This window comes from Agrococcus sp. Ld7, from assembly GCF_045064095.1.
In the GTDB taxonomy this organism is placed as follows: domain Bacteria; phylum Actinomycetota; class Actinomycetes; order Actinomycetales; family Microbacteriaceae; genus Agrococcus.
The window spans coordinates 57016-166145 of record NZ_JBISGY010000033.1 but is presented as its reverse complement, the minus strand read 5'-3'; the positions used below and the strand labels follow the sequence as shown (position 1 = coordinate 166145).

Here is a 109130-nt window from a genome sequence, read left to right as displayed (position 1 = left end):
CAACGCCGCGCGCGAGAACGCGCGTCGCGCTCGCGAGACGATCTCCACAGAGCTGTGGGAGGTGCTCAACGCCACCTACACGAACATGCCGCGGCGCGTGAACAACGAGCAGGTGCACCAGATGTTCGGCTGGGTGCGCGAGCGCATGGCGCTTGCCGGCGGCATGGCCGACGCCACCTCCAGTCGCGACGACGCGTGGAGCTTCTTCACGCTCGGCCGTTACATCGAGCGCGCCGACATGGTCGCGCGGCTGCTCGCGACCCGCGCCCTCACCGAGGCCTCCGGCCCGTCGTGGACGACCATCCTCCGATCGGTCGGCGCCTACGAGGCGTACCTGCGCACCTACCGCGGCGTGCCCTCGAGCACGAACGCGGCCGAGTTCCTGCTGCTCGATCGGCTCTTCCCGCGCTCGATCCTGTTCTCGGTGCGCGGCGCCGAGCAGTGCCTCGAGGACATCGAGCCCCGGCGTGAGCGCGTCGGCTACATCGGCGCCGCAGAGCGCATGCTCGGTCAGATCCGCGCCGAGCTGGAGTTCCGGCCGATCCAGGACATCATCGACGACCTGCCGACTGTGATGGACAAGGTGCAGACCACCACCACCTCCGTCTCGCATGCGGTGCGGGAGCGCTACTTCCCCACCCACAACATGCCGGCATGGACAAGGGAGGCATCGTGAGCCGAATCCGTATCCGTCATACCACCGGCTACCGCTACGAGACGCCGGCGGTCGCCAGCTACAACGAGTCGCGCATGCTGCCCTCGACGAGCGACGGCCAGTTCGTCATCTACTCGAACCTCGACATCCGCCCGAACACCTCGGTGAACTCCTACGAGGACTACTGGGGCACGACGGTCGTGTCGTTCGACGTGCTCGCCCCGCACACCGAGCTGCAGCTCACCGCGACCAGTCTCGTCGAGGTGCGACCGAAGCTCGTGGGCGGCCGCGAGCTCACCTGGGAGCAGGTCGAGAAGGTCGGGCAGCGCGCGACGCAGTACGTCGAGCAGCTCGTGCAGACCCAGCGCACCCGCCCGACCGATGATCTCGTGCGCGCGGCGCAGGAGATCAAGGATGCGTCTGAGACGCCCGGCGCTGCCGCGGCCGCTATCTCTCGCATGATCGGTGAGCAGATGGAGTACATGTCCGGGGTGACGCACGTGCACACGCTCGCCTCGGAGGCGTGGCCGAACCGCAAGGGCGTGTGCCAGGACATCGCGCACATCACGATCGGAGCCCTACGCGCGGTCGGCATCCCGGCACGCTACGTCTCCGGCTACCTGCACCCGAAGCCGAGCGCGCAGATCGGCGAGACGATCCGGGGTGAGTCGCACGCGTGGGTCGAGTGGTTCACGGGTGAGTGGAACGCATGGGATCCGACCAATCTCATCGACATCGGTGAGCGGCATGTGAAGGTCGGCCTGGGGCGCGACTACAACGATGTGCCGCCGCTGCGCGGGGTCTACGCCGGTGCGGCCAAGAGCCAGCTGTTCGTCTCGGTGGAGATCACCAAGGAGAGCTGACCGGAGCGAGTCTCGGCACCAAGCGCATAGCGCGGAGAAACGGGCCACCCGGTGGTTCGCACCACCCGTCGAGACGGATCGCGCGGCGACACGCACCGCGGCGAAACGCGCACCTCACAGGCGCATGACGATGTTGTGCGCGGGATGGTGATCGATCGGTGGCAGTCGGCGCCCCGGTCGACGGCTGAAGCGCAGTCGACCCCGCAACCGGTTCTCGAGCTCATCGCTGCTGCGGGTGCGCCGCCTACCGGGCTGGAGGGCTCGTCGTAGCGATGCGCATCCGTCGTGGCGCTGCGACGGCGCTGCGCCGCATGCCCGCTGCCGCGCTGCATCTGGGAGTTTGAACGCGAGCGGCGGTGACGCGGCGTGCGCCACCGTCGAGTGTGGCCCCACGGTGTTCGACTCGGGATTCATCGTCGCGGGAATGATCGCGGTGGCGGCGATCGCGGCGGCGGTGATCAAGTCGGGAGAGATCGCATCGAGAGGGTGCGGCTCGGGAGTGCGCGGTGCGACTCCTGAGCGCCGGCTGCGGGCGTAGCGGTCGGCGGGGCGCAGCTGAGCCACGACTCGCCAGTCGCCGGGGGTCCCCGCAACGAGCAGCCGGCCTGCATGCACCTCTTGGTGGCAGTGACTGCAGAGCAGGATGCCGTTGTCGACATCGGTGGGGCCGCCGTGCTGCCACCAGACCACGTGATGCGCCTCGGTCCAGGCGACTGGGAAGCCGCATCCTGGAGTCGCGCAACCGCGGTACTTGGCGGCGAGCGCACGGCGCTGCGCGCGGTTGAAGGTCCGCTGCTCGCGCCCGAGCTCCAGCAGATGCCCCTCGGCATCGAAGACGGCACGCTGCACGACGGCGTTGCACAGCAGTCGATCCACGGTCTCGATCGGCACGATCGCACCGGTGTGCTCGATGGTGAGCGTGCGGTCGGGGTGCTCCTGGTTCCGCTGGTAGGCGTCGAAGGCTTCGATGCTGCCGTTGAAGACGAGCCTCGGCACTTCGCCGCCGGCGGTGGGCGCTTCACCGGATGCGGCGTGCGCCTCGATGATGGACATGATGATGTCGTGCCGCTTCTGCTGCGGCGTGCGGTCGTCGATGTCGGCGACTTCGTCCTCGAGGGTGGCCTGCTCGGCTGCGTCTGCCGCCTCGTCGTCGGTGAACGCGACCTTGCTGCGCGGCGACTCGTACGCATCCACGAGCGATGTGAGGGAGGAGCCTGACTCGGCCGGGCTGTACATCTCTATGCGCCACACGCCATCGCGTCGCTGCCACACGCGTGCCGAACGAAGGTCGCGCTGTCGTTCGCTGTCAGGCAGCACGCCGTCGGGGTCGAGTACTGCAACGTATGCGCGCGCCTGGGTGACCAGTAGTTCTGGCACCAACGGTGCGTCGGGGTCGGTTGCCGCATCCACAAGGCAGCCCTCCGCCCACGCCAACTGGTCGAGATCGGCGCGCGGTGCGGCGGGTTCGAGTGTGGTCAGGATGGCTCGAGCCTGAGCGAGGGAGAGGTCGCCGTCGTCGAGGGCACGCGCAACGCGCGGGTACCTGACGGCGATGACTTGGCCGGTGAGGCTCACCGGTGCGGACGTGCCGGCCGCCATCACCATGAGCTCGGCGGCGTCACGGTTGCGGATGCCGAACGCGGATGCGATCGCCGCTCGCGCATTCCGCGCTCCCAGCACCCGGCAGATGGAGTCGTCGTCCGAGCCCTTGGAGCGCGCCGAAATTGCTCCTGCCAGCCGGACCTGCTGTGCCTCCAGCGATCGGGCTGCGGCAGCCGTCAGAGCGAGCAGGTCGGCCACCTCTTGGTTTGTAGCGACGGAGAGCGAGTCGGCATCGACGAACGCCGCGCGGACTGCCGCGACTGCCGCTGCTGCCCGCTCGACCTTGGTCATCGTCGACTCCGTTTCCCTCGCGTTCCAGGGGATGGGGAGCCATCTGCCTCGAACGTCTGTTCGAACAGGCTAGCGGGCACCACCAACACCGCACTGGGTGCGAGCACCGCCTGTGGAGAAGTCGCGCTCGCGTCTGTCTCCAGGTGCAGCAGCGCGCGACGAGGTGCGACTGCGGCTGCAGGCACCTGTCGTTGTCGGCGACACGCGCGTACCGTGAGGCCATGTGCAGGAACATCACGGTGCTGCGAGGCCTTGAACCCGCCGCCAATGAGACCGAGGTCGAGGCCGCTGCGCGCCAGTACGTGCGCAAGGTGTCGGGCATCACGCATCCGTCGGAGCGCACGAGCGATGTCTTCGAGCGCGCGGTCGCCGAGATCGCCCACATCACGCAGCACCTGCTCGAGGATCTGCCCGAGCGGCGCCAGCCTCCCAAGACCGTGCCGCCGCTGCGGCGACCGGAGGTCCAGCAGCGCATCGCGGCGCGCGAAGCAGCGGCGAGTTAGGCCGCGAGCACCAGCAGCTCGCCGATCTCGCAGTCGAGGGCCCTGCAGATCGCCGTGAGGGTGGAGAAGCGGATCGCGCGACCGCGGTCGTTCTTGAGTGCTGAGAGGTTCGCGAAGGTGATGTCCACCGTGCGGCTGAGCTCTGTGAGCGTCATGCCGCGCTCCTCGAGCAGCTCGTCGAGTCGGCAGTGCACGCCCGTGGATTCATCCTTGGCCCTCGCCATCAGATGAGGCCCGTGGTGTCGTCCTGCAGCCGTGAAGCGCGGCCGAGCAGCAGCGCGCAGAGCCCGGTCACCAGGCCGAGTGCGAGCAGTGAGAAGTCGAAGCCCTGCCAGTGGGGAGTCGGCGGGATCACCCAAGTCTCGTCGGATTCCCCGAAGGTCGGCATCGACGGCTCAGTCGGCAATCCCGCAGCCTCCACGGCAAGCACGGCCGCCTGCCCCTCGAGCATCGGTGCAACGATCGCGACGGCGAACATCCCCAGTGCCAGCACGCCGAGCAGTCCTGCAGTGCCGAGGCCGAAGCTGCGCTTGCGAAGCAGCTGCACCGCCAGCCAGATCACCAGAATGCCGGCGAGCATGCCGACGGCGTAGCGGGATCCAACCCCGATCGACTCGAGCAGCAGCGCTGTCGGGTCTGGGGAGACCGGGGTGAAGTTGATCGTGACGTACTGGATGTCGGCGCCGGCGACGAGATCCGGCCGCACGTCGAGCGGGCTGGCGACCCCGACGTCGTAGGAGGCGAAGCCGTTGATGGAGTAGTGGTGGAGCGCCGCGATCGTAAGTGTCCAGATGAGACCGAACACCGCAGCGACGATGATGGCGATGAGGCCGCCACGGCCAAGCACGCGGCCGACGGTGCGGCCGAGATCTACCTTGCTCATGACTTCCCCTATCGTTCATCGGTATATCGATAAACGAGACACTACGGCGACACGGGCGTGCGCACAAGGCCGGGTTTCGTCAGTCGGTCATGCGTCGCCTCTCAGCTTCCGGGTGATCTCATCCATGGCCCGCATGATGGCGATGGACTCGTCGAGCGGCATGAGCTCGCTCTCGAGCTGGCCCGCGGCGATGCAGCGCTCGACCTCCGCCGCCTGGAACTGCATGCCGCGACCCTCGATCGAGGGAGTGAACGTCTCCGCGACGGTGGTGGGGTCGGACGCGCGGCGACGCGTGAACGCAGTGGAGACGTAGAACGCCGGGTCGAGCTCGATGACGCCTTCGGTGCCCGCGATGACCGCGCGGTTGGAGCCCAGGGTCTCCATCGAGAACGTGACCGAAGACGTTCCGCCATTGGCGTGCTCGAGGATCGCGGATCCGCGGTGGTCGACGCCCTGCGGATCGACGACACCCGCGGCCTGGACGCGCGCGACCGGCCCGAGGAACGCGCTTGCGAGCGAGACGCAGTACACGCCGAGGTCCAGCAGCGCGCCGCCGCCCAGGGACGGCTCGATCAGGCGGCTGCCGGGGGAGAGGTCGAGCACCTGCGAGTGGTCAGCCGTGAGGCTCACCACGTCGCCGAGGTCGCCCGCGGCAATGCGAGCACGCACGGCATCCATCGTCGGAAGGAATCGCGTCCACATCGCTTCCATGACGAACACCCCCTTGGCGCGAGCGGCTTCGACGATGTGCTGGGCCTCGTCGCCGGTGGTGGTGAATGCCTTCTCGATCAAGAGGTGCTTGCCGGCGTCGATCGCGGGCAGCGCGTGCTGGAGATGATGCGAGTGAGGGGTCGCGATGTAGATGACATCGACGTCAGGATCGGCGGCAAGTGCCTCGTAGCCCTCGTGCACGTTCGCGATGGCGTGCTCGTCTGCGAACGCCCGGGCGCGCTGGGCATCTCGGCTGCCGACGGCAGCGATGCGGTGGCCGCCCGTCCGCAGGTCGCGAGCGAACAGGTGTGCAATGCGGCCGGCACCGAGGATGCCCCAGCCGGGGGAGGAGGTCGTCATGCCGCGACTCTACGACGATCTCCGTCAACCGACGGATGTGCGAGCCACGGGTGATTCATAGGGTGGAGGCATGGCTGGAATGCGTGGGAACGGTTCGAGAATGGGCCTCGGCATTGTGCTGGGCATCGCGGTCGGTGCCGCTATCGGCGTCGCGCAGAACAACCTGCCGCTGTGGCTCGCCATCGGTGTGGCGCTCGGCATCGCGTTCGGGGTCGCGTTCCGTGCCCGCACGCAGACCGACGGCAACGCGGATGACGCCGACCGAGGCAGCGACGAGTCCGATCGGCTCCCTCCCGCGTAGCGCCTGGCGCGGCGCGATGCGTCTCAGCCGCACCCGGCCGCGCTCGGATTCGTCATGCAGTCGCCGTTCGTCAGCACGGTGTCGACCTCGAAGAGTTTGACGGTCACGCTCGGGGCATCGACCGGCAGGGTGCCTGGCACCGAGAACCAGCCGCCACCGGTATCGACCTCTGCGGTGAAGACGACGGTGACGGATGCTGTCACGTCTTCGCGGTCTGCATACGTGTGACTCGTGGACGTCTCGCTCCACGACTGATCCGGGCCGCTCCACGCGGCGCCCGATGCTGCGGACTCCTCGATTGTGCCGTCCCCATAGTCGAAGCGGTACGTGCTCGGAGTCCAGCGCACCTCGATAGGAGCATCGAACAGCTCGCCGTCCATGGTGTGCGTCTCGGCCGTGGCGTAGAAGTTGGTCGGAGTTCCCACGACGCCCCACCCGTCGGGCTCGACCACGAGCTCGCCGACGAGTGGCGCGAACCGAGCGAGGTCGCTGATCGTGATCGGAAGCTCTGTCCCAGGGACGACCGGGCGCAGGTCGATCACGCGGACGCAGTCTCTGCCGATAGCTCGGTATGCCTCGCAAATCGCGATCCAAGGATCAACGAATTGATCGCCTAAGCCGAGCCCAGGGCCTAGGTCCCCCGCCCGGCCGCAAGAGACGCCAACTCCGACGTAACTGCCGGCGAATCCCGCGCCAGGCTGAGTGCACTCTCCAATCTCGCCCGGCGACGGGTCCGGCATCGTGCTGGAGATGATCGATCCAAGAGTTAGCGCGAGCGCAATCAGGAGCCGCATCCGGGCAACTCCGGGTCGGTCTCGGGTGGTCCGATGTCGGCGATGATCAGGCGATCGGAGTCATAGGTGAAGACGAAGACTCGGGGCTGGCGCGTCACGCCTCCATCGATCTCGAGCCCTGCTTGATCGGTAGTAGTGACGCCGGACGTGTCGATGCACACGAGCATTCGAACCGTCCCACGGCTTTCATCCGCGGGCACCCTGGCTCCCAGCATGGGAGTGTCGAGTGTTGACTCACCTTCGAGGGTGAGTCCCTGTTGTTGGAAAGCCTCCAGATCAGTCCGCACCTCCGCGATCGCCTCGTCGCTAGCGAGGGCCTGCATGCGCTCGGTTGGCAGCTCACGCGCCGCGAATCCGGCGTCGACCAGAGCGACGAACTGTGCGGCAACGTCGAATGCTTCGTCGAGCAACTGTTCGTCACTCCTTTGAGTTACCTCGGGTGATGCGGTCGCGGAAGAGTCGCCGCTCGCAGGCGGGGTCGTCTCGACTGGCTCCTCCGGAGTGCAACCGACCAGCAGCATCGTCGCGACCGACGCGAGCGCGAGGGCTGATCCGATCCTGCCGAGCATGGGGGCAGGTTACGCGACCGCGGAAGAGTGCGGAATGGGTTCTCCACAGCACCTCGCCGCGCCGGGGGCAGCGCCCCACGAAACTTGTCCGAGAAAGTTTGAGAATGGGCTTGCAATTGCCTCGACATTCGCTATATCTTCTTCACTGCGAACCTCACGCCGATACGAAAGGAGGAGCTCGCGATGTTTGACACGATCATCCCAACCGCTGGAGCCCTTCTTCCGGGCGGAGTCTCCTAGCGGCAACGCGCAGCGGCTGAATGTCGCAGATGCTGAACGAGCATCGCTTCTGCCGGGCCTTCATTGGCCTGCGACCCCTGCGTGACGCCCATCACCGCACGTTGACGCGCCATGCGCACGCGCTCGCCCGCTTCTGAGACGACGAGCAATCCGCGTCGCGCTCTGTACGCATTCACTCGAATGCAGAGCACTATTCGTCGCGCCATCGATCAGCAATTATTCGCAATATCTCGCGCCCAATGAAGGGGCGATATTGCCATGCCTGAAAGAAGAGAATCATGTCATCCGTTTCACTTGCGCTGCCGGCTCCCCGCCAGCTCGCACTCCGAGCGTCACGCCTGCTCGAGCACTGGGCGATGCGGTCGCACCGCGATGAGCAGCGGCGTCGCGAGGAGCTCGCCTACGAAGCAGCCCTCGAGGCTCGCGAGCAGCGCAACCTCGACGCCTTCGCCCGCCAGATGCTGGCGTGACCCACCACCGCGAACGGGGCCGTCCTCTGTGGACGGCCCCGTTCGCCCTGCGAGGCAACCTGCATGCCTTGCCACTGCCACGTGCTGAGAACGTCCACTGATCTTTGAGGTCTGCGGGCTAGATTCTTGCCGTGGCTCGAGCACCTGATCCCTCCGGCGCACCGATGCACGACCCCAAGCAGGGTGATGAGGCATCCGGTGATCTGATCGATGGCGTGATCGGCTCGATCCCTCCGGAGGCGAAGCGAGGCGCTCGGGTCGCCAAGCGCGAGATCAAGCGTGCTGTGCCGCTCTACCGCGTGCTGATCGCCGTTCGCACGGCCGTCGCCGCAATGGCCGCGTGGCTCATCGCGAACCGACTGGGCGGCGACCTCGCCGACTACGCCTACGCTGCACCGCTCGGCGCCTTCGTCGCGATCGGCACCAACGTGTTCACGATCGCACGCACCGCGCTGCAGCAGGCGATCGGCATGACCGTCGGCGCGCTGCTCGGCATGTTCATGATCCTGATGGATTGGAACGGCATCCTCGAGATCGGCCTGATCGGCGGCTTCGCCGTGCTGCTGCAGGGCGTGCCGCGCTTCACGCAGGGCGCCGCCCTGGTGCCGGTCGTCGGGGTGCTGGTGATCATCTTCGGCGGCGTCGACGCAGACGGCTACGCGCTCGGCTACGTCGGCCAGTTCACGCTCGGCATGGCGGTCGGGGTGCTGGTCAACGCGCTCGCCCCGGCGCTCTACGACCGGGAGGCGCGCAACCAGATCCGCGATGCCGTCGATGACCTCGGGCGACGGATCGATGTGCTCGCCGAGACCATGCGCGGCGAGTGGCCACCAGAACGAGAGGATTGGGCGGGCTGGGGCCCGGAGCTTCGGAACGCCGTAGAGGATCTCGGCGTGCAGGTCGAGGAGGCACGGGACGCGAGACGCCTCAACGTGCGGATGCTGTGGCACAAGCACGACCTGCAGGCCGACGAGCGCGCGCTCACCGCCCTGCGATCGGTCGTGCACCGCACCGAGGACGTGCTCGAGGCGGTCGCGAGCACGGCGTGGGAGCAGCCCAACGGCATCACGATGGAGGAGGACGAGCGCCAGCTGGCTGCAGACGCCGTGGCGGCGCTCGCTCAGCACCTCTATGCGTGGCACGGTGCGCGCGACGTGGAGGCGGCATCCGCGACCTCTGAGCGCGCGATCGATGCGCTCTACCAACGGGTGATGGAAGTCGATCAGCCGCAATCAGGCGTGGTCTCGGTGGTCTTCGCCCTGCGAGCGATCCGCGAGCGCATCGATTGGGCGAGTGCGCGGCAGAACGCCGAGGCCTGAGCGCCGCACGCTACGCGCTCGAGCCGAATCCGTCGCCGCTGCGGCGGCGCACGGGGTCCACCAGCAGCCCGCGGTCCTCTCGCATCCACACCTGCCCGGTCGCGCGCCGCTCTGAGCGGGTTGCGAACCGGTACCGGTAGACGCGCGCGCGCACCCACGCCGGCCGCTCGCCATTGAACGGGTCCGCGCCGAGCAGGCGCAGCGTGGGCGGGTCTGCCTCCAGTAGCTGCGCGAGCAGCGCCCGGAACCACGGACCGCGCGAGCCGAGCGCCAGGAACCACATCATCCAGTCGAGCCGCAGGTGGTACGGCGCGAACCACCCCGGCACTCGCCGCAGATCGCCGGGCTTGCCCTTGAACGTGTACTCCACCCAGTCGTCGTCACCGGGCGCATCCGACCCCGTGAGCTGCTGTCGCAGCGTGCCCTCGATCACGATCTCGTCGCGCACCTTCGTGACGGTGCCGAAGGCGCCGTAGGCGTTTGCGAGCCGCAGCCGGTTGAACGAGGCGTTCATGAGCTGTCGGCGCGAGAGCAGGTTGCGCACCGCGGGGATCGACAGCCACAGGTAGCCGACGAAGACGACGACAGTGAGGATGCTGAACCAGAGCGGCGTCGGTGCATAGCTGTGCTCGGCGGGCCAGGAGGGCAGCAGCCACGAGACCGCGCGGTCGTCGATGGCGGCGAACGCGAGCACGATCGTTGCCCAGTTGAGCCAGGCGAAGTTGCCCGTGAGCACCAGCCACAGCTGCGTGAGGATCACGACGGCCGCGGCGGCGCTCGCGATCGCCGGTCCCGGCCAGGGCAGGAGCAGGGCGAACAGCAGCCAGGGTGCCAGCAGCTGCGCCACGTGGTTGCCGATCACCTCGCCCTTGTGGAACCAGCGCGGCAGCAGGTGCGCGGTGCGGCTGAGCGGCCCCGGCATCGGCTGCGTCTCGTGGTGGAAAGTGAGGGCCGTGAGGTCGCGCCACTCGCTCCCGCCGCGGATCTTGATCATGCCCGCGCCGAACTCCAGCCGGAAGACCAGCCACACGATCAGCAGCAGCGTGAGCATCGGGGGAGCCGTCGCATCCGACCCCATGAACGCCACGAGGAACCCCGCCTCGCACAGCAGCAGCTCCCAACCGAAGCCGTAGAACACCTGGCCGATCGGCAGGATCGAGAGGTAGGCGATCCAGAGCGCGAGGAACGCGAGCATCGGCAGCCACGGCGGGCCGAGCTGCGGCAGTCCCGCGACCAGCGCGAGCGCGATCGCGATGCAGACGAGGCAGAGGATGCGCAGGAAGCGATCCGAGTAGTGCCAGCGGAAGATGCTGAGCTGGCCCTCGAGCGCGCAGGCCGCGATAAAGCGAGGGGCGGGGAGCAGCCCTCGCTCGCCCAGCAGCGCGGGAAACTGCAGCAGCGTCGACAGGAACGCGACCGCGAAGAGCAGCGCGGTGCCGCGCTGCAGCACCTGCCTCGCGAGCTCGGCGTGCGGGGCGTCGAGCCAGGCGAGCATCTCCCACTCCAAGCCGCACCTCCTCGTCGGCGTCCTACGGCAAGCGTTCTGCGTTCACGACCTCGAGACAAGCCCCGGTCAGCACAGCGCGACGACCCCGCGAGAGCGAGCCGCGTCGGCAAGCCGTCGATCTGTCGTCGCGAGTGGCAGGCCGAGGTGCTCGGCCGTCACGAGGGCACAGCAATCGGGCATCCGCAGGCGCGTGGCGACTCTGGCGCGAGCGAGCAGGAACGCTTCGTCGGGCGCCGGCTTCGCAGCGCGAATGCCGAGCAGCTCCAGCTGGGCTCGGGCTCTCGTCTCCTGCTGCTGCGCCACGGCGTAGACGAGGGCCTCGCCGAGGTTGACCGGGTGCATCAGTGCGGAATCTCGAGCCTCGAACACACCGCGAGCGAGCTCGTGGTGGGCGTCGTCGCGGTTCCAGAGGGCTATCAGGATCCCGGCGTCGATCACGATCCCGGCGTCGACCACGATCACTCGGGCCAACCCCTGCGCAGCTCGTCGAGGTAGTTCGGCGGGATGCCGACGTAGAGGTCGGCCATGCCGTCGAGCGCGGCGATGCGTTGGCTCCGGCGCTCGGCGCGTTCGTTCTCCAGCTGCTCCGCGCCGACCGTGGCGAGCCGTTCGATCAGGCGGGATCGCGGTTCGCCGGGCCAGTGCTGCTCGGCGACTCGCAGGGCTTGCGCGAGCGCGTCGGTCTCCGTGACCTGGTATCGCGGGCGAGTCGTGGGCATGCGCAGAGTGTACCTCCGGTGATCTCGGTGGTACACCTACCACGAAGCACAGCGCTGCCGATGCGCGAGCACGCGCGTCTGTGGAGTGGCGATGCTCAGCGCGGCCCGGCCGCCCGTCCGCTCGCATCCGCAAGGCGGCGGGCGACGCCCTCGACGATCGCGCGGCGGCTGGCCCGTCCCTCCGGCACGGGCAGCAGCGGCGTGACGTGCACCGCGCCATCGAGCTCGTGATAGCCGGCCAGCGACGCCGCGGGCAGGCGGTCGCGGAGCAGCCGGCAATCGGGCATCGTGATGTCGCGCGTGCCCACCCAGAGATCGATCGGCGGCAGTCCGCGCAGCTCGCCGTTGATCGGGCTCAGCCTCGCATCGTGCACGTCGACGCCGCCCGCCCACGCCTCGGCGATCGGATGCAGGCCAGCGCGCGTCAGCCACGGGTCGGTCGGCTCGACCGCATCGACGCCGGGATTGCTCATCGACAGGTCGAGCCAGGGCGCGATGAGCGTGGCGCCCGTCAGCGGGACCGCGCTCTTGCCGATCGCCGCCTGCGCGGCGATGAGCGCCAGCCCGCCGCCGGCGGAGTCACCGATCAGGTGCACGGGTCTGCCCGTAGCACCGAGGCCACCCAGCACCTCCATGACGAAGGCGAGCGCCTCTACGCCCGTGTGCTGCGGCGCCAGGCCGTAGATCGGTACGTGCACCTCTGCGCCCGTCCGCTCGGCGAGATCCGCGATCAGCCCCCAGTGCTGGGAGACGATCTCGTTGCAGTACGCACCGCCGTGCAGGTAGACGACGGCCGGGCCCTCCCCGGCGCCGACGGGAGCGTCACTCCAGCGCACCACGTGCACATCGAAGCCGCCCACCCGCTCGCCCCGCACGGAGCACCGCCGCGTGAGCGATCGAGGCGGCGTCGACGAGCGCTTCTGCCGAGCGAGCATCGCCCTGCCGGCGGCATCCGTCGCGAAGCGCGGCTTGTAGACAGTGCGCAGCAGCAGCGCCAGCAGCTGCATCTGCACACTGGCCACGTCGCCTCCCGCGCTCGTCGGATGCCGCCAGCATAGGTGTGGTGGGCCGGTCAGGATCTCGGCGACCCGCTGCTCGCGCGGGGCTTCCGGCGGCCGACCGACTCGAGCTCGGCGATCTCCTCCTCCGTCGCGACCCGGAAGCTGCCCGCCGCCGTCGCCTCCACGGGGCGCCGACCCTGGCCGCGCGTGGCGATCAGCGAGGCGCCGATCGAGACGGTGATGATGAGCGCGACGACCGCGAGCGACACCGTGGTCGGGATGTAGAAGACATCCAGCAGTGCCATCTTGATGCCGACCCAGACGAGCACGAAGGCCAGCCCGATCTTCAGGTAGATGAAGCGGTGGATGAGGTCGGCGAGCAGGAAGTACATGGCGCGCAGGCCGAGGATCGCGAAGGCGTTCGCCGTGAAGACCAGGAACGGCTCGGACGTGACGGCGAAGATCGCCGGGATCGAGTCGACGGCGAAGACGATGTCGGTGACCTCTACGAGCACGAGCACCGCCAGCAGCGGTGTCGCGACCAGGACGCCCGCCTTCCTGACCAGGAAGCGCTGCCCGTAGTAGACATCCGTCATCGGCACGAAGCGCCGGAACAGGCGCAGCACCACCGAGCGCTCGGGGTGCACGTGCTCGTTGCGCGTGCGCAGCAGCTGGATGCCGGTGAGGATGAGGAAGGCCGCGAAGACGTACAGGATCCAGGAGAAGTTCTGGATCAGCGCGGCTCCGGCGGCGATGAAGATGCCGCGGAAGATGAGCGCTCCGAGCACACCGAGGAACAGCACCCGGTGCTGCAGCTCGCGCGGCACGGCGAACGCGGCGAAGATGATCGCCCAGATGAAGACGTTGTCGACGGCGAGCGACTTCTCGATCAGGTAGCCCGCGAAGTACTGCTGCCCGTACTCGGCACCCCACATGTTCCAGACGACGATGCCGAAGCTGATGCCCGAGAGCACCCACACGATCGACCACGCGAGCGCTTCGCGCACGCCGATCACGTGTGCTCGACGGTGGGCGAAGAGGTCGATCGCCAGCATGGCGACGATGGCGCCCAGTACGGCGAGCCAGGCGTAGAGAGGAACGTCCAAGGGAATCTCCAGTTGTCAGTGCAACCGGAGGTCTGATCCGAGATCGGCGTTCAGTGATCTCGCATGTGCCGGAGCTCGATGGCGAGCACGAATTGACGACACATCCCGGGGGACTACTCCCCTCCGCGAGCAGGCTAGCAATCCTCGTGTTCGGTCGTCAATGATTTTCGCAGGCCGCGTTCGTGCCGCGCGTGCAGTTTCGCCGCCCGTGCGCAGGTGCGGTCGGTCAGTCCGCCTCCGCGCCGCACGAGCGGAGCGCCGCCTTGGCGGCGTACCAGCCGCTCATGCCGTGCACGCCGCCGCCGGGCGGGGTTGACGACGAGCACAGGAAGACGCGGCCGGGTGTCGGCACGCGGTACGGGTTCGCGAGCACCGGGCGCGCGAGCTGCTGCGTGCCCGCGAGCGAGCCGCCGCCGATCGAGCCGCCCACCAGGTTCTGGTTCCACAGCTCCAGCGCGGCAGGCGGCATCGCTCGTCGATCGACGATGCGCTCGCGGAAGCCGGGCGCGAAGCGCTCGATCTGCGCCTCGATGGCAGCGGATGCGTCGCCCGGCCACGCGTGCGGCACATGCGCGTAGGCCCACACCAGGTGCTTGCCCGCCGGCGCCCGCTCGGGGTCGGCGGCGGTCGGCTGTGTGACCAGCACGAACGGTCGCTCCGGCATGCGGCCGCGCGCCACGTCGGATTCGGCCGCGGCGATCTCGGCCATCGTGCCGCCCACGTGCACGGTGCCCGCGCGGGCGACCCGCGCATCCGCCCACGGCACCGGGCCGTCGAGCAGCAGGTCGAGCTTCGAGATGCCCGGGCCGTAGCGCCAGTTCGCGAGCCTGCGCGTGTAGCCGCCCGAGAGGTCGAGTCCCGCGAGCCGCAGCAGCTGGTGCGGGGTGAGGTCGAGCAGCACGACGTCGGCCCGAAGCTCGCGCAGGTCGGTGACGTCGACACCCGTCTCGATGCGGGCGCCCGCGGCCTGCGCGACGCTCGCCAGCGCATCCGCGATCGACTGCGTGCCGCCGCGCGCGAACGGCCAGCCGGTCGCGTGGCCGAGCCCGCCGAAGGCGACGGCGAATGCGCTCGTGATCGGTGCGCCGAGCGGCAGCGTCGCATGCGTGGCGCTGCCGGCGAAGAGCGCCTGCGCCGCCCCCGAGCGGAACACCGAGCGAGCGAGCAGGCTGGCGGGCCAGGCTCCGCGCAGGCCGATGCGCGCGAGCAGCAGCGTGTCGTCGGGCACGCGGATGAGCGGGGCCATGATGGCCTCGGTCGTCTCGTAGGGGTGTGCGGTCGTGGGCGCGTGCATGCGCAGCCAGGCGCCGGCGTCGACGCCCAGCTCGCGGGCCGTCCGCTCGGCGTCTCGGTGCAGGATCGCCGCTCGGCCGCCCGGCAGCGGATGCGCCATCGGGTAGTCGGCATGCACCCACTCGAGCCCGTGCTGCTCGAGGCCGAGGGAGCGGAACGCGGGGCTGGTGGCGCCGAACGGATGGCCGGCGGCGCCGAGATCGATGATGGCCTGATCGCCGAACGCGGGTGCGGATGCCGCGGCGCCGCCGATCTGCGGCAGCCGCTCGAGCACGGTCACGTCGAGCCCGGCGCGCGCGAGCACCGCGGCGGCGGTCAGCCCGTTCGGGCCGGCGCCGACGATGACGGCGGTGGTCATGCTGCCTCCTGAAGTGGGCGTCGCTCGTGCAGGTTCAGCCTGGCGCGACCGCCGCCGGGGTGCAAGCCGTCGGCGTCCAGCGTTGCCAGGCCAGCCCACAGGTGGCGCATGCGTCCCCCGTGCTACTACTGCGGTAGTCCCTGCACCGGCGAGAGAAGGCAGCGTGCGCGTCCCCGCTCCGACCGCGCAGCCATCGGCTGCCGGTTCAGAAGCTCGAACGCCGCTCCTGCGCGCAGTCGACGTCAGCCGCTCCTACGGACGCGGCGAGGCGGCGTTCCACGCACTGCGCGGCATCACGCTCGACATCCGCGCGGGAGAGTCGCTCGCCGTGGTGGGCAGGTCCGGCTCGGGCAAGTCGACCCTCATGCACCTGCTCGCGCTGCTCGACCGGCCGACCGGCGGCCGCGTCGAGATCGAGGGGCGGGATGCCGCGAGTCTGCGCGCGAGCGAGCTGAACCTGCTGCGCAACAAGCGGTTCGGGTTCGTCTTCCAGCAGTTCTTCCTCACCGCTGGCCAGTCGGTGCTCGAGAACGTCAGCCTGCCGCTCGTGATCGCCGGCATGCCGCCGAAGGAGCGGGACCGCCGCGCGATGCACGCGCTCGACTCGGTGGGGCTCGCAGACAAGGCGCGAAGCCGGGCGAACGACCTCTCGGGCGGGCAGAAGCAGCGGGTGGTGATCGCGCGGGCGCTCGTGAACGAGCCGTCGGTGATCTTCGCCGACGAGCCCACCGGCAATCTCGACACCACCACGGGCGCGCAGGTCGAGCAGCTGCTGTTCGACCTCCACGCGCAGCGCGGGATCACACTCGTGGTCGTCACGCACGACGCGGCGCTCGCGGCGCGCTGCGATCGCGCGGTCACGATCACCGACGGCCGCATCGCCGACGACCCGGATGCCGCAGGCGGGCGACGATGAAGGCCCGCGATCAGCTGCGGAGCGCCATCCGCAACGCCTTCCGCAGTCGGCTCCGCACCACGCTCACGGTGCTCAGCCTCTTCGTCGGGGCGTTCACGCTCACCCTCACGACCGCGCTCGGTGCCGGCGTCAACGACTACGTCGAGCGGCAGGTGTCGACGCTCAGCACCGGCGACATCCTGCTCGTGAGCCCGGCGGCAGCGGTGGCATCCGGTGACGGACCGGCCGAGTACGACCCGGACGGCAGGCAGCAGTCGGCACTCACCGACCCGCTCTCCTCCGGCACGCTGCTCAACGAGGCCGACCTCGCCGCGATCGAGGCGACCGATCGCGTGCAGCGGGTCGAGACCATCGGGCAGATCCGGGCCGACTGGATCCAGGCGCCCGATTCGGCGCGCTTCGAGCTGAGCATCAACCCCACCTCGTCGATCGGTCGCAGCGACCTCGTCGAGGGCGCGCAGCTCGAGCAGGAGTCGCCGGCGCGCCAGGTGCTGCTGCCCGACGACTACGTCGTGGCGCTCGGGTATGCCGATCCTGCCGCGGCGATCGGCTCGACCGTGACGATCGGCTACACCGACGCGACGGGCTCACCGCAGGAGACGGATGCGACCGTCGTCGGCATCGCCCTCACGAGCCTGTTCGCGCCCGGCGCCGGCGCGAACGGGGCGCTCGTCGACGAGATCGCCGAGGCGCAGGCCGTGCCGGGACAGCCGGGCGCCTGGCCGCTCGCCGTCGCGTATCTCGACAGCGGCGACGGCGGCGCGCTCACGCCGGAGGAGATCGCGACGGTCAAGGAGGAGCTCGCCGAGCACGACCTCGTGGGACAGACCGTGGAGGATCAGCTGGGGGTGATCCAGACGGTGATCGACGGCATCATCGGCGCCCTGTCGGCCTTCGCGATCATCGCGCTGATCGCCGCGTCGTTCGGCATCGTGAACACGCTGCTGATGAGCGTGCAGGAGCGCACGCGCGAGATCGGGCTGATGAAGGCGATGGGGATGTCGAGTGGCCGCGTGTTCGGCCTGTTCAGCCTCGAGGCCCTCTTCATCGGCTTCCTCGGCTCGGTGCTGGGCGCCGGCGTGGCCGTCGCAGCGGGCTCAGCCATCGCCGACGCGCTCTCCAGCACCGCGCTCGCCGACCTGCCCGGCTTGCGCATCCTGCTGTTCGAGCCGCTCACGGTCATCGCCGTGGTCGCGACCATCATGCTGATCGCCTTCGTCTCTGGCGTGCTGCCGGCTCGTCGGGCGGCGGCGCAGGACCCGATCGAGTCGCTGCGGTACGAGTAGCCGGCGTCAGGCGTGGGGACTCACGCGTCGCCGGGCAGGAAGCGCTCGCGGACGGTCTCCTGGTTGATGCGCACCAGCTCGGCGATCTGCTGGTCGGCGCGCAGCTGCAGCGCTCGCAGCATCCGCACCTCGAAGCGTCGGTCATCCTCGGCGAGCTCGAGCAGCGCATCCCACATCGACCGCTTGGCGCGCACCGCGCCGGTGAGGAAGTCGAGCTCGAACTGCGCCATCGAGCTGTGCCGCAGGCGCAGCAGGTTGACCGGATTGACGCTGCCGCCTGCGCGCAGCGCCACGGTGAGCAGGCGCTTCCAGCCCTTCGGCCGGAATCCGAGGCGCTGGATGAGGCTGGCGAGGTCGCGACGGTCGCGAGCGATCTCCTCGGCGAGCGCGAGCAGCGTCGGCTCGTGCGGGGTGCCCTCGAAGGTGCGGGCTGCCGCCTTGAACGCCTGCACGCCGCCCTCAGAGGCGAGCAGATGCTCGTTCAGGTAGGCGGCAAGGTTGTCGTCGGCGTCGCTGCGCGCGGTGCGTGCCATGGCGGTCTCCTCGGGGGCGTGTGCGGTCAGCCTGCCGCGTGCGCGTGCGACCGGCAAGTCAGCACGCCGATCATTCGGTGCGCCATCGGCGTGCGATGGCGACCAGATCCTGCGCGGGCACGGTCGGCGGATGCTCGCCGGATGCCCATACCGCCGCGAGCGTGCGGGTGAGCACCACATCCGCGACCTCGACCGTGACGAGTCGCCCCAGCGCCAGGTCGTCGGCGATGGCGAGCGAACTGAGCACTCCGGGCGCGACCCCGGCGGCGATCGCGGCCCGCACTGCCGCGGTGCTCGAGAGCACCACGCGGGGAGGTGCGAGCGCCGATCCGGCGGCGCCCAGGAGCAGGTGCTCGAGTGCCCGACGCGTGCCCGATCCCTCCTCGCGGGCGACCAGCGGAGTGGCTGCGAGCTCTGCCGCGCTGACGGGCCGCGACCTGCGCGCCCAGGGGTGCGCCGGTGCCACCGCCACGTGCATCCGATCGGTGCCGAGTGCCACGTGGCGCAGGTCTGCGGGGATCTCCGGCGTCTCCACGAACCCGAGCGTCACGGCCCGCGAGCGCACCGCGCCGAGCACCGCTTCACTGTTGGCCGCAGTGAGACCCACGCGCGTGAGCGGATGCCCGGTCGACTCCTGCAGATCGCGCAGCGAGACGAGCCAGCGCGGCAGCAGGTACTCGGCGATCGTGAGGCTCGCGGCGATGTCGAGCTGCCGCGCGGCCTCCGCGCGCACCGACTCGATACCCGCCTCCAGCCGCTCGGCGGCCGCGAGCACGTCCGACGCCCAACTGGCGATGATCGCGCCGGTCGCCGTCAGCGTCGATCCGCGCGGCGAGCGGGTGACGAGCGGCGCACCGACCTGCGCCTCGATCGCGCGGACCCGCGCGGAGACGGCCTGCTGCGAGACGCCGAGGCGGGCCGCGACGCGGCCGAGGCTGCCCAGCTCGCTGACGGCGACGAGCACCTCCAGCGCCGCGAGCTCTGGCACGTGCGGACCGGGCACCAAGCACCTCCCACAAAGCACGGTTGTGTGTGCACAAGGCTACGCCCTCTTCCGGTCGCTGCGCCGCCGCGATGGGATCGATGCATGACCCCCGCCGCATCCGCGCCGACCGACGACTCCCGCGCCGAGCCCGCGGCGCCCACCCGACGCTGGCAGGGGCATGCGCGGCGCGCGACGCCGGGCGTGGCGATCGCGGCGGGAGCGGCGGCGCTGGCCGCCGGCATCCACCTGCTCGTGCCGGCGGTGCCGCTGCTGACCGCTGCGGTCGCGCTCGGCATCTTGGTGGCGCAGCTGCCTCCCGCACGCGCGGCGCTCACGGGCGTGCTCGCGCCCGGCCTGCGCGTGGCGGCGAAGCGCTGCATGAGGCTCGGCATCGTGCTGCTCGGGCTGAAGCTCAGCCTGATCGACATCGCCGAGCTCGGCTGGGTCTCGGTGGTCGCCGTCGTCGGCGTGCTGGTGGTGACCTTCGTGCTGACGCTCGGGCTCGGGCGACTGCTGCGGCTTCCGGGCCAGCAGCCGCTGCTGATCGCGGCCGGCTTCTCGATCTGCGGCGCATCGGCCATCGGCGCCATGAGCCACGCCACCGGCTCCGACGACGAGGAGGCGGCGACACCGGTCGCGCTCGTCACGCTGTGCGGCACGCTGGCGATCGCGGTGCTGCCGCTGCTCTGGCACCCGCTTGGGCTGACCGCCGAGCAGTTCGGGCACTGGGTGGGGGCGGGCGTGCACGACGTCGGCCAGGTCGTCGCGACGGCGCAGATCGCGGGCTCTGCCGCGCTCGCGATCGCGATCGTCGTGAAGCTCACGCGCGTGCTGATGCTCGCACCCATGGTCGCGATCACCTCGCTCGTGATCCGCCGGCGGGCGAGCGTCGCGGTGGCGGGAGGCTCGCAGCCGCCGATCGTGCCGCTGTTCGTCGCGGGCTTCATCGCCGCGATGCTCCTGCGGACGTTCGTCGACGTGCCCGACGCCGTGCTCGAGACCGCGGATGTCGCGCAGACCGCGCTGCTCGCGATGGCGCTGTTCGGCCTCGGTGCCGCCGTGCGGTTGGGCTCGCTGCTGCGCACGGGCTGGCGCGCCCTTGTCGTCGCGCTGCTGTCGTGGGCGATCATCGCCGCGCTGGCCTATGGAGCGGTGCAGCTGGGCTGAGCGGGGAACTGCCCGCGGCTGCGCGCTGCGCGCGAGCCGGCCTGCTCGCTCGGGCTAGGTTTGACGGATGCTCGAGCGAGGCCTGATCAGTGTCGGAATCGACCTCGCGTGGGGTCTCGCGAGCGGCAGGACCGGCGTCGCCGCGCTCGATGCGAACGGTGCGTACGTCGCCTCAGCGACCCTGCGGACCGACGACGAGATCGTCGCGTGGGTCGAGGCGGCTGGAGCGGGCGACGGCCTCGGCGTGGTCGCCATCGATGCGCCGATCGTCGTGCCGAACCTGACGGGGCGGCGGGACTGCGAACAGGAGATCCACACGCACTTCGGTCGCTTCGATGCGGGTGCGCACTCGACCAATCGATCGAAGCCCACCATGGACCCGCCACGCGCGGAGACGCTGGTGCGTCGCCTGGGTCTCACGTTCGATCCGTCCTCGCACGAACGGAGCGGGCTGGCGATCGAGGTCTACCCCCACCCGGCGATGGTGGGGCTCTGGGATCTCGATCTGATCCTGAAGTACAAGCACAAGGCGAAGTACGCGTTCGAGTTCAGGCGAGAACAGTTCCTGCTGCTGCTCGACCACCTCAACGGCATCGAATCGCTGCAGCTCGCTGACGCGCCACGGTGGTCGCAGATCGAGGAGGTCGTCTCGGTCGCGCTCACGCACGGCGAGCTGAATAAGGTCGAGGACGAGGTGGACGGGATCGTCTGCGCCTACCTCGCCTGGCTCTGGGCGGAGCGGGATGCGCGGCTGAGGGTCTTCGGCGATGTGCATCGCGGCTACATCGTCGCGCCGCATCCGCCCACCCATTCGGCTCGTCCCCGCTCCGAGCGCGTTGCACCGAGGCGGACGGTGAGGTTCGAGGAGTCAGCGGACCCAAACCCAACGCCGATCACCGAGCCGCCCGGCTTCGCCCTCCATGGGCCCTCCGCTCAGTGGTCGCTCACCCCGGCGGAGGCGACCGCGCTGGAGTGCGACCTGAGACGGCTGAGAGAACGCAGCTGAGCTCGCTGGCCCGCACGGATGCCCCGGTGTAGCGTGCGAGAGACCAGTCAGAACGTCAGGAGTACCCAGTGACCGAGCCCATCGGACCCGTCGACGCCAGCCGCGTGCCCCGCTTCGCGGGCATCGCCACCTTCGCGCGCCTGCCCCGCATCGACGAGGTCGAGCACGCCGACATCGCCGTCGTGGGCGTGCCGTTCGACAGCGGTGTGAGCTTCCGGCCGGGAGCCCGCTTCGGGCCATCGCACGTGCGCGAGATCAGCCGCTTGCTGCGGCCCTGGAACCCGGCGCAGCAGGTCGCGCCGTTCGGCAGCCAGCAGGTCGTCGACGCCGGCGACATGGCGGTCAACCCGTTCTCCATCGACGAGGCGGTCGCCGACATCGAGGCGCACGCGCGTGAGCTGACGGCGAACGGCACGCGCCTCGTCACGATCGGCGGCGACCACACGATCGCGCTGCCGCTGCTGCGCGCGACGCACGCCATCCACGGCCCGGTCGCGGTCGTGCACTTCGACGCGCACCTCGACACCTGGGACACCTACTTCGGCGCTCCCGTCACGCACGGCACGCCGTTCCGCCGCGCGAGCGAGGAGGGCCTCATCGACCTCACCGCGAGCGTCCACGTCGGCACCCGCGGCCCGCTCTACGCGCAGCAGGACCTCGACGACGACGAGCGCCTCGGCTTCGTACCGATCACCTCGGTCGAGATCGAGGAGACGGGCGTCGAGCGAGCCATCGAGCGGCTGCTCGAGCGGATCGGCGATGCGAAGGTCTACATCTCGATCGACATCGACGTGCTCGACCCCGCGCACGCGCCCGGCACGGGCACGCCCGAGGCCGGCGGCCTCACGAGCCGCGAGCTGCTGCGCATCCTGCGGGCGATGTCGCACCTCGAGATCGTCGGCGCAGACGTGGTGGAGGTCGCGCCTGCCTACGACCACGCGCAGATGACGGCCGTTGCGGCCAGCCACGCGATCTACGAGCTGATCTCGGCGATGGCGCCGCGCGACTGACGCGACCCCACCCCGCCGGGGGAGGAGCCGGCCGCGCCACCCAGACGGTCGAGGAGCCCGCCACCGCAGGCGTCGGGCGTCACGAGACCAAGACCCGCACCCAGGCAAAGGAGCCGACCGTGCAGCATCCCTTCCTCACCGACCGCTCCCGCGGCTTCCTGCCCTCGCCGGTGCGCGACGTGTGGGAGGCCTCGATGCAGCCCGGCGTCATCTCGCTCGCCGGCGGCAACCCCGACCTGGCGCTCGCCTCGCTCGACTGGATGGCGGATGCTTCGGCGCGGCTCGTGCGCGACCGGCCGCACGAAGTGCTGCAGTACGGCTCCGGCTACGGCATGACGGAGCTGCGCGAGGCGATCGTCGAGCTGATGGCCGCCGAGCACATCGCGGCCGACGTCGACAGCATCCAAGTCACCGCTGGTTCGCAGATGGCGCTCGACCTGGTCACGAAGGTGCTGTGCGAGCAGGGCGACACGGTGCTGGTCGAAGATCCGACCTACGTGGGCGCGCTCGGCACGTTCGGCGGTGCGGGCCTCAGGGTCGAGCATGTCGCTATGGATGCCAACGGCCTCGTGCCCGACGCACTGCGCGAGCGCATCCGCCGCCTCGCCGCTGAAGGCCGTCAGCCGCGCATGCTCTACGCGGTACCGAACTTCCAGAACCCGAAGGGGGTCACGCTCGCGCCCGAGCGGCGACCAGAGATCGTCGACATCTGCCGACAGGCGGGCATTCCGATCATCGAGGACAACCCCTACGGCATGCTCGCGTTCGAGCCCCGCACGGTGCCGTCGCTGCACGAGCTCGACCCCGAGCACGTGGTCTACCTCGGCACGTTCTCCAAGGTGCTCGCGCCCGGACTGCGGGTCGGCTGGGCCGCGGCGCCGACGTGGATGCGGCGCTCGCTGCAGCTCGCCTCGGAGTCGACGGTGATCTGCGCCTCGCCCTACAGCCAGGCGATCGCGGCGGAGTTCGTGACCGAGCAGGATTTCCGTGCGGCGATCGCAAGCGCCGCCGCGGTCTACGGAGAGCGCGCGCATGCGCTGTGCACCGCGCTCGACGAGCATTTGCCCGCGGGGTCGACGCTCACCAAGCCCGAGGGCGGCTTCTTCACCTGGCTGACCCTGCCCGAGGGCTGGACGACGGATGCGCTGCTCGACGCCGCGATCGACGAGCAGGTCGTCTTCGTGCCGGGTGCGGCGTTCTGTGCGCCGGGCGAGGGAGAGAGCGAGCTGCGACTTGCCTACTCGTTCGAGTCGCCGGAGCGGCTGGCGGAGGGTGCTCAGCGGATGGGGCGTGCGTTCGCGCGGGTGGCGGCTTCGCGACCCAACTGACTCGGCTGCGATCGACCCGTCGTTGACACGTCGTTACCGCGCAGAGAGCCTGGAGCCGACGGCAACGCCGGGCCGCCGCCGCGCTTCGTTGTCGCACCAAGGGAGGAATCGACGTGAGCACCCACACCATGGTCGTTGCGACCTACACCGCCAAGCCCGAGACCGCCGACCAGGTGGCCGAGCTGCTGCCGACGCTGGCCGCGGCGAGCCGCCAGGAGTCGGGCAACATCTCGTACTCCGTCGCCCGCGACCTCGAGCATCCGCAAGTGTTCACGATCGTCGAGGTCTACGAGGATGCGGAGGCGTTCACCGCGCACCGCGAGAGCGCCCACTTCGCCTCGATCGGCAAGATGCAGATCATCCCGCTGCTGGAGTCGCGCGAGGTCGTCGGCTACGAGGGCGACGGCGCGATCGGCTGAGCTCTGGACGCAATCGGAGCCTCGCGCGGTGCGCTGCATCTTGCGGCTCCCGGCCCCTGCGTGATGCTCCACCCATGCAGACGACGCCTGCCGCAGCATCCGGGCCCTCAATGGCGTTGACCGCGCGGGTGACGATGATCGCCCCGGTCGTCGCCGTGATGATCAAGCTGCCGACCGCTGGCTTCCTCATGTGGTACGCGGTCATGTTCACGGGCTTGCTTTGGGTCGCGGGCTACGCGCTGGTGGTGATCGCAGTGGCGCGAGAGATGCTGTGGTCGCAGGGCTCGATGCGCTTCGGCTCGCGGCGCATTCGCGCGACGCTGTGGGCATGGCTGACATCCATCGGAGTCCTGGTCTTCGGATTGACGTGGGTCGACAGCGGTGGCGGGCCCGAATACACGAACTCGACGCTGACGCTGCTGCTTGGCCGGCCACTCCCTCCTTCTGCCGTTCACGACGTCTCGACGGTCATCGCGTGCGTCGCGGCTTTCGCGTGGATCTTCGGCTGGGTCGCGCTGCTGGTCGAGTGGGTGTTCGGGAGTGCGGATCGGGCGGACGCAATGGCTCGTTCAGAGCCGCCGACGGCGTAGGCGTCGCACGCGCTGCGCACATGCGCTGGCAGTCCTCCTTCGAAGCGGCCGATAGCGTTGTCGTACGAGCGGTCGGAGGGGGGATCACGCGATGCCGGATCTGGCGAACGGGAACTACGTCTCGCAGGCCGACGCCGACCGGCAATGGGTGCCGGCGGCTCGCGACGTGTTAATCGAGACGGCGCGCGAGTACGGCGCGTGGATCACCGAGGACGAACTGAGTCGGCGGATCCGGGCCAGCACCGGCATCACGACCCGGCAGCCGACGGCTGACTGGATCGGGCGCGTGCTGGGCAAGGTCGTTGATGATGCGCGCAAGCGGGGCGAACCGCAGCTGGCCTCGTTGTGCGTGCGAGCCGATCTGACGATCGCGGTCGGCTACTCCGGCGTTGCGGCGGGTACGGATGCGCGCACGCGAGAGCGGATCGCCGCCGAGGATCGCCTCGCCTGCTATCGGTGGCACGGAGCGACGATGCCAGAGGACGGCGGGGCGCCGGTGGTGCTCGCGCGGGTGCCCGAGCGGACCGAGCGCACGCGTCCGGCGCCACGCACGCGCACGGCACCGCGCGCAACCGCGTCGCCACGGCCGCAGCTGCGCGAAGTGACGTGCCTGAACTGCTTCATGGTCGTCCCGGCAGCGCCGACCTGCAGGGATTGTGGCGAACCGCTGCCGGACGCGACGGCGAGCTCTTAGGAGCACAGTCGCTCCCCGCACGAGCCCGCGGCTCGCGGGCGGTGGGAGTGCTTCGCCGGAGCCTCGCAGGGCTTCGCCGTTCGGGCGGGCGCCCCGCAGGAGCGCCCGCTCGAACCAGCGCAACTACCGAACCTCGAAGGTCCATCCGCCGTCAGCCATCACGGTCACGACCGACGGGCCGGCGCCCATGGGCACAGTGCCGGAATACGCCCCGATGTCGTTGACGAGCAGGCCCATCGAGAACATGTCGTCGGAGTGCTGCTGCACGATGAAGTTCGCGGACCCGTCGAGTGTGAGCGCGGCAGCACCGGCCGCTCCGTCGTGGAGGAAGACGCCGTCGCCGCTGCCCGACTCGGCAAGCTCGGGCGCGTTCGCGATCGGAGCGATCGTCAGCTCCCACGCGCCATCCGCGGCCACCTGCAGGCGCACGCCTTCGGAGAACGCATTGAGGCCGAAGGCCGTCTGGCCGCTGTAGCTGCCGATCGTGTTGACGAGCAGGTCGCCGGTCGACTCGTTGTCGGCGTCGAGCGCCTGCACGATGAAGTTCGCGGAGCCGTTGTGCGAGGCGGTGACGAGGCCGCCGGATGCGGGCAGCTCGATGATCGTGTCGCCGGAGCCCTGCTGCGTGACTGGCTCGAAGGTGCCGAAAGTCTCGGCCGCCCATGCGGCTGCGTCGTCCGCGGTGTCTTCGACGACAGGTTCTGCCGCCGGCTCCTCCTCCGCCTCTTCGGGCGCCTCGTCAGCAGGTTCGTCAGCGGGCTCTGCCGGGGCGGCGGCCGGATCCTCAGCTGCGGGTGCGGAGACGGGAGCGCTTCCGGCGGTGGCGCCATTCACACCGCCGAAGATGATCCCGAGCAGCAGCCACGCACCCGAGACGACCCATGCCACCTTCTTGTGCTGCTGGTAGCCGGCGAGCGGGCGCCGCAGTTTGTCGGTCTGGTTGCCCGTGAGCGTGAGGATCAGGTCGACGAGCCACCAGAGACCCAGGCCACCGAAGGTCACGATCTTGAGGATGCCCGTGCCGATCTTGCCGAGGTAGAAGCGGTCGACGCCGAGCCCGCCGACCAGCAGCGCGAGCAGCCAGGTCGTGAGGAAGCTCTTCTGCTGCGCCTGCGGAGCATTGGCGGGCGCACCGTAGGGAGCGGTAGGCGCGGGGCCGTAGCCCTGCGGGGCGTGCTGCTGCACGGGCGCGGAGGGCGGCGGCACTGCGCCGTAGCCCTGCGGAGGGATGGAGTGAGATGCGGGGACCTCCGTGGGTCAATGAAGCTCGAACAGCACTACTCAACTTGCGGGAGTCCTCCTCACGCCACCGCCGCACGGCCAGGTGCAACTTGTGCATCCCTCAGCGTGGATGACGCCGTTCGAGACGGTCCGCGAACTCAATGAACTCCGCAGCGATGCCTGCATCTGTCGTTCGCCAGTCCGCCTCGAGCTGCACATGGTCAAAGTCGTCGTACATTGCGCCCGGGTCGCGCCTGCTCGGGTAGGCCTTGACGGCGAATCCCGTCCAGGTTCGGCCCGGGTACTGACCGAGCATCAGTTCGATGCAGTTTCCGCTACTGAGTTCATAGGCGACGTATACGACTGCCACACGCCCGTCGCTACGGCCCCATGCCCGGTCGTTGCCGGAGACGAGCCACGATTGCTGAACCGCATGCCTGGGGGAAAGTTCATCGAAAATCGTCGAGGCAAGTTTCTCAGCGCGCCGACGGAGAACTCTATTGACGCGGTTCAGGGCCTTGAAAAATTCACCGAGGGCATTTTGCTCGAGCGCGGTTGCAGCCCAAAATGCTTCTAGCATCTCTGCTTCTGAACCTGCGCTCACACGCCGCTCCTTCTCGCTGATGTTCTCGACGAACTGCTCGAGAAGCTCGAAGCTCCGACGGTCGATATCGGGCAGCTCATCCAAAGCGGCGAGAAGGTGTTCGAAGTACTCATCGTAAGTGATCGACTCGGAAATCCATCGGCCATCGCGCGCGGACAACACGCGCTTAGTTGGCGAAAGGACGAGCGCAACGACTCGGGATTGGGATATTGCCGCGTGACGCACGTATGATTCGAACGGGTTATTGATGCTTGCATCGATTTTGTTCTCCAGGACGATCGCAAGGTCATGTTCTTCGTTGCACATAAGGATATCGATCCGACTGCGATCGCCCGCTGTGGCTTCAACTTGAACTATCCACGCGTCTGACCCCAGAAGAGAAGCCGTGTCCAAAGGCGTCCCGGGTTCGCCGGAGAGCGAGATTGTATGCGCGCCGTCGACTAGGCGCAATAGCGCGTCAATCCCGGCGCTGCCCATGCGGTGCCGCCGATCACGCGGATTGAGAAAGTATGCAAGTACCCGTGACGCCACAGTTTCCCACCTTGGGAATCCTGACAGTTCGAAAACATTGATGGGCCGCGACGGTGTGCGGATGACATCGAAGTCGTGCAGAAGGAAGGAAAAGGCAGAGGCCTTCGCCGAGCCGCCGTCTACCGATTCGTCAGGCATGGTCGTAGCGTAATAGTCGCCCACCCTTTGCGCTCAACTTGATCGTTACAGCAATGACTCCCGCCCGTTGTGTTGCGGGGAGCGTGCCGGTCGAGGACCAGGGTCGAGGATCGTGACTGTATCGCCATCCGCGACGACCATGCCGCCGCTAGCGACCTGACGCAGCTCCTGGATGAGCGCTGGGTCGAGCCGATAGCCGAGCGGCATGAGCGTCGTCACGATCTCGAACTGGCCGTAGGTGAACCACGGTGCAACGCTCGTGCCGAGCTGCAACGGATAGACGGCAGCGACGCGCGGATGCTTGCGAACGAGCTGATTGAGCATCGCGCCGCTTGCGTCGATGCCTGCGTAGCGTTCGGGGCGCACAAGACCGAGGTCAAGAATCCGTCCGGTGCCGCAGCCGAAGTCGAGCACCGAGGATAGGTAGGTCGAGCGAAGTCGCGCAAACGCCTGCTCCAAGTCGGCCGCGAGTGCGTCGGATGTCGGGTGGGTGACATCCCAGCCCGAAGCCAGCTCGTCGAAAGGCGAGACGAACAAGGATTTCGTCATCGGTGCGTTCTGCACGCCGTAGAGGCGGTCGCTCGACGCCTGATTGATGAGTGCGGTGTCGCGCACGTCGCGATCCATCGTCCACCACTTCACGCCGCGCGCTTCGAGGTAGATGTCGGTGCGATCGTAGAACTTCGCTGGCTGCCCGAACGTGTGGATCACGCGGCCCGCGCGCACGTAATCGTCGTCGGTCATTCCGCTTGTGCGACCGCGCACCACGTAGCTGTGCGGCGCCGTCTTCGCGTAGGTCTTCGCGGACGTCCACTCGAGGTCGGCGGATTTCGCTAGCCACCATTCGAGATCTGCTGCGGTAATGCGGTCCTGCATCATCTGTCGTCCCTGGTTCCGTGTGTCCGTTTCGTACCGCTGACGATCGCTCATGGCACTGACATGTCAGCGTTGCGTGGTTTCATCAGGTCGAACCAGAGGGAGGCCGCGATGGAGCGCGAGGTGTACGAATCGTTGAAGGATGCGTTCCGCGATCAGCGCACCCACGAGGACAACCAGGCGTTCATCCGTCGCTTCGTTGAAAAAACCGACACGCATTCACTCGTGCGCTTCAGCAACCACTTTCGCGTCGAGCGGCTGAGCGGCGGGGTTGCGCTTCGCGTGCATTCCGGCTCGACGATCGGATTCCGCTCGGAGCAGGAGCTGCTCGACTTGGTCGGCGACGTCGACCGTTTCGAGAGTCGTCACCTGCCGGGCACCTGGGGCGTGCGCCATCCGCAGCACGGCCCTTGGCGTGGCCCCACGATCCGCAATGGCAATCGCCTTGATGGTGGTGTGTGTCCCAACTGTGGCAACCGGCTCCCGGTCTCGCGCCGCTGCGACTTCTGCTGAGCGGCGGGGCCGCTGGCCAGCATTCGACAAACATCAGAGGACGCTCTTACCCGAGAGCTCAGAGGAACTCGCGCAGGTTGAACCGGTCGATCGCGACGACGAGCACTCTCTGGAACGGGCAAAGAGTTGCCCTGCGCGCCCGTTCAGTTGATGCCCGCACCATGCACTAGACCTGTGCCATGACCCTCGAGGACGACATCCGCTCCGCCGCACAGGAGATCGTGCGCGCATTCCGCAGCAACGACGAGGAGACGTACTTCGCCGGCTTCGCCGACGACTGCTCCTTCGCGTTCCACACCGATCCCGCTCCGCTGATCGGGGCAGACGCCTGGCGCGAAGGCTGGCGCGAGCTGCAGGCGAGCGGTTGGCAAGTGAAGGACTGCCGCACGCTGTGGGATCACGTGCAGGTGATCGGCGGCGGCGGCGTGTATCTGCATGAACTCGAGACGACGGCCGGGGAGCCGGACGCGATCGAGACCTACCGAGAGCGCGAGTCGATCGTGTTCGAGCGCCGAGATGGGCGGCTGGTGGCCGTGCATGAGCATCTTTCGCCGATTTCAGCGCAGGGCGACGGCGAGGCGCAGGGCGACGCATCCGCTGGTGACTGAAAATGGTCTCGAGACGCGCCCTGCGGGCGCTCCTCGACCAACGGAGGGCGGACGTCCTCGACTGACGAGAGCGACTGAGGAGCATCCATGACCAACACCAAGCGCCGCCTGCTCGATCGGATCGAGGAGGGCTCTGGCGGGTTCGGCCCGATCCGCGGTAACCGCGGCACCGGCCGCGTGCTGCTCATCTGGTTGGCCGCCAACCTCGTCGTGACGACGCTCCTCACCGGCACGCTCTTCGTGCCTGGCGTGAGCATCGGCGAGGCGGTCATGTGGATCGTCCTCGGCACCGTCATGGGCGCCGTCGTGCTGACGCTCATCGGCATCATGGGCACGCGCACAGGCCTGCCGACCATGTCGCTCACGCGCGGCTCCTTCGGCCTCCGGGGCTCGATCGTGCCCGCGATCTCGAACTTCATCGTGCTGATGGGCTGGTCGTGGGTGCAGGCGATGCTCGCCGGCATCTCGATCGACTGGCTGGTCGCGCAGGCGACCGGCTTCTCCAACCCGGCCATGTGGGCGGCGATCTGCCAGGCGATCGTCGTGGCGCTCGCGATCTTCGGCCACGAGGGCATCGCCCGCATCGAGCCCTACTTCGCGTTCGTGATCCTCGGCATCATGGCCTACATCTTCGTCGTCGCGCTCACCACCTACGCGCCCACGGAGTTCGCCGCCATCGAGCCCGACCCCGAGTTCGGCATGACGAGCTCGCTGGTGTTCGACATTGTCTTCGCCACCGCCATCTCCTGGACGGTGCTCTCGGCCGACCTCACCCGCGTCGCCCGCACGCAGCGCGCCGGCGGCGTCGGCGCCTTCGTCGGCTACACACTCTCGACCACGCTCACCATGACGCTCGGTGCGGTCGCGATCGCCTTCGTGCTGCTCTCCGGCGGCGAGGTCATCGCCTTCGACCCCGTGACCATCATCGAGGCCTTCGGCGCCCCGCTCGCCATCGCGATCTTCCTGTCGGTCATGGCGACGAACACGATGGTCATGTACGGGATGACGCTGTCGCTCACGAACGCGCTGCCCACGCGCAAGCCGCTGCGCTTCCTGCCGACCGCCCTCGTCGTCGGCGCGATCGCGATCGTCGGCTCGACCTGGCTCGCGCTGCTCGAGCAGTTCACGACCTTCCTGTCGACCATCGGCGCGCTGTTCATCCCGGTCTTCGCGATCATGATCGTCGACTACTACCTGATCCGTGGCCGCGCCTACGGGCGCGACATCCTCGAGCGCTCGGGCGGACGCTACTGGTTCACCGGCGGCGTGCACTGGGCGGCGATCGTCACCTGGGCGATCGGCGCGCTCACCTACCTGGCGCTCACGTTCTGGTGGGGCTCGCCCATCGGCGCGGCACTGCCGACCTTCGCCGTGGCGTTCCTCCTCTACTGGGTGTGGGCGTGGGCGACGCGCGTCGGCGCCGACAACACGGTGGAGTCGCGCAACCTGGCGGAGGACGAGGCGCAGTAGTCAAGGCCACGGCACGACTCTCAACGCAATATTCGAAAGCGTGCTACGTTTATTGCGTTGAGAGGAACCGCCATGAGTACGGCACTAGTGCCCCACACCTACCTGCCGGCAACATCCGAGTCGTTGATCGATCTGGACGATGCGCTTCAGCGGGACGACGAGTTCGCGCTCGTCGGGCCATCCGGCCGTATTCCGCTGCCCCCGGAAGTGCACGATGTGCTGCTGCAGGTCGTGAGCGCGATGCGTGCTGGCAAGGCAGTGCACGTCACTCCTAGCGACCAGTTGCTGACGACCCAGCAAGCTGCCGACATGCTCGGCGTGAGTCGACCGACGGTCATTGCCATCATCGACCGCGGCGAACTTCCGCACGAGAAGGTCGGCACCCACCGCCGGATTCGGATGAGTGATCTGCTCGACTACAGAGAGCGGCGCCGCGCGCGACAGTTCGAGTTGCTGGCTGAGATGCAGTCGGACCTTGACGATGATGTCGAGGGTCTCGATGTGGAGCGGCAGCTGCGAGACGTGCGGAAGCGTGTCGCGGAGGCGAGAAAGGCGCGCGGCAGCGCCTGAGTGCATGCCAGCATGAGCGGATGTACGTGGCTGCGCTCGATACCTGCGTGCTCTGGCCGAGCCTTCAGCGCGACTTCTTGTTGAGCCTCGCTGTGACGAACGTGTTCCAGCCGGTCTGGAGCGACGTGGTGCTCGAGGAGCTCGAGCGCCACGAGGCGATCAAACTTCAGCGGCGTCACTCGGTCGGGGAAGAGGAGGCCGCGACCTGCGCTGCGCGCCTCATCGGTCAGATGCGCATCAGGTTCGAGGGTGCGACGGTCGACGCTTGGGATTGCGTGAAGCCTGTCGGGTTGCCAGATCCCGACGATGAGCATGTGCTCGGGGCCGCAATCGTCGCCGGAGCCGAAGTCATCGTGACCGAGAACCACAAGGACTTCCCAGCCGCACTCCTCCCTCGTTCGCTGCGCACCGAGAGCGCCGCGGACTTCATTGACGCAATGGTGATCGCGCAGCCTTCGAGTCCATTGACGCGCTTCGCGAGATGTCCGTACGGCGCATCAATCCCGCCCTCTCACCGAGCGACATTTTGGACCTGCTCGAGGCTCGGTACGGGATCCATCAGGGAGCCGACGTGCTGCGGCGGTGGATGTGATGGCCGAACTCGCAGGTTTGCGACCGGCAGCTCGTTGATTCGCGGATTGTCGGGCAGCTTGGTGATGTCCAGCTGGGAGCGGGCACAACAGGGAATGGACTAGACAGGAGCCATGACGCGCGCTGAGGTCGGTTCCAGGATCGTCGATTTGTCGCATCCCATCGTCACGGGTATGCCGGTCTACCCCGGCGACCCGGAGGTGGCGACCGAGCCGGCCACGACGCTCGCGGCCGACGGCTTCGCCGTGACGGCGCTGCAGCTTGGATCCCACTCGGGCACGCACGTGGATGCCCCATCGCACTCCATCGCGGGCGGCGCGGCGATCGACGAGATCGACCCTGCGCGGCTGATGGGCGCGGCGCGCATCCTGCGGGTGGCCGCTACCGACGGCGAGGCCATCGGCGTCGACGGGCTCGACGATCAACTGCGCGCCTGGGACGGCGAGCGCATCGCCCTCGTGCACACCGGGTGGGACGCGCACTGGGGTACCGACCGCATGCTGCGGCACCCGGCGGTGTCGGTCGAGCTCGCGGATGCACTGCTCGCCCTCGGCGTCGACGTGCTGGGCGTCGACACGCTGAGCCCTGACTCGTCGGAGCCTGGTGAGGACGACAGTGCTGACGGGCCCGCGTTCCTGCCGGTGCACGACCGCTGGCTGGGTGCGGGTGGCCTCATCATCGAGAACCTGCGGGGGCTGGATGAGGTGCCGGGGGAGACGTGCGAGCTGATCGCGCTGCCGCTCCGGCTGCAGCGCCTCGATGGGTCGCCGGTGAGGGCGATCGCGCGCTGCTGAGCCGGGCGGAGCCGACCGTACACCACAGCCTGAGTCGTCCATTGGGTGCTGTCGGGTCTTCGGTAGGGCGAGGGGGCTCCCTGAGCGAGCGACCGCCCGCAGCAGTCGAGGTCCCCGACGATCCAAAGCGTTAACTCCAGATCAGATCGAGGACCTCGACGCGCGCCGCTCCGCTGTGAGCGCTTGCTACGGACCCATCCGGTACGAGAGCGCTGACGACGTTGCTCCGATACCCAGCTGAAATGTCATCCGGTTCGCATGGCCGCGTCGCGACTCTGCGAAGCCTGTCAGCGGGCCGCTTCGGTGCTTCTCGCGACGGCAGCCCGGGGCCAATAACTGGGGATGAGCCGCATCAGGGCCAGGTAGACGACCCCTGCAACAAGCACGGCCGGGATGCTCGCAGTCATGAACTCGAATCCAGGGTTGGCGACATAGCTGATCGGATCGAGCAGCGCGATATATGCGACTATCCCGGCAATCAGCGCGACGATTCCCACAGGATTCACTCCCGCGACGTACCAGTAGCGGCCACCCGTGGACTGCGAATAGAGATCACGAATGCTCAGATTCTGCCGTCGAATGACGTAGTAGTCCGCAATCTGGATTCCGCAGACTGGGCCGAGCAGCACGCCGATGAACGCCAGGAAGTTGCCGTAGTAGTCGATGAACACGTCCGCGAAGAACACGGTCACCACAGCGACAGGGATCGCGACGAGCAAGGTCGTTGTCTTCCATCCGAGCCTGCGGTCGACGGCCGGAACCTGCTTGAGCGCCAGGGCGCACACATACACGCCCACCAGCGTCGTTCCGACATTGGCGAACACGATGAAGGCGAGCGCGACGATGCCGAAGACCGGCCCACCGATCTCGACGAGGAACAGGGTCGGATTGCCGCCTGATTCGGGCACTGCTAGGGCGGCGAGGAGACCGATGACGAGGACGAAGCTCATCAAGACGCCGAGTCCGAGCACGACGGGCGTGATCGTCGCGCCGGTGCTGCGGGAGTACCGCGTCAGGCTGCCGATGTACGGCCACCAGGCAAGGCCACCCGCGATGCCGAGTTCGAGCACGGTCGCAAAGTTCAGGGCCTGACTGTCGTATGCGCCGAGCGGCGGCAGAGCGAACAGGTCATCGATTCCGACCGTTGCGACCAGCATGACTCCGATAGCAACCGAGAGAATGATGATGCCAGTGGCGATGACCGGCGCTATATCGCGCACGGCATTCGGGCCGCGCCTCAGCAGCAGCAGCACGATTGCCAAGCCGACGATCGAGAAGGCGACAGACGCCACTCCTTGGACATCGGACGACAGCACGCCCATTGCCACGAGTGCTTCGCCGGCTGCATTCCCTAGGAAGATGATCAGGATCGAGTTCCAGCCCACCATGATCGCGAGCACAATGACCAGCGTGATCATCGAGCCGCGAGCGCCCAATGTGGGTCTGGTCGAGCGCACGGCCTCGATGCCGTACCGCGTGGAAGCGGGCACTGCGGCCAGGACCACGAAGAAGACGCCCAGCAAGGTGCCCGCGGTGATGGCGAGCGCGCCGGATGCCGCTGGCAGGTAGTACGCCGCGAACCCGCCGCCGATGAAGCACCATGTCGCAATGGCGGCAGAGGCCGTGCTTCCGAACAGCGCCATTCGACCCCAGGTGCGCGACGCGGGACGGACCGGCATCGCCCCATCCGTGATCGCGGTGCCCGCCGCATTCTCCGCGGAATTCGACGCGCTCATGGAAGCGCCATCCATCCGATGATGATCATCACGATCGGCAGGACGACGGTGAGAGCGGTCAGCTTCAGGAAGTCGCGGCTGCTGATCGCTGCTCCCTGAGCCTCCGGTTGCTCGAGTTCGTTGAGCCTGAGCTCCAAGTCGGCAATCGACATGATTGTCCCTTTCGGTTTAACCGGCCCAGTTCGTCCTGGGCGGGTCTCGATCGCAGCACCGTTGCTGCTTGCGGCGGAACATAGCACGCAGCCTTTGCGCGGCCGATGTCGGCGACGTTCGGACCGCAGGGGCCCATGCAGTGTCTACCGGAAGCGACAGGGTATCGGGAATGTTTTGCCAAGGTTGTGGCCATTCATTGGGTGTCACGCCCCGCTCGGCCCGCGAGAATAGGGTCGAACCTAAGCGGGCGGTAGGGGTGCCGCCTATTGAGGCGGCTCAACCTTCCTGCAATGCTCAGGCGAGAAATTTCCGCCCCTCCGCAGCGTTGCGGTCGCCTCGAGCGAGACAGGGGGCGCACCCACGACGAGGGAGACATGCGATGAAGCATTTCGTACGCGGAGGAGCGATCGCGGCAGCGGCGGCGCTGGCCCTGACCGGCTGTGCCGGGGGTGGCTCGGCTGAGCCGGTTCCCGCCATCACGGATCCGACGCTCGGCAGCGTGCCCGACGGTCTGCTCGACGGCCACACGCTCACGTTCGCGGGCGATGGCGGCACCACGCAGGACGGGATGATGTCTGCCTGGTTCGACCCGTTCGCGAGCGCCTCCGGCGTGGAGTTCAATCAGGACTCACCGCAGACGCTGGCCAAGATCGAGGCGCAGGTCTCGTCCGGCAACATCCAGTGGGACTTCGTCTCGAGCTACGCCGATCAGATCGAGCGCGAGTGCGGCACGCTCTTCGAGGAGCTCGACATGGCCCAGCTCGACACATCCGAGATCCCAGAGGGCATCCCGCTGCTCGATTGCGGCGTGCCTTCGATCATCTATGGCGTGGCCATCACCTACAACACCGACACGTTCGGCGAGGACGGACCCCGCACGTGGCAGGACTTCTTCGACACCGACAAGTTCCCGGGCAACCGCACGTTCTACAACGGCGGCGGCAGCATCGACGCTCCCGTCGTGCAGGGCGCCGCGATCGCCGCTGGTTGGGACCCGTCCACACCGTTCACCCAGGAGTGGGCGAACATGGGTCTCGACAAGATCGAGGAGATCGCTGACTCGATCGTGTTCTATGACACCGGTGCCTCTGCACAGCAGCTGCTGGAGTCGGGTGAGGCTGTCATGGGCGCCGCCTGGACCGGTCGCATCCTCGCAGCAGCGCAGAACGGCGCGACGCTGAGCACCCAGTGGGATCAGTGGATCGCAGTCGTCGACTACTTCGCGATCGTGAAGGGCACCGAGAACGCCGAAGCGGCCTACTACGCCATCAACTACGCGCTCGGCGCTGAGCAGCAGGCCGCGTTCACCGAGGCGACGGGTTACTCGCCGGCGAACGTGAACTCCGAACCCGACATCGATGGACTCACACAGGAGTACCTCGTGACCGCTCCGGACAAGTCCGGCTCCGGCGTGCCCGTCGCCACGGAGTTCTGGGCGGATGCCGACGTCGTGTCGGGTCTGCAGGATCGCTGGAGCTCGATCGTCGCCGGTGGCTGATCGACCCGTCGCGGCTCTCGCTCACTCCGCGTGAGCGAGGGCCGCGGCAGGGCTTGTTCCCAACCACTGGAGCAGAGGGGATCCTCATGGCAGACACCGACACCTCGAAGTTCTCTGCGCTGAGCACGCGGGCGATCGCGACGATGCGTCAACCCGAGGCTCAGCGAGCCAAGCGATCGTCGACGGGGATGAGCGGGCTGCTGCTCGCACTCGCGCCCGCGTTCCTCGTGCTCGCGGTCTTCTACTTCTACCCGATGCTCTCGGTGCTGGTGGCCGCGTTCACGGATCCGCAGCCCGGGACGCAGAACTTCGAGTGGTTCTTCGGCCAGCCTGTCAACGTCGATGTGCTCTGGCGCACGATCGCGATCAGCTTCTGGGTGATGGTCATCTGCGTGCTCGTGGCCTACCCGTTCGCCTACTTCATGACGTCGACGTCGCCCACCATCCGAAGCGTGCTCATGCTCGCCGTCCTCGTGCCCTTCCTCACGAGCGCCGTGGTGCGCACCTTCGCGTGGGTCCTGCTGCTGCAGGACAGCGGACCGATCGGCGACTTCGCGGCGCTGTTCGGCGTCGACCAGCTCGGTGTGCTGCGCACGCCGACAGCCGTGCTGATCGGCATGGCACAGGTGCTGCTGCCGTTCGTCGTGCTGCCGATGTACTCGACCATGGCGCAGGTCGATCGGCGGTTGCTCACCGCGGCCCAGAGCCTGGGTGCGACGCGCCGCAAGGCGTTCTTCGCCGTCTACCTGCCGCTGTCGCTCCCGGGGGTCGCTGCTGGCGCACTGCTGTGCTTCGTCATGGCGCTGGGCTTCTACATCACGCCCGCGATGCTCGGCAGCGCACGCGAGACATTCCTCTCGACGCTCATCCAGGGCCAGGTGCAGAACCTCGGCCAGTGGGGCCACGGGGCCGTCATCGGGCTGGTGCTGCTGCTGGTCACCCTGACCATCCTCAGCGTGGCGGCGCTGATCGGACGACGAGCCGGCGGGGATGCGGTTGCGAACATGGTGGGAGGGAGCAAGGCATGAACGACACGAAACCGCGCCGTTCCATCCTGCTGGGCAGCTTCGCCATCATCACCTCGATCTGGCTCGTGGCGCCGATGTTCATCGTGGTGCCCATCTCGTTCGCCGAGAACGCGAGCTTCCAGTTCCCGCCGCAGGGATTCTCCACGCGCTGGTACGAGGAGTTCTTCACCGACTCGAGCTGGCTGCGCGCTCTCGGCAACTCGGTGCTCATCGGGCTGCTGACCGTGGTCATCTCGGCGCCGCTCGGCACGATCGCCGCGCTGGCGATCAACCGCTCGACGAGTCGGCTCGCGGGCATGGCGCAGACGCTCATGCTCACCCCGATGATCGTGCCGCCGATCATCGCCGGCGCCGGCATCTACACCTTCTTCCTTGTCACCGATCTCGTGGGCACGCTGACGGGGTTCGTCCTGGTGCACGTGTGCCTCGCGCTCCCCTTCGTGATGATCGCCGTCAACGCCTCGCTGGCCGGCTACGACCGAACGCTCGAGCTCGCGGCAGCGAGCCTGGGCGCGAATCGCCTCACGACGTTCTGGCGCGTCACCGTGCCGCTCATCGCCCCGGGCATCGCAGCGGGCGCGGTCTTCGCGTTCGTCACGAGCTTCGACGAGATCATCGTGTCGCAGTTCATGGTGAGCCCGTCGCTGCAGACCCTGCCGATCACGATGTACGCGAGCGTGACACGTTCGACCGACCCGACGATTGCGGCGGCAGCGACCCTCATCCTGCTCTCGGTGGTCCTCGGCTTCATCCTCTATCGGTTTGTCGTCGTTCCGCTCTCGCGCCGCCGCACCAGCACGCCGGGGGACGACTGATGACCCCCGCTTTCGAATCCGAACGGAATACCGCGAAGGAACCTCTCATGGCGGACGACTCGACCATCCTCAGTCTTCAGGGCCTCACCAAGCGCTACGGCGACGCCACTGCGCTAGAGCACGTGGACCTCGACGTGCAGCGCGGGGAGTTCCTGACGTTCCTCGGTCCCTCGGGCTCGGGGAAGACGACCACTCTCAACCTCATCGCGGGCTTCATCGAGGCCTCCGAGGGCAGCATGCTGCTGGACGGCGCTCCGCTGGAGAAGCTGCAGGCGCACGAGCGCAATCTCGGTGTCGTCTTCCAGCACTACGCGCTCTTCCCGCACATGACGGTCAGAGCGAACGTCGAGTTTCCGCTCAAGCAGCGCAAGATGTCGAAGCCGGAGCGAGTATCGGCGACAGACGCGGCCATGGAGATGGTGCGGCTGGGCAGCTATGCGGAGCGCTTCCCTCGTCAGCTCTCGGGAGGTCAGCAGCAGCGCGTCGCTTTGGCGCGCGCGCTCGTCTACCGCCCTCCGATCCTGCTCATGGATGAGCCGCTCGGAGCGCTCGACAAGAAGCTGCGCGAATGGCTGCAGCTCGAGCTGCGCCGCATCCACCGAGAACTCGGGAGCACCTTCATCTACGTCACGCACGACCAGGAGGAGGCGCTCGTGCTCTCCGACCGGATCGCGGTCTTCAACGAGGGTCGGATCGAGCAGATCGGCACCGCGCACGAGCTCTACGACGCTCCAGAGACGCTATTCGTGGGTCGCTTCATCGGTGAGGCGACCGTGATCCAAGGCACCCTCGCGCAGGGTCGCTTCTCTGCCGGCGGGCGCGAACTGCAGGTCGCCGGGTCCATCGCCTCTCAGCGCGGAGCGGTCCTCATCCGGCCCGAGAACCTGCACATCTCCGACGCCGCAGGCACGAGCCTGCCGGAGCGTGCGGTGAACCGCATCGAGGGGACGATCGAGGACATGGTCTACCTCGGCCCGGAACGCAAGTACAACGTCACCACAGAGCTCGGCGTCGCCATCGTGCGCGTACCGGAGCGCGAGGCGGCCGCCGCACGCATCGGAGATCGCGTCCTCGTCGGCTGGGCGCCCGAGGACGCGGTGCTGCTCGACGACGCCGAAAGCCAGGACGAGCCCGTCCGGGCCATCTGAACCAGGAGCACAGCAGCATGATCAACGGGAATGTCTCGCACTGGTGGACCTCGCTCGGGATGCCGGAGGCTCGACCCTCGCTCGACGGAGACCTGGACGTCGATGTCGCGATCGTCGGCGGCGGCTACACCGGCCTGTGGACGGCCTACTACCTGAAGCTCGCCAGACCCCAGTGGCGCATCGCGATCCTCGAGGCGCGGTTCTGCGGGTTCGGCGCGTCCGGCCGCAACGGTGGGTGGCTCACCAACTCGGTCACAGGAGGCCTCAAGCAGTACGTGCGGACCCACGGCCGCGATGCGGCGCAGCGCTTCCAGCTGGAGATGAACGACACCATCGACGAGGTGATCCGGGTCGCCCACGCCGAAGGCATCGACGCCGACATCGTGAAGGGTGGCAACCTGCAGGTGGCCTACACGCCGGCACAGGTGCGGCGGCTGCAGGCATCGGTCACGGCCGAACGCAGCTGGCGAGGCACCGACCTGACGGTGCTGAGCGCCGCGGAGTCACGCGCGCGCATCAACGTCGCGGGCACCCTGGCCGGCGTGTGCCACCCGCACGCCGCACGCATCCATCCCGCCAAGCTCGCCGCAGGGCTGGCGAAGGCCGTGGCTGGCCTCGGAGTCGAGATCTATGAGTCGACACCGGTGCTGGAGATCAGGCCGCGCGAGGCGATCACCGCCACGGGCACGGTTCGGGCAGATGCGATCGTCCGCGCGACCGAGGGGTTCACTGCAGGCATCAAGGGGCTCCGGCGCGAGTGGTTGCCCATGAACTCCTCGATGATCGTCACGGAGCAGCTCACCCCGGCACAGTGGGAGAGCATCGGCTGGGAAGGGCGAGAGGTGCTCGGCGACTTCGCCCACGTCTACATGTATGCGCAACGCACCGCCGACGACCGGATCGCGTTCGGTGGGCGCGGCGTGCCGTACCGGTGGAACTCGCAGACCGACGACGACGGGCAGACGCAGCCGGTGACCGAGCGCACGCTCCGCACACTGCTGACGCGGTTCTTCCCGGCACTCGAAGACGTGGCGACGCAACATCTCTGGTCGGGCACGCTCGGGGTGCCTCGGGACTGGTCTGCCACCGTCGACTTCGATGCTGTCAGCGGGATCGGACACGCTGGCGGCTACGTCGGCACCGGAGTGACCGCGACGAACCTCGCGGGCCGGACACTGCGCGATCTGATCCTCGGCGAGCACACCGAGCTCGTCGAGCTGCCCTGGGTCGGTCACTCGGTGCGCAAGTGGGAGCCGGAGCCGCTGCGCTGGCTCGCGACGCGCGTCATCTACGGTGCGTACGGCACGGCGGACCGCATTGAGTACCGAGGCAAGCGCACGACCTCTGGGCTTGCGACGGTCGCGGACATCGTGTCGGGACGCATCCACCAGCACTGACGCAGCAGGATAAGGTCGCGTCGTGGCTGCTATGTCCATCGGGGATGCCGCGAGAGCCACGGGCGTGCCCGCCTGGAAGCTTCGCGCGTGGGAGGCGAAAGGGTACCTCGCGCCGCGACGCGCGGCCAACGGCTACCGGGTCTTCGATGATGCGGACCTGCTGGCGATCCGGGAACTGCATGCGCTCGATTCGCAGGGAAATCGACTGAGCGCATTCGCCCAACTCGCGGCGTTCGCCCCTCGATCTGCGCCGATGGCCGCTGCGGTTGCCGTCCGGGCCCCGGGGAGTGGCCGTCGGTCAGTCAGGGACACGAGCGGTGCGATGAGCGATCCGCGAACGGGTGGAAGTCGGACGGTCGCCTGGGGTCACCTCATGCATGCGTTGCGCAGTGCTGACAGCCCGCAGCAGGCATACGAGGCATGCCTGGACGCTGTGCTGATCGCGGCGGCGGCGTCGATCGGTGAGATTGTCATCGCGGACACGAGCAGGCATCACTTCTTCCCGCTGGTCAGCCGAGGGCTCGACGACACCTACCGGCGCGCGACCAGCGGTTGGCAGCTGCACGAGGGCCTGGCCGGCCGGGCGTACAGCTTGCGCGAGCCCGTGGTCGCTCGCGACCTGCAGCAGCACGCCGGAGCAGCGCGCGTGCCGACGTGGCGCCAGGAGCTGCGGGGGTACATGTGCGTGCCGATGCTGCTCGGCTCGCGCCGCGTGGGGGCAATCGAGGTGTTCTCGATGGCGCCAAGGGAGTTCGTCGCCGACGAGATCGATGCGGTCGAGGAGCTGGCGACGCTCATCGCGACTGTCGTGGATGCCCGACGCACTGCGGAGCAGCTGGAGCTGTTGCGCGCCCAACGGGGATCCTTCGCCCGACGGTGGACGGCGCAGTGGTCGATCGCGACGCAGGTTGAACGCGAGCGGATAGCCAAGTCGCTCGACGTCGCGATCGAGACGATCGAGCGGGGCGACCTCGCCGCCGCGCAGGTCGCGGCTCTCGTGCGCGATGTCGCCAGCGGCGTGCGCGCCGCCGAGAGGGCCGTCGTCGATGGCGAAGCGCTGCTGCGCAGTCAGATCCGGTCATCGATGACGGATGCGCAGTGGCGCACCATGCGCATCGAGTTCGACGCCTGGCCGGAGCTGCTGCCCTTGGAGTTCGCGACGCGGCACGCGCTGGCGATCGGGCAGCTCATCGGCCGAGCACGAGAGCGGATCGGCATGCCGATCACGGTGCATGCCCGCAGCGAGGGATCGGAACTCCTCGTCGAGCTCGTGACCCCGTCGAACTGCGAGACGACACTGGAAGAGATCATCGACGCGGAAGTGACGGCGCGTGCGCTGCTCGACGAACTCGGCGCGGGGTATGCGCTGCTGCTCCGCGACGCGACGAGGATCATCCGGATCGGGGTCGTGCCGCCCAGCGCGACTCCCGTCATGAAGGAGCTGAGCCCACGAGAGCGGAACGTGCTCGCTGAGCTCGGCACGGCGTCATCGAACGCCCAGCTCGCCGCCGACCTCGGCATCTCCGTCAAGACGCTGCAGAATCACGTTACCGCGATCTACCGCAAGCTCGGGGTCGCGGGCCGCGTCGAGGCCCTCGCCATGCTGCACGAGCCAGCGGTCGAATAGGCCTGTCGACACCGCGGCTGACGGCGCTCAGCGGTCGAGGAGCGACCGTCGCGCTCTCAGGCCCGTGAGCAGGGCCTCGATGCCGAGCTGAAACGCTCGGTCAGCGCTGTACGACGCCGCGTGTGCAGGATCGAGTGCGGTGCGGATGCTGGCGAGCTCGGTCGGCACCGCGTGCTGCGCCAGCATGTCATCCGGCGCCACCAAGTCGAGTGCGGAGCCGAGCACGTGCGCTTCCACCGTGCGCATCACTGCGACTGCTTCGTGCCTGGGCCAGCCGCTCGAGACCAGCGAGGAGACCACCGCGTCATACATCGCGAACGTGGACGCGTCGCGGATCGGTGTCGTTGCCAGCAGCCTGACCAGGTTCGGGTGCGCCGCGAACGCACTGAGATACGACGATGCCCAGGTCTCGAGCGCGATATCCCAGCGGTCGCGGCCGAATGCGCTCACGTCGATCTCGGCGACGATGCGTCCGCGCACCAGCTCGATGAGCTCACCCCGGCCGGAGATGTGATTGTAAAGAGACGAGACCTGACGATCGACGCGCCTCGCCACGGCCCGCAGCGAGAGCGCCTCGGCGCCGTCCTCGTCGACGAGATCGAGAGCTGCCGTCACAATGCGGTTCCGATTCATCGGCGTTGCCATGCCGGTTTGCTGCTTCCCATCCATCCTTCCGCGATGCTACATTACACTGCATCCGCGTACGAACAGTGTTCGTATGAGCTTCGACAAGGATGACGAACGTGACGACGACTCTCTTCACCGGTGGCACCATCTGGCTGGGCGCTGATCGACCCGCGAGTGACGCACTGCTTGTGCGCGAGGGCGTGATTGCGGCGGTGGGCGATGAGGCCCGACAGCTCGCCGAGCGCGCTCCGGTCGACCTCGTAGATCTCGACGGCGGATTCCTCATGCCCTCGTTCGGTGACGGGCACGCCCATCCGATGCTCGGCGGATTCGAGGAGCAGGGCCCAGCCGTGCGCGAGTGCGCCTCGGTCGCGGAGATCGTGGTGGAAGTGCGCCGCTACGCGGAGGCCAATCCTGATGCAGAGTGGATCTTCGGGGCGTCATACGACGGCAGCCTCATCGAGAACGGACTCTTCGACGCCCGGTGGCTCGACGAGGCAGTCTCCGATCGGCCGGTGGTGCTGCGGGCTTGGGACTACCACACGGTCTGGTGCAACTCCCGCGCGCTTGAGCTCGCGGGCATCGACGCGACGACCCCCGAGCCCGTGCTCGGCGAGATCCCGCGTCGTGACGACGGCGCACCGCTGGGCACGTTGCGTGAGTGGGGTGCGGTCGACCTGGTCATAGCGGCAGCACCGACGCGCGATCTCGAGGCTGGGCTTCGAGCGATCACGGCTGCTGGTGACTACTACCTGCCGCGCGGCGTCACCTGGGTGCAGGACGCGTGGGTGGAACCGGAAGATGTCGACGTCTACGTCGAGGCGGCAGCGCGCGACATCCTGCCGTTCCGCTGCAATCTCGCGCTCTACGCCGACCCCCGGCACTTCGAGCGACAGCTGCCGGCGATGATCGAAGCGCGCAACCGGGTGGCTGATGTCGCGTCGCCGATGCTCACGGCGCACACCGTGAAGTTCTTCGCCGACGGCGTCGTCGAGAACGAGACCGGTGCCCTGATCGAGCCGTACTGCTCGGCCCTGCACAAGCACGGCATGACCGTCTGGCACGGCGATGCTCTCGCCGAGGCCGTGCGAGCCGTCGACGCCGCAGGCTTCCAGATCCACGTGCACGCGATCGGCGACGCCGCGGTTCGGCAGGCCCTCGATGCGATCGAGGGCGCGATCGAGGCCAACGGGCCTCGCGAGCGTCGGCCGGTCATCGCTCACGCGCAGCTCATCGATGACGCTGACCTTCCGCGCTTTGCCGAGCTCGACGTCATCGCGACGATGCAGCCGCTCTGGGCGCAGCTCGACGCCCTGATGACGGTGCTCACCGTGCCCCGGCTTGGGCGGGAGCGCGCCGACCGGCAGTACCGCATGCAGTCGCTCGCGGCATCCGGTGCCCGGGTCGCATTCGGCTCCGACTGGCCATGCTCGTCAGGAGCTCCCCTCGATGGGATCGCGATCGCGACCTCGCGGCAGACGGAGGAGGGCGAGCCGGCCGGTGGCTGGATGCCCGAGGAGATCCTCGGTGTCGAAGCCGCACTCCACGGGTACTCGGCTGCCGTCGCGCACCAGGCGTTCGCCGATCTCTCGCCCACACCGTGGGGCGAGATCCGGCCCGGGATGAGCGCCGACCTCGTCTGGCTCGCGCGGGATCCGCGCGAGCAGCAGCCTCACGACCTGCCCGGTGTCTCCATCCGCGCGACGTTCATCGCCGGCGTCGCGCGGGAGTTCGACAAGACCGCCTGAGGGCGCGCGTCACGAAGCGCATCACGATGCGTCGTTGCAACGATATTCGTTGCGGTTCGATTGTTCGCACTCGTTTACTATCGCGACACACCGCTAAGCCACTGATTCAGTTGCAACGGAGCGGATTCAGTGGGAGACTCGGTGCATGTCGCCGACGATGAAGCCGCCCGTGCTCGATGAGACGAGCAAGGCGATCATCGAGCAGCTGCAGGAGGACGGGCGCCGGCCGTACGGCGAGATCGGCAAGGCCGTCGGTCTCAGCGAAGCCGCGACGAGGCAACGCGTGCAGCGGCTCATGGACGCCGGTGTGATGCAGATCGTGGCAGTCACCGATCCGATGCAGCTCGGATTCGCCCGTCAGGCGATGATCGGGGTGAAAGTCTCCGGCGATGCCAGGACAGTCGCGGATGCGCTGATCGACATGCCCGGCGTCTCGTACGTGGTCCTGACCGCAGGGTCGTTCGACCTGCTCGTCGAAGTCGTGTGCGAGAGCGACGACGAGCTCATCACGATGCTGAACGACCGCGTGCGGCGAATTCCGGAGGTGGACTCGACCGAGACCTTCGTCTACCTCAAACTCCGCAAGCAGCTCTACGACTGGGGAACCCGATGACACTGCAGAGCACGACCAAGAGCGATCGCGATGCCCGCACCGAGGCGGAGCTGCAGCAGATGGCGAAAGACCATCTGTGGATGCACTTCGCGCGACAGTCCGTGATGACGGAGGGACCGGGCGTCCCGATCATCGTCAAGGGCGAGGGCCACCACATCTGGGACTCGAAGGGCAAGCGGTACATCGACGGGCTCGCGGGCCTGTTCGTGGTCGCGGCCGGTCACGGCCGGAAGCGACTCGCTGCCGCCGCCGCGAAGCAGTCGGAGGAGCTGGCCTTCTTCCCGATCTGGTCCTACGCGCATCCCGCCGCAATCGAGCTGGCCGATCGCATCGCCGACTACGCACCGGGTGACCTGAACAAGGTGTTCTTCTCGACCGGCGGCGGCGAAGCTGTCGAGACGGCGTTCAAGCTCGCGAAGCAGTACTGGAAGCTGCAGGGCAAGCCCACCAAGCACAAGGTCATCTCGCGCTCCGTCGCCTACCACGGCACGCCGCAGGGCGCGCTCGCGATCACCGGCATCCCGGCGATGAAGGAGATGTTCGAGCCGATCACGCCCGGCGGCTTCCGCGTGCCGAACACGAACTTCTACCGGGCCGCTGACATGGGCGCGCCGTCCGAGAACCTCGAGCAGTTCGGGGTGTGGGCCGCGGACCGCATCGAGGAGATGATCCAGTTCGAGGGCCCCGACACCGTCGCCGCCGTCTTCCTCGAGCCGGTGCAGAACTCGGGCGGCTGCTTCCCGCCCCCTCCCGGCTACTTCCAGCGCGTGCGCGAGATCTGCGATCGCTACGACGTGCTGCTCGTGTCGGATGAGGTCATCTGTGCGTTCGGGCGCATCGGCCACATGTTCGCGTGCGACGCCTACGGCTACCAGCCCGACATGATCACGTTCGCGAAGGCTGCCACGAGCGGCTACGCACCGCTCGGCGGCACCATCGTGTCTGACCGCATCTACGAGCCGTTCGCCCATGGAGACACGACGTTCTACCACGGCTACACGTTCGGCGGGCACCCGGTCTCGGCGGCCGTCGCGCTCGAGAACCTCGACATCTTCGAGGAGGAGGGGCTGCTGGAGCACGTCCGCGAGAACTCGCCCGTGTTCCGCTCCACGCTCGAGCAGCTCACCGACCTGCCGATCGTCGGCGACGTGCGCGGCGACGGGTACTTCTTCGGCATCGAGCTCGTGAAGGACAAGGCGACCAAGGAGACATTCGACGACGACGAGTCCGAGCGCTTGCTGCGCGGCTTCCTCTCGAAGGCACTGTTCGATGCCGGCCTGTACTGCCGCGCGGACGACCGCGGCGACCCCGTCATCCAGCTCGCACCGCCGCTGACCATCGGGGCGCCCGAGTTCACCGAGATCGAGCAGATTCTGCGTAGTGTGCTCACCGAAGCCTGGAGCCGCCTCTGACCCCGTCCGCGGCATCCGCCGACGGGAACGGGGCGGCTATCGCGAGGGATGCGCGCGCGGCACCGGCACGCAGGAGAGCTCGCTCGGCCGGAGGTCGGCGAGGGTGCGCAGTGCGTCGATCACCTCGCTCGCGATGATCCAGACGGAGCACGCCGGTCGCGCGTTCAGCATCCAGGTCACGACCGGATGGCCGCCCGCGCACCGCTCCCAGCCGAATGCGTCGATCTTGTCGGCCGGCAGGGACTTCGACCACAGATGCAATTGCCAGCCGCCATCGGTGACCATCGCCACGGAGATCGACACCGTGGGTTCCACCGCGATCCGGTTGACCGTCTCACCCGCGTGTCGCCAGCCGCAGCCGCACGCAGAGAGACCCCGGGCAACGATCTCGTCGGCAGGCAGGAACGCGGCCGGGATGATGGATGCCGAGTCGTCGGGTTCCAGCCGCACGTGATCGAGCACCTGCACGATCGTGGCGACGTCGTCGCGCCACGGGGGAGCCAGTAGGCCCTCGGACGACACCAGCTGTCGTGCCTGCGCGTCGCCCTCATCTGGCCCTAGCTGCTGAGCACGCGTCAGCCGCACCGGCGCCCGAGCATGGAGCGCAACCCGCTGTGCCTCCGCTCGCGTGCGAGCGAGGCAGACGAAGGGCGGTCGGCTGCCGCCGCTGACCTCGAACTCGAACCGGTGGGTCGCATCCGCTCTCATGCAGGTGAGGATGCGGCAGACGGTCTCCGGTGTGGGATCGGGGAGGACCAGCTTGTGGAGAATCGCATCGATACGATGCGTGGCACTGCGGTGACGAGGGAATCGACCCCGCCGCCGGTACGAGCAAGCACGGAGAGGACACCCCATCATGGGCATGAACATCGCCGACCTCGCGATCTCCAGCGACGACATCGTCGCGGGCGACCGCATCCCTGACCGCTTCACCGCTGATTTCGAGAACGCGCTGCCGAGCCTGACCGTGACGGGGGTGCCGGCAGCTGCCGTCGAACTCGCGATCATCATGCACGACCCCGACGCACCGCTGCCGCAGGGCTTTACGCACTGGACCGCCTATGGCATCGCGCCGCGCGACGGCGTGATCGACACGGATGCGCTCCGCACGGGACCCAACACCCCTGGCGACAAGGCGTGGTCGGGACCGCAGCCGCCCGTCGGACACGGCCAGCACCACTACTACTTCTGGGTCTACGCGCTCTCGCGAGCAGTCTCGGGAGAGCCGAGCAGGGAGGATTTCCTGGCCGACTACGCAGACGCCATCATCGAGCAGAACCGCTTCGTCGGCACATACTCCAGGTAGCGGCAGCGGGCCGCAGGCAGGCGGCAGCCAGGGTCACTGCTCCGGCGTGAACCGCAGCGGGAACCGCACGGGCCCCGTGTTGCCCGAGACGGGCAGCCACTCGCCCGGGCCGTCGGCCGCGACATCCGGCATCCGCTGCGCGAGCAGCGGCAGCGCCACGCTCATGTCGGTGCGGGCGACGAAGTGGCCGAGGCAGTGGTGCACGCCTCCGCCGAAGCCCGAGTGCAGCGGCCGGTCGTCGTAGGTGATGTCGAAGCGTGCGTGCTCGGCCATCGCTCGCGGGTCGGTGCCGGTCGCGTGCGAGAGCACCTGCACGATGCCGCCGGCGGGGATCTGCAGCCCGTTGAGGTCGACATCCTCGATCGCCTCGCGGGTCACCCAGGTGACCGTCGGTGCCACGCGCATGACCTCCTCGACCGCACGGCTGCCGAGCTCGGGCCGCTCGGCCATCAGCTTCCACTGGTCCGGGTGCTTGAGGAACGTCTGCACCGCCAGCCCCAGCTGGTTGCGGGTGGTCTCCATGCCGGCGAAGGCGAGGAAGACCAGGGCGACCGACAGCTCACGGCGGTTCAGCGCATCCGAGCCCTCGTGCGCGGCGATGAGGGTCGAGACCAGGTCGTCGCGGGGCTGCGCCTGGCGGTCGGCGATGACCTCCTCGATGTAGCCGGTGAGGCCCTCGAGCGCCGCCTCGATGCGCGGCAGATCTTGGCGCACGTTGATGCCGAACGACTTGCCGAGGTCATCGGCCCAGTGCGCGACCTGCGGCCACTCCTCGTCCGGCAGGCCCAGCAGGAAGCAGAGGATGCGGGAGGAGTAGGGCTCGGCGAACTCACTCACGAACTCCACTGTGCCGCGCCCCGCGAAACCGTCGATCAGCTCGTTCGCGAGCGACTGGAAGCGCGGCCGCATCGCCTCGATCGTCTTCATGCGGAACGCCGGGCCGAGCAGCTTGCGCAGCCGCAGGTGGTCGTCGCCCTCGATGCTGAGCAGCGTCTGCTGCCACCACTCGCGCCACGGCCCATCGTGGATGCCGTTCTGGTCGGGCCACTGCGCGTTGCCCTGCCGGAAGCGGCGGTCCTTCAGCAGCGCCGTGCCCTCCTCGTAGCGCAGCACGGCCCAGCCGTACGGCGTCTCGGCGAACCAGCTGTCGTCGCGCGCGTCATGGACGACGTCGGAGGTGACGTTGAAGCTCGGGTCGGCGAGGTCGAGGAAGCGCGTCGTTGCGGTCATGGTCGTAGCCTAAGGTGTCGAGGGCATTGGTGGACGAGCACTCGGATCGCGCCTGGCCGGTGGCGGGCAGGCGCGATCCGAGCGGGGCCGCGTCTACTTCTGCAGACGCAGCACGCCGGTGCGCAACTCCTCGCGACGCACGTCTCGCATCGAGTCGAAGTGCGGGTCGCGGCGCAGCTGGTGCACCAGAGAGTAGCCCAGCATCGCGACGATTACGGTGAAGGGCAGCGCAGACAGCATCGCGGCCTGCTGGAGCGCCGCCAGGCCGCCCATCAGCAGCAGCAGCGCGGCACACACACCCGTCAGCGCACCCCACACGACGAGCACCGGCTTCGAGGGGTTCAGCGCCCCTCGCGACGACATCATGCTCAGCACGAACGTGTTCGCGTCCGCGCCGGAGATGAAGAACAGCACGACCAGGATCATCGCGATGACCGACGTGATCTGCACCAGCGGGAGGCTCGCGAGCATCTCGAAGAACGCCGAGTTGATGTCCTCGGTCGCCGCTGCCCCGATGACACCGCCGCTCTCCATGTCGGAGTGGATAGCCGCGCCGCCGAAGATCGTGAACCAGCCGAAGAAGACGAGGCTGGGCACGATCAGCACGCCGGTCACGAACTGCCGCACAGTGCGACCGCGAGAGATCTTCGCGAGGAAGACGCCGACGAAGGCGCCCCAGCTCAGCCACCACGCCATGATGAAGTACGTCCACCACTGCATCCACTGCGAGTCAGAGCTCGACAGTGGGGTGATGAAGCTCATCTCCAGGAAGTTGCCAAGGTAGGCGCCCGTCGATCGCACGAACAGGTTGGCGATGAAGCCGCTCGGTCCGACGAAGAAGACGTAGATCCCCAACGCCACCGAGGCGAGCATCGTGAACTGGCTGATGTACTTGATGCCGCGGTTGACGCCCGACAGTGCAGAGAGCGTGAAGATGACCGTGATCACTGCGATGACGAGCACCTGGACGAAGGTCTCGGTGGGCAACCCGAACACCCGATTCATGCCCTCCGTGATCTGCGAGGCGCCGAGGCCGAGCGACGTCGTGGTGCCGAAGAGCGTGGCAATGACGGCGAACATGTCGATGACGTTGCCGAGTGGTCCGTCGACCCGCTTCCCGAGGATCGGCCGCAGCATGGGGGAGACCAGCCCGGTGTTGCCCTTGCGGTGCGTCGAATAGGCGATCGCGAGGCCGAAGACGCCGAACACGGCCCACGCGTGGGGACCCCAGTCGAAGTATGAGAACTGCATCGCGACGACTGCTGCCTCCCGGGTTCCCGCCTCCGCCAGCCCGTGCGGCGGTGTCACGAAGTGCGAGATTGGCTCGGCCACGCCATAGCTGATGAGACCGACGCCCATGACAGCGGAGAGGATCATCGCCAGCCACGCCCAGGTGCTGAACTCGGGCCGGTCGGTGTCTGCTCCCAAGCGGATGTTGCCGAACCTGCTGAACGCGAGGTACACCAGCAAGCCAATGCAACCGGTGGTCACCAGGAGGTAGGTCCAGCCGACCGCTTCGGTGCTCCAGTTGATGGCACCGGTCATCGTGGCGTTGAGCGACTCGGGCGAAATGGCTGCCCAGGACACGAACGCAAGGATGAGCGCGAGCGAGCCCCAGAACACCACGCCGGGGCGGTGGCGCTTGGCGTCCGCCTCCACCTGCGCGGCACTGGGCTCGCCGACGGGCGCGAGGCCGGATCCTGCGAAGTCGGGATCATCGGGGTGGGCGCCCTCGTTGTAGCCGGGCCCTCGTCCCGACAGTCGCCAGCGCTGCGACGTGCTTCGCTCGTTCATGTGTGCCTCACTTCGTTGTGTTGCTGATCGCGGTGCGAGCAGATGCGCACGGCAATGGGATGCGCTCTACTGCTGGAACGCGGGAACGACCTCGTCGATGAAGAGCCGGAGGGATGCCGCCTTCTCGTCGTGCGACATGCTGTTGTCGATCCAGAAGCTGTACTCGTCGACGCCGAGCGCCTCGTAGTGCCGGAGGCGCTCGACGACCTCGTTGGGCGTGCCGATCATCGCTGTGCGGTGCAGGTTCTCGGGCTGGAACTCGGGGCGCTCCGCGAACTTCGACTCCGGGCTCGGCTCGTGGAAGCCGTTCACCGCCTGCACCTTGTTGCCGAACACCGCATCGAACGTGCGGTAGAAGCGGTTGATCGCCTCGGCCGGCGCGCGCCAGCCCTCCGGGTCGCTCTCGGCATGCACGTGCGTGTGGCGCAGCACCATGATCTCTGGGCGGCGCTCGATCTCGGGGTGGGCGGCGATCGCGGTCTCGAACTTGTCGACGAGAGCCTGCACCTCTTCGTCGCCCTTCGCCAGCGGCGTCACCATGACGTTGCAGCCGTTCGCGACGGCGAAGTCATGCGAGGAGGGGTCGCGCGCCGCGATCCACATCGGCGGGCCCACGGGCTGCACCGGCTTCGGCACGCTCGTCGAGGTCGGGAACTGCCAGATCTTGCCGTCGTGCGCGTAGTCCCCCTCCCACAGCTTGCGGATCGCCGGCACGATCTCGCGCAGGTGCTCGCCTCCGTCGGTCGCGGCGACGCCCGGCACGAGCCGGTCGAACTCGTACTGGTAGGCGCCGCGCGCCAAGCCGACCTCGGCGCGGCCGCCACTGATGACGTCGAGCAGGGCTGCCTCGCCGGCCGCTCGGATGGGGTTCCAGAACGGGGCGATGATCGTGCCGGCACCCAGGCGGATGCGCGAGGTGAGGGCTGCGAGGTTCGCCAACTGCACCATCGGGTTCGGCGAGACCGTGTACTCCATGGCGTGGTGCTCACCGATCCATACCTTGTCGAAGCCGCCGGCCTCGGCGGCCAGCACCAGCTCGGTCAGGTCTTTCCATGACTGCTGGTGCGGAACGGCGTCGTCCCAGCGCTCCATGTGGACGAACAGCGAAAAGCGCATGATGTTCCTCTTCCTTCTCTACGTGCTGACGGCGTCGCGCTCGGCGACGGTGGTGTCGGTGCGCGACCAGTGCTCTCGCTCGACCTCGCGCACGATGACGGTGATGTTGTCGGATGCGGCGCCGACGGTGGTCTCGGCAGCCGCGTGGAGTGCGTGCATGAGTGCGCGCAGCTGAGCGGGGGTGCGCCCGCGGGCGATGGAGACGTCGATGAGCGGCATGGTCAGCCCCGCATCACGAAGGGGTCGGCGACCGGCCCCTCATCGGTGTTGATCCAGACGCTCTTCAACCGCGTGTACTCATGCATCGACTCGAGGCCGTGCTCGATGCCGACACCCGAGCTCTTGAAGCCCTGCCGCGGCGACATCGGCGACATCGCGCGGTAGGTGTTGACCCAGACGGTGCCAGCGTCGAGGCGCCGTGCCATGCGGTGCGCGCGTGCGAGGTTCTGCGTCCACACGCCGGCTGCCAAGCCGTACTCGGTGTCATTGGCGAGCGCGACAAGCTCGTCCTCATGCTCGAACGGCATGATGGCCGCGACCGGCCCGAAGATCTCCTCCCGCACCACGCGCATCGAGTTGTCGACGCCCGTGAGCACGGTCGGCTGGTAGAAGTAGCCGGGTAGGTCGAGGCCCTCGGGGCGGCCGCCGCCGACGTGCACGGCTGCGCCCTCTGCGACGCCAAGGTCGACGTAGGAGGCGACCTTCTCGAGCTGGCCGGCGAATGCCAGCGGGCCGAGCTCGGTCTCATCGGCGAGCGGGTCGCCGATGCGGATCGAACGCGCGCGCTCGGCGACGCGCTCCAGCAGCTCGTCGTAGACCGCCTTGTGGGCGAACACGCGGCTGCCGGCGATGCAGGTCTGGCCCCCGGCGGCGTAGATGCCGGCGATCACGCCCATCGCGGCGTTCGCGATGTTCGCGTCGTCGAAGACGATGTTCGGGCTCTTGCCGCCCAGCTCGAGCGTGCAGCCGATGAAGCGACGTGCTGCCTGCGCGGCGATGTGCGCTCCCGTGGCAGTCGAGCCGGTGAACGAGATCTTGGCGAGATCCGGATGCGCGACGAGGGCCGCGCCGGCCTCGGCACCCATGCCGGTCACGACGTTCACGACGCCGTCGGGGAAGCCCGCCTCGCTCGCGAGCTCCGCGACCTTGAGGATCGTGCGCGAGGTGTACTCGCTGGGCTTGATGACGACCGTGTTGCCAGCCGCGAGCGCGGGCGCGATCTTGGAGGTCGTGAGCGTCAGCGGCGAGTTCCAGGGCGTGATGGCTCCGACGACGCCGAGCGGCTCGCGCTGCGTGTAGTTGAGGATCTCGTAGGTCGTGGTGGGGATCTGGCTGCCCTGCACCTTGTCGGCGAGGCCCGCGTAGTAGTAGTAGTACTCCGGCAGCGTGGCGAGCTGCCCGCGCATCTCGCGCAGCAGCTTGCCGTTGTCGAGGCTCTCCGAACGGGCGAGCTCTTCGGCGTTCGCCGCGATCAGGTCGCCGAGGTTGCGCAGCAGCCGACCGCGCTTGGTGGGGCTGAGCCTGCTCCAGCTGGGGTTCTCGAACGCGGCCTTGGCGGCGGCGACGGCCCGCCGCACATCCTCCTCATTGCCGCGCGCAGCCTCGTAGAGCGGCTCGAGCGTGGCGGGGTTCGTGCTGCTGAAGTGCTCGCCGCTGCTGCCGGCGACACGCTCGCCGCCGATCCAGTGCTGCAGTCGTTCGGTCATGAGTGCGATACCTCCACGTTCTGGGGAAGAAGAGCGGATGCGATGAAGTCGGTGAGCGCGTCGGCGAGCGCGGGTGCGTCCTCGACCGGCAGCATGTGGCGGGCGCCGGGCACGATGTGGGCTTGGGCGCCGGGGATCGCGGCGGTGAGCCGCCGCGACATGTCGGGGGTGGATCCGGGATCGAGCTCGCCCGTGATCGCGAGCGTCGGCGCGATGATGCGATCGAGCTCTGGTGCGATCTCGCGATCGCCTCGTGCGAAGACCGCGTAGGCGTGCAGATAGGAGGCGACGTCGTTGGCGAGCAGCACTCGCTCGGTCGCAGCGATCGTGGCGGCCGGCACTGCGCTTCCTGCAGGGAACCAGCGCTCGATCGAGGCTGCGGCGCTCGCGGCGAAGTCGTCGCGTGCGCTCTCGAGCCGCGCCTCGACCGCTGCCGCCTCCGCGGGCGTGCGCTGGCACACCGAGCTGACGCACGTGAGGGCGACGACCCGTTCCGGGTGGAAGCATGCGATGTGCTGTGCGATGAGCGCGCCCAGCGAGAATCCGACCAAATGCACGGCGCCATCCGGCAGCCGAGCGAGCACGTCGTCGGCGAGGTCGGCAAGCGACTGCGGTGCCGGCAGCGGCGGCTGCGCGCCGTGGCCGGGCAGATCGAGCGCGACCACGTTCGCACCCACCGGGCCGCGCGCGAGCAGCGTGCGAACCGCATCCCACATGCTGCGGTCGAGCCCGACGCCGTGCAGCAGCACAATGGGGGCGACGCCGCCCGGCTGACCAGCGCCCGGCTGCGGTGCGATCGGCTGCTCGGGGCGCGAGTGCCCCGGCTCGACGTCAGTCATCGTTCGCTCCGGCTACTGCTCGGTCGACAGCGCCGCGAGGCGCTGCTGGGGCCGCCCCTGCGCGGCGCCGGCGAGTGCGATGAGGATCTCGCCCGCGTGCGGGGCGTCGGCCACCTGCACCTCGATGCTCTGGTGGTGCGAGCGGATCGTGGCGTCGGTGATGTGCTTGAGCGGGATGTCGAACGTCGTCCCGGCCAGCGCACGCTTCTCGACTGCGGGCAGCAGTGTGGTTGCGCTCGCGGCGGAGCGGAAGTGGTCGCCGAACTTCAGCGTGTGGATGAGCGCCGAGCCGTGCTCGACCTCGCCCTCGAGGCCGATGATCGCGGCCTTGCCGTACGCCTCGATCGGGGCGCCGAGTGCCTCGATGACACGCGGCGCGAGCAGCGCGCCGAGGTCGGAGGCGACGGCGTCGATGCCGCCGCTGAGGTCGTCGACGAACCCCTGTCCGTGCCACGGGTTGTCGATCACCGCGGCCACGACGGCGATGCGCGCGACCGGTTCGACCGGGCGGCCGCCCTCGACGGCGATCTCCTCGACCAGGGTGGTGATCTTGCGCACCTTCAGTGCGGCGGTGGTCTCAGTCACAGTGGGAGCTCCTTCAGGATGTCGGATGTGATGACGCGATCGGTCGTGCGATCGCCGATGCGGGCATGCGGGCGCGGTCCGGTGGAGGCCGCGGCGATGATGGCGATCTCGCCCGGGTGCGGCGCATCGGCCAGGTGCACCTCGAGCGACTGGTAGAAGTCGCGCGTGGCGGGCGCCGTCTTGTGCCAGAGGGGGATGCGGTGGCTGGCGCCAGCCGCGGAGCGCGCATCCGAGAAGCACAGGATCGAGGTGCCGCCCAGCGCCTCGCGCATGAGGTTGCCGAAATAGGGGGTGTGGATGAGCGCGCCTGCGTGCTCGATCTCGCCGTCGAGTCCGACGACTGCGGCCTTGCCGAACGCCTGCACGGCATCCGGCCCGCCGAGAGCGTCGTTCAGCCGATCGGTGAGCAGCTTCGCGAGCGCCGGCGCGATGCGCTGGGTCTCGGGCTCGAGGTCGTGCGTGACGGCGGTGCCCGCCCACGGGTTGGCGATGACGGCGATCGCGGCCGCACGAAGGATCGGTGCGGTGCCGGGCCGTGCGTCGGCCGGGGGCAGCTCTTCTGTCACCGTGCGGATGCTGCGCAGGCCAATGGCCGCAGCGACCGACCCGTAGCCGCGCAGCGTCGAGGCGGTGGAGAGGTCGTAGAGACGGGGTGCGGTCTCGGTGGTCGTCATGCTCGCGCTCCTCGTGCGTCGTCGATGTCGGAGGTGTCAGCCTCAGCGGCCATGCCGCCGTCGGCTGCTTCGGTGGCGAGCGCTCGCATGGTCGCCTCGCTCGAGGCATCCACATGACGGCGGGTCGCAAGCTCAGCGCCGATGTGGTCGCGCGCCTCGATGGCGATGACGATGCTCTCGTGCTCGTGCTGCGAGTCGCGGAGCCTTCCGGGCTGGTCGACGGCCTTGCGCACCAGTCGGTGGTACGCGAGCTGGTTCATGAGCCGTCCGTAGTGCTCGATCAGCTTGCTGTTGTCAGCGCCGGCGACGAGCGCATGGTGGAACTCGTGCACGAGTGCGGCGTAGCGCGAGCCGTCGCCGCGGCGAACGGCCTCGGCAGAGGCGACAAGGTTGCGCCGCAGCGCCTCGAGCTCGGCCACCGCGCCGCGGCGGGCGAACAGCCCGGCGGCGAGCGCTTCGAGTCCGCTCTTGAGCTCGAACAGCTCAACGATCTCGCGACGGGTGGGCTCACGCACGAAGGTGCCGACGCGCGGGCGGATCTCGACGAGCCCCTCGTTCTCGAGCTGCTTGAGCGCTTCGCGGATAGGCGTGCGGCTCACCTGAAACTCCTGCGCGAGGAAGAGCTCGGGCAGCGGTGCGCCGGGCGGGTAGTCGCCGCCGAGCACGAAGGTGCGCAGGCGGTCGAGCAGCGGTGTCTCTGCCGCGCCCACGCTAATGTCGGATCGCTCGAACGTCTCTTGCATGCAAGCAACGTACCTTGCATACAACAATGCTGCAAGCGAAGTGCCTGATTTTCGCTATTTTAGCCCGATACTTGACGAATCACTGCTGGACACTTACGATCACTGGCATGCAAGACATCAAGGGAGCTGTCATGACGGAACTGAGAAGCGCGGTGCTCGCCGCCTGGGAGGCCGCGTGGGATCGCGGTGAGGTGGACCGGCTCGACGAGCTGATGAGCGCTGACTTCGTGCGCGAGAGTGCTGCCTCCGGCAGCCGCACCGATCTGGCCGGGCTCAAGCGCGAGATCCTCGAGGTGCGCGCGGCATTCCCCGACATGACCACCACGGTCGAGAAGCTCATCATCGATGGCGACGACTTCGCGATCTTCTGGAGCACCACCGGCACCTTCACGAACGACCTCGGTGAGGTGCCCGCCACCGGCACCCGCGTGCAGACCCGCGGCTCGAACCAGGGTGTGTTCCGCGACGGCCGCATCGCGTTCGAGCGGGTCACGTGGGATCAGAGCGAGCTGCTCGCCGATCTCGGCGTGCCCTCGCTGCGCGCCGCGTTCGAGCCGGACGCTCAGACCGTGGTCGACGACCTCTCCGGCGACTTCGCCCGCGAGGCGCTCAAGGGCTTCAATCGCCAGTTCATCACTGGCGTCACCGTGGTGACCACGACCGATGCCGAGGGCCGGCCGCGCGGGCTCGCCGCAAACTCCTACGCCTCGGTCTCGCTCGACCCGCCGCTGGTGCTCATCTGCGTGCAGAAGACCTCGTCGACCTACCCGGCGCTGTTCCACTCGCAGCACCTGGGCATCAATATCCTCGGCACCGATCAGCGCGACACCCTTGCGACGTTCGCATCGCGTGACCCCGACAAGTTCGCGCAGGTCACCTGGCATGCAGGCCCCAAGGGCAGCCCGCTCATCGACGGCTCCTCGGCGTCGATCGAGGCCGAGATCAAGGAGCGCTTCCAGGCCCGCACCCACACGGTCTTCATCGCCCGGGTCGTCCATGCGGAGACCGCCGAGACCACCCCCATCGTCTACAAGGCCGGCAAGTTCTTCGACGGCGGCTCGCTCACCGAGCTGTGACCGCCGGTCGATCCGACCGATCCCTCTGCACCATCCATCACCCAGCGAGAAGGCAACGACGCCATGACCGACAGCGCTCCGCACATTGACCCGACGCCGACCTACGGCACGTCCCTGACGCGAACCGAACCGTTCGCGACCGAGGAGATCCCCATCGCTGAGCGCCACGGGCGCCCGCGCAATCAGTTCACCCTGTGGTTCGCGGCGAACATGGTGCTTGCCGTGCTTGTCTCGGGATTCTTCTCATCGCTCTTCGGCCTCTCTGTCTGGCAGGGCCTGAGCGCGGTCGCCGTCGGCACCCTGCTCGGCGCGATCGTGATGGGCGTGCTCGCCGGCATCGGCACCAAGCTCGGCGTGCCGCAGCAGGTGCAGGGGCGTGGACCGATGGGCTTCTTCGGCAACTTCCTGCCCATCGCGCTGCTGACCGTGGTCTCGGCGATCGGCTGGACCGCCGTCAACACCGTCTTCGCCGTGCTCGCGCTGCAGCAGCTCGTCGATGTGCCGTTCTGGACGGCTGCGATCGCCATCTTCGCGGTGCAGGCGGTGTTCGCCATCTGGGGTCACAACGTCATCCACCTGATCAACAAGATCGCGACCGTCGTGCTCGCGATCCTGTTCGCCGTGATCACGGTCCTCTCGCTCCAGCGAGCCGAGTTCACGCAGGTGGTCAACACTGACGCCCCCTATTACATGGGCGAGTTCGCGGGTTGGCTGACGTTCGCCGGCTTCTTCTTCGCCTACGTGATGACGTGGACGCCCTTCGCCTCAGACTTCTCGCGCTACCTGCCGCGCAGCACGTCCCACATGAAGGTCACGCTCTACACGGCGGGCGGCTCGTTCGTGGCGATGATGTGGCTCGGCGGCATCGGCGTGCTGGTCTCCAGCTTCGCAGGTGAGCTCGACGCGATCCCGGCACTTGCTGAGCTGGCTGGTGCCTGGGCTCCGGTCGCGATGATCACCGTAGTGCTCTCGACCCTGCCGGTGAGCGCGATGAACCTCTACGGCGGCTCGCTGTCGCTGCTGACGATCCGCATCCCCGTGAACCGCATCATCGCTGTCGTCGTCATGGCCGTGATCAGCCTGGGCGTGACGCTGCTCATGCAGACCAACCCCTACGGCAGCTTCTACGACTTCCTGCTGGTGCTCGCTTACCTCGTGGTGCCGTTCAGCACCATCCTGCTGCTCGACTACTTCCTGCGAATGCGCCAGCTCGGCGTGCAGGGCGTGCGGGAGCTGTTCGACGCGAAGCGCGTGCTCGAGTGGGGCTTCGTGGCTTGGATCATCGGCTGCGTCTTCTCGTCGCTCTTCTGGCAGTCGACACTCTGGACCGGGCCGCTGGCTGCGACGTTCGCCGACTTCGGCGACGTGTCGTACCTCGCGGGCGCGACCGCCGCCACCGTCGCGTACCTCGCGCTCCGCAAGCTGCCGCCGCTGTGGCGCCGTCGGCACGCGCCCGCACGCACGATGGATACGGTGTCCGCGTGACACGGCCCTCGAGTGGCGGTCGGGCTCAGGCCCGGCCGCCCGCCCTCCTCGTGATCGATATGCAGCAGATCTTCAGCGACCCCGCGAGCCAGTGGGCGACCGCGGGCTACGCGGAAGCGGCCGACCGGGTCGCGCAGCTCGTCGATGCTGCGACCGGACCGGTGATCTGGACGAGGTTCGTGCGCGACCCGAGCGAACCCGGAAGCTGGCGGGCGTACTACGACCGATGGTCGGAGTGTCGAGAGGCACCGGAGTCGGTCGCCTGGGATCTGACGATGACCGTGCGCGACGGAGACGCCGTGCTGACGCTTCCGACGTTCTCGAAGTGGGGCGAGCAACTGGCCGAGTTCACCGCAGCGCACCCCGAGCTGATCGTCTGCGGCGTCGCGACCGACTGCTGCGTGCTGTCGACGGTGCTCGGAGCGGTCGACGCGGGCAAGGCGATCACGGTGGTGACGGATGCCTGCGCCGGGGCGACCGAGGAGGCACACGACCAGGCGCTGGCACTCATGGGGATGCTCGCGCCGATGGTGCGGCTGGCAACGGTCGATGAGGTGCTGCAGCTACCCGCCTCCTGAGCGATTCGCAGGAGCCAGGGATACGCTCCGAGAGCGCTCCTGCATGGCCCCGTGCGCGGCATGGAGCGTCTGAACTCGACCATCGACGCGAAAGCAGCCGACCGCCATGAGCACTGACGCATCCGCCAGCACGATCGACCGCGAGACCTGCATCGAGCTCGATGCCGCCGACCCGCTCGCGCCGATCCGGGAGCGCTTCTCGCTGCCGGAGGGCGTGATCTACCTCGACGGCAACTCGCTCGGCGCGCTGCCGCGCGGCGTCGCGGAGCGCGTGCAGCACGTGATCACCGAGGAGTGGGGCACCGGCCTCATCCGCAGCTGGAACGAGGCCGGCTGGTTCACGAAGCCCGCCACAGTCGGCGACCGCATCGCGCCGCTCATCGGCGCCGCGCCCGGCGAGGTGATGATGGGCGACTCCACGTCGGCGAGCCTGTTCCAGGTGGCGGTCGCGGGCATGCGGATGCGCCCCGGGCGCCGCGTCATCATCTCGGAGCGCGGCAACTTCCCGACCGACCTCTACGTGCTGGAGGCCGTGCAGGAGCTGCTCGGCGGCGATGAGCCGCTCGAGCGCCGGCTGATCGCCGACAACGGCCCGACCCTGGCGGACGTGCTCGATGACGACGTCGCGCTGGTCGTGCTGACCCACGTCGACTACCGCACGGGCCGCATGCACGACATGGCAGAGGTCACCCGGCAGGTGCACGAGGCGGGCGCCATCATGCTCTGGGACCTCGCGCACAGCGTCGCCGCGGTGCCGGTCGACCTCAACGGCGCCAACGCCGACTTCGCGATCGGCTGCACCTACAAGTACGTCAACGGCGGCCCCGGCTCGCCGTCGTTCATGTGGGTTGCCGAGCGGCACCAGGGCGAGGCTCGACCGGCGCTCACCGGCTGGCAGGGTCACGCCCGGCCGTTTGACTTCGAGGTCGACTACGAGCCCGCGCCCGGCATCACGCGGTTCCGGGTCGGCACACCCCAGCTGTTGTCGATGTCGGCGCTGGAAGCGAGCCTCGACATCTGGGACGACGTCGACGTCGCCCTCGTGCGCGAGAAGAGCCTGCGCCTGACCGAGCTGTTCATGACGCTGGTCGATGAGCGGTTGGGGCAGTGGGGCGTCGAGGTTGTGACCCCGCGGGATCCTGCGCGACGCGGAAGCCAGGTGGCGCTGCGCATTGACGACGGCTACGCCGTGATGCAGGCGCTCATCGAACGCGGCGTCATCGGCGACTTCCGCGCGCCCGACCTCATGCGCTTCGGCTTCGCGCCCCTCTACGTCTCGCACGCAGACGTGTGGGATGCGGTGGCGATCCTGGAAGACATCCTCACGACCGAATCGTGGCGCGAGCCGCGCTTCGCGAAGCGCGGAGCCGTCACGTGACGTGATCGGATGCTGCGCCGCGGCGCACATCCACACCCGCGCACACCGCCACCGGAGCGCACCGCCACCCACACCCACCGAGGCTGACCGCGATCGCGGCCCAGCCCATCCGACACCGAATGCGACGCATGGATCAGCACATCAAGCAGTGGCCAGCCCTCTGGGCGCTCGTGATCGGCTTCTTCATGATCCTCGTGGACACGACGATCGTCTCGATCGCGTACCCGGTGCTGCTGCGCGAGCTCGACACCGACCTCACGACCGTGATCTGGGTGACGAGCGCCTACCTGCTCGCCTACGCCGTGCCGCTGCTCATCACCGGTCGCCTCGGCGACCGATTCGGCCCGAAGCGCATCTACCTCGTCGGGCTGGTGGTCTTCACGCTCGCGTCGCTCTGGTGCGGGCTCTCGGGCAGCATCGGCATGCTCATCGCGGCGCGAGCGGTGCAGGGCCTGGGCGCCGCGCTCATGACGCCGCAGACGATGGCCGTCATCACCCGCATCTTCCCGCCCGACAAGCGCGGCGCCGCTATGGGGCTCTGGGGTGCGGTCGCCGGCATCGCGACGCTCGTCGGGCCGGTGCTGGGCGGCGTGCTCGTCGACTCGGCCGGCTGGCAGTGGATCTTCTTCGTCAACGTGCCCATCGGCGTCATCGCGTTCGTCGTCGCCTGGCGACTGGTGCCGAACCTCGAGACGCGGGTGCACCGCTTCGACTGGCTCGGCGTCGCGCTGTCGGGCGTCGGCCTGTTCCTGCTCGTGTTCGGCATCCAGGAGGGCGAGACCTTCGAGTGGGGCACGATCGCCGGCCCCATCACGGTCTGGGGGCTCATCATCGCCGGGCTCGTCGTACTCACCGCGTTCGTCGTCTGGCAGCGGTTCAACCGTGCGGAGCCGCTGCTGCCGCTCGGGCTCTTCCTCGACCGCAACTTCTCACTGTCGAACGCGGCGATCTCGCTCGTGGGCATCGCGGTGACGTCGACGCCGCTGCCGCTCGCGTTCTTCTTCCAGATCGCACGCGGGCTCGAGCCGACGCAGGCCGCGCTCATGCTCGTGCCGACGGCGGTCGTCTCCGGCATCCTGGCGCCGCTGGTCGGCCGACTCAGCGACCGGGTCAACCCGAAGTGGATCGCGTTGAGCAGCCTGATCACCGCGGCGCTCGCGATCGCCTGGTACGCCTCGCTCCTCTCGCTGGAGACGCCGCTGTGGCTGCTGCTGCTGCCCTCTGCGGTGCTCGGCGTCGGCATGGCGGGCATCTGGGCACCGCTCGCCTCGACCGTGACCCGCAACCTGCCGACCAGCCAGGCCGGCGCGGGCTCGGGGGTCTACAACACGACCCGGCAGATCGGGTCGGTGCTCGGTTCTGCCGCGATCGCGGCGCTCATGAACGCTCGCCTGGCCCTCGAACTGCCCGGATTCGACACCGAATCGGCCCAGCAGGCGGGGGCGGATGTCGCGGGCCCGCTGCCGCCCGAGGTCGGCGATGGCTTCGCGGCGGCGATGTCGCAGTCGCTGTGGCTCGCGCTCGGCGCCTACGTGATCTGCGCCGTCGTGGTGCTGTGCTTCGCCAAGCCGAAGGTCACGGTGGCCTGGGGAGAGACGGGCGCCGGCGAGCGGACGTCGCCGCTGCCCGCCTCGAGCAAATAGTCGCCGAAGCCGCGCGGATCCTCAGGCGGCGACGCCGCGACCCGTTCGCTACCGCAGTGGCACCCAAGCTCCGGTGCCCACTGGCTCAGCGGGCTCTGCAGTTGCGAAGCGCTCGATGCTGAACGGCGCCAGCACCGGCGACGAGGTGCCGGTGACGATCTCCTCGGCGAGCAACTCACCAAGCACCAGCCCGAGCGTTGCGCCCGAGTGCGTGAAGAGCGTGTAGAGCCCGTCGATCGACGGCACGCGCCCAGCGACCGGGTCGCCGTCGCCGGGGATCGGCTTGAGGCCAGCGCCGACGCGCTGCGCCGTCAACGTCGGGTTGCCGGCGAGCACCTTGGAGGCCTCGTCAAGCAGGCCCTGCACTGACGCATCCGGCACCGTGATGGTGCCGTCGTCGGCGACGCGAATCGACTGCTCGGCCCAGTCGGCGTCGAGCACGAGGCGCCCGTCGGGCGTAGGGCGCACGGCCACACGTGGAGTGTTGAGCACCGTCGTCACAGGCACGTCGACCGGATCGGTGAACAGCACGAATGCCGTCGGCGTCGCATCGGGCACGTCGACACCGAGTGCCAGCAGCTGAGCTGGCACCGCGCCGCCGGTTGCGAGCACGACGCGGTCGGCGTCGATGCGCGAGCCGTCCCCGAGGATCACGCCCGTGACCGAGCCTTCCTGCACGTCCACGCGCGCGTCGCCAGCCTGCTCAACGATGCGCGCACCGAGCTCGGTGGCCTGGTCGATGAGCGCCGCGATGAGGTCGGGCAGGCTGACCCAACCCTCACCCGGGTTGAAGATCGCGCCCTCGTCGGCCACCGCATCCGCATCCACGTCCGGCGCGACGCGGCCGATGTCGGCACGGTCGACCCAGACGGAGTCATAGCCGCCAGCACGCTCGAAGGCGTAGGTGTCTGCAAAGCTCTCGCCTGGTGCGGCCCACTTCAGGGCACCGTCGAATCGCAGATACGAGGTGCTTTCCGGGTGGCGAGCCGCCCATGTGCGGTAACGATCGAGCGCGATGAGCCGCAGGTAGTGGTAGGCGCCCGATCGGGCACCGGAGGAGTTCAGCCACGCGATGGAGCGGCTGGATGCTCCGTCGGCGATGGCCCCGGCGGTGACGAGCGTGGTCTGCACGCCGGAGCGCGCGAGGTGCGCGGCGGTCGATGCGCCGAGGATGCCGCCGCCGAGCACGACGACGTGGGAGAGCTGGCTGAGGGCCATAGTGGTGTTCGCTTTCTAGTCAGAGGTCAGCGCGCTGCCGAGGCGTGCGCCTGCTCGATGATCTGGAGTGCCGCGACAGCGTCGCGGGGGTCGACGGGCAGTGGCCCGTCGGTGCGCAGCGCCACAGCGAGCTGGCGGTAGAACGCGCCGTAGTCGCCGCGCTGCGTCGGCAGCGGATGTTGCTCGGCATCGGTGCCCACCGTTCCCCAGCGTGCTTCCGGCGTCTCACCGAAGCCAGGATCCCTGGGGCGCGCGCCGGCGATGAGCGCCGGCTCCTGCCCGTCGAGCCCCCAGGAGGTGTAGGCGGCGCGCGATCCGAGCACGCGGAATCGTGGGCCAAACATCGGCGCGACCGCGCTCATCCACAGGTGGGAGATCGCACCCGATTCGTGCTGCAGGGCGACGAAGGAGTCGTCGTCGGCGCCGGCGCCGGCGCGACGGGTGAAGACCTCGGCATGCACGTGCGAGACCGGCCCGAACAATTGCAGCGCTTGGTCGATGAGGTGCGCGCCCAGGTCGTAGAGGATGCCGCCGGCCTCAGCTGCAGTGGCTTCCGCCTTCCATCCCGCACGCAGTTCCGGCTGCCACCACTCGAATCGCGACTCGAAGCGTCGGATGTCGCCCAGCGCACCGTCGTCGACGAGCGCCCGCACGGTGCGGAAGTCGCCGTCCCACCGACGGTTCTGGAACACGGTGATGCGGCGACCGAGATGCTCCGCCTGCGCGATGAGCGCCTCCGCCTCTCGTGCCGTGGCGACGAAGGGCTTGTCGACGACCACGTCGAGCCCGGCCTCGAGCGCCGCGCTCGCGAGCGCCGCGTGCGTGCCGCTGGGGGAGCCGATCACGACCAGGTCGATCGACTCACTATCGGCCCAGAGCTCTTCGGGCGTGGAGAGGACGCGAGCGTTCGGGTACTCCTCCGACGCTGCAACCAGCCGTGTCTCGTCCGCCGTCACGATGATGTCGAGCGAGAAGTCGCTGTCTGCCGCCAGGAAGGGGGCGTGGAAGATGCGACCGGAGGTGCCGAAGCCGATGATCGCGGTGCGGATCGGCGAGTTGGAGCCCGCCATCACAGCACCTCCGACAGGAAGCGTTGCAACCGGGCGCTCTTCGGGTTCTCGAACAGCTCGCTCGGCGGGCCTGCCTCGACAACCTTGCCCTCATCCATGAAGACGACCTGGTCGGCGACCTTGTGGGCGAATCCCATCTCGTGGGTGACGACGAGCATCGTCATGCCTCGCTGCGCCAGCTGTGCCATCAGGTTCAGCACGCCCTTGACGAGCTCGGGGTCGAGTGCGCTCGTGACCTCATCGAAGAGCATGACCTCGGGGTTCATCGCCAGTGCACGGGCGATCGCGACGCGCTGCTGCTGGCCACCGGAGAGGTCGCGGGGCCGGTGGTCAGCGCGCTCGCCGAGCCCGACTTCCTCAAGGCGCTCGCGCGCGATGCGCTGCGACTCTGCCTTCGACATCCGCTTCACGTTGCGCAGCGCGAGCGCCACGTTCTCGAGGGCGGTGTGGTCGGGGAAGAGGTTGAAGTGCTGGAAGACGAGCCCGATCCGCCGTCGGATCTCATCGGGCTTCTGGTCGAGCACGCTCTTGTCGGCGAGCAGCACATCACCGGACTTCGGCTCGTGCAGGCGGTTCACGCCGCGCAGCAGTGTGGACTTGCCCGATCCTGACGGTCCGATCACGCAGGTGGTGGTTCCGGGAGCGACCTTCACACTCACGCCGCGCAGCACCTCGATGTCGCCGTACGCCATAGTCAGGTCGCGCAGCTCAAGGCTTGAGCCGGTGTAGAGGTGGCCATCGGCGATGGGCACGGGGGTGGTGTAGGTCATGTGTTGCTCCCGTGGGTCAGTGCCGGGCTCGGCGAGAAGTCTTCGACTTCAGCGAGACCGCTCTTCGGCGGGGTAGCCTTGCGGCGCCCGGTGCGGAAGCGGTCGTCGAAATAGTTGACGAGGTGTGTCAGCGGAACGGTGATCACCAGGTAGAAGATGCCCGCGAGCACGAGCGGCGACAGGTTGCCGGTCAGCACCGCGGCGTCCTGACCCACCCGGAACAGCTCGCGCTCCGAGGCGAGCAGGCCGAGGAAGTAGACCAGGCTGGAATCCTTCACGATCGCGATGAACTGATTGACGAGTGCGGGGAGCACACGTCGGATGCCCTGCGGCACGACCACGAGGCGCATCGCCGAGCCATAGCTCATGCCGAGCGCACGGCAGGCTTCGAGCTGCCCGCGGTCGACGCTCTGAATGCCAGCGCGGAAGATCTCGCCGATGTAGGCGCTCGCGATCAGGCTGAGGGCGAGGATGCCGAGCGGGTACGGCGAGGGGCCGAAGAACTCCTGGCTGACGCGCGCGAAGCCCTGCCCGATCAGGAGGATGGTGAGGATCGCCGGCAGACCCCGGAAGATGTCGGTGTAGACGCGCGCCGGAGCGCGCAGCCATCGCGAGGGCGAGATGCCCATGATCGCCACGATCATGCCGAGCACGACACCGATGACGGTCGCGGCGATCGAGATGATGACGGTGTTGACGAGCCCGGTGCCGAGCATCTGCGGCAGCACCTGCCACATAGCGCCGAAGTCGAGGAACGTTCTGACGAGGTTGTCGAGCCAATTCATGGTGTGCTCCATCCGGTTGGCGGCGACCGGTGCGAGGTGGATGCCCCGCACCGGGCGCCGATGGCGGAATTACTCGGACTGCTCGCCGGAGGGCAGGTACTGCTCGGGCATCGGGGAGCCGGGGAACCACTCCTCGTAGAGCTCCTTCCAGGTGCCGTCCTCCATCGCGGCGGCCAGCGCCTCATTGAGGGCGTCCTGGAACGCGGGGTTGTCCTTCGCGATCGCGAAGCCAGCGGGAGCGTCGAAGGACGGAATGTCGATCGAGTTCACGAGGCCGTACTGCTCTGCGTAGACCTTCGCCGCCTCGTAGTCGAGGAACGTCGCATTGATGGAGCCCGAGTTGACGCCCGAGATAGCGGTGTTGTTGTCGGGAAAGCGGACGAGCTCGGTGTCGGTGAAGTGCTCGACCGCGTACGCCTCCTGCAGGGTGCCCTGTACGACGCCGAGGCGCATGCCGGCCAGGTCCTCGACGTCGCTGATGCCCGCGTCGGGGCTCGCCATCACGGTGAGGTAGCCAGCGAGGTAGCCATCGGAGAAGTCGACGGTCTGCTGGCGCTCCTCGGTGATGCCGATCGCGGCGACGCCCACGTCGAACTGACCGTTCGCGACCGCGGCGAGCAGACCGGAGAAGTCCTGACCGGTGAAGACGACATCGTCGATGCCGATGCGCTCAGCGACGTCGGTGAACAGCTCGACGTCGAAGCCGGTGAACTCGCCCGACTCGTCGGTGAAGGTGTACGGGCGAGCGTCGCCGAGGCTCGCGACGCGGATCTGGCCCGGGGTGATGAGGCCGTAGGGGTTGTCGTCGGCAGCGGCCTCGGTCTCGGGGGCGGCGCCGCCGCCGGAGCAGGCGGCCAGCGCGAGCGCCGCGGTCGCGGCGACGGTGACGACCGCCGTGCGGCGGAAGGTGGTGCGGAACTTCATGGTGGTCCTCTCGATGGTGCTGCAGTCGTTGAAGCGTGATCGGATTACGGGGGAGGCTTGCTGAGACCGGTCTCAGTCTCGTAGATTGAGACCGGTCTCAGTTGCTGTGAGCGACAGTACGCGACGATGTGTCGAGACGTCAACACGATTTCTGGAGGACGGGTGTCGGAAGAAGCAGCTGCGACCAACGGTCGACGCGAGTCGACCGTCGCCGACGTCGCCTCGGAGGCAGGCGTCTCGAAGGCCACCGCAGCCCGCGCGCTCGGCGACTACGGCGCCGTGAGCGATGCGGTGCGCGACCGCGTGGTCGCCGCCGCGGATCGGCTCGGCTACCGCCCCAACGCGCTCGCCCGCACCATGAGCACGGGGCGCTCGAACACGATCGGCATCGTCGTCGGCGACATCGAGAACATGTTCTTCGCGAAGGCGACGCGTGGCGCCGCCGACGTTGCCAACGATGCCGGCTTCGACCTCATCCTCTCGAACTCCGATGAGGACGGCGCGGTCGAGGCGAAGGCGATCGGCGTGCAGCTGGCGAAGCGTGTCGATGGGCTCCTCGTCGCCGCCGCCTCTTCAATCGAGAGCGCGAACCTGCGCCCGGTGATCGATTCGGGCAGGCCCCTGGTGCTGTTCGATCGAGCGGTTCCTGAGCTCGGCGTCGACACGGTCATCGCTGCGAACCGCAGCGGGGCGCGAGACCTCACTCGACTGCTGGTCGAGGCTGGTCATCGACGCATCGCCTTCGTGTCTACCCTCGCTCATCCGACCGCGTTCCAGCGCTCGGAACTGCTCTACTCCTCGCCCGTCGCCGAGCGAGTCGAGGGCTTCACCGATGCGCTTGCGGCAGCGGGAGTGTCGCGGCCCGAGGCCTTCGTGCATCTCAATGCGCGAGCGGAAGGCGTCGAGGTGCTCGCGCGTCGACTGCTGACAGGCTCTGATGCCGTCACTGCCGTCGTCGCATCCGACAGCTTGGTCGCGCTGGGTGTCTTCCGCGCGGCGCGAGAGCTCGGGCTGCAGATTCCGAGGGAGCTCTCGCTCGTCGCCTTCGACAACGCCGATTGGACGCAGGTCGCGACGCCCGGCATCACCGTGATGGCGCAGCCGATCCACGAGATCGGCGCAGAGGCGGCGCGACTGCTGATCCGGCGCATCCGTGGCTCCAAGGAACCCGCGACCACGCTGGTGCTGGATCAGCACCTGATCGTGAGGGAGTCGGTCGCTGCGCCCTCGCGTGACCGCTAGAGGAACTCGAGCGGGTCGAACTCGTCGATCGGGATGACGCGCACGCGCGGCAGGCGGCTGGTGAACGCCGCGACGTCGTACTCGAGGTCGAAGAATTCAGCGCCCGGCACCTCGCGGAGGCTCGCCGCCATGAACTCGCCGAAGCCGATGATGCCGACGCGACGGCTCTCATCCTCAGCGAGTCGCTCCATCTGCGACGCGAAGTCGCGGTCGTGGCTCAGCAGCATCACGTCGGCGTCGCGCTCGACGAGCGCCTCCGCCGTGCGCTGGATGGCGATGTCGACGATCTTGCCGTCACCGCTCAGCGGCACCGGCCGGTAGCCCATCGCGATGAGTGCCTGCACGAACGACGCCGGCAGCTCGTTCGTCACCGCGAGGAAGAACAGCCCCTTGACCGGCTGCTGCCACGCCTCCTCGGCGAAGGTGAGCACCTTGTTCCAACGCGGCCGCTCCTGCGGCTCCGGCCGGCGGTCGAGGATGGAGACGCCGAGCGTCGCATCGATGTTCTCGCCATCGACGAGGAGGTAGGTGCTGCGCTCGGCCATGGCCTGAGCCTATTGGCCGAGCGGCAGCACCGGCATGCAGCCCTAGTTGGCGGCCTGCAGCTCGTCGATCTGCGCCTGCAGCTCCTCGACCTGCAGCTCGAGGCGGTCGCGGTTCTCGCGCATCAGGTCGAGGCTGCTCTGCGCGATGCCGGCACGCGTCTCGAGGTCGCCGTGCTCCTCCTGCAGGGTGGCGAGCTGCGCCTGCGCGTCGGCGGCCGACGCGGCCGCGATGCCCGTGCCGGCGGCACCGAGGCCGGCCACCACGACAAGCGCGGCGATCCAGGGCCAGCGGCGGGCGGTGCGCGCGGGGGCCTGCTTCGGCGACTCGGGCGTCGCTGCGCGCTCGGCTGCGGGGGTGACCTGGTCGATGGTTCCGGTGTTGCTCATGCTGCTGCTCTCGTCGTGTCAGACGGATGCGCGCGCGGCGGAGCGCGAGGCATCCGCCGTTGGAGTGATGGGTGTCGGAGCGCACCTGCAACCAGGCCGCTCTCGTCCCCCATTGTTCCACTCCTCGCTGTGTTCGCACGACGCGGCGGTATTCGCCATGAGCGGAGACGCCGGTGACACCTGCATCTGTCGAACTGGAGCAACCGGAGCATGTCAGTCCCTCCGCCTACACTCGAGACCAAGCTCACGAGCTGCAGCCATCGGTACCTGGCCGGCTGCACGGCAACCCCCTCCGCTGAGCGGGGTGCCCCAGGGGAAGAGCCGGCCCAGCGCGTCCGCGCCGGGCAAGTCAGCGGGATCGGCACGCCGTTCCCGTAGAGGACGGAGCCATCCATGTTCATGCAGCCTCCGCTCGCCGCAGGCGAGCCCCACCGCCGGCCGCGCCCACCCGCCTGGCCCGATGCGTCACGCGGCACGGGCATCTCGATGATCAAGGCGATCGCACGAGCGCAGCGCGACTGCCCGCACGACGGCGAGCTGCGCGCGGCCGACCCCTACTCGGATCGTGAGCAGTGCGTGCTGTGCGACCTCGTGCTGCCGCAGCCGCCGCTGCCCGACGTCGACCTGCACGCCGCCGGGAGTGATCTCGCGTGGGCGGTCGCCTTCGTGCGCCGCCCGCCGACACAGCCGGGCGTGCTCGCGCTGGTCGAGCTCTCGCGCCGCGCGCGGAGGGCGGATGCGTCGTGGGCGCTGCGCGTCTTCGGTGACGAGCTGCGAGCGCTCCGCGCGATCGGCATGACGCCGGCGAGCTACCTCGACGAGCGGTAGCGCCGACGGCTCGTGCCCGCCGGACGGCGTCGACGGCCGTTGTCGTCGCCCGGTGGGCATCCCGCAGCGTCGGCCGGCACGCCGCGTCGTGCGTCGGCACTCGGGAAGCATCCAACTCCGTCATAGGCGCACTCGTTACGCTATTCGACGGACCGTTTCCAGATGCGGCCCATGACGGAGGCTCAGTGACAGGCAACGCGACCACGCGGTTCGAGAACGTCTCGCTGCTGTCGGTCGCGAGCACACTGCCGAGTCGGGTGACGACCTCGCTCGACATCGAGGAGCGGCTGAGCGGTGCGCTCTCCCGCCTGCGCCTGAAGGGCGGGCTGCTGCGCCGGGTCGCGGGCGTGGATGAGCGCCGCAACTGGGCCGAGGGCGAATCCGCCGACGACGCCACCGTGCAGGCAGGCAGTCGCGCGCTCGCAGAGGCCGGAGTGGAAGCGTCGCAGGTCGGCCTGCTCATCAACACCTCGGTGACGCGCAAGCACCTCGAGCCCTCGGTCGCCGTGCGGCTGCACCACGAGCTGGGCCTGCCGACCAGCGCCATCAACTTCGACGTGGCCAACGCCTGCCTCGGCTTCGTCAACGGCATGAGCCTCGCGGGCGGCATGATCGAGTCGGGTCAGATCGACTACGCCATCGTCGTCAACGGCGAGGACGCCGACGACATCCAGGTCAACACCATCGATCGTCTGCTCGGCAGCGACATCGACCGCTCCGACTTCCTGAGCGAGTTCGCCACCCTCACGCTCGGCTCCGGCTCTGCCGCCGCCGTGCTCGGGCGCACGGACCGGCACCCTGAGGGCCACCGCATCCTCGGAGGCGTCACGCGCGCTGCCACGCAGTGGCACGACCTGTGCGTCGGCAGCGCCGAGGGCATGTACACGAACGCGAAGGCACTGCTGAAGGGCGGGCTCGACCTCGTCGTCTCGGCGTGGAAGGAATCCGCGCCCGAGTGGAACTGGTCGCAGATGGATCGCTACATCACCCACCAGGTCTCCTCCGTGCACACGAACGCCATCGTCAAGGCGGCCGGCCTCGACCCCGCCCGCGTGCCCACGACCTTCCCGCGCTTCGGCAACGTCGGCCCCGCGTCGATCCCGATCACCCTCGTCGAGGAGCAGGAGCGCCTGAAGAAGGGCGACCGCGTGCTGCTCATGGGCGTCGGCTCGGGCCTCAACACCGCCATGATGGAGCTCGCCTGGTGACACCCCCGGCTTCGCCCCTCGCTGCGGTGGCCGGTGGCGCTCGCGCCGCGCTGCCGCCGCACGACCTGCCCGGCCTCGACCCGGCATGGAGCCGCATCGTAGCCGTGCCTGGGCGCGGGCTCGATGCGGGGATCACGCGCGAGTGGCACTGCCTCGACACCGCGGATGCGCTGGCGCAGCTGGGCGTGGAGCCGGCCGGCACGATCCTGGCCGTGCACGGCAACCCCACCTGGTCGTATCTCTGGCGACGCATCGCCGCAGCGTCGCTGCGCCGCGCGGCCGCGGGGGAGACCGCATGGCGCGTCGTCGCCGTCGACCAACTCGAGATGGGCTACTCGGAGCGCACGGAGCTCGCCGACGGCGCGCGCCGGCACCGCACGCTCGCGCAGCGAGTCGCCGACCTGTCTGCGTTCACGGATGCGCTGGGTGCGGATGGCGCGGCGTCGACTGGGCGCGCCCCCGACGACGCGAAGTCTGCCGGGCGCGCGCTCAATGGCCTGGTCGTCACCCTCGGGCACGACTGGGGTGGCGTCGTCTCGCTCGGCTGGGCGATCGACCACCCGGGCCAGCTCGCTGGGGTCGCCCTGCTCAACACCGCGGTGCACCATCCGGCGGGGACGCCCATCCCGGCGCCGCTGCGGCTCGCGGGCGCTCGCGGCGTGCTGGGCGCGGCGACCGTCGCGACATCCGGCTTCCTCGACACGACGCTCGCGCTCGCCTCGCCGTCGCTCGATGCCGAGGTGCAGGCTGCGTTCCGCGCGCCCTACGGCTCGGCGTCGCGCCGCCACGGGATCGGCGGCTTCGTCGCCGACATTCCCGTCGATGCGGGGCACGAGAGCTTCGTCGAGCTCGAGCGCATCAGCGCGGGCGTCGCCTCGTTGAGGGTGCCCGCGCTGCTGCTGTGGGGACCGAGCGATCCGGTGTTCGGCGACCGCTACCTCGACGACCTCGTCGACCGCATGCCGCATGCCGACGTGCACCGCTTCGAGGGCGCCAGCCACCTCGTCGCCGAGGACCGCCCCTACGCCCCCGCCGTCCTCGACTGGCTCGCCCACTCGCCGGTCGCCCGCCCCATCCCGCCGGTCGAGGAGCCGCCGCAGGCGGCGTCACGAGACCAAGCCGCGCCGTCCGCCCCACACTCGCCGGTCGAGGAGCGCATCGGCGAAGCCGACGCGCGTCACGAGACCCGCCCCTCCCACCCGTGAAACTCGCCGAAGGACACTCCAAACGAGACGCCATCAGAGCCCTCAAGCGCTACCTCTGCCGCGAGATCCTCGCCGCCCTCAAACACGACCTCAACCCCACTTGACATCCATAGGACTGTCCTACGGGGGCGGGAGCGGCGCTGGCTGCGCGGGCTACGCGGAGAGCGGGAGCTCGGAGGCGGCCTCCACGCCGTCCATGGTCTCGGGCTCGTCGGCGATCGCCTCGACCGCGTCGGTGAGCTCCGGCGCCTGCGACGGCCGCGGGTCGAGGTGCACGCCGGCGATCATGCAGCGCACCGAGCCGCCCGCGAGTTCGACCGTCGGGATGTCGACCGCGACGATCTCGCACGACTGCTCGATGATCGCGACCTGGGCATCCGACAGCGACGCCCGCGCCCGCGCCGACATCGCCATCATCGTGCGGCGCCGCCCATCCGGCCAGCGCCCGGCCAGCTCCACCGCATTGCCGGCGAACTCGCGCACCTGGCGCTCGCTGAGCTCGACGACGGTCCGCCCGCTCACGGTCAGGCGGTCGCGCACCTCGGCGCGGCGACGCTCGTCCGGGATCATGTCGAGTGCGAAGAGCGCGACGTCGGTGCCGATGGTCGCGATGACGTTGGTGTGGTAGACCGGCACGCCGTCGGCGTCGACCGCGTCGAAGACCATCGGCTCGTAGTTGAAGTCGGTGCAGAAGCGCTCGAGCACGTTCGTGTCGGCACGGTGGCTGCGCGCCGTGTAGGCGACGCGTGAGATCGGATCGAGCACCATGGCGCCGGTGCCCTCGAGGAAGATGCCATCGGGCTCGAGGCCCGAGTAGTCGACGATCGCCTGCACGCGGTAGTTCGCCTTCAGCATCTCGAGCACGTCGGCCCGGCGCTCGTGCCGGCGGTTGGATGCGTACATGGGGTAGACGGCGACCGTGCCGCCCGCGTGCGTGGAGAGCCAGTTGTTCGGGAAGACGCTGTCCGGGCGGGTGTGATCCTCGTCCTCGAACACGTGCACGCTCACGCCGGCCTCGCGGAGCGCGTCGGCCAGCGCGTCCATCTCGGCGAGCGCCTTGCTCGCGGTGGTCTCCGGGCTCTCGCCCGCGCGCGGCTCAGCCTGGAACGCGTTGTCGGCCGCGGTGGCCGGGTTCGGGCGGAACCGCAGCGCGCGGATGAGGATGACGGATTGGGGTGCAACGGCGCTCACACCTGCCGAATCTAGTGGCGATGTCGCGCGGATTCTCGGCATTCGCGCAACAGGCGCGCGCGTCTGCGCACCTGAGCGCGCGTTCCTTGCGGCACGCATCGGCGCACCCGCGCGCGGCTCGCCTCAGTCGGGCCGCGGGCCGATCTGCAGGCCGCTCTTGCGGCGGTGCACCGACAGGTACCGCAGGCCCTCGGGGCCGGCGGTGACCGAGCGGTGCGAGCGCCGCGGCAGCCAGACGACCGCGCCCGGCGCGAGCTCCACGTCGCCGTCGTCGGTCGCCAGCATGCCGCCGCCGGCGACCACGTGCCACAGCACATCCTCGTCCGGGCCCACATGGGGGTCGATGGATGCGTGCGGCGGCACCGCGACCACGTTCGCGTCCAGGTGCCGGGTCGGCTCGGCCAGCCGCCAGACGGCGCCGCGCTGCTCAGGGTCGGCGACGCCCGCCGCGAGCGCACTCGTATCCGCCAGGATCCGGGGGCCACCTCCCGCGCTGGCCCCCGATCCGTCTGGTCCCTCTGTCGCCGTCGTCATCTCCGCCTCCTGGCTCGAGGCTAGAGCCTGGCGCGCACGACGGGCATGCTGGAGTCATGGAACTCGATCACCTGCCAGAGCTCGCCGATCAGCTGCTCGCGAAGGCGCGCGACGCCAACAGCGGTCGAGCGGCCCATTCCCTGCGCTCCGGTCGCGACGTCAAGCTGCGCCAGACGATCATCGCCCTCGCGAAGGGTCGCGCGCTCGCCGACCACGTCGCACCGGGGGAGGCGACCCTGCACGTGCTGCAGGGCAGCACCCGGCTGCGCTGGGAGGAGCAGGCCGTCGAGCTGCGCACGGGCGACTGGATGGACATCCCCGACGCCGTGCATTCGCTCGAGGCGGAGACGGACGCCGTGGTGCTGCTGACGGTCGCCGTGCGGTGATCGGGCCGAATATGCGCGGAATGCAACCTTTCGGCATCTGATCCTGCGATGCTGGGCACTCACTCGCCCTAGGAGCCGCCCGTGCTTGACCTCTTCGTCCTCCCGCTCGTCCTGCCCATCATCATCGGGCTGGTCATCATCGTGCTGCTCGTGGTCGGCTCGATCCGCCGCTATCGGATCGCCGAGCCCGACGAGGCGATCATCGTCACCGGCCGCAAGGGCAAGAAGACCATCGACGCGGAGGGGCACACGACCCAGGACCTCTCCGGGCAGAAGGTCGTCACCGGCGGGGGCGTGTTCGTCATGCCCTTCGTGCAGAAGTCGTTCAAGATGTCGCTGCGCTCGCGACGGCTGCTGTTCAACACCACGGCCCAGGCGAAGGACGGCATCACGATCCACGCGCAGGCCGTCGCGGTCATCAAGGTCGGCGGCACGGAGGAGTCGATCCGCAACGCGGCCCAGCGATTCCTCTCGCAGCAGGAGGAGATCGAGTCATCGACGCAGGAGGTGCTCTCGGGCTCGCTCCGCGGCATCATCGGACAGCTGACGGTGCTCGAGATCATCCACGACCGGCAGGCGCTCGCGGCGGCCGTGCTGCAGGCGGCCGAGGACGCGCTGTCGAAGCAGGGCCTGGTGGTCGACACGCTGCAGATCCAGGAGATCAACGACACCTCGAACTACCTCGTCAACCTCGGTGTGCCGGAGTCGGCCGCCGTGCAGCGTGCGGCCGCGATCGCCAACACCGAGGCGCAGAAAGCCGCGGAGCAGGCGTCGATCGAGGCGAAGAAGCAGATCCTGGAGGCCAACCGCGTGCTGCAGCTGCAGCAGGCGGCGGTCACCGCCGAGACCGACAAGGCGGCAGCGCAGGCCTCCGCGGCGAAGCCGCTCGAGGATGCCGTGCAGCGGCAGGCGATCGTCGCGCAGGAGGAGATCACGGCGCAGCGGCAGGCAGAGCTGCGCGAGCAGGAGCTGAACGCCGAGGTGCGCAAGGTCGCCGATGCCGAGGCCTATCGCATCCAGGTCACCGCAGAGGCGCAGGCCAAGGCGAGGGAGATCGAGGCGAGCGCCGAGCGCAGGGCCCGCGAGGCGCGCGCCGAGGCGGCGAAGGCGGAGGGCAACGCGGATGCGGCGGTCACCGAGGCCCGCGGCGCGGCACAGCGCACGGCCCGCATCGCCGCTGCGGAGGCGGCCAAGGCCGAGGGTGAGGCCGAGGCGGTCGCGACCGCCGCGAAGGGTCGCGCCGAGGCGGAGTCGATCGGGGCGCGCGGACTGGCCGAGGGCCAGGCGATCGAGGCGCGCGCGAAGGCGCTCACCGAGAACGCGCAGGTCGTGCTGGCGCAGGAGCTGCTGAAGGTGCTGCCGCAGGTCGCCGAGGCGTTCGGCAAGGCCTATGCCTCGTCGCAGATCACCGTCGTCTCGGCCGACGGCACCGGCAAGCTCACGAGCGACATGGTCGGCAACATGGCGTCGATGACGACGATGATGAAGGACGCCACCGGCATCGACCTGCAGGCGATCATCAACTCCACCGCGCAGGGCAGCGCAGCAGGCAGCGCGATGGCCGCGCAGGGCGCCCCCGCGCGGTCGGCCGCGCTCGCCGACCCGGTGGCGAGCGACGCCTCCGGCGAGTAGCGGGCGTCGCGGGGCGCTCAGCCCTGGTCGCCCGGGCCCGACTGGCCGGTGTAGAAGCCGAAGGTCGCGTCCGCCTGCGCCTGCGCCGTGGTGGCGTCGGCACCGTTGCCGATCGCCGCGCGCGCCCACGCTTCGGCGGCACCGCGGTAGAACGACCGGCCCTCCTCCGACGCGGCCCAGGCGTTCAGCGCGTCCGGGTCCATGCCCGCCTCGCCGCTGCCCGACAGGTGGCGCGACAGTCCGAGCAGGCCGCCGTCCCACCCCACGCCCGTGGCACCGGGGCCGAACATCTCGGCCATCCCGGCAGGCACGTCGGCGTCGCGTGCCACGTGCTCGAGCTCGAGCCTGGTGCCCTGGCCCTCGGCCGTCAGCCGGATCGTCAGCCAGGTGACGCCGCCGCCGAACTCCCAGGTCACGCGGTAGCTCGCGCTGTCACCGGAGGGCGGGGTGCACTCGAGCACCCTGCCGCCGGCGTTGCCCTCGAGCTGGTAGCTGCCGCCCAGCTGCAGATCTCCCGTCACGGGCATGAACCAGCGCGCGATCCGCTCGGCGCTCGTCACCGCATCCCACACATCGGTCACGGGCGAGGGGTAGACCTGCTCGAGCGTCTGCACGGTCGAGGCCTCCCCGTCGATCTGCTCGGTGCGCACGCCGCGCGACACCGCTCCCAGCTGTCCCAGTACATCCATCGCTTCACTCCTGCTCTGCGGTTGTGTCATCGGGCTTGTCGCCCGCGGGCTCGTCGTTCCCTGCGGCGGCCGCCCGCTCGGCGGCCCGCCTGCGCTTGGCGGCCTCGATCGCGGCGCCAGCCTCGGCCTCGCGGCGGCGCTGGCGTCGGCCGCGCGCGAGCTCGGTGTCGAGCGCGGCCAGCTTCGGCATCCAGAACCCGTCGAAGGCGCTCAGCCACTCACGCGCCTCGCGCGGGCCGCTCGGGTCGACGGCGTAGAGCCGCCGCTGCCCCTCGGGTCGCACGGTGGCAAAGCCCTGCTCGCGCAGCACGCGCAGCTGCTGACTGACCGCGGGCTGGCTGATGCCGAACTCCTGGCCGATGACCGCCGCGATGGCGCCGGCGCTCGCCTCGCCATCGCTGAGCAGCTCGAGGATGCGACGCCGCACCGGGTCGCCGAGGACGTCAAGCGCGTGCATAGGGCGATGTTTGCACGCAGGCTTATATAAGTCAACCCTGAATCAGCGGGCGGGACGACGACGCGCAGGCGTCAGGGTCACTAGCGTGGAGCCATGAGCATCGATCAGGTTGACAACGCCCGGCTGCGGCACGCGATCGCGGCGTTCGTGGCCGACCCGGTCGAGCAGCGGATGGTGGACGTGCTGCGGGCAACGCTGGTCGGCGAGCTGCTGCTCGATGCCACGCGCTCGGAGTTCGACCTGCGCGAGGGCAAGCCGCAGACCGGTTCCACCATCAGGCTCAGCAGCGGCGTGGGCCCCGACGGCAGGCGGGCGCTGCTCGCGTTCACGAGCAACGACGAGATCGCCCGCATGCATCCCGACGGCACGCAGCACCAGTCGCTCGCGCAGCCCGCGGCAGTGGTGCTGGAGATGGCGAAGAAGCAGGGCGCCGGGTGGCTGTTCATCGACCCCGCCGTCACGAAGGTCGCGCTCTCGTCGAAGGACATCGACCTCGCGCTGCGCCATCACCGCAACGACCGCATCAGCGCTGCCATCGCCGCGACCGAGACGGGGGCCTCGCGGCGGGCGGTCGTCGATGCGCTGCGCGCCGACGGCCCGATCCTGCTCGCGAGCGAGATGCGCCCGGGCGACGAGCACGGTGGGCAGCCTCGTCTGCGGATGCTCGCCCGGCCGGACGGCTCTCGCGCACTGCTCGTGTTCACCTCGGCGCCCGAGATCGCCGCGCGGCATCCGCAGGACGGCGTCATCTCGACCACCACGGCCAAGCTGCGGGCGCAGCTGCGCACGAGCACGCTGTTCAGCGCGCTCGTGATCAACGCCGCCGGCCCCTCGGCGGAGGTCAGCTGCGAGGAGTTCCTCGGCGACTGAGTGGAGAGCCGCACACCTCGGACACCCGTCGTTCAGGCTCGCTCGCTACCGTGGCGGATCGATTGCGAAGGGAAGGTGCCCCGATGAAGGCAGCACGGTTCTACGGCAAGGAAGACATCCGCATCGAGGAGGTCGACGAGCCTCGCACGCGGCCCGGCACGGTCAAGATCGCGCCGGCATTCAACGGCATCTGCGGCAGCGATCTGCACCTGTTCCACGACGGACCCATCCCTCCGGCGCCATCGACCGACGCCCCGCACCCGCTGTCGGGTGAGACGCTGCCGGTCGTGATGGGTCACGAGTTCTCCGGCACGGTCGAGGAAGTCGGTGAGGGTGTCGAGGGCATCGCCGTCGGCGACTCGGTCGTGGTCGAGCCCCTGATGGTCGACGACACCTGCCCGGCGTGCAAGGCCGGCAAGTACAACCTGTGCGAGCAGATGGGCTTCATCGGCATCTCCGGCGGCGGGGGAGGCCTGAGCGAGCACATCGTGGTCGAGGAGCGCTGGGTGCACCCGGTCGGCGACCTGCCGCTCGACCAGGCTGCGCTCATCGAGCCGCTCGCCGTTGCGGTGCACTCCGTCAAGCACGCCGGCGTCGAGGCGGGGCAGACGGCTGTGGTGGGAGGCGCAGGCCCGATCGGTCTGCTGATCGCCGCCGTGCTCAAGGCGCAGGGACTCACGGTCATCGTCAGCGAGATGTCGGCAGCGCGCCGCGAGAAGGCGACCGAGACCGGGGTTGCCGATGTCGTCGTCGACCCGGCGAACGAGGATCTCCTCGACGTCGTCAAGCAGCACACGGATGGCGCGGGTGCTTCAGTCGCGTTCGACGCCGCCGGCGTGGGCGTCGTCGTGCACCAGCTGCTCGAGGCGCTGGCCGCTGGCGGTCGCCTCGAGATCGTGGCGCTGCACGGCAAGCCGGTTGAGCTCGACATCACCGCTGAGCTCACGATGCAGGATCGGGTGCTCGGCTCGTCGATCGGCTACGCGCATGACCATGCCGATGCGATCGAGCTCGCCCGCAGCGGGCAGGTCGACCTCGCGCCGTTCATCACCGGCCGTATCCTCGTCGACGACCTCATCGAGCAGGGCTTCGAGCGCCTCACGACGAGCAAGGACGAGGTGAAGATCCTGGTGTCGATGCGGTAGCCGTGCCTGCCGCGCGTGCCGGTCGCGGCGAACGCGGCCGATTCGATGCCTGGACGCGGCCCGCGAGGCGTCGGAGAATGTCGGTATGCGCCAGCGTCAGGGCACGGGTGCCCGCGCGCTCGAACGGATCGCGCGGCGCTGCACCCGTGCGCAGGATCCGCTCGAGCTGCTCGAGCACGTGGCTGAGATCGTGCGCGAACAGGTCCCGTACGTCGCAGCCGGCTGGATCCTCATCGATCCCGACACCATGCTCATCACTGGCGTCTACGGCGAGGACGTCGATCGTGACGATCACCTGCAGCTCATCTCGCCCGAGCTCACGGAGCCCGACGTCAACACGTTCTGGGATCTCGCCGCGCGAGGGATCGCGGCGGCATCGCTGAGCAGCGCCACCCACGGCGATCTCGCGCGCAGCACGCGCTGGTCGCGGCTGTACGGCCCGAAGGGCTATGGCGACGAGCTGCGCGCGGTGTTCTCCAGCGGCGCGGTGGCGTGGGGCCACGCCTGCCTCACCCGCGCTGCCGGTGAGCCCTTCTTCAGCGCAGCGGAGGTGGCGTTCGTCGCCAGCATCGCGCCATACGTGGCCAACGGCATCCGCGCGTGCCACCTCCTGGCCGAGGCGGCTGAGGCGACGGCGTCGCCCGAGGAGGCGTCGGAGCCCGCACTGGTGATGCTGGCGGACGACGGCGCGGTCGTGTCGATGACACCGCGGGCGCGTGCGTGGCTGGGAGACCCCGAGGATCCGCAGCTCGCCACCACGGTCGTGCTGCACGAGGTCGCCAGGCAGGCGCGCGCGCTCGCCGACGGCAGCGGCGCTGGCCCGCCGGCGCTTGCGCGAACGCGCGCCCGCACCGGGGAGTGGATCGTGGTGCGCGGCATCCGGGTGCCAGCGCCGAACGGCGACGCGCAGGCCGCCGACGAGGGGGGAGCCGGCGGCACCACCGCGCTGGTGCTCGAGCAGGCTCGGCGCGCGGACCTCGCGCCGATGCTGCTCGCGCTGCATCGACTCACCGACCGGGAGCGCGAGGTCACGCAGCGATTGCTGCACGGCACCCCGACGGCGGAGATCGCGCGGGAGCTGTGGATCAGCACGGAGACGCTGCGCGGGCACGTCAAAGCGGTGTACGCGAAGCTCGGGGTCTCGAGCCGGCCGGAGCTCGCCGCCCTGCTCTCGCACGAGCCGCGACTGCGGGAGCGATCCGCCGAGCCTGCCGCCCGACGTAGCCGGTGATGCCCGGGCGATAGACGTACCCGATGAAGCGCAGGCCGGGCAGCGCCTCCCCGCCGTCGCGTCGACGCGGCATGCCGTGTGCGCCCAGCACGCCGAGATGCCCGACGAGCGGCTCAAGACCCGTGCTGAACCCGGTGGCGACGAGCACCACATCGGCGGGCAGCTGCCGGCCGTCCGACAGCACCACACCCTTCGCTGTGAGCGCGGTCACCTCCGGCACGATGTCGAAGGCACCGGCGCGGATCGACGCGATGACCTCGGCGTCGACGACCGCGGTGCCGGCACCACGCTGCTGCAGCGCCGTGAACGCCCCTTCGGTCGGTGCTGGCATGCCGTACGGCGAGAGGTCGCCGACCATCGATCGGGAGATGCTCGCGATCAGTCGGTCGATGATCGGCGTGGGCAGGTGCAGGAAGAGCGGGACCGGGAGATCGCCCGGGACTCCGTGATGCTCGCGCAGCAGGATCGTCGGGGGTGTGCGGACGGCGAGGCTCACGCGTGCAGCACCGCCGCGGGCGAGCTCGTTGGCGAGTTCCAGCCCGGTCGAGCCCGGGCCGACGATGACGACACGAGCATCCGCGAACGGTGTTGGATTCCGATACTCGCTGGTGTGGAGCACCGTGCCGCGGAACTCGTGGGAGCGGGCCCACGCGGGCAGCTGCGGCTCGTTGAAGATGCCGGTCGCGACGACCACTTGGTGAGCGAGCATCGGCTCGTCATCGGTGGTCATGCGCCATCCGGCATCGGCCGGGTCGATGCGTCGCACCGCAACGCCCGTACGCACGTGCACGCCGTGTCGGTCGGCGTAGTCGCGCAGATACCCGACGTACTGCGCGCGCGTCGGGAACTGCCCCCAGGCTCGGGGGAAGGGCGCGCCGCGCAGCGCGGAATGCATGCGGCTGGTGTTCAGGCGCAGCGAGTCGTAGCGCGACGCCCACGCGGCAGCCGGCTCGCTGCCCTGCTCGAGCACGGTCACGGGCGTGCCGCGCGCGATCACCGCGGCAGCGGTCGCCAGCCCAGCCGGTCCGCTGCCGATCACCAGCACCTCGTCCATGATCCGCTCCCATCCCCGAGATCGGTATCTCGGGCTGCAACCAGCCTGCGCAGGAGCCGTCCCGAGAGCCATCCCCCAACTGGGGGGAATCGGTGACACCACCATCATGCGAACAAAACACCTCTTGCGAAAGAGACGCTTCGAAAGTATGCTTGCTAACGTCGGCAGCCGCTGACCGAAGCAGGAGGAGGCATCCCATGGGACGCAGGAGCAGGATCGCCGCAACGGCGACCGCCGCGTTCGAGCTGGCCAGCGAGGAGCGACGCACTCGTGCGCGCCTCGACAGAGACGACTCGCAGCGCTACTACGACCGCCTGAGGGCGGAGATCCGCATGCAGCGTGGTTTGATCTGAGCGTGACTGAGGAGCGCGACGTGCACGGCACCGAGGTGTTCGAGGACGAGCGCGGCCGCGGCCTCCGCACGGGCGATCCGGCGCTGCTGCGCGCGCTCGCGCACCCGCTCCGCGTGGAGATCCTCGCTGTGCTCGACGAGCTCGGCGAGGCCACCGCGACGCAGATCGCCGAGAAGGTGGGCGAGAGCCCATCCAACTGCTCCTTCCACCTGCGCACGCTCGCCAAGGCGGGGTTCATCGAGCGCGGCGAGGCCAAGGGCACGTCGAAGCCGTGGAAGTCGGTGCATCAGAGCCGCGAGCTGCGCCCGGAGGCGGGCAATCCCGATTCGATGCGCACTTCGGCCATGATCGCCGCTCTCTACGTGCAGCACGAGGCGCACCGCGTGGTCGACTTCCTCACCCGGCACGGGCTCAGCGATGAGGAGTGGTTGCCCGGCGTGACGGTGAACTCCGCCGCCTTCTGGGCCACCAAGGAGGAGCTTGCCGCGCTCGCGGCCGAGATCGAGCACCTCGTCGATGCCTTCCGCGGCCGGAAGGATCCCGCCAAGCGTCCGGCGGGGAGCCGCAAGGCGCACCTGTTCGCGACGCTGAACCCCGACTTCGATCTGCCTGCGACGGGCGAGGAGCCGACGGAGGGGTGATCGCTGGCGGGGGCGCCCTCTGGTCTCGTGACGCCGGGCGCCCTGCGGGCGACCGGCTCCTCGACCGACGGGCTTTACCGACGGGCTTGACCGACGGGCTTGACCGACGGGGTTGACCGGCGGGCCTGACCGGCGGGCCTGACCGACGGGCCTGACCGACGGGCCTGGCCGACGGGCCTGACCGACGGGCTTGACCGACGAGCCTGACCGACGGGCTTGACCGGCGGGCTTGACCGGCGGGCTTGACCGACGGGGTCAGGCTCGAGCGGCGGGCTCGACCGATGAGCACCGCTCCAGGACACAGGAGTCCTCTCATGACTGATACGGCGCCCGCACCGATGGCCACGCCGCCGTCGCCCATGCGCAGGCCCGCCTACCGTCGCCTGATGGTGGGATGGTTCGCCACCAACCTCGGCGACAGCGCCCTCTACCTGGTGCTCGCCATCTGGGTGCGCGAGCTGACGGGCTCCAACTCGGCAGGCGCGCTGGTCTTCCTGTTCCTCGCGCTGCCGGCGCTGCTGGCGCCCTGGGCGGGCCAGCTCGCCGACCGCGTGCGGCGCCGACCGCTCATGATCCTCACGAACCTCGGCACGGCAGCCGTCATCCTCACCCTGCTGCTCGTACGGGGGCCCGCGCAGGTCTGGCTCATCTACGCGGTCGCGTTCGGCTACGGCTTCTCGGCCTACCTGACGAGCGCCGCCCAGGCCGGGTTGCTGCGCGACCTGCTGCCCGATGAGGAGCTCGGCAGCGCCAACGGCATCTTCACCTCGATCGACAACGGCATGCGCATCGTCAGTCCGCCCCTCGGCGCGGGGCTCTACGTGCTGGCCGGGCCGTGGGTCGTCGTCGCCGTCAGTGTCACCGGCTACCTCGTGATGGCGCTCATGCTGCTCAGCGTGCGCATCGTCGAGTCGCTGCCGGAGCCGCGCACCGGCGACGAGACGCCGTGGGGCGAGATCTCTGCGGGCTTCCGCGAGCTGCACCGCGATCCGCTGCTGCGCCTGCTCACGCTCGCGGCCGCGGCGGGCTTCGGCCTCACGGGCATCCTCAACGCCACGGTCTTCCCGCTCATCGAGCACGGGCTGCAGGCCGGACCAGCAGCGCTGGGGCCCGCGCAGGCGATCCAGGGCGTCGCGGCGCTCGCGGGCGGCCTCGTCTCGGCGGCGCTGCTGCGCCGCATCGGCGAGCGGCGACTGTTCGCCTGGGGGATGACGCTCGTCGCGATCGGTTCGTTCGCGGCATTCGCGATCGTGCAGTGGCCGTTGCCGGAGGCGTGGATGCGCTGGGTGGGCATCGCACTCGTCCAGTGGCCGGTCGGCTTCGGTGTGCCGTGGGTGATCGTGGGGCTGTCGACGCTGCGGATGCGGCTGGTGCCGCGCCGTCTGCAGGGCCGCGCGTCGGCTGCGATGAACGTCTCCATCAGCGTGCCGCAGATGCTGCTGCTCGCGATCGGCACCGCCGCGATGGTGGTGGTCGACTTCCGCTGGCTGCTGCTCGCCTCTGCCGTCGGCATCGGCGGCGCCGCTGTCGCGGTGTGGCGCTCGCGGGTGCCCGACGACGGGGAGCGGACGGACGCCGCGGTCACTGCGGAGCGATAGCAATGCCTGCGAGCATCGCAGCATGACGACACTCGGCGACTTCCAAGCGGCAGCCCTGACCGGTGAGCCGGTCGACCTTGCGGACTACGAGGGGAAGGTGGTGCTGGTCGTGAACACCGCGAGCCAGTGCGGGCTCACCCCGCAGTTCGAGGGCCTCGAGTCGCTCTACCGCGACCTGCAGGAGGAGGGCCTGGTGGTGCTGGGATTCCCCTCCAACCAGTTCAAGCAGGAGCTGGGCTCGGCCGACGAGATCGCGGAGGCGTGCCAGCGGAACTACGGCGTGACCTTCCCGATGTTCGAGATGGTCGACGTCAACGGCGCAGCGGCGCATCCGATCTTCCAGTGGCTCAAGGGCGAGAAGAAGGGGATGCTCGGCAGTGCGATCAAGTGGAACTTCACGAAGTTCCTCATCGGTCGCGACGGCGCCGTGATCGAGCGCTTCGCGCCGACGGCCACGGCGGAGGATCTGCGCGAAGACGTCGAGCGCGCTCTGGCGGCCTGACCCACCGCGATCCGGCGGATAACCCCCGCGCGCTCGGACGCGCTTCGTCCTAGCGTGAAGCCATGACGATCCCGAACCCCGGTGGCTCCCCGGCAGCGCCTCATGGTCACATGCCGCCCGCCCTGCCTGCCGCGGAGCCCAAGCCGCCGCGCCCGAAGCTCACCGGGCCCGCAGCGCATCGCGCCCGGCTCGCGGGCGGTGTCGGCGGCGGCATCGCCTGGCTCGGCCTCGCCATCACGCAGGTGAGCGCGATCCTCCTGCTGCTGCCGGTCATCGTCGGCGCGGTCGTCTACGGCGTCGGCTTCGCCGTGCTGCAGGACGGGTCGAGCGTCACGGCGGATGCCTGGGCCCAGACGCTCGCGTGGCTCGGGAGTCCCGGGGGCATCGCGCTCGCGATCGGCATCCCGGCGGGCATCCTCATCGCCCTGCTCGGCCTCTGGATCAGCACGCGCATCCTGCACCACCCCGGCCTGCGTCGGCCCGCAGGCGTGACCTGGGCGGGCTTCGGCATCTCGCTCGTCGCGGCCACGGTGCTCTCGGGCTTCGGCTCGATCACGCTGCCGTTCTTCGGTGGCGTGCCCTTCGCCGGCGACCTCGACGTCGACGGTGGCGGCTTCGGCTCCGGCCCCGTGGACGAGACCCGCGTGCAGGAATGGTTCGCGCAGGGCGGCAGCGATCTGCTCGAGCGCATCGCCGACCCCGGCACGCTGCTCGGGCTGCTCGGCCCCTGGATCGCGCTCGCGCACCTGCTCGGGATCATCGTGCCCATCATCGTCAGCGTCTTCACCTGGTGGTGGATGGCGCACGCGATGCGACCCGCGGCCGCCGACGCGCCGAAGGCCGCCTCGGACGACGTGCTGCTCGCCTGAGGGCGGCCGCGGGCCCTACGCCTTGGCGCGCTTCGCGATGTCGCGCGCGATGATCTCCTTCATGATCTCGGTGGTGCCGCCGTAGATCGACTGCACGCGCGAGTCGCGGAATGCGCGCGCGATCGGGTACTCCTCCATGAAGCCGTAGCCGCCATGCAGCTGCAGGCTGCGGGTGATGACCCGCTGCTCGAGCTCTGTGGCCCACCACTTCGCCTTGGACGCATCCGCCGTCGTGAGGTGGCCCTCGTTGAGCGCGATGATGCAGCGCTCGATGTAGGCGCGGGTCACATCGAGCTCGGTCTCGAGCTCGGCGAGCGTGAAGCGCACGGTGGGCAGGTCGCCGACCAGTCCGCCGAATGCCTTGCGCTGGAAGACGTAGTCGCGGCCCCAGCCGTAGGCTGCCTCGGCCGACGAGAGCGCACCGGCCGCGATCGAGAGCCGCTCGCGCGGCAGCCGCTCCATCATCGCGATGAGGCCCATGCCGGGTTGCCCGACGACGTTCTGCGCCGGGATGCGCACGTCGGTGAAGAACAGCTCTGCGGTGTCCTGCGAGTGCAGGCCGAGCTTCTCGAGCTTGCGGCCGCGCGTGAAGCCCTCCATCCCGTTCTCCACCAGGAAGAGCGTGAACCCGCGTGAGCCAGCCTCCGGATCGGTGCGCGCGAACACCAGCACCTTGTCGGCGTGGAAGCCGTTCGTGATGAACGTCTTCGAGCCGTTGAGCACCCATCCGTCGCCGTCTCGCACCGCATTCGTGCGGATGCCCTGCAGGTCGCTGCCCGCGTCGGGCTCGGTCATGCCGATCGCCGCGATGGAGGTGCCGGCGGCCATCGGCGGCAGCCAGCGCTCCAGCTGCTCGGGCGTGCCGAGGTCGAGCAGGTAGGCCAGCACGATGTCGTCGTGCACGCCGAAGGTGGCGTTGACGGATGCGGCACCGACCCGTGAGAGCTCCTCGCTGATCACCATGCGGAAGCGGTAGTCGTCGACCTCCATGCCGCCGAAGCGCTCGGGGATCGCGAGCCCGACGAGCCCCGCGTCGCCCATCTTGCGATACAGATCGGGGTCGATGAGGCCGTCGGCTTCCCACTGCGCGTAGTGCGGGGCGACCTGGCGAGCGACGAACTCCCTCACCGTCTCGCGGAAGGCATCGTGGTCGTCGTCGTAGAACGTGGAACGCATCGGAACTCCTATCGGGCTTGCATGCGGATGGCGCCGTCGAGCCGGATGGTCTCGCCGTTGAGCATGGGGTTGGCGACGATCTGCGTCACCAGCAGGGCGAACTCGGATGGGCGGCCGAGCCTGGCGGGGTGGGGCACCTGGGCGCCGAGCGAGGCCCGCGCCTCATCCGGCAGCGCCGCCAGGATCGGGGTGTCGAACAGACCGGGCGCGATCGCGTTAACGCGGATCTGCGAGCCTGCCAGCTCTCGCGCGATCGGGAGCGTCATGCCCACGATCGCGGCCTTCGAGGCGGCATAGGCCGCCTGGCCGATCTGGCCGTCGTAGGCGGCGACCGAGGCGGTGGAGACGATGACGCCGCGCTCCTCGCCGATCGGCTCGAGCCGTGCCATGCGCTCGGATGCCAGCCGGATCACGTTGAACGTGCCCACCAGGTTGATGTCGATCACGCGCTGGAAGCGGTCGAGCGGGAACGGGCCCGACTTGCCGACCACCTTTGCCGCGTCGTTCACGCCGGCGCAGTTGACGACCACGCGCAGCTCGCCCAGCTGCTCGGCGGCGTCCAGTGCCGCAGTGACCTGCGCCTCGTCGCGCACGTCGGCCTCGATGAAGGTGACGCCGTCGCGCGCCCCCACCGCCTCGGCGGCAGGCGTGCCGCCCAGATCGATGACGACCACCTTCGCGCCCTGCGCCAGCAGCGCCTCGGTCGTCGCGAGCCCCAGCCCCGACGCGCCGCCGGTGACCAGTGCCACCTGCCCTCTGATGTCCATGGAGACCCCTCTGCTGCCCTCGTCGGCATGCCGCCGAGCGCGTCGCGCGCACGGAGCACAGTGCTCCGGACGCTAACCGGTGCGCGACGCGACGGGCAAGCGGCTTGGCAGAAGCCGCAACGCCGCTGGCGCGTCGCGTGTCCAGAATGGTAGATATGTGGACGTCCATGCAACTGCGAGGACGACAATCATGAGCGGGCGATCCCTGCTTGCGACGAGGAGGTCGTGTCGACGTGACGCTGACGATGAGCCAGACCACCGATGAGGATCGCGCCGCGCTGATCGAGGCGGTCCGCGACTTCGCCGACGCGCGCCTCGCCCCCTTCGCCAACCAGCGCGACGCCGACCACGAGTTCCCCGTCGCCACGCTGCGCGAGGCCGGCCAGCTCGGTCTGGCAGCGATCTGCGTGCGCGAGGACGTGGGCGGAGCGGGTCTCAGCCGCATGGACGCGATCGCCATCTACGAGGAGCTCGCGCGCGGCGACGTTGCGGTCGCCACCTACATCTCCATCCACAACATGGTCGCCGGCATGATCGACGCCGAGGGCACCGAGGAGCAGCGGCAGCGTTGGCTGCCGCGGCTGTGCACGATGGACGACCTCGCGAGCTACTGCCTCACCGAGCCCGGCGCCGGCTCCGACGCCGCCGCGGTCGCGACGACGGCCGTGCGCGACGGCGACGACTACGTGCTCACCGGCACCAAGCAGTTCATCTCCGGCGCCGGCACCTCGGCGGTCTACGTCGTGATGGCCCGCACGGGTGGCAGCGACCCGGATCTGCGCGGCTCCCGCGGCATGACCGCGTTCATCGTCCCCGCGGGCACGCCCGGCCTGTCGTTCGGCAGCCAGGAGGCGAAGATGGGCTGGCACGCGCAGCCCACCCGCGCCGTCATCCTCGACGGCGTGCGCGTGCCCGCCGCACACCGCCTCGGTGCGGAGGGCGAGGGCTTCGGCATCGCCATGCGCGGCCTCAACGGCGGCCGCCTCGGCATCGCCGCCGCCTCCATCGGCGGCGCGCAGTTCGCGCTCGAGCGCACCGTCGACTACGTCAAGCAGCGCGCCACCTTCGGCCAGCCGCTCTCGACCCGCCAGCACGTGCAGTTCCAGCTCGCCGACATGGAGACCGAGCTGCAGGCCGCGCGCGCACTGCTGGAGCGCGCGGCGATGAAGCTCGACGCCAAGGCGCCCGACGCCCCGACCGCCTGCGCGATGGCCAAGCGCTTCGCGACCGACGTCGGCTTCACCGTCGCCGACCAGGCGCTGCAGTTGCATGGCGGCTACGGCTACCTGCACGAGTACGGCATCGAGCGCGTCGTGCGCGATCTGCGCGTGCATCGCATCCTCGAGGGGACCAACGAGATGATGCGCATGATCGTCGGCCGCGCCGTGCTCGGCGAGCGCTGAGGCAGGAGCAGCATGGGCAACATCCGCACCGAGATCCGCGGCGCGCTGGGCGTCATCACGCTCGACCGCCAGGAGGCGCTGAACGCGCTCACGCACGAGATGGTGCGCGAGATGGCGGATGCGCTGCGCGCCTTCGCGGGCGACGACGCGGTCGAGCGCGTGCTCATCACGGGCGCGGGGGAGCGGGCGCTGTGCGCCGGTGGCGACGTCGTGACGCTGCGCGACGATGTGGACCGCACGCGCGGGCAGGCCGCTGCCCGCTTCTGGCGCGACGAGTACGCGCTGAACGCGCGGATCGCGCGCTTCCCGAAGCCCACCGTCGCGCTGCAGCACGGCATCGTGCTGGGCGGCGGCGTCGGCATCTCGGGCCACGCGAGCCACCGCGTCGTCACCGACTCCACGCGCATCGGCTTCCCCGAGGTGACGATCGGTTTCGTGCCCGACGTCGGTGCCACCTGGCTGCTCACGCGGCACCGCGGCGAGCTCGGCACCCGTGCTGCGCTCACGGGCGATCACTTCGGCGCCGCGGACGCGATCGCGCTCGGCCTCGCCGACAGCTACGTGCCCACGGACCGCCTGGCTGAGCTCGTGCGGCTGCTCGAGTCGACGCATCCGGATGCCGCCATCGAGCAGCTCGCCGCCGAGCCGCCCGCCGCCGAGCCGCCCGCGGGCACGCTGGAGGATGCTCAAGCGCAGATCGACCATGCCTTCGCCGGTGACGACGCCGAGCAGATCGTCGCCCGCCTGGAGGCGGCCGGTGGTGAGGGGCGGGCGCTCGCGGCGACGATCTCGAAGCGCTCGCCGTTCGCCGTGGCTGTCACGCTCGCCGCGCTGCGTCGCGCGCGTCGGCTCGGCTCGCTGGAGGAGGCGCTGGCGCAGGAGTATCGCGTCTCGCGGCACACTTCGCTCGCGCCCGACTTCAGCGAGGGCATCCGTGCGCAGCTGATCGACAAGGACCGCAACCCCACGTGGACCCCGCCGACGCTGGCCGGCGTCACGCATGCCATGGTGGAAGGATGCTTCGCACCGGTGCCCGAGGGTGACCTCGAACTGCCGGCCCCACTCGCTGAGGAGATCGCATGACCGACTACGAGACCATCAAGGTCGAGCGCTTTGGCCGCGTCGCCTGGATCACGCTCGACCGCCCGGAAGCGCTGAACGCCCTCAACGTGCAGCTGATGCACGAACTGGTGGATGCGGCGACGTCGCTCGACGCGGACGATGCGATCGGCGCGATCGTCGTCACCGGCTCCGAGAAGGCCTTCGCCGCCGGCGCCGACATCAAGGAGATGGCGTCGAAGTCGACCGCCGAGATGCGCGAGGCGAACCACTTCGGGCCGTGGATGGAGTTCGCGCGGGTGAAGAAGCCCGTGATCGCCGTGGTGTCGGGCTATGCGCTCGGCGGCGGTTTCGAGCTGGCGCTCATGTGCGACGTGATCCTCGCCTCCGACACGGCCACGTTCGGCTTCCCCGAGATCGGCCTGGGCGTCATCCCCGGCATCGGCGGCACGCAGCGCATCATGCGGATCGTCGGCTACCCGAAGGCCGCAGAGCTGGTGCTCACTGGGCGCCGCATCGACGCGGCGGAGGCCGAGCGGATCGGCATCGTGTCGCGCGTCGTGCCTGCGGCCGAGCTGCAGGCGGAGGCCGAGCAGCTGGCGGCCTCGATCGCCTCGAAGTCGCTGCCGGCGCTCGTCGCTGCGAAGGCCGCGCTCGACGGTGCGCTCGAGACGGGCCTCGAGGAGGGCATCGCGCTCGAGGCCGAGCGCTTCACGGCGCTGTTCGACACCGCCGACCAGAAAGAGGGGATGGCGGCCTTCCGTGAGAAGCGCGAGCCCAACTTCCGCCATGCCTGACCCGCACGTCGCCGCCCGCCCGCCGGTCGAGGAGCGCACGGCCGCAGGCCGCGCGCGTCACGAGACCAAGGCCGCGCGTCCGCCGCTGGTCGAGGAGGCTGGCTCTGCCGACCGTCGCCCGCTGGTCGAGGAGCACACGGCCGCAGGCCGCGTGCGTCACGAGACCAAGGGCCCCGCCTACAGCGGCTCCGCCGCCGGCCGCGGATCCTCGAAGTCCCCCGACCGCTTCCGCAGCAGCGCGATGATGCGCACGAGCTCCGCGAGCTCCGCATCCTCCAGCCCCGTCGCGGTGAACGCCTCGTCGTTGAGCGCGGCCGTCGCCAGCTCGACCCGGTCGCGCCCCGCATCCGTGATGGCCAGCACCGTCGCGCGCCCATCCGTCGGGTGCCGCTCGCGCGTCACGAGCCCGTCGCGCACCAGCCGATCGACCGTGCTCGTCACGCTCGTCGGGTGCACCTGCAGCCGCCGTACCGCCGACTGCATCGGCATGCGCCCCTCGCGCGTGAACGCCAGCAGCCGCAGCACCTCGAAGCGTGCGAACGACAGCGAGAACGGCCGCAGCACGGCCTCCACCCGCGCCTCCAGCAGCTGCTGCGCGCGGTTCACAGAGGTCACGAGCGTCATGCCCGGCGCCGCATCCGCCCAGCCGTGGTCGAGCCACTGCCGCCGCGCTTCGGCGATGGGATCGAGGGTCTCTGGCCTGTCGCTCATGGGTACCTCCTCACTCCGAGTCACCGTAGCGTGGGCGATGACGTTCGCCCCACTCATCCAGAAGGGAGCCCGCCGATGAAGATCGTCGTGCTCGTCAAGCCCGTGCCCGACACCTACGGCGAGCGTGAGCTGAGTCTCGAGACGGGGCTCGCCGATCGCGCCGCGAGCGAGACCGTGCTCGACGAGATCACCGAGCGCGCGGTCGAGACGGCGATCCGGCACGCGGAGTCGGCGGGCGACGCCGAGGTCGTCGTGCTCTCGATGGCGCCGACGGACTCGCAGACGACCGTGCGGAAGGCGCTCGCGATGGGCGCATCCGCCGCCGTGCAGGTCGCCGATGAGCGGCTCGCGGGCGCCGACCTGGGGCGCACGGCCGAGGTCCTGGCGGCGGCGCTCCGGCATACGGGCTTCGACCTGATCATGACGGGCAACGGCTCCACCGACGGCAGCGGCAGCGTCATGCCGTCGATGCTGGCGGAGCTGCTCGAGCTGCCCGCGATCACCCGGCTCGAGACGATCGAGATCACGGCGGATGCGGTGCGGGGCACGCGCACGACCGACGGCGGCACGATGACGGTCGCGGCGTCGCTCCCGGCAGTCGTCTCCGTCACAGAGCGGATGCCCGACCCGCGCTTCCCCGCCCTCAAGGGCATCATGGGCGCGAAGAAGAAGCCCTTCGAGGTGCTCTCGCTCGACGATCTCGAGGTGGAGATCGACGAGACCGTCGCGCCCCGCTCGATCATGGTCGAGGCCAACCAGCGACCGCCGCGCCAAGCCGGCGAGATCATCACCGACGCCGGAGACGCCGGGGAGCGCATCGCCGCCTTCCTCGCCGACCGCCGGCTGGCTTGAGGAGCCCGATATGACGAACATCCTGACCCTGCTCCTCGCCGCTCCCGGTGGCGAGACCGCGCTCGCGGACGGCGCCCCCGAGGTCCTCGGGGCCGCCGCCCAGCTCGGCACGCCGGTCGCCGTCGTCGTCGGGCCAGAGGGCGCGCTGCCGCAGCTCGCCGAGGCTGCGGCCTCGCTCGGTGCCGCCCGCGTGCTCACCGCCGCCGTCGACCCGTCGCAGCTCGGCGCTCCCGTCGCCGATGCGCTCGCCGCCGCCATGGCGGAGGTCGCCCCAGAGGCGGTGCTCGTGCCGCACTCGATCGAGGGCACGGATGCCGCCGGTCGCGTCGCCGCCCGCACCCGCGCACCGCTCTTCGTCGATGTGGTGGGCGTGGAGCGCGACGACGAGGGCATCGTCGCGCGCCACTCCGTCTACGGCGGCGCGTACAAGGTCATGGCCGCGCCGACCTACGGTCCGATGATCGTGACGCTGCGGCTCGGCTCGGTCGACCACCGCGCCGAGGCGGCGGTGCCGGAGGTGAGCGCGCTCGAGGTGGCATCCTCCGGGCGCCCGACCGCAGTCGTGGAGGGCGTGGAGCTCGAGCAGCAGACCTCCACGCGGCCCGACCTGCGCGCCGCGAAGAAGGTGGTCTCCGGGGGGAGGGCACTGGGCTCGAAGGAGCAGTTCGCGCTCGTCGAGCAGCTCGCTGACACCCTCGGCGCGGCCCTCGGTGCCTCGCGCGCGGCAGTCGACGCCGGTTACGCGGATCAGTCGCTGCAGGTCGGCCAGACCGGCACGTCCGTCGCGCCCGACCTGTACATCGCGGTCGGCATCTCCGGCGCGATCCAGCACCGTGCGGGCATGCAGACGTCGAAGACGATCGTCGCGATCGACAAGGACCCGAGTGCACCCATCTTCGAGGTGGCCGATCTCGGCGTGGTCGGCGACCTGTTCACGATCGTGCCGCAGCTGATCTCGGCGCTCGAGGCGCGGAAGGGCTAGTGGTGACGGGCGTCGTGCAGGGGGAGTCGCGGGCGGTGCGGCGCGGGCTGCCGCGCGCACCCGGCGGCGAGCCGTGGCCGCCCGCAGGCGAGGTTCCTGCGGGTGCGGTTCCTGCAGGCGAGGCAGCGGAAATGCCCGTCGCCGAAGCAGTGCCGGTCGCGGATGCAGCGCCGGTCGCCGAGGCAGCGTCGGTCGCATCACCGGTCGTCGAAGCAACTTCCGTCGCATCACCGCCCGACGCGTCCGCGACCGCGCCGACAGCTGACGCGGCCGCGCCTGCGGCCCCGTCGGTCGACGAGGCGTCCTCCACCACGCCGACAGCTGACGCGGCCCCGCCTGCGGCCCCGTCGGTCGACGAGGCGGAACCGGCGCCTGCGGAGCCCGAAGCTCCTGCAGCACCGACGGCAGACACGGCAGCGCGCGAGAGCGAGCCCTCGCGGCCTTCGGCGGCCGTCGCCATCCGCCGCGGACTCCCGCGGACGCCCGGCGGAGAGCCCTGGCCGGCCGCCGCGACGGCAGCCGCGCCCCCTGAGCCTGCCCCAGCCGCCGTGCCGCCGGGCGGTGCCGCTGCGCCGTCGGGTGCCGCGCCGTCGGGTACGGAGCCCGCCTCCGGACCCGGGGCACCGCAGCCGGAGGCACCGCAGCAGACGGCACCGCAGCAGCAGGCACCGCAGCAGACGGCGCCGCCCGAGCCGACGGCAGCGACAGCACACGACGCTCCCGCGGCTGAGTCCGGCGAAACCGTCCCGGCCGCAGCGTTCCGGCGGGGTCTCCCCCGCGTGGCGGGCGGCGATCCGTGGCCGGCCACTGCGCCCGCTGCCGCGTCGGCCGCTGCGTCGGCCGCTGCGCCCGCTGCCGCGCCCGCTGCGCCCGCCGCTGCGCCCGCTGCCGCGCCCGCTGCGCCCGCCGCTGCGCCCGCTGCCGCGCCCGCTGCCGCGCCCGCCGCTGCGCCCGCCGCATCCGGTTCCGGTACCGAAGCGTCGCCTGATCCCACCTCCGAGCGACAAGTTGGTACCGGTCCCGAAGCGCGCGCCGCCGCAGAGTCGGATTCCGGTACCGAAATGTCGCCTGACCCCACCTCCGAGCGACAGGTTGGTACCGGTGCGGTGCGGGATGCCGCGCAGCCCGCACCGGCGCCCGCTGTTGCCGCTGCTGCCGCTGCCGCCGCTGCATACCCCGGTCCCGATTCCGGTACGCAACCGTCGCCTGACCCCACCTCCGAGCGACAGCTTGGTACCGCTCCCGCGCCGGCGGCGGCCGAGAAGCCCGCGGCCGCGCAAGCCGCAAAGCCCACGCCCGCAGCCGCGAAGCCCGCGGCAGCGGCCGCCGAGCCCGGCCTCCGCCCCGCCACGCGCAAGCAGTGGGCGTACGCGAGCGTCCTGGTCGCGCTCGCCGTCATCGGCGCAGCCACCATCGTCGTCGCCATCGCTCGCTGGATCGCAGGCCTCGAGCCGGTCGCGGCGTTCATCGCCCAGTACCCCGGCACCTACGCGCTGCCCGACGGGGCGCCGATCGGCCTGCCCGTGTGGCTCAACTGGTCGCACTTCTTCAACTTCCTGCTGCTCGCCCTCATCGTCCGCTCCGGCCTGCAGGTGCGCGGTGAGCGCAAGCCACCGGCCTACTTCACGTCGAAGCGCTCGGGCGCCAAGGTGTCGCTCACCGTCTGGCTGCACACGAGTGTCGACATCCTCTGGGTCGTCAACGGCGTGCTCTTCGTGGTGCTGCTGTTCGCGACCGGGCAGTGGATGCGGATCGTGCCCACCAGCTGGGAAGTGTTCCCGCACGCGATCTCCGCGGCGCTGCAGTACGCCACGCTCGACTGGCCGCTCGAGGACGGCTGGGTCAACTACAACTCGCTCCAGCAGCTCGCCTACTTCGCGACCGTCTTCATCGCCACACCCATCGCCATCGCCACGGGCGTGCGCATGAGCACGTGGTGGCCGAAGGACAACGATCGGCTCAACCGCGCCTACCCGATCGAATGGGCGCGCGCGATCCACTTCCCGACGATGCTCTACTTCGTCGCCTTCACCATCGTGCACGTGCTGCTGGTGTTCACGACCGGAGCCCTGCGGAACCTCAACCACATGTTCGCGGCACGGCCGGCGGATGACTGGCTCGGCTTCGCGTTCTTCGCGGGCTCGATGCTCGTGGTCGCATGCGCCCTGATCGCCGCTCGGCCGGCGCTGCTGACGCCGGTCGCGAGCCGGTTCGGCACCGTGTCCAGCCGGTAGCGCTCGCTCTCCACAGGAGGGTCGCGCGCCCGAGCTCGTGGTCGCGCGCCCTCGCTATCGTCGCGGCCATGTCCACCGACCCGAATCGGGTGATCTCGCACCCACAGGGACGGCCCCCGCTGACGGGGCTCCGCACGCGAGACGCAGCGCTCGCCGGGGCACTCGGAGGTGGCGCCATGGCGGTGAGCCTGTCTGCCGGCATCAGCGCGGTGCTTCTGCTCGCCTTCGGCGCCCTGCTCCTGAGCGCCTTCGGCGCCGTGGCTGCCGGATCGGTGCGGGACGCCTCAGCATCCGGTACGGTGATCGCCGTGGTGCGCGCGCTGCGCGACCCGCTCGGCGATGCATTCGCGCTGGCCATCGCGCTGCTGGGGATATCGCTGCTGGTCGGGTCGGTCGGCGCGTGTCTGAGTGCGTGGCTGCTGCGCGGCTTCGGCGCGGCACGAGCGTGGGCGATCACCGGGGTCGGCTGGCTCATCAGCGGCGCGGCCGATGCGGTGCTGGCGACGAGCGTGACCGGCATGCTCGCCGCGCCCATCACGACCGTGCTGCCGCTGCTGCCCGAAGCGGCCGCCGTCCGAGACCACGTGCTGCTGCTGACGACGGTGCTGTTCGTGGCGGCCGTGCGCATGGCGGTGGTGGTCGGCCTGGCCAGCGGCAGCTGGCTGCTTGCGGCGCACCTGCTGCGCCCGCACTCCGCGGTCGCCCGCGCGCCGTGAAACCGGCCATGTCGGGCGGACGCCCCAACATGTCGGTCGGATGCCGCGGGGCACGGCAGGATGGAGAGGTGACTGAGCACGCAGCGACCGAGCACCGCAGACCGATCTGGGCGCTCGTCGCGATCGGACTGCTCTCGGGCTTCCTCTCGGGCATGTTCGGCATCGGCGGAGGCATCGTGATCGTGCCGCTGCTGGTGATGCTCGCGAAGTTCCCGCGCAAGCTCGCCGCGGGCACATCGCTCGGCGCGATCGTGCCATCGGCGCTGGTCGGCGTCGCGAGCTACGCGGTCGCGGGCAATGTCGACTGGCTGGTCGCCCTCATCCTGGTCGTCGGCTCCGTCACCGGCGCGCAGATCGGCGCCCACCTGCTGCACCGGCTGCCCGTCATGGCGATCCGCTGGGCGTTCATCGCCTTCCTTGTGGTCGTCGCGATCAGCCTGTTCCTCGTCGTGCCCTCGAGGGAGGGCACGATCGCGCTCGAGGTGCTGCCGATCATCGGGCTCGTGGTGCTGGGCTTCATCACCGGGGTGCTCTCCGGGATCCTGGGCGTCGGCGGCGGCATCGTGATCGTGCCGATGCTCATCCTGCTGTTCGGGCAGAGCGATGTGGTCGCCAAGGGCACCTCACTGGCAATGATGATCCCGACCGCGATCTCTGGCACGATCGGCAACCTGCGACGCAAGAACGTCGACCTGCTGGGCGCCGCGATCGTCGGGGTCGCAGCCAGCGTCACCACCGCACTGGGCGCGGCGGCGGCGATCGCGCTCGACCCGCGCACGGCGTCCATCATCTTCGGCGTGTTCCTGGCGCTGCTCATCGTGCGCCTCGTCGTCGAGGCGATCAAGCTGGGCCACAAGGAGTAGCGCCGGCGCCTACCAGCCGCGCGTGCCGCGCGCGCCCTTGAAGGGACCGACGACGCGCGAGGTGATCCAGCCGCCGTAGAAGTCGCCCTCCTGCGGCTGGACGACCTCGCCGTCGACCTCGATGCGATCCATGCGCGCGGGGTAGAGCGCGACATGGTCGCGCAGCGCTTCGAACCCGGGCAGCGGCGTCGGGTAGTGCCAGCCGACTGCCCGCTCCACGCGGTCGCCGCCCGTCACCGTCAGGTAGCTGGCAGCGCCCTTCCACTCGCACATGCTCGCGCCGGAGGAAGCGGAGAGCGCACCCTCGGCGAAGTCGCCGCGCGGCAGGTAGTAGGTGGGGGGATGGCTCGTCTCGAGCACGCGCAGCGCGCTGCGGGTCTCGGCGACCACCACACCATCGAGGATCACGCGCACGTGCTCGTCGGTCGGCTCGACGCGGGGAGGCCGCGGGTAGTCCCAGACGGATTCTGTCGGTCGCATGCTGCTCCTGCTCTGCCCGACGGATGTCGCCGGTGCTACTTGACGATGTTGGAGGACTCCGTGGCCGGCGGGAGCGTCAGCGTGCCGGTGCGGCTCATCCGGTCGTCGCGGCGCACGCGCACCCAGTAGACGGCGCCGATGATGAACGCCACGAGGCACGTGACCGAGGCGACCATGATGCCCATCCGGGGCCCGAAGATGTCGGCGACCCAGCCGACGATGGGCGCCCCGACGGGCGTGCCACCCATGAAGACCGCGCCGTAGAGCGCCATCACCCGTCCCCGCACCTCGGGAGCGGAGGTGAGCTGCACCATTGAGTTGGCGTTCGTCATGAACAGCTGCGCCGTGAAGCCGGCGACCGCGAGCGCGACGGCGAACAGCACGATGTTCGGCGACAGGGCTGCGAGCGCGCAGGCGACGACGAACATGCCGAGGCCGCCCACGATCGCCGTCCAGCGGGGCCGGGATGACCGCGCAGAGAGCAGGGCTCCGGTGACGGAGCCGATGGCCATCGCGCTGGAGAGGATCCCGAAGGTGTCGGCCTTCGCGCCGAACTCGATCGACGTCATGGTCGAGATGTAGATGGCGAAGTTGAGTCCGAAGGTGCCGAGGATGAACGCCATCACGAAGATGATCAGCAGATCCTTGCGCTTCCGCACGTAGCGGAAGCCCTGCACGATGTCGCCGAGCCCCTTCGCGCCGCGCGGCGACGGCTGCAGCTCAGCGGTGCGGATGCGCACGAGCGCGATGAGCATGGCGATGAAGGTGAACGCGTTGATGAGGAAGACGGGCCCCGGCGCGACGAGCGCGATGAGCAGGCCCGCGACGGCCGGGCCCACCAGGCGGGCACCGTGGAACGAGGCGGAGTTCAGCGCCACGGCGTTGGCGATGTCGGCCTGACCGACGAGCTCGGAGACGAACGCCTGTCGAGCCGGCATGTCGAAGGCCTGCACCACGCCGAACATCAGCGCGAACACCTGCACGTGCCACAGCTCGACGATGCCGGTGGTGACGATGATGCCGAGCCCGAGCGCCAGCAGGCCCATGGAGGCCTGCGTGACGAGCAGCACCTTGCGCCGATCGTACTTGTCGGCGATCAGGCCGGAGATCGGCACGAGCAGCAGCTGCGGACCGAACTGCAGCGCCATGTTCAGACCCACGGCGGTCGCGTCGTTGGCGGTGAGCACCGTGAGCACCGTCCACGACAGGGCGGTGGACTGCATCCACGCGCCGATGTTGGAGACCATGGCGCCGACGAACCACGTGCGGTAGTTGAAGAGCCGCAAGGACCGGAACATCACTGCTCGGACAGCCTCTCCAGCAGGGGGATGGCGTTCGCGAGCGTGCGCTGCTCCTCGGTCGTCATGGTCGCGATCGTCTCGGCGAGGGCGCGGTTGCGACGCTCGCGCATGGCGCCGAGCTTCCGCTCGCCGTTCTCGCTGATGCGCAGCACCAGCATGCGGCCGTCGCTCGGGTGGGCGCTGCGCTCGATGTAGTCGAGCTCCTCGAGGTACTGCAGCGTCTTGACCATGCTCGGGGGCTTCACGCCCTCGCACGCGGCGATGCGTGCGAGCGTGGGCTCTTCGAGCTGCTGGATGGCGCCGAGGGCCGAGAGATGGTGCGGCGCGAGCGCCTGGTCGAGGCGCTCTCGGCGCATGCGGCGGCCGAGGCGCACGAGCGCGACGCGCAGGTCGTCGGCAAGTGCGATAGCAGGCATTTGGTTAGTCTATCTCACGACCTGCCGCTGCCGCTGCGCTCGCGACCACGGGATCAGCGCGAACGACGGATGCTCTGCAGGTCGAGCGCCTCGTCGAGCATCAGGTGCGCGGCCTCCCGATTGCTCTCTGCCGCACGGATCGCGTGGCCGATCAGGTGCAGGGTCGTGAGCGCCGCGGTGCGCGGCTGCGCGACCCAGCGATCGAGCGCTGTCTCCGCGAGGGTGTGGAGCAGTGCTGCGTCGCGAGCGCGGCCCGCGACCTCGTTGCGCACGGCGCTCGCGGTCGCGTGCCCGATGAATGCTGCGGTGTCGTCGCAGGGGTCGCCGAGGCCCGCGGTGTCGATGTCGATCACGGAGGAGACGGCGCCGTCCCTGCAGAAGATCTGGCCGATGTGCAGATCGCCGTGGATGACCGCCGCGGCGCCCTGGCGCCGCAGGTGCGGCACGAGTGCTGTGCGGAGCGTGCGCAGCTCACCCGCGCGGTCCGGCAGCACGGATGCCAGTCGGTCGACGTGCCAGTCGAGCCGGGAGCCGACCGAGGGCCGCGCGATGCGCCCGGTCCGCACGCGCGTGAACTGCTCGCGCAGCGTCTCGACGGCGTCGAGCACGGCATCGGCCGACATCTGCGTCGCGGCGACGGGCCCGGGCGTGCCCACCGCGTCGCGGACGACGACCACGCCCGCGGGCGTCCAGTGCACGACCTCGGGCGCGGGCACGCCCGCGGCCCTGCAGGCGTCGTGGATCGCCGCGAGATCCTCTGCCTCGCCCGGGCGCACGACCTTCACGAACAGGTGTACGCCGTGCTGCGTCAGCCGCACGACGGCACGGCGGCCCGGCCGATAGGCGAGCACACGCGCCTCGATGGGGCCCGTCGATCCGGCAGCGCTCGCGATGCGATGCAGCCGCTCGGGATCGGTGACGGTGCGCAGCGCCGGCAGGCGAGGGTCGAGCGGATGCTTCCAGATGCGGGCGACGACCGCACCGCCACCGTCGCGGATCACGAAGCCCGTTTCGGCGGGGACGGGCTGCCTCGAGGTGTCGACGAACCAGTCGCCGGCCTCGGTGCCGCGCTCGACGCGGAAGCGGGCGATCCGTCCGGCGCCGAACGGCTCGGCGGCGATCGGGCGACCGCTCTCGCCGATCGCCCGCTCCAGCAGCCGTTGCTCCACCACCGCCCCAGTCTTCCAGCCCTCGGTCGAGACTCGCCCGAGCATCCCGCAGATTTGCCGCTTACGGACCGATTCTGCTCTCGCAACGGCCACGAGCGCGGAGGCCGGTGCCGCACGACGGCAAGCACTGCCTCGCGCAGTGCCGCGAAGCCCTCGGGTCATCCGATCCTGCGCACCCCGATCTCGTAGGTGCCGGAGCCGGTTGCGCTGTAGTGCCGCACCCGTGCGTAGTAGCGGCCGGGCGCGAGCTGCGCGGTGATCGCGGCATTCGGACCCGCGCCCCCGTCGTCGTCCTCCGCGACGGCGGCGGTGAGGCTGTCGGGGCCCAGGAGCGTCATGACCACGTCGGTCGTCCCGAAGGTCTCGACGCGGTGCTGCCCGGCGTCGGCGACGACGAAGCTGAACAGATCCTGCTCCGCGGGCGCCCCGATCGCGGCCTGCGTGTAGGGCGGTGCGACCGTCAGCTCGACCGCGCTGGGTGCCGTGCGCGGATAGATGGTCGCCATGAACGCCCTGTCCGTGTCGGAGAGGCCGCGGTTCCACCCCACCTCGTAGTCGCCGATCGTCAGCTGGTTGGGGATCGCGTACAGCATGATCGAATCGCGGTCGAAGGCGGAATGGTTCGTCACCGTGGTCGAGTAGCGCTGGAAGATGTTGCGATCCACGACCTCCCGAGACCAGTTGTTGGGTGGCCCGGCGTAGTAGGCGTAGACGGCAGGCTTGTCCCAGGGGATGTCGGCCACCGGGTTCTGGTGCTCGTGGATCGCGGAGAGCGCGTGCCCGAACTCGTGCAGCACGACGCGGCCGATCTCGTCATCGGTGCTCGTATCGGTGAGCCATCCGTAGTTCATCGTCGCGTCCGCCTGCGGGATGCTCAGGGCATCGGTGCCCAGGTACGACCACGAGCCACCCGGTGCGAAGTCGATGCGGATGTCGCCGGTCGCGTCGCTGCCGAAGTCGAGCGTGAGGTTCGCGTGCTGCTCCCACTGCTTGGCGACCGCCTCGACCTTGGCTCGCAGCGACGCGGAGCCGCCGCGGAACCCGATCGAGATCGTGCGTCCGGTCGCCCACTTCTTGCCCGTGAGGATCGCGAGCTCCAGCGGGCCGTTCTCCTGCACTCCCGGCAGCGTCGACCGGGGCTGCTGCGCCGGGACGTTCTCGGGCGCCTCCTCGATCGCTCGGCTCGATGACTCGATGATGTCGGTCACCGGCAGCTGCTTGTCGATGCAGATCTCGAGCTGCTCATGCATGGTGGTCTCCTCACCCGAAGGTCAGAGGACCCGGGGTGACGACGAGGAATCCCGTGATCGGAATCGGGCCCGTGCGTTCATGGTAGAAGCGTTTCGCGCTTGCGGAAGAGGTGGATCTCCACCACCGCGCCGTGCGGATCCGCATGGCGCGCGCAGCACGTTCGGGGCGTGCGTCGTCAGGCCCCGCCCTCACCGCGGTGCTCCAGCAGGCGGGTGCGCAGCGGACCGAAGACGCGCGAGAGCACCTCGAGCGTCTCGTCATCCAGGTCGCCGAGGAAGAGCTCCTCGACATGCCGCGCGTGCACCGGGCGCGCCTTGCGCAGGCGCGTACGACCCGCCGCGGTGAGCACCGCGTCGGTGCCGCGCCCGTCGGCCGCGCTCGCCTCGCGGATCACCAGGCCGTCACGCTCGAGCGCACCGACGCGGTACGTCAGCCGGCCCGGCGCGAACGCGAGGGCGCGTGCGAGGTCGCCCATGCGCATCCGCAGGCCGGGTGCCTCGGAGAGCACCAGCAGCACGTTGAAGTCGCCGAGGTCGAGGCCGCTGGATGTCTTGAGGCGATGCTCCAGCTCGTTCTCCAGCAGGCGCGAGCCCTCGAAGTACTGCCGCCACGCGCGCGGGGCGAGCGCATCCGAGCCGGTCACGCGTGCCCCAGCATCTGCTCGAACGAGACGAAGGCGTCACTCGAGACATCGAACGGGTCGCCCTCGCGCGTGCGCGGCATCGCAACCATGAGGTCGGCCAGCTCACGACCCTCACGCGCGATGCGCCGGTCGAGACCGGATGCAGCGCCCCAGTCCTCCGCAGCGGCGAACACGCCCGTGGGCACGACCTGCGCCTTCAGGTAGGCGAACATGGGTCGCATCGCAGTGTCCATCACCATCGAGTGCCGCGCCGTGCCGCCCGTGGCGCCCAGCGCTGTCGGGATGGAGGCGAGCTGTCCCTCCTCGATCAGGTCGAAGAACGACTTGAACAGGCCCGAGTAGCTCATGTTGAACGTCGGCGTCACGGCGATGATCGCGTCCGCGTCGACGACCTCCTTCATGGCTGCGGCCAGCGCATCCGTGGGGTTGTGCGTGAGCATGTTGCCGGCGATGTCCTGCGCGAGCGGCCGAAGCGTGACGTCGACGACCTCCGCGTGCTGGCCGTGCGCGGTCAGCGCCGTGAGGGTCGCGTCGCGCAGCCGGTCGGCGAGCAGCTTCGTGCTCGACGGCTCCCCGAGCCCGGCCGAGACGATCGCGATGCGAGGGCTGCTCATGCCTCACCTGCCTGTCGTGCGATGGCGGCGCCGGTGTCGAGGTCGCTGCGTGCGCCCTGCGACTGCCAGGCCTTGCCCTGCTCGCCGAGCTGCGTGCCCGACTCGGCTGCGGCCAGAACACGTGCGGCGTGCGTGGGCGCATCCGGCACGCCGGCCTCGCGCACGAGGTCGAACTCGCGGCGCAGCACCGGCACGACCTCGGTGCCGAGGATCTCGATCTGCTCGAGAACCTCCTCGAGCGGCAGGCCCGCGTGGTCGACGAGGAACAGCTGGCGCTGGTAGTCGCCGGCGTAGTCGCGGAACGAGAGCGTGCGCTCGATGACCTGCTCGGGCGTGCCGACGGTCAGCGGCGTCATCTCGGTGAAGTCCTCCAGGCTCGGGCCGTGGCCGTAGACGGGCGCGACATCGAAGTAGGGGCGGAAGACCTCCTTCGCCTCGCGCTCGGTGGACTTCATGAACACCTGTCCGCCGAGACCGACGATCGCCTGCTCGGGCTCACCGTGGCCGTAGTGCGCGAAGCGCGAGCGGTACAGGTGCACCATGCGCTCGGTGTGCTCCTTGTTCCAGAAGATGTTGTTGTGGAAGAAGCCGTCGCCGTAGAAGGCGGCCTGCTCGGCGATCTGCGGCGAGCGGATCGAGCCGTGCCACACGAACGGCGCGACGCCATCCAGCGGTGCCGGGGTCGACGTGTAGCCGGTGAGGGGCGTGCGGTGCTTGCCGGTCCAGTTGACCACGGGCTCGTGCCACAGCTTGTGCAGCAGCGCGTAGTTCTCGATCGCGAGCTCGAGCCCATCGCGGATGTCTTTGCCGAACCACGGATAGACCGGGCCGGTGTTGCCACGGCCGAGCGTGAGGTCGGAGCGGCCGTCGCTGAGGTGCTGCAGCATCGCGAAGTCCTCGGCGATCTTCACCGGGTCGTTCGTGGTGATGAGCGTCGTGGCCGTCGACAGCAGCAGCTGCTCGGTCTGCGCGGCGATGTAGCCGAGCGTCGTGGTGGGGGAGGAGGAGAAGAACGGCGGGTTGTGGTGCTCGCCGATCGCGAAGACGTCGAGGCCGACCTCCTCGGCCTTCTTGGCCATCGCTACGGCGCCCTTGATGCGCTCGTGCTCTGAGGGGGTCCTGCCGGTCGTCGGGTCCTGGGTGATGTCGCTCACCGAGAAGATGCCGAACTGCATGCTGCTCATGGGGTGTCCTTCCGTCGCGGACAAGTGCTTCAAAGTTGAACAATGATTGCAACGGTGCGTACCGCCAGGCTATTCCCGCGGAACGCTGGGCGCCATCGGTTCTGCCGCCGAGCCACGCATGCCGGCGTCGGTGTGAGCTCCGGCGACTCACACGCTGGTCGCCGGGTCGATCGCCGGCCCCTCGAGCGTGGCGCTCGCGGTGTCTGCAGGCGAGTGCTGGGCCCGGCTGAGCAGCACGAACGGGATCGCGGCGGCCGAGAGGATGCCGCTGAGCACGAGCGAGAAGCCGTACCCGCCGATGTCGGCGGAGCGCCCGAGGATCGGCTGCGCGATCGCGCTGCCGCCCGAGCCCATGAGCGAGTCGAATGACAGCACGGTGGCGCGCTGCTTCGACGGGATCATGTCGTTCAGGTAGGCGCGGTGCACGGGGTCATCGATCGACGACATCACGCCCCACAGCGCGACGAGCGCGATCGCGATCCAGAACTGCTGCGCCAGACCGAGGCCGAGCAGCACGACGACGCCGGTCACCGCCGAGAGCAGGATCGTGGTCGTGCGCTTGCGGAAGCGCCGCCGCACCACGGGGGCCAGGAAGCCGCCGAGCATGGCGGAGCCCGAGAGCAGCGCGGCCGCGAGTCCGGCGATCGAGTAGGCCCGGGGGTCTCCCCAGAGCTCGAGCAGGTAGGGCTGCAGGGCATAGAAGGCGTAGAAGCCGACACCCGCCGTGAAGGGGCTGGCCAGCATGAGCCAGCGGACGGGCGGATTGCGCAGGCCGTGCTGCACCGAGGCCCGCAGCACGGTGCGGGTCGCCGCGATCGGACCCTCGCTGCGATCCGGGGTGAAGCCGACATCCCGCATGAGCAGGCCGGCGATGACGACCATCACGACCAGCACCGCGGCGCGAAGCAGGAACGGCACGCCGAGGTCGGTCAGCTGCGCCACCACCCCGCCGAGCACGGATCCCACGAGCATCGCACCGCCGCTCACGACCACCGATCGGCCGAACACCCGCTCCAGCGAGCCTGCGTACCCCGTCGCGCGCAGCGCGTCGACGAGCCACGCGTCCACCGCGCCCGTGAAGAAGGTGAAGCCGAGCCCCAGCAGCATCGATGCGAGCGCCCAGCCCCAGAATGGCGCCTCCCACAGCCACATCAGCCAGTAGAGCCCGGTCGTGACCGCGAGCGTCGCGCAGCCGAGCACGTACGACCAGCGCCGGCCCAGGGTGTCGGCGACCACCCCCGTCGGGATCTCGAACAGCAGCACCCCGATCGTGTAGAAGGCGTTCGCGGTGAACGCCTCGAGGTTCGTCAGGCCGGCGTCGAGCAGGAAGAGCGTGTTGATGCCCCAGATGAAGGAGGCCGCGAGCGTGTTGCCGAGCACGAGCACGTAGTAGATGCCCTGGATGCGACGCGGCGTCGGGAGTGCGGTGGCGCTCATCCTGAACCTCCGGAGCTGACGCAGCAGCGTCAGAAGAGCTGGCGCCAGTTCGTGCGGGCCAGGTCGAGCAGCTCGTCGCCGCGCCCCGAGAGCACCGTGCGGATCGCGTAGAGCGCGAAGCCCTTCGCCTGCTCGAACGCGATCGTCGGCGGGATCGTGAGCTCCTGCGGGTCGCACACCACGTCGACGAGCGCCGGGCCGTCGTGCGCGAAGGCCTCGGTGAGCGCGGCGTCGACGCCGGCCGAGTCCTCCACGCGGATGCCCCTGATCCCCATCGCCTCCGCGACGGTGGCGAAGTTCGGGTTCTCGAGATCAGTGGCGAACGGCACGAGGCCCGCCGCCTTCATCTCGAGGTCGACGAAGTTCAGCGACGAGTTGTTGAAGACCACGACCTTGGCGGGCAGATCGTTCTGGGTCAGCGTGAGCAGGTCGCCCAGCAGCATCGCGAGCCCGCCGTCGCCGGAGAGCGTCACCGTCTGCCGTGCGCGGTCCTGCGCGAGCACGCCGATCGCCTGCGGCACGGCGTTCGCCATGGAGCCGTGGCTGAACGAGCCGATCATGCGGCGCCTGCCGTTCATGGTGAGGTACCGGGATGCGTAGACCACGGGCGAGCCGACGTCCGGGATGAAGACGGCGTCGTCGGCCGCGAGCTCGCTGATGCGGCGAGCGAGGTACTGCGGGTGCACGGGCCGGCCCTTGCGGGAGGGCGTGGCGAGGTCGTCCAGCCGCTCGCGCGTCTTCGCGTAGTGCTGCTGCGCGTCCTTCAGGTGGCGGTCGCCCTTCTGGTCGAGCATCGACAGCAGGGCCGCACAGGTCTTCTTGACGCCGCCGACGAGCGCGACATCGATGGGATGCCGCCGGCCGATCTGCTCGCCGCGGATGTCGACCTGCACGAAGCGAGCGTCGTCCGGGTAGAACTGCGGGTAGGGGAAGTCGGTGCCCAGCAGCAGCACGACATCCGCGTTGCTCATCGCGCGGAAGCCGCTCGCGAAGCCGAGCAGCCCCGTCATGCCGACGTCGAAGGGGTTGTCGTGCTCGAGGTGCTCCTTGCCGCGCATCGCATGCACGGTCGGGGCGCCGAGCCGCTCAGCGAGCGCGAGCACCTCAGCGTGCGCACCGGCCGTGCCGGCGCCGCCGAGGATCGTCACCGTCTTGGCGCTGTTCAGCAGGTCGGCGGCCTCGCGCAGCTGCTCGTCGACCGGCACGGTGGCCGAGCGCGTGCGGCGGATGATCGTGCGCCGATCGTCCTCGAGGGCAGCCGATGCGACATCCCCTGGGATCACGAGCACGGCGACGCCGCGCTTCTCGATCGCCGTGCGCATCGCGATCTCGAGCAGCCGCGGCATCTGCTCGGGGCTCGCGACGTACTCGACGTAGACGGAGCACTCGCGGAACAGCTCCTGCGGGTGCGTCTCCTGGAAGTAGTTCGTGCCGATCTCGACGGTGGGGATGTGCGCGGCGATCGCCAGCACCGGCACGCGGTTGCGGTTGGCGTCGAAGAGCCCGTTGATGAGGTGCAGGTTGCCCGGACCGCAGCTGCCGGCGCAGACCGTCAGCTCGCCGGTCATGTCGGCTTCGGCGCCGGCGGCGAAGGCCGCGGTCTCCTCGTGACGCACGTGCACCCAGTCGAGCCGGTCCTCAACGCGGATCGCCTCGGTGAAGGCGTTCAGCGAGTCACCGGGCAGCCCGTAGACGCGCTGCACCCCGTTCGCGACCAGGGTCTGGACGATGTTCTCCGCAACGTTGGCCATGCCCTAACCATGGCACGCGCATCGGAGCGATGACAGAGCGCCGAGACGGCTGGCTCGCCTCGCGGGCCGTGGGGCGAGCCGCGCGCGGTTCACCCGCACGAGGCGGATGCCGCGAGGTCAGTCGGTCGGGTCGGTCGCGGGCGGCGCGTGGTCAGGCCGCGCCGTCTCGACCCCACCGCGTGCCCGCTCCAGCAGCCGCATGAGGTGGTAGATCACGAGCGTCGCGACCGTGCCGAGCACGATGCCGCCGAACGACGCCTGGCCGGCCGCGAGGGTGAAGTCGGCGATCGCGACGATGAGTCCGACGCCGGCGGCGAACTGGTTGCGCGGCTTCGAGAAGTCGACCTGGTTCTCGATCCAGATGCGCACGCCGATGATGCCGATCAGGCCGTAGAGCGCGGTGGTGACGCCGCCGAGCACGCCTGCGGGCGTGGCGAAGATGATCGCGCCCACCTTCGGGCTCAGGCCCAGCAGGATCGCCGTGATCGCCGCCACCCAGTAGGCGGCCGTGGAGAAGACGCGCGTGGCGCTCATGACGCCGATGTTCTCGCCGTAGGTCGTGGTCGGCGAGCCGCCGAAGATGCCCGAGATGGTCGTGGCCAGGCCGTCGGCGAACAGCGTGCGGCCGGCGAGCGGATCG

Annotated in this window: 114 protein-coding genes, 1 pseudogene and 1 riboswitch (2 of these 116 only partly in view); of the genes and pseudogenes, 59 read left to right on the top strand and 56 right to left on the bottom strand. The window is 69.5% G+C overall.

The genetic code is table 11. The features are described 5' to 3' along the window. Window positions 1–676, top strand: partial view of an alpha-E domain-containing protein gene (locus tag ACJJVL_RS10605; RefSeq protein ID WP_405218663.1) — the 3' portion only. The gene continues 254 nt to the left of window position 1, outside the view; the window shows 676 of its 930 coding nt (coding positions 255–930); the start codon falls outside the window, past its left edge; it ends in the stop codon at window positions 674–676. Continuing rightward, a complete protein-coding gene (locus ACJJVL_RS10600; RefSeq protein WP_405218628.1) occupies window positions 673–1518 on the top strand; it encodes a transglutaminase N-terminal domain-containing protein in 846 nt (281 codons plus the stop codon). Before ACJJVL_RS10605 ends, ACJJVL_RS10600 begins: the two co-directional genes overlap by 4 nt. Before the next feature lie 114 nt (window positions 1519–1632). On the opposite strand, the gene ACJJVL_RS10595 is transcribed toward ACJJVL_RS10600, so the two are convergent. Further along, on the bottom strand, window positions 1633–3411 hold the full coding sequence (locus tag ACJJVL_RS10595; RefSeq protein WP_405218627.1) for a DUF222 domain-containing protein: 1779 nt from the start codon (window positions 3409–3411) through the stop codon (window positions 1633–1635). Window positions 3412–3632: 221 nt separating this feature from the next. Between ACJJVL_RS10595 and ACJJVL_RS10590 the strand changes: the two genes are divergently transcribed. Beyond that, window positions 3633–3914, top strand: a complete 282-nt coding sequence (locus ACJJVL_RS10590) for a DUF2277 domain-containing protein (RefSeq protein WP_405218626.1) — start codon at window positions 3633–3635, stop codon at window positions 3912–3914. On the opposite strand, the gene ACJJVL_RS10585 is transcribed toward ACJJVL_RS10590, so the two are convergent. From ACJJVL_RS10585 to ACJJVL_RS10575, 3 genes are all read right to left on the bottom strand, one after another. Next, window positions 3911–4138, bottom strand: a complete 228-nt coding sequence (locus ACJJVL_RS10585) for a helix-turn-helix domain-containing protein (RefSeq protein ID WP_405218625.1) — start codon at window positions 4136–4138, stop codon at window positions 3911–3913. The genes ACJJVL_RS10590 and ACJJVL_RS10585 overlap by 4 nt on opposite strands. Then, the gene (locus ACJJVL_RS10580; protein WP_405218624.1) at window positions 4138–4797 is read right to left on the bottom strand and encodes a hypothetical protein; all 660 of its coding nucleotides are present in this window, start codon (window positions 4795–4797) and stop codon (window positions 4138–4140) included. The genes ACJJVL_RS10585 and ACJJVL_RS10580 overlap by 1 nt, the downstream gene beginning before the upstream one ends. Window positions 4798–4884: 87 nt before the next feature. Beyond that, the gene (locus tag ACJJVL_RS10575; protein ID WP_405218623.1) at window positions 4885–5868 is read right to left on the bottom strand and encodes a Gfo/Idh/MocA family protein; all 984 of its coding nucleotides are present in this window, start codon (window positions 5866–5868) and stop codon (window positions 4885–4887) included. 70 nt (window positions 5869–5938) lie between these two features. On the opposite strand from ACJJVL_RS10575, the gene ACJJVL_RS10570 reads away from it, so the two are divergent. Further along, entirely contained in the window at window positions 5939–6169 is a 231-nt protein-coding gene (locus ACJJVL_RS10570; RefSeq protein ID WP_405218622.1) for a hypothetical protein, read from the top strand. A gap of 23 nt (window positions 6170–6192) precedes the next feature. Here the strand turns inward: ACJJVL_RS10570 and ACJJVL_RS10565 are convergent, their stop codons facing one another. Both ACJJVL_RS10565 and ACJJVL_RS10560 read right to left on the bottom strand, forming a co-directional pair. Beyond that, window positions 6193–6711: a hypothetical protein gene (locus ACJJVL_RS10565; protein ID WP_405218621.1), complete on the bottom strand. Its 519-nt coding sequence runs from the start codon at window positions 6709–6711 to the stop codon at window positions 6193–6195. 239 nt (window positions 6712–6950) lie between these two features. Then, window positions 6951–7373 (bottom strand): hypothetical protein, encoded by a 423-nt coding sequence (locus ACJJVL_RS10560; protein WP_405218620.1) that lies wholly within the window; start codon window positions 7371–7373, stop codon window positions 6951–6953. 677 nt (window positions 7374–8050) lie between these two features. Here ACJJVL_RS10560 and ACJJVL_RS10555 point away from each other — a divergent pair. Beyond that, window positions 8051–8242, top strand: coding sequence for a hypothetical protein (locus ACJJVL_RS10555; protein ID WP_405218619.1), 192 nt, complete (start codon window positions 8051–8053; stop codon window positions 8240–8242). Window positions 8243–8373: 131 nt separating this feature from the next. After that, window positions 8374–9561, top strand: a complete 1188-nt coding sequence (locus ACJJVL_RS10550; RefSeq protein ID WP_405218618.1) for an FUSC family protein — start codon at window positions 8374–8376, stop codon at window positions 9559–9561. Window positions 9562–9571: 10 nt separating this feature from the next. Here the strand turns inward: ACJJVL_RS10550 and ACJJVL_RS10545 are convergent, their stop codons facing one another. From ACJJVL_RS10545 to ACJJVL_RS10520, 6 genes are all read right to left on the bottom strand, one after another. Further along, entirely contained in the window at window positions 9572–11068 is a 1497-nt protein-coding gene (locus tag ACJJVL_RS10545; RefSeq protein WP_405218617.1) for a lipase maturation factor family protein, read from the bottom strand. Between the two features lie 66 nt (window positions 11069–11134). Continuing rightward, window positions 11135–11530 carry a type II toxin-antitoxin system VapC family toxin gene (locus ACJJVL_RS10540; protein ID WP_405218662.1) on the bottom strand — a complete coding sequence of 132 codons (396 nt, stop codon included), beginning with the start codon at window positions 11528–11530 and terminating at the stop codon, window positions 11135–11137. Continuing rightward, window positions 11527–11787 carry a hypothetical protein gene (locus ACJJVL_RS10535; protein WP_405218616.1) on the bottom strand — a complete coding sequence of 87 codons (261 nt, stop codon included), beginning with the start codon at window positions 11785–11787 and terminating at the stop codon, window positions 11527–11529. Before ACJJVL_RS10535 ends, ACJJVL_RS10540 begins: the two co-directional genes overlap by 4 nt. 95 nt (window positions 11788–11882) lie before the next feature. Then, the gene (locus ACJJVL_RS10530) at window positions 11883–12809 is read right to left on the bottom strand and encodes an alpha/beta hydrolase fold domain-containing protein (RefSeq protein ID WP_405218615.1); all 927 of its coding nucleotides are present in this window, start codon (window positions 12807–12809) and stop codon (window positions 11883–11885) included. A 50-nt stretch (window positions 12810–12859) separates the two neighbouring features. Further along, on the bottom strand, window positions 12860–13894 hold the full coding sequence (locus ACJJVL_RS10525; protein ID WP_405218614.1) for a TerC family protein: 1035 nt from the start codon (window positions 13892–13894) through the stop codon (window positions 12860–12862). 226 nt (window positions 13895–14120) lie between these two features. Further along, a complete protein-coding gene (locus ACJJVL_RS10520) occupies window positions 14121–15644 on the bottom strand; it encodes a phytoene desaturase family protein (RefSeq protein WP_405218613.1) in 1524 nt (507 codons plus the stop codon). A 64-nt stretch (window positions 15645–15708) separates the two neighbouring features. Between ACJJVL_RS10520 and ACJJVL_RS10515 the strand changes: the two genes are divergently transcribed. Then, complete coding sequence (locus ACJJVL_RS10515) at window positions 15709–16461, top strand: ABC transporter ATP-binding protein (protein WP_405218612.1); 753 nt, start codon at window positions 15709–15711, stop codon at window positions 16459–16461. After that, window positions 16458–17747 (top strand): ABC transporter permease, encoded by a 1290-nt coding sequence (locus ACJJVL_RS10510; RefSeq protein ID WP_405218611.1) that lies wholly within the window; start codon window positions 16458–16460, stop codon window positions 17745–17747. Before ACJJVL_RS10515 ends, ACJJVL_RS10510 begins: the two co-directional genes overlap by 4 nt. 20 nt (window positions 17748–17767) lie before the next feature. Here ACJJVL_RS10510 and ACJJVL_RS10505 read toward each other — a convergent pair whose 3' ends face one another. Together ACJJVL_RS10505 and ACJJVL_RS10500 are read right to left on the bottom strand one after the other, a co-directional pair. Beyond that, the gene (locus ACJJVL_RS10505; RefSeq protein ID WP_405218610.1) at window positions 17768–18280 is read right to left on the bottom strand and encodes a hypothetical protein; all 513 of its coding nucleotides are present in this window, start codon (window positions 18278–18280) and stop codon (window positions 17768–17770) included. Between the two features lie 70 nt (window positions 18281–18350). After that, entirely contained in the window at window positions 18351–19283 is a 933-nt protein-coding gene (locus ACJJVL_RS10500; RefSeq protein WP_405218609.1) for a LysR family transcriptional regulator, read from the bottom strand. Window positions 19284–19367: 84 nt separating this feature from the next. On the opposite strand from ACJJVL_RS10500, the gene ACJJVL_RS10495 reads away from it, so the two are divergent. The 7 genes from ACJJVL_RS10495 (at window position 19368) to ACJJVL_RS10465 (ending at window position 25479) form a co-directional block, all read left to right on the top strand. Further along, window positions 19368–20432, top strand: coding sequence for a YeiH family protein (locus ACJJVL_RS10495; RefSeq protein ID WP_405218608.1), 1065 nt, complete (start codon window positions 19368–19370; stop codon window positions 20430–20432). Window positions 20433–20499: 67 nt separating this feature from the next. Further along, window positions 20500–21438, top strand: a complete 939-nt coding sequence (locus tag ACJJVL_RS10490) for a DUF429 domain-containing protein (RefSeq protein WP_405218607.1) — start codon at window positions 20500–20502, stop codon at window positions 21436–21438. 68 nt (window positions 21439–21506) lie between these two features. Beyond that, window positions 21507–22448 carry an agmatinase gene (speB, locus tag ACJJVL_RS10485; RefSeq protein WP_405218606.1) on the top strand — a complete coding sequence of 314 codons (942 nt, stop codon included), beginning with the start codon at window positions 21507–21509 and terminating at the stop codon, window positions 22446–22448. A 119-nt stretch (window positions 22449–22567) separates the two neighbouring features. Further along, on the top strand, window positions 22568–23776 hold the full coding sequence (locus ACJJVL_RS10480; RefSeq protein WP_405218605.1) for a PLP-dependent aminotransferase family protein: 1209 nt from the start codon (window positions 22568–22570) through the stop codon (window positions 23774–23776). Between the two features lie 113 nt (window positions 23777–23889). Then, window positions 23890–24195 (top strand): putative quinol monooxygenase, encoded by a 306-nt coding sequence (locus ACJJVL_RS10475; RefSeq protein ID WP_405218604.1) that lies wholly within the window; start codon window positions 23890–23892, stop codon window positions 24193–24195. A 74-nt stretch (window positions 24196–24269) separates the two neighbouring features. Beyond that, window positions 24270–24785 (top strand): hypothetical protein, encoded by a 516-nt coding sequence (locus ACJJVL_RS10470; protein WP_405218603.1) that lies wholly within the window; start codon window positions 24270–24272, stop codon window positions 24783–24785. Between the two features lie 91 nt (window positions 24786–24876). Next, window positions 24877–25479, top strand: a complete 603-nt coding sequence (locus tag ACJJVL_RS10465; RefSeq protein ID WP_405218602.1) for a hypothetical protein — start codon at window positions 24877–24879, stop codon at window positions 25477–25479. A 123-nt stretch (window positions 25480–25602) separates the two neighbouring features. Here ACJJVL_RS10465 and ACJJVL_RS10460 read toward each other — a convergent pair whose 3' ends face one another. The 3 genes from ACJJVL_RS10460 to ACJJVL_RS10450 all read right to left on the bottom strand — a co-directional run bounded on the left by ACJJVL_RS10460 (window position 25603) and on the right by ACJJVL_RS10450 (window position 28903). Further along, on the bottom strand, window positions 25603–26685 hold the full coding sequence (locus ACJJVL_RS10460; protein ID WP_405218601.1) for a TM2 domain-containing protein: 1083 nt from the start codon (window positions 26683–26685) through the stop codon (window positions 25603–25605). A 136-nt stretch (window positions 26686–26821) separates the two neighbouring features. After that, entirely contained in the window at window positions 26822–27973 is a 1152-nt protein-coding gene (locus tag ACJJVL_RS10455) for a PD-(D/E)XK nuclease family protein (RefSeq protein WP_405218600.1), read from the bottom strand. A gap of 45 nt (window positions 27974–28018) precedes the next feature. Continuing rightward, window positions 28019–28903, bottom strand: coding sequence for a class I SAM-dependent methyltransferase (locus ACJJVL_RS10450; protein WP_405218599.1), 885 nt, complete (start codon window positions 28901–28903; stop codon window positions 28019–28021). Between the two features lie 57 nt (window positions 28904–28960). Here ACJJVL_RS10450 and ACJJVL_RS10445 point away from each other — a divergent pair, with 57 nt between their 5' ends. From ACJJVL_RS10445 to ACJJVL_RS10420, 6 genes are all read left to right on the top strand, one after another. Continuing rightward, entirely contained in the window at window positions 28961–29362 is a 402-nt protein-coding gene (locus tag ACJJVL_RS10445) for a hypothetical protein (protein WP_405218598.1), read from the top strand. Window positions 29363–29541: 179 nt separating this feature from the next. Further along, window positions 29542–29970, top strand: a complete 429-nt coding sequence (locus ACJJVL_RS10440; RefSeq protein ID WP_405218597.1) for a nuclear transport factor 2 family protein — start codon at window positions 29542–29544, stop codon at window positions 29968–29970. An 87-nt stretch (window positions 29971–30057) separates the two neighbouring features. After that, window positions 30058–31440 (top strand): purine-cytosine permease family protein, encoded by a 1383-nt coding sequence (locus ACJJVL_RS10435; protein WP_405218596.1) that lies wholly within the window; start codon window positions 30058–30060, stop codon window positions 31438–31440. An 87-nt stretch (window positions 31441–31527) separates the two neighbouring features. Next, window positions 31528–32010, top strand: a complete 483-nt coding sequence (locus ACJJVL_RS10430; protein WP_405218595.1) for a helix-turn-helix domain-containing protein — start codon at window positions 31528–31530, stop codon at window positions 32008–32010. 20 nt (window positions 32011–32030) lie between these two features. Further along, window positions 32031–32705 carry a PIN domain-containing protein gene (locus ACJJVL_RS10425; protein ID WP_405218594.1) on the top strand — a complete coding sequence of 225 codons (675 nt, stop codon included), beginning with the start codon at window positions 32031–32033 and terminating at the stop codon, window positions 32703–32705. 9 nt (window positions 32706–32714) lie between these two features. After that, window positions 32715–33395, top strand: a complete 681-nt coding sequence (locus ACJJVL_RS10420) for a cyclase family protein (protein ID WP_405218593.1) — start codon at window positions 32715–32717, stop codon at window positions 33393–33395. Window positions 33396–33682: 287 nt separating this feature from the next. On the opposite strand, the gene ACJJVL_RS10415 is transcribed toward ACJJVL_RS10420, so the two are convergent. Both ACJJVL_RS10415 and ACJJVL_RS10410 read right to left on the bottom strand, forming a co-directional pair. After that, window positions 33683–35146, bottom strand: a complete 1464-nt coding sequence (locus tag ACJJVL_RS10415; protein ID WP_405218592.1) for a purine-cytosine permease family protein — start codon at window positions 35144–35146, stop codon at window positions 33683–33685. After that, a complete protein-coding gene (locus ACJJVL_RS10410; protein ID WP_405218591.1) occupies window positions 35128–35283 on the bottom strand; it encodes a hypothetical protein in 156 nt (51 codons plus the stop codon). Before ACJJVL_RS10410 ends, ACJJVL_RS10415 begins: the two co-directional genes overlap by 19 nt. A 380-nt stretch (window positions 35284–35663) precedes the next feature. Here ACJJVL_RS10410 and ACJJVL_RS10405 point away from each other — a divergent pair, with 380 nt between their 5' ends. From ACJJVL_RS10405 to ACJJVL_RS10375, 7 genes and pseudogenes are all read left to right on the top strand, one after another. Beyond that, window positions 35664–36782 carry an extracellular solute-binding protein gene (locus ACJJVL_RS10405; RefSeq protein WP_405218590.1) on the top strand — a complete coding sequence of 373 codons (1119 nt, stop codon included), beginning with the start codon at window positions 35664–35666 and terminating at the stop codon, window positions 36780–36782. Window positions 36783–36868: 86 nt separating this feature from the next. Then, window positions 36869–37810: an ABC transporter permease gene (locus tag ACJJVL_RS10400; RefSeq protein WP_405218589.1), complete on the top strand. Its 942-nt coding sequence runs from the start codon at window positions 36869–36871 to the stop codon at window positions 37808–37810. Beyond that, window positions 37807–38625 (top strand): ABC transporter permease, encoded by an 819-nt coding sequence (locus ACJJVL_RS10395; protein ID WP_405218588.1) that lies wholly within the window; start codon window positions 37807–37809, stop codon window positions 38623–38625. Before ACJJVL_RS10400 ends, ACJJVL_RS10395 begins: the two co-directional genes overlap by 4 nt. A gap of 47 nt (window positions 38626–38672) precedes the next feature. Then, the gene (locus tag ACJJVL_RS10390; RefSeq protein WP_405218587.1) at window positions 38673–39773 is read left to right on the top strand and encodes an ABC transporter ATP-binding protein; all 1101 of its coding nucleotides are present in this window, start codon (window positions 38673–38675) and stop codon (window positions 39771–39773) included. Window positions 39774–39790: 17 nt separating this feature from the next. Next, window positions 39791–41170, top strand: coding sequence for an NAD(P)/FAD-dependent oxidoreductase (locus tag ACJJVL_RS10385; RefSeq protein WP_405218586.1), 1380 nt, complete (start codon window positions 39791–39793; stop codon window positions 41168–41170). Between the two features lie 31 nt (window positions 41171–41201). Continuing rightward, window positions 41202–41369: pseudogene (locus ACJJVL_RS10380) on the top strand (MerR family transcriptional regulator); the annotation flags it as partial. A 174-nt stretch (window positions 41370–41543) separates the two neighbouring features. Next, complete coding sequence (locus tag ACJJVL_RS10375) at window positions 41544–42797, top strand: GAF domain-containing protein (protein ID WP_405218661.1); 1254 nt, start codon at window positions 41544–41546, stop codon at window positions 42795–42797. A 27-nt stretch (window positions 42798–42824) separates the two neighbouring features. On the opposite strand, the gene ACJJVL_RS10370 is transcribed toward ACJJVL_RS10375, so the two are convergent. Next, a complete protein-coding gene (locus tag ACJJVL_RS10370) occupies window positions 42825–43442 on the bottom strand; it encodes a TetR/AcrR family transcriptional regulator C-terminal domain-containing protein (protein ID WP_405218585.1) in 618 nt (205 codons plus the stop codon). 98 nt (window positions 43443–43540) lie between these two features. Between ACJJVL_RS10370 and ACJJVL_RS10365 the strand changes: the two genes are divergently transcribed. The 3 genes from ACJJVL_RS10365 to ACJJVL_RS10355 all read left to right on the top strand — a co-directional run bounded on the left by ACJJVL_RS10365 (window position 43541) and on the right by ACJJVL_RS10355 (window position 47197). Then, entirely contained in the window at window positions 43541–45172 is a 1632-nt protein-coding gene (locus ACJJVL_RS10365; RefSeq protein ID WP_405218584.1) for an amidohydrolase, read from the top strand. A 145-nt stretch (window positions 45173–45317) separates the two neighbouring features. Then, window positions 45318–45785, top strand: a complete 468-nt coding sequence (locus tag ACJJVL_RS10360) for an Lrp/AsnC family transcriptional regulator (protein ID WP_405218583.1) — start codon at window positions 45318–45320, stop codon at window positions 45783–45785. Continuing rightward, window positions 45782–47197 (top strand): aspartate aminotransferase family protein, encoded by a 1416-nt coding sequence (locus tag ACJJVL_RS10355; RefSeq protein WP_405218582.1) that lies wholly within the window; start codon window positions 45782–45784, stop codon window positions 47195–47197. Before ACJJVL_RS10360 ends, ACJJVL_RS10355 begins: the two co-directional genes overlap by 4 nt. Window positions 47198–47233: 36 nt before the next feature. On the opposite strand, the gene ACJJVL_RS10350 is transcribed toward ACJJVL_RS10355, so the two are convergent. Beyond that, a complete protein-coding gene (locus tag ACJJVL_RS10350; RefSeq protein ID WP_405218581.1) occupies window positions 47234–47905 on the bottom strand; it encodes a hypothetical protein in 672 nt (223 codons plus the stop codon). A 148-nt stretch (window positions 47906–48053) separates the two neighbouring features. On the opposite strand from ACJJVL_RS10350, the gene ACJJVL_RS10345 reads away from it, so the two are divergent. Further along, window positions 48054–48503 carry a YbhB/YbcL family Raf kinase inhibitor-like protein gene (locus ACJJVL_RS10345; protein ID WP_405218580.1) on the top strand — a complete coding sequence of 150 codons (450 nt, stop codon included), beginning with the start codon at window positions 48054–48056 and terminating at the stop codon, window positions 48501–48503. 33 nt (window positions 48504–48536) lie between these two features. Here ACJJVL_RS10345 and ACJJVL_RS10340 read toward each other — a convergent pair whose 3' ends face one another. The 9 genes from ACJJVL_RS10340 to ACJJVL_RS10300 form a co-directional block, all read right to left on the bottom strand. Further along, window positions 48537–49733: a cytochrome P450 gene (locus ACJJVL_RS10340; protein WP_405218579.1), complete on the bottom strand. Its 1197-nt coding sequence runs from the start codon at window positions 49731–49733 to the stop codon at window positions 48537–48539. Between the two features lie 93 nt (window positions 49734–49826). Further along, window positions 49827–51527, bottom strand: coding sequence for a BCCT family transporter (locus ACJJVL_RS10335; RefSeq protein ID WP_405218578.1), 1701 nt, complete (start codon window positions 51525–51527; stop codon window positions 49827–49829). 66 nt (window positions 51528–51593) lie between these two features. Next, the gene (locus ACJJVL_RS10330; RefSeq protein WP_405218577.1) at window positions 51594–52643 is read right to left on the bottom strand and encodes an LLM class flavin-dependent oxidoreductase; all 1050 of its coding nucleotides are present in this window, start codon (window positions 52641–52643) and stop codon (window positions 51594–51596) included. A gap of 18 nt (window positions 52644–52661) precedes the next feature. Further along, complete coding sequence (locus ACJJVL_RS10325) at window positions 52662–52862, bottom strand: tautomerase family protein (protein ID WP_405218576.1); 201 nt, start codon at window positions 52860–52862, stop codon at window positions 52662–52664. Between the two features lie 2 nt (window positions 52863–52864). Next, a complete protein-coding gene (locus ACJJVL_RS10320; RefSeq protein ID WP_405218575.1) occupies window positions 52865–54349 on the bottom strand; it encodes an aldehyde dehydrogenase in 1485 nt (494 codons plus the stop codon). Further along, the gene (locus ACJJVL_RS10315; protein ID WP_405218574.1) at window positions 54346–55188 is read right to left on the bottom strand and encodes an alpha/beta fold hydrolase; all 843 of its coding nucleotides are present in this window, start codon (window positions 55186–55188) and stop codon (window positions 54346–54348) included. Before ACJJVL_RS10315 ends, ACJJVL_RS10320 begins: the two co-directional genes overlap by 4 nt. A 12-nt stretch (window positions 55189–55200) precedes the next feature. Further along, window positions 55201–55773: an amino acid synthesis family protein gene (locus tag ACJJVL_RS10310; protein ID WP_405218573.1), complete on the bottom strand. Its 573-nt coding sequence runs from the start codon at window positions 55771–55773 to the stop codon at window positions 55201–55203. Beyond that, entirely contained in the window at window positions 55770–56447 is a 678-nt protein-coding gene (locus tag ACJJVL_RS10305; RefSeq protein WP_405218572.1) for an amino acid synthesis family protein, read from the bottom strand. Before ACJJVL_RS10305 ends, ACJJVL_RS10310 begins: the two co-directional genes overlap by 4 nt. Then, complete coding sequence (locus ACJJVL_RS10300; protein ID WP_405218571.1) at window positions 56444–57190, bottom strand: GntR family transcriptional regulator; 747 nt, start codon at window positions 57188–57190, stop codon at window positions 56444–56446. Before ACJJVL_RS10300 ends, ACJJVL_RS10305 begins: the two co-directional genes overlap by 4 nt. A gap of 131 nt (window positions 57191–57321) precedes the next feature. Here ACJJVL_RS10300 and ACJJVL_RS10295 point away from each other — a divergent pair, with 131 nt between their 5' ends. From ACJJVL_RS10295 to ACJJVL_RS10275, 5 genes are all read left to right on the top strand, one after another. After that, window positions 57322–58266, top strand: coding sequence for a flavin reductase (locus tag ACJJVL_RS10295; RefSeq protein ID WP_405218570.1), 945 nt, complete (start codon window positions 57322–57324; stop codon window positions 58264–58266). Window positions 58267–58329: 63 nt separating this feature from the next. Further along, window positions 58330–59751 (top strand): purine-cytosine permease family protein, encoded by a 1422-nt coding sequence (locus ACJJVL_RS10290; protein ID WP_405218569.1) that lies wholly within the window; start codon window positions 58330–58332, stop codon window positions 59749–59751. Continuing rightward, on the top strand, window positions 59700–60329 hold the full coding sequence (locus ACJJVL_RS10285; protein WP_405218568.1) for a cysteine hydrolase family protein: 630 nt from the start codon (window positions 59700–59702) through the stop codon (window positions 60327–60329). The genes ACJJVL_RS10290 and ACJJVL_RS10285 overlap by 52 nt, the downstream gene beginning before the upstream one ends. Window positions 60330–60435: 106 nt before the next feature. Continuing rightward, window positions 60436–61707, top strand: a complete 1272-nt coding sequence (gene kynU, locus ACJJVL_RS10280; protein ID WP_405218567.1) for a kynureninase — start codon at window positions 60436–60438, stop codon at window positions 61705–61707. 128 nt (window positions 61708–61835) lie between these two features. Continuing rightward, a complete protein-coding gene (locus ACJJVL_RS10275) occupies window positions 61836–63350 on the top strand; it encodes a DHA2 family efflux MFS transporter permease subunit (RefSeq protein WP_405218566.1) in 1515 nt (504 codons plus the stop codon). Window positions 63351–63398: 48 nt separating this feature from the next. Here ACJJVL_RS10275 and ACJJVL_RS10270 read toward each other — a convergent pair whose 3' ends face one another. From ACJJVL_RS10270 to ACJJVL_RS10250, 5 genes are all read right to left on the bottom strand, one after another. Beyond that, a complete protein-coding gene (locus ACJJVL_RS10270) occupies window positions 63399–64568 on the bottom strand; it encodes an NAD(P)/FAD-dependent oxidoreductase (RefSeq protein ID WP_405218565.1) in 1170 nt (389 codons plus the stop codon). Window positions 64569–64594: 26 nt separating this feature from the next. Next, a complete protein-coding gene (locus ACJJVL_RS10265; protein WP_405218564.1) occupies window positions 64595–65638 on the bottom strand; it encodes a Gfo/Idh/MocA family oxidoreductase in 1044 nt (347 codons plus the stop codon). Continuing rightward, on the bottom strand, window positions 65638–66408 hold the full coding sequence (locus ACJJVL_RS10260) for an amino acid ABC transporter ATP-binding protein (protein ID WP_405218563.1): 771 nt from the start codon (window positions 66406–66408) through the stop codon (window positions 65638–65640). The genes ACJJVL_RS10265 and ACJJVL_RS10260 overlap by 1 nt, the downstream gene beginning before the upstream one ends. Continuing rightward, window positions 66405–67193 (bottom strand): amino acid ABC transporter permease, encoded by a 789-nt coding sequence (locus ACJJVL_RS10255; protein WP_405218562.1) that lies wholly within the window; start codon window positions 67191–67193, stop codon window positions 66405–66407. The genes ACJJVL_RS10260 and ACJJVL_RS10255 overlap by 4 nt, the downstream gene beginning before the upstream one ends. A gap of 69 nt (window positions 67194–67262) precedes the next feature. Beyond that, window positions 67263–68117, bottom strand: a complete 855-nt coding sequence (locus ACJJVL_RS10250; RefSeq protein ID WP_405218561.1) for an ABC transporter substrate-binding protein — start codon at window positions 68115–68117, stop codon at window positions 67263–67265. Between the two features lie 162 nt (window positions 68118–68279). Here ACJJVL_RS10250 and ACJJVL_RS10245 point away from each other — a divergent pair, with 162 nt between their 5' ends. Next, window positions 68280–69359 carry a LacI family DNA-binding transcriptional regulator gene (locus tag ACJJVL_RS10245; RefSeq protein WP_405218560.1) on the top strand — a complete coding sequence of 360 codons (1080 nt, stop codon included), beginning with the start codon at window positions 68280–68282 and terminating at the stop codon, window positions 69357–69359. Here ACJJVL_RS10245 and ACJJVL_RS10240 read toward each other — a convergent pair. After that, window positions 69356–69904: an NYN domain-containing protein gene (locus ACJJVL_RS10240; RefSeq protein ID WP_405218559.1), complete on the bottom strand. Its 549-nt coding sequence runs from the start codon at window positions 69902–69904 to the stop codon at window positions 69356–69358. The genes ACJJVL_RS10245 and ACJJVL_RS10240 overlap by 4 nt on opposite strands. A 42-nt stretch (window positions 69905–69946) precedes the next feature. Beyond that, on the bottom strand, window positions 69947–70291 hold the full coding sequence (locus tag ACJJVL_RS10235; protein ID WP_405218558.1) for a hypothetical protein: 345 nt from the start codon (window positions 70289–70291) through the stop codon (window positions 69947–69949). A gap of 242 nt (window positions 70292–70533) precedes the next feature. Next, a riboswitch (SAM riboswitch) is annotated at window positions 70534–70650 on the top strand. Window positions 70651–70684: 34 nt separating this feature from the next. On the opposite strand from ACJJVL_RS10235, the gene ACJJVL_RS10230 reads away from it, so the two are divergent. The 3 genes from ACJJVL_RS10230 to ACJJVL_RS10220 all read left to right on the top strand — a co-directional run bounded on the left by ACJJVL_RS10230 (window position 70685) and on the right by ACJJVL_RS10220 (window position 73532). Next, window positions 70685–71119, top strand: coding sequence for a hypothetical protein (locus tag ACJJVL_RS10230; RefSeq protein ID WP_405218557.1), 435 nt, complete (start codon window positions 70685–70687; stop codon window positions 71117–71119). Window positions 71120–71304: 185 nt separating this feature from the next. Continuing rightward, window positions 71305–72327 carry a 3-oxoacyl-ACP synthase III gene (locus ACJJVL_RS10225; RefSeq protein WP_405218556.1) on the top strand — a complete coding sequence of 341 codons (1023 nt, stop codon included), beginning with the start codon at window positions 71305–71307 and terminating at the stop codon, window positions 72325–72327. Continuing rightward, window positions 72324–73532: an alpha/beta fold hydrolase gene (locus tag ACJJVL_RS10220; protein ID WP_405218555.1), complete on the top strand. Its 1209-nt coding sequence runs from the start codon at window positions 72324–72326 to the stop codon at window positions 73530–73532. The genes ACJJVL_RS10225 and ACJJVL_RS10220 overlap by 4 nt, the downstream gene beginning before the upstream one ends. Window positions 73533–73685: 153 nt before the next feature. Here ACJJVL_RS10220 and ctlX read toward each other — a convergent pair whose 3' ends face one another. Next, window positions 73686–74723 (bottom strand): citrulline utilization hydrolase CtlX, encoded by a 1038-nt coding sequence (gene ctlX, locus ACJJVL_RS10215; RefSeq protein ID WP_405218554.1) that lies wholly within the window; start codon window positions 74721–74723, stop codon window positions 73686–73688. Between the two features lie 123 nt (window positions 74724–74846). Further along, the gene (locus ACJJVL_RS10210) at window positions 74847–75257 is read right to left on the bottom strand and encodes a cupin domain-containing protein (protein WP_405218553.1); all 411 of its coding nucleotides are present in this window, start codon (window positions 75255–75257) and stop codon (window positions 74847–74849) included. A gap of 56 nt (window positions 75258–75313) precedes the next feature. Here ACJJVL_RS10210 and ACJJVL_RS10205 point away from each other — a divergent pair, with 56 nt between their 5' ends. Continuing rightward, window positions 75314–75643, top strand: coding sequence for a hypothetical protein (locus ACJJVL_RS10205; RefSeq protein ID WP_405218552.1), 330 nt, complete (start codon window positions 75314–75316; stop codon window positions 75641–75643). An 81-nt stretch (window positions 75644–75724) separates the two neighbouring features. After that, on the top strand, window positions 75725–77275 hold the full coding sequence (locus tag ACJJVL_RS10200) for an SPFH domain-containing protein (protein WP_405218551.1): 1551 nt from the start codon (window positions 75725–75727) through the stop codon (window positions 77273–77275). A gap of 17 nt (window positions 77276–77292) precedes the next feature. Here ACJJVL_RS10200 and ACJJVL_RS10195 read toward each other — a convergent pair whose 3' ends face one another. Then, window positions 77293–77964, bottom strand: a complete 672-nt coding sequence (locus ACJJVL_RS10195) for an SRPBCC family protein (protein ID WP_405218550.1) — start codon at window positions 77962–77964, stop codon at window positions 77293–77295. Between the two features lie 4 nt (window positions 77965–77968). Then, entirely contained in the window at window positions 77969–78421 is a 453-nt protein-coding gene (locus ACJJVL_RS10190; RefSeq protein ID WP_405218549.1) for an ArsR/SmtB family transcription factor, read from the bottom strand. Between the two features lie 93 nt (window positions 78422–78514). Between ACJJVL_RS10190 and ACJJVL_RS10185 the strand changes: the two genes are divergently transcribed. The 3 genes from ACJJVL_RS10185 (at window position 78515) to ACJJVL_RS10175 (ending at window position 81667) form a co-directional block, all read left to right on the top strand. Then, window positions 78515–79291, top strand: a complete 777-nt coding sequence (locus tag ACJJVL_RS10185; protein WP_405218548.1) for an SseB family protein — start codon at window positions 78515–78517, stop codon at window positions 79289–79291. An 83-nt stretch (window positions 79292–79374) separates the two neighbouring features. Continuing rightward, a complete protein-coding gene (locus ACJJVL_RS10180; RefSeq protein WP_405218547.1) occupies window positions 79375–80436 on the top strand; it encodes a 2,3-butanediol dehydrogenase in 1062 nt (353 codons plus the stop codon). 85 nt (window positions 80437–80521) lie between these two features. Beyond that, window positions 80522–81667 (top strand): LuxR C-terminal-related transcriptional regulator, encoded by a 1146-nt coding sequence (locus tag ACJJVL_RS10175; protein ID WP_405218546.1) that lies wholly within the window; start codon window positions 80522–80524, stop codon window positions 81665–81667. Here ACJJVL_RS10175 and ACJJVL_RS10170 read toward each other — a convergent pair. Then, window positions 81549–82721: a flavin-containing monooxygenase gene (locus ACJJVL_RS10170; protein WP_405218545.1), complete on the bottom strand. Its 1173-nt coding sequence runs from the start codon at window positions 82719–82721 to the stop codon at window positions 81549–81551. The genes ACJJVL_RS10175 and ACJJVL_RS10170 overlap by 119 nt on opposite strands. A 197-nt stretch (window positions 82722–82918) precedes the next feature. Between ACJJVL_RS10170 and ACJJVL_RS10165 the strand changes: the two genes are divergently transcribed. The 5 genes from ACJJVL_RS10165 (at window position 82919) to ACJJVL_RS10145 (ending at window position 86684) form a co-directional block, all read left to right on the top strand. Continuing rightward, window positions 82919–83074 (top strand): hypothetical protein, encoded by a 156-nt coding sequence (locus ACJJVL_RS10165; RefSeq protein WP_405218544.1) that lies wholly within the window; start codon window positions 82919–82921, stop codon window positions 83072–83074. Window positions 83075–83076: 2 nt separating this feature from the next. Further along, complete coding sequence (locus tag ACJJVL_RS10160; RefSeq protein ID WP_405218543.1) at window positions 83077–83715, top strand: ArsR/SmtB family transcription factor; 639 nt, start codon at window positions 83077–83079, stop codon at window positions 83713–83715. A 314-nt stretch (window positions 83716–84029) separates the two neighbouring features. Continuing rightward, window positions 84030–85313 carry an MFS transporter gene (locus ACJJVL_RS10155; RefSeq protein ID WP_405218542.1) on the top strand — a complete coding sequence of 428 codons (1284 nt, stop codon included), beginning with the start codon at window positions 84030–84032 and terminating at the stop codon, window positions 85311–85313. A gap of 22 nt (window positions 85314–85335) precedes the next feature. After that, a complete protein-coding gene (locus ACJJVL_RS10150; protein WP_405218541.1) occupies window positions 85336–85815 on the top strand; it encodes a glutathione peroxidase in 480 nt (159 codons plus the stop codon). A 62-nt stretch (window positions 85816–85877) separates the two neighbouring features. Next, window positions 85878–86684, top strand: coding sequence for a hypothetical protein (locus ACJJVL_RS10145; RefSeq protein WP_405218540.1), 807 nt, complete (start codon window positions 85878–85880; stop codon window positions 86682–86684). A gap of 15 nt (window positions 86685–86699) precedes the next feature. On the opposite strand, the gene ACJJVL_RS10140 is transcribed toward ACJJVL_RS10145, so the two are convergent. After that, window positions 86700–87860: an acyl-CoA dehydrogenase family protein gene (locus ACJJVL_RS10140; RefSeq protein ID WP_405218539.1), complete on the bottom strand. Its 1161-nt coding sequence runs from the start codon at window positions 87858–87860 to the stop codon at window positions 86700–86702. Window positions 87861–87868: 8 nt separating this feature from the next. After that, window positions 87869–88627: an SDR family NAD(P)-dependent oxidoreductase gene (locus ACJJVL_RS10135; RefSeq protein ID WP_405218538.1), complete on the bottom strand. Its 759-nt coding sequence runs from the start codon at window positions 88625–88627 to the stop codon at window positions 87869–87871. A gap of 245 nt (window positions 88628–88872) precedes the next feature. Here ACJJVL_RS10135 and ACJJVL_RS10130 point away from each other — a divergent pair, with 245 nt between their 5' ends. From ACJJVL_RS10130 to ACJJVL_RS10120, 3 genes are read left to right on the top strand one after another with little or no spacing between them, the layout of a single operon-like run. Next, window positions 88873–90030 (top strand): acyl-CoA dehydrogenase family protein, encoded by a 1158-nt coding sequence (locus ACJJVL_RS10130; protein WP_405218660.1) that lies wholly within the window; start codon window positions 88873–88875, stop codon window positions 90028–90030. 12 nt (window positions 90031–90042) lie between these two features. Beyond that, window positions 90043–91113 carry a 3-hydroxyisobutyryl-CoA hydrolase gene (locus ACJJVL_RS10125; protein ID WP_405218537.1) on the top strand — a complete coding sequence of 357 codons (1071 nt, stop codon included), beginning with the start codon at window positions 90043–90045 and terminating at the stop codon, window positions 91111–91113. Continuing rightward, the gene (locus tag ACJJVL_RS10120) at window positions 91110–91886 is read left to right on the top strand and encodes an enoyl-CoA hydratase-related protein (RefSeq protein WP_405218536.1); all 777 of its coding nucleotides are present in this window, start codon (window positions 91110–91112) and stop codon (window positions 91884–91886) included. Before ACJJVL_RS10125 ends, ACJJVL_RS10120 begins: the two co-directional genes overlap by 4 nt. A 177-nt stretch (window positions 91887–92063) precedes the next feature. On the opposite strand, the gene ACJJVL_RS10115 is transcribed toward ACJJVL_RS10120, so the two are convergent. Beyond that, window positions 92064–92597: a MarR family winged helix-turn-helix transcriptional regulator gene (locus tag ACJJVL_RS10115; RefSeq protein ID WP_405218535.1), complete on the bottom strand. Its 534-nt coding sequence runs from the start codon at window positions 92595–92597 to the stop codon at window positions 92064–92066. Between the two features lie 75 nt (window positions 92598–92672). Here ACJJVL_RS10115 and ACJJVL_RS10110 point away from each other — a divergent pair, with 75 nt between their 5' ends. The 5 genes from ACJJVL_RS10110 (at window position 92673) to ACJJVL_RS10090 (ending at window position 98244) form a co-directional block, all read left to right on the top strand. Next, window positions 92673–93449, top strand: coding sequence for an electron transfer flavoprotein subunit beta/FixA family protein (locus ACJJVL_RS10110; RefSeq protein ID WP_405218534.1), 777 nt, complete (start codon window positions 92673–92675; stop codon window positions 93447–93449). 10 nt (window positions 93450–93459) lie between these two features. Continuing rightward, window positions 93460–94431 (top strand): electron transfer flavoprotein subunit alpha/FixB family protein, encoded by a 972-nt coding sequence (locus ACJJVL_RS10105; RefSeq protein WP_405218533.1) that lies wholly within the window; start codon window positions 93460–93462, stop codon window positions 94429–94431. Window positions 94432–95492: 1061 nt separating this feature from the next. Continuing rightward, entirely contained in the window at window positions 95493–96665 is a 1173-nt protein-coding gene (locus ACJJVL_RS10100; protein ID WP_405218532.1) for a cytochrome b/b6 domain-containing protein, read from the top strand. A 68-nt stretch (window positions 96666–96733) separates the two neighbouring features. Next, on the top strand, window positions 96734–97381 hold the full coding sequence (locus ACJJVL_RS10095) for a hypothetical protein (protein WP_405218531.1): 648 nt from the start codon (window positions 96734–96736) through the stop codon (window positions 97379–97381). A 68-nt stretch (window positions 97382–97449) separates the two neighbouring features. After that, window positions 97450–98244, top strand: coding sequence for a sulfite exporter TauE/SafE family protein (locus tag ACJJVL_RS10090; protein ID WP_405218530.1), 795 nt, complete (start codon window positions 97450–97452; stop codon window positions 98242–98244). A 9-nt stretch (window positions 98245–98253) separates the two neighbouring features. Here ACJJVL_RS10090 and ACJJVL_RS10085 read toward each other — a convergent pair whose 3' ends face one another. The 11 genes from ACJJVL_RS10085 to ACJJVL_RS10035 form a co-directional block, all read right to left on the bottom strand. Next, window positions 98254–98724 (bottom strand): DUF427 domain-containing protein, encoded by a 471-nt coding sequence (locus ACJJVL_RS10085; protein WP_405218529.1) that lies wholly within the window; start codon window positions 98722–98724, stop codon window positions 98254–98256. A 35-nt stretch (window positions 98725–98759) separates the two neighbouring features. Further along, a complete protein-coding gene (locus tag ACJJVL_RS10080; protein ID WP_405218659.1) occupies window positions 98760–100022 on the bottom strand; it encodes an MFS transporter in 1263 nt (420 codons plus the stop codon). After that, on the bottom strand, window positions 100022–100441 hold the full coding sequence (locus tag ACJJVL_RS10075; protein WP_405218528.1) for a MarR family winged helix-turn-helix transcriptional regulator: 420 nt from the start codon (window positions 100439–100441) through the stop codon (window positions 100022–100024). The genes ACJJVL_RS10080 and ACJJVL_RS10075 overlap by 1 nt, the downstream gene beginning before the upstream one ends. Window positions 100442–100494: 53 nt before the next feature. Then, complete coding sequence (locus ACJJVL_RS10070; RefSeq protein WP_405218527.1) at window positions 100495–101613, bottom strand: phosphotransferase family protein; 1119 nt, start codon at window positions 101611–101613, stop codon at window positions 100495–100497. Between the two features lie 155 nt (window positions 101614–101768). After that, window positions 101769–102860 carry a pre-peptidase C-terminal domain-containing protein gene (locus tag ACJJVL_RS10065; protein ID WP_405218526.1) on the bottom strand — a complete coding sequence of 364 codons (1092 nt, stop codon included), beginning with the start codon at window positions 102858–102860 and terminating at the stop codon, window positions 101769–101771. A gap of 176 nt (window positions 102861–103036) precedes the next feature. Beyond that, the gene (locus ACJJVL_RS10060) at window positions 103037–103504 is read right to left on the bottom strand and encodes a MarR family winged helix-turn-helix transcriptional regulator (protein WP_405218525.1); all 468 of its coding nucleotides are present in this window, start codon (window positions 103502–103504) and stop codon (window positions 103037–103039) included. Further along, window positions 103501–104118, bottom strand: a complete 618-nt coding sequence (locus tag ACJJVL_RS10055) for a CE1759 family FMN reductase (protein WP_405218524.1) — start codon at window positions 104116–104118, stop codon at window positions 103501–103503. The genes ACJJVL_RS10060 and ACJJVL_RS10055 overlap by 4 nt, the downstream gene beginning before the upstream one ends. After that, the gene (locus tag ACJJVL_RS10050; RefSeq protein WP_405218658.1) at window positions 104115–105293 is read right to left on the bottom strand and encodes an LLM class flavin-dependent oxidoreductase; all 1179 of its coding nucleotides are present in this window, start codon (window positions 105291–105293) and stop codon (window positions 104115–104117) included. The genes ACJJVL_RS10055 and ACJJVL_RS10050 overlap by 4 nt, the downstream gene beginning before the upstream one ends. Before the next feature lie 156 nt (window positions 105294–105449). Further along, a complete protein-coding gene (locus ACJJVL_RS10045) occupies window positions 105450–106739 on the bottom strand; it encodes an MFS transporter (protein ID WP_405218523.1) in 1290 nt (429 codons plus the stop codon). Between the two features lie 29 nt (window positions 106740–106768). Further along, complete coding sequence (gene poxB, locus ACJJVL_RS10040; RefSeq protein ID WP_405218522.1) at window positions 106769–108490, bottom strand: ubiquinone-dependent pyruvate dehydrogenase; 1722 nt, start codon at window positions 108488–108490, stop codon at window positions 106769–106771. A gap of 117 nt (window positions 108491–108607) precedes the next feature. After that, window positions 108608–109130, bottom strand: the 3' portion of a protein-coding gene (locus ACJJVL_RS10035) for a uracil-xanthine permease family protein (RefSeq protein ID WP_405218521.1). 785 nt of this gene lie beyond the right edge of the window; only the last 523 of its 1308 coding nucleotides appear in the window; the start codon falls outside the window, past its right edge; its stop codon occupies window positions 108608–108610.

What these genes read in the sequence shown, in the direction of transcription:
- ACJJVL_RS10595 (WP_405218627.1), bottom strand. Translation starts at nt 3,411, where the DNA reads ATGACCAAGGTCGAGCGGGCAGCAGCGGCAGTCGCGGCAGTCCGCGCG.
- ACJJVL_RS10590 (WP_405218626.1), top strand. Translation starts at nt 3,633, where the DNA reads ATGTGCAGGAACATCACGGTGCTGCGAGGCCTTGAACCCGCCGCCAAT.
- ACJJVL_RS10585 (WP_405218625.1), bottom strand. Translation starts at nt 4,138, where the DNA reads ATGGCGAGGGCCAAGGATGAATCCACGGGCGTGCACTGCCGACTCGAC.
- ACJJVL_RS10580 (WP_405218624.1), bottom strand. Translation starts at nt 4,797, where the DNA reads ATGAGCAAGGTAGATCTCGGCCGCACCGTCGGCCGCGTGCTTGGCCGT.
- ACJJVL_RS10575 (WP_405218623.1), bottom strand. Translation starts at nt 5,868, where the DNA reads ATGACGACCTCCTCCCCCGGCTGGGGCATCCTCGGTGCCGGCCGCATT.
- ACJJVL_RS10570 (WP_405218622.1), top strand. Translation starts at nt 5,939, where the DNA reads ATGGCTGGAATGCGTGGGAACGGTTCGAGAATGGGCCTCGGCATTGTG.
- ACJJVL_RS10555 (WP_405218619.1), top strand. Translation starts at nt 8,051, where the DNA reads ATGTCATCCGTTTCACTTGCGCTGCCGGCTCCCCGCCAGCTCGCACTC.
- ACJJVL_RS10535 (WP_405218616.1), bottom strand. Translation starts at nt 11,787, where the DNA reads ATGCCCACGACTCGCCCGCGATACCAGGTCACGGAGACCGACGCGCTC.
- ACJJVL_RS10510 (WP_405218611.1), top strand. Translation starts at nt 16,458, where the DNA reads ATGAAGGCCCGCGATCAGCTGCGGAGCGCCATCCGCAACGCCTTCCGC.
- ACJJVL_RS10505 (WP_405218610.1), bottom strand. Translation starts at nt 18,280, where the DNA reads ATGGCACGCACCGCGCGCAGCGACGCCGACGACAACCTTGCCGCCTAC.
- ACJJVL_RS10495 (WP_405218608.1), top strand. Translation starts at nt 19,368, where the DNA reads ATGACCCCCGCCGCATCCGCGCCGACCGACGACTCCCGCGCCGAGCCC.
- ACJJVL_RS10490 (WP_405218607.1), top strand. Translation starts at nt 20,500, where the DNA reads ATGCTCGAGCGAGGCCTGATCAGTGTCGGAATCGACCTCGCGTGGGGT.
- ACJJVL_RS10470 (WP_405218603.1), top strand. Translation starts at nt 24,270, where the DNA reads ATGCAGACGACGCCTGCCGCAGCATCCGGGCCCTCAATGGCGTTGACC.
- ACJJVL_RS10465 (WP_405218602.1), top strand. Translation starts at nt 24,877, where the DNA reads ATGCCGGATCTGGCGAACGGGAACTACGTCTCGCAGGCCGACGCCGAC.
- ACJJVL_RS10455 (WP_405218600.1), bottom strand. Translation starts at nt 27,973, where the DNA reads ATGCCTGACGAATCGGTAGACGGCGGCTCGGCGAAGGCCTCTGCCTTT.
- ACJJVL_RS10450 (WP_405218599.1), bottom strand. Translation starts at nt 28,903, where the DNA reads ATGAGCGATCGTCAGCGGTACGAAACGGACACACGGAACCAGGGACGA.
- ACJJVL_RS10445 (WP_405218598.1), top strand. Translation starts at nt 28,961, where the DNA reads ATGGAGCGCGAGGTGTACGAATCGTTGAAGGATGCGTTCCGCGATCAG.
- ACJJVL_RS10440 (WP_405218597.1), top strand. Translation starts at nt 29,542, where the DNA reads ATGACCCTCGAGGACGACATCCGCTCCGCCGCACAGGAGATCGTGCGC.
- ACJJVL_RS10435 (WP_405218596.1), top strand. Translation starts at nt 30,058, where the DNA reads ATGACCAACACCAAGCGCCGCCTGCTCGATCGGATCGAGGAGGGCTCT.
- ACJJVL_RS10425 (WP_405218594.1), top strand. Translation starts at nt 32,031, where the DNA reads ATGTACGTGGCTGCGCTCGATACCTGCGTGCTCTGGCCGAGCCTTCAG.
- ACJJVL_RS10420 (WP_405218593.1), top strand. Translation starts at nt 32,715, where the DNA reads ATGACGCGCGCTGAGGTCGGTTCCAGGATCGTCGATTTGTCGCATCCC.
- ACJJVL_RS10415 (WP_405218592.1), bottom strand. Translation starts at nt 35,146, where the DNA reads ATGGATGGCGCTTCCATGAGCGCGTCGAATTCCGCGGAGAATGCGGCG.
- ACJJVL_RS10410 (WP_405218591.1), bottom strand. Translation starts at nt 35,283, where the DNA reads ATGTCGATTGCCGACTTGGAGCTCAGGCTCAACGAACTCGAGCAACCG.
- ACJJVL_RS10405 (WP_405218590.1), top strand. Translation starts at nt 35,664, where the DNA reads ATGAAGCATTTCGTACGCGGAGGAGCGATCGCGGCAGCGGCGGCGCTG.
- ACJJVL_RS10400 (WP_405218589.1), top strand. Translation starts at nt 36,869, where the DNA reads ATGGCAGACACCGACACCTCGAAGTTCTCTGCGCTGAGCACGCGGGCG.
- ACJJVL_RS10395 (WP_405218588.1), top strand. Translation starts at nt 37,807, where the DNA reads ATGAACGACACGAAACCGCGCCGTTCCATCCTGCTGGGCAGCTTCGCC.
- ACJJVL_RS10390 (WP_405218587.1), top strand. Translation starts at nt 38,673, where the DNA reads ATGGCGGACGACTCGACCATCCTCAGTCTTCAGGGCCTCACCAAGCGC.
- ACJJVL_RS10385 (WP_405218586.1), top strand. Translation starts at nt 39,791, where the DNA reads ATGATCAACGGGAATGTCTCGCACTGGTGGACCTCGCTCGGGATGCCG.
- ACJJVL_RS10375 (WP_405218661.1), top strand. Translation starts at nt 41,544, where the DNA reads ATGCATGCGTTGCGCAGTGCTGACAGCCCGCAGCAGGCATACGAGGCA.
- ACJJVL_RS10370 (WP_405218585.1), bottom strand. Translation starts at nt 43,442, where the DNA reads ATGGCAACGCCGATGAATCGGAACCGCATTGTGACGGCAGCTCTCGAT.
- ACJJVL_RS10360 (WP_405218583.1), top strand. Translation starts at nt 45,318, where the DNA reads ATGTCGCCGACGATGAAGCCGCCCGTGCTCGATGAGACGAGCAAGGCG.
- ACJJVL_RS10355 (WP_405218582.1), top strand. Translation starts at nt 45,782, where the DNA reads ATGACACTGCAGAGCACGACCAAGAGCGATCGCGATGCCCGCACCGAG.
- ACJJVL_RS10350 (WP_405218581.1), bottom strand. Translation starts at nt 47,905, where the DNA reads ATGAGAGCGGATGCGACCCACCGGTTCGAGTTCGAGGTCAGCGGCGGC.
- ACJJVL_RS10345 (WP_405218580.1), top strand. Translation starts at nt 48,054, where the DNA reads ATGGGCATGAACATCGCCGACCTCGCGATCTCCAGCGACGACATCGTC.
- ACJJVL_RS10340 (WP_405218579.1), bottom strand. Translation starts at nt 49,733, where the DNA reads ATGACCGCAACGACGCGCTTCCTCGACCTCGCCGACCCGAGCTTCAAC.
- ACJJVL_RS10335 (WP_405218578.1), bottom strand. Translation starts at nt 51,527, where the DNA reads ATGAACGAGCGAAGCACGTCGCAGCGCTGGCGACTGTCGGGACGAGGG.
- ACJJVL_RS10330 (WP_405218577.1), bottom strand. Translation starts at nt 52,643, where the DNA reads ATGCGCTTTTCGCTGTTCGTCCACATGGAGCGCTGGGACGACGCCGTT.
- ACJJVL_RS10325 (WP_405218576.1), bottom strand. Translation starts at nt 52,862, where the DNA reads ATGCCGCTCATCGACGTCTCCATCGCCCGCGGGCGCACCCCCGCTCAG.
- ACJJVL_RS10320 (WP_405218575.1), bottom strand. Translation starts at nt 54,349, where the DNA reads ATGACCGAACGACTGCAGCACTGGATCGGCGGCGAGCGTGTCGCCGGC.
- ACJJVL_RS10315 (WP_405218574.1), bottom strand. Translation starts at nt 55,188, where the DNA reads ATGACTGACGTCGAGCCGGGGCACTCGCGCCCCGAGCAGCCGATCGCA.
- ACJJVL_RS10305 (WP_405218572.1), bottom strand. Translation starts at nt 56,447, where the DNA reads ATGACGACCACCGAGACCGCACCCCGTCTCTACGACCTCTCCACCGCC.
- ACJJVL_RS10300 (WP_405218571.1), bottom strand. Translation starts at nt 57,190, where the DNA reads ATGCAAGAGACGTTCGAGCGATCCGACATTAGCGTGGGCGCGGCAGAG.
- ACJJVL_RS10295 (WP_405218570.1), top strand. Translation starts at nt 57,322, where the DNA reads ATGACGGAACTGAGAAGCGCGGTGCTCGCCGCCTGGGAGGCCGCGTGG.
- ACJJVL_RS10290 (WP_405218569.1), top strand. Translation starts at nt 58,330, where the DNA reads ATGACCGACAGCGCTCCGCACATTGACCCGACGCCGACCTACGGCACG.
- kynU (WP_405218567.1), top strand. Translation starts at nt 60,436, where the DNA reads ATGAGCACTGACGCATCCGCCAGCACGATCGACCGCGAGACCTGCATC.
- ACJJVL_RS10275 (WP_405218566.1), top strand. Translation starts at nt 61,836, where the DNA reads ATGGATCAGCACATCAAGCAGTGGCCAGCCCTCTGGGCGCTCGTGATC.
- ACJJVL_RS10270 (WP_405218565.1), bottom strand. Translation starts at nt 64,568, where the DNA reads ATGGCCCTCAGCCAGCTCTCCCACGTCGTCGTGCTCGGCGGCGGCATC.
- ACJJVL_RS10265 (WP_405218564.1), bottom strand. Translation starts at nt 65,638, where the DNA reads ATGGCGGGCTCCAACTCGCCGATCCGCACCGCGATCATCGGCTTCGGC.
- ACJJVL_RS10260 (WP_405218563.1), bottom strand. Translation starts at nt 66,408, where the DNA reads ATGACCTACACCACCCCCGTGCCCATCGCCGATGGCCACCTCTACACC.
- ACJJVL_RS10255 (WP_405218562.1), bottom strand. Translation starts at nt 67,193, where the DNA reads ATGAATTGGCTCGACAACCTCGTCAGAACGTTCCTCGACTTCGGCGCT.
- ACJJVL_RS10250 (WP_405218561.1), bottom strand. Translation starts at nt 68,117, where the DNA reads ATGAAGTTCCGCACCACCTTCCGCCGCACGGCGGTCGTCACCGTCGCC.
- ACJJVL_RS10240 (WP_405218559.1), bottom strand. Translation starts at nt 69,904, where the DNA reads ATGGCCGAGCGCAGCACCTACCTCCTCGTCGATGGCGAGAACATCGAT.
- ACJJVL_RS10235 (WP_405218558.1), bottom strand. Translation starts at nt 70,291, where the DNA reads ATGAGCAACACCGGAACCATCGACCAGGTCACCCCCGCAGCCGAGCGC.
- ACJJVL_RS10230 (WP_405218557.1), top strand. Translation starts at nt 70,685, where the DNA reads ATGTTCATGCAGCCTCCGCTCGCCGCAGGCGAGCCCCACCGCCGGCCG.
- ACJJVL_RS10210 (WP_405218553.1), bottom strand. Translation starts at nt 75,257, where the DNA reads ATGACGACGGCGACAGAGGGACCAGACGGATCGGGGGCCAGCGCGGGA.
- ACJJVL_RS10205 (WP_405218552.1), top strand. Translation starts at nt 75,314, where the DNA reads ATGGAACTCGATCACCTGCCAGAGCTCGCCGATCAGCTGCTCGCGAAG.
- ACJJVL_RS10195 (WP_405218550.1), bottom strand. Translation starts at nt 77,964, where the DNA reads ATGGATGTACTGGGACAGCTGGGAGCGGTGTCGCGCGGCGTGCGCACC.
- ACJJVL_RS10190 (WP_405218549.1), bottom strand. Translation starts at nt 78,421, where the DNA reads ATGCACGCGCTTGACGTCCTCGGCGACCCGGTGCGGCGTCGCATCCTC.
- ACJJVL_RS10185 (WP_405218548.1), top strand. Translation starts at nt 78,515, where the DNA reads ATGAGCATCGATCAGGTTGACAACGCCCGGCTGCGGCACGCGATCGCG.
- ACJJVL_RS10180 (WP_405218547.1), top strand. Translation starts at nt 79,375, where the DNA reads ATGAAGGCAGCACGGTTCTACGGCAAGGAAGACATCCGCATCGAGGAG.
- ACJJVL_RS10175 (WP_405218546.1), top strand. Translation starts at nt 80,522, where the DNA reads ATGCGCCAGCGTCAGGGCACGGGTGCCCGCGCGCTCGAACGGATCGCG.
- ACJJVL_RS10170 (WP_405218545.1), bottom strand. Translation starts at nt 82,721, where the DNA reads ATGGACGAGGTGCTGGTGATCGGCAGCGGACCGGCTGGGCTGGCGACC.
- ACJJVL_RS10165 (WP_405218544.1), top strand. Translation starts at nt 82,919, where the DNA reads ATGGGACGCAGGAGCAGGATCGCCGCAACGGCGACCGCCGCGTTCGAG.
- ACJJVL_RS10155 (WP_405218542.1), top strand. Translation starts at nt 84,030, where the DNA reads ATGACTGATACGGCGCCCGCACCGATGGCCACGCCGCCGTCGCCCATG.
- ACJJVL_RS10150 (WP_405218541.1), top strand. Translation starts at nt 85,336, where the DNA reads ATGACGACACTCGGCGACTTCCAAGCGGCAGCCCTGACCGGTGAGCCG.
- ACJJVL_RS10145 (WP_405218540.1), top strand. Translation starts at nt 85,878, where the DNA reads ATGACGATCCCGAACCCCGGTGGCTCCCCGGCAGCGCCTCATGGTCAC.
- ACJJVL_RS10140 (WP_405218539.1), bottom strand. Translation starts at nt 87,860, where the DNA reads ATGCGTTCCACGTTCTACGACGACGACCACGATGCCTTCCGCGAGACG.
- ACJJVL_RS10135 (WP_405218538.1), bottom strand. Translation starts at nt 88,627, where the DNA reads ATGGACATCAGAGGGCAGGTGGCACTGGTCACCGGCGGCGCGTCGGGG.
- ACJJVL_RS10130 (WP_405218660.1), top strand. Translation starts at nt 88,873, where the DNA reads ATGAGCCAGACCACCGATGAGGATCGCGCCGCGCTGATCGAGGCGGTC.
- ACJJVL_RS10125 (WP_405218537.1), top strand. Translation starts at nt 90,043, where the DNA reads ATGGGCAACATCCGCACCGAGATCCGCGGCGCGCTGGGCGTCATCACG.
- ACJJVL_RS10120 (WP_405218536.1), top strand. Translation starts at nt 91,110, where the DNA reads ATGACCGACTACGAGACCATCAAGGTCGAGCGCTTTGGCCGCGTCGCC.
- ACJJVL_RS10115 (WP_405218535.1), bottom strand. Translation starts at nt 92,597, where the DNA reads ATGAGCGACAGGCCAGAGACCCTCGATCCCATCGCCGAAGCGCGGCGG.
- ACJJVL_RS10110 (WP_405218534.1), top strand. Translation starts at nt 92,673, where the DNA reads ATGAAGATCGTCGTGCTCGTCAAGCCCGTGCCCGACACCTACGGCGAG.
- ACJJVL_RS10105 (WP_405218533.1), top strand. Translation starts at nt 93,460, where the DNA reads ATGACGAACATCCTGACCCTGCTCCTCGCCGCTCCCGGTGGCGAGACC.
- ACJJVL_RS10100 (WP_405218532.1), top strand. Translation starts at nt 95,493, where the DNA reads ATGTCGCCTGACCCCACCTCCGAGCGACAGGTTGGTACCGGTGCGGTG.
- ACJJVL_RS10095 (WP_405218531.1), top strand. Translation starts at nt 96,734, where the DNA reads ATGTCCACCGACCCGAATCGGGTGATCTCGCACCCACAGGGACGGCCC.
- ACJJVL_RS10085 (WP_405218529.1), bottom strand. Translation starts at nt 98,724, where the DNA reads ATGCGACCGACAGAATCCGTCTGGGACTACCCGCGGCCTCCCCGCGTC.
- ACJJVL_RS10080 (WP_405218659.1), bottom strand. Translation starts at nt 100,022, where the DNA reads ATGTTCCGGTCCTTGCGGCTCTTCAACTACCGCACGTGGTTCGTCGGC.
- ACJJVL_RS10075 (WP_405218528.1), bottom strand. Translation starts at nt 100,441, where the DNA reads ATGCCTGCTATCGCACTTGCCGACGACCTGCGCGTCGCGCTCGTGCGC.
- ACJJVL_RS10065 (WP_405218526.1), bottom strand. Translation starts at nt 102,860, where the DNA reads ATGCATGAGCAGCTCGAGATCTGCATCGACAAGCAGCTGCCGGTGACC.
- ACJJVL_RS10055 (WP_405218524.1), bottom strand. Translation starts at nt 104,118, where the DNA reads ATGAGCAGCCCTCGCATCGCGATCGTCTCGGCCGGGCTCGGGGAGCCG.
- ACJJVL_RS10050 (WP_405218658.1), bottom strand. Translation starts at nt 105,293, where the DNA reads ATGCAGTTCGGCATCTTCTCGGTGAGCGACATCACCCAGGACCCGACG.
- ACJJVL_RS10045 (WP_405218523.1), bottom strand. Translation starts at nt 106,739, where the DNA reads ATGAGCGCCACCGCACTCCCGACGCCGCGTCGCATCCAGGGCATCTAC.
- poxB (WP_405218522.1), bottom strand. Translation starts at nt 108,490, where the DNA reads ATGGCCAACGTTGCGGAGAACATCGTCCAGACCCTGGTCGCGAACGGG.